A 111,983-nucleotide genomic window follows, 5' to 3' on the forward strand; every position below is an offset into this window, starting at 1 on the left:
CCGGCGGTAATGGTCTATAACCGCAGCCTCGTGCCGCCCGATCAGGTGCCGCGCACCCGCTTCGACCTGCTCGACCTGCTGCGCCCCGAGGATTCGCGCTACGCCGGGCGCATCGCCACCTATGAGATCTCCCAATCGGGGCTTGGCTACCTCTTTGCCTATATGGACTCGCAAGAGGCCACGACCTTCGGCGCCTTGATGGAAGCCTTCGCCCGCTCGGGCGCGGTCGCCACCTGCTGTTCGGCCGAGATCATCGACGGGGTGCAGCGCGGCGACTATCTGATCGCCTACAATATTCTTGGCTCCTACGCCGTGACCGAGGCGCTGCGCGACCCGACCCTCGGCATCGTCGCGCCGCGCGACTACACGCTGGTTCTGTCGCGCGCGCTGATCTTTCCGGGCAGCCGGGTGCGCCCCGAGGCCGGGGCCTTCCTCGATTTCCTGCTCTCGCCCGCAGGGCAACTGTCGCTGGCCGCGAACAATCTGGCGATCAGCGCCGACAACCCGGCGATCAACACCGAGGCCGACGCGCCCGACAGCGCGCGCCGCCTGATCCCGCTGGCCCCCGCCCTGCTGGTGGCGATGGACCGCGCCACGTCGGAGCGTTTCCTCTCCGACTGGCGCAAGACCTTCGCTCAGTAGCTCAGAAGTCGTGCCACAGCCCCAACGCACCGAGGCGCGGGGACTTCTTGTTCGAATGGCGGTCCATGCGCGTCAGCACGTCATGCAGCACCTCGACGCCCTCGGCCAGATGCGGGCCCTTGTTCAGCATCACGCATTCGGCGCGCTGGCTCATGGCGGCATCGGTCATCTCGGCGCGGCTGGCCTGACCGTCCTTGACCAGCCCCTCAAGCACCTGCGTCGCCCAGACCACCGGCACCTCGGCGGCCTCGCAGAGCCACAGGATCTCCTCCTGAATCTCGGTCAGCCGCTCAAAGCCGATCTCGACCGCCAGATCGCCGCGCGCGATCATCACGCCCACCGGCATGCGCCCGCCTGCCTCAACGATCAGCGCGGGCAGGTTGCGCAGCGCCAGCGGCGTCTCGATCTTGAGCATCAGCGCCGGCCAGTCCTGCGGGTTGCGCCCCGGCAGCCGCTCTTCGATCGCGGCGAAAAGCGCGCGCAGATCGGCGCCGGTCTGCACGAAGGAATAGCCGATGATGTCGGCATGGCGCAGCGCGAAGTCGAGCGGAGCCATGTCGTCCTCGGTCAGGGCGGGCACGCGCAGATCGGTGCCGGGCAGGTTTACTCCCTTCTCGGGGCGGATGCGGGCACCCTTGCCGGGGGTCGAGACGACCTCGCAGATCACGCGCTCCGGCGACACGTCGGTCACGCGGGCGCGCAGCCTGCCGTCATTGATCCAGATCGCCGCGCCCTCGGTCAGCGCGGCATGCTGCGCCGGGTGGCTCAGCACCGCCTGAACCCGGCCCGATTTGCGCAGCTTCTTCTTGCCGCGCGGCAGGGCGGGCACGATCTCGAAACTCTCGCCCACATGCAGGCGCTCTTCCTCGCCCGAGACCGCCTTGATCCGCAGCTTGGGGCCGGGCAGGTCAATCTGCACCGGCACACGACGGCCCGTCTCGGCCCCCAGACGGCGGGCATGGCCGATCATCGCGGCCCATTCCTCGGGGGTGTCATGGGCGCAGTTGATGCGCAGGCAATCGGCGCCCGCCGCCAGCAATTGCGCGATCAGTTCGGGGCCGTCGGCAGCCGCTGTGGGCAGGGTGACCATGATGCGCGACTGCGGGTTACCCCGACGCGCTCCGAACAGATGATCGCGCCGCGCCGCCAGCCGCGCCGGCCCGGCCGCAAAGACCTCGACCGGCGGGTACTCGGCCTCGCCCTCGCCGCCGATCAAGGCTAGCGACGCCAGAACCGCATCGATCGACGCCCGCACATGGCTTTCCGCCCGACCCAGCGAGCTGAGCCCCAGCGACGCCAAAGGCGCCTGAAACGGCACCAGATCGCCCCGCCGCAGCGCCAGATAATCAGCCAGGTTACGCGCCGAGGCTACGAATTCAGGGCGCAGGATCAGCCCGTCCCAATGCTCCATCGTCGCCGCTGCGCGCCGCGCCATGTCGGCCCGAAGCACCTCCAGCGCCCGATACAGGCCCCGTGCCTGCGCACGCCGCTCGCGTGCCTCGACCTCTGCAAGACTCATTGCAACCTCCTGTAGACCACCCGCAAAGTCCGCTACAGCGCCGATGCGACAAACCGGTGACATCCCTGTGACGGCGCGGTTACGATGTCGCGCCCAAACACCCAGCAAACCCTTGCAAGCGCGCCCCCCTTGCGTTAGCTGGGGCAGGATTTTTGCCGGGACGGTTCCGGCGCTTCAGGGGGGTAGGATGCCGCTTCTCGTCATGAAATTCGGTGGCACCTCGGTAGCCGACCTCGACCGTATCCAGAATGCGGCCGCGAAGGTCCAGCGCGAGGTTGAACGCGGTTACGATGTCATCGTCATCGTGTCGGCCATGTCGGGCAAGACAAATGAACTGGTGGGTTGGGTCGAGCAGACCTCTCCGCTCTACGACGCGCGCGAATACGACGCGGTCGTGGCCTCGGGCGAGAACGTGACCGCCGGCCTGATGGCGCTGCGCCTGCAAGAGATGGGCGTGCCCGCACGCAGCTGGCAGGGCTGGCAGGTGCCGATCAACACGACCTCGGCGCATTCGGCCGCGCGTTTCGTGTCGATCCCGCGCGAGAATATCGATGCCAAGTTCGCCGAGGGCATGAAGGTCGCGGTTGTCGCGGGCTTCCAGGGCCTGTCGGCCGAGGGCCGCATCACCACGCTCGGCCGTGGCGGTTCGGACACGACCGCGGTGGCCTTCGCCGCCGCCTTCGGCGCGGAGCGTTGCGACATCTACACCGACGTGGACGGCGTCTACACGACCGACCCGCGGATCAGCTCGAAAGCGCGCAAGCTCGAGAAGATCGCCTTCGAGGAGATGCTCGAACTGGCCTCGCTTGGTGCGAAAGTGCTGCAAACCCGCTCGGTCGAGCTGGCAATGCGTTATAATGTGCGCCTGCGGGTGCTGTCGTCCTTCGAGGACACCGACGAAAACTCTGGAACCCTTGTCTGCGGTGAGGATGAAATCATGGAATCGAAAGTCGTCTCGGGCGTGGCCTATTCGCGTGACGAAGCCAAGATCACGCTCTTCACCATCGAAGACCGTCCGGGCGTAGCCCAGGCCATCTTCGGGCCGCTGTCGGATGCGGGCGTGAACGTTGATATGATCGTTCAGAACATCTCGGAAAAAGACTATGATGAAGCCCATTCGGGCGCCGTCACCGATATGACCTTCTCCTGCCCGATCAACCAGGTGGCCCGCGCCAAGAAGGCGATGGAAGATGCGATGGCCGCTGGCCTGATCAACTACGACGACCTGATCATCGACACCGAGGTCGCCAAGGTTTCGGTCGTCGGCATCGGTATGCGTTCGCACGCTGGCGTCGCAGCGACCATGTTCAAGGCACTTGCCGCAGAAAACATCAACATCAAGGTCATCTCGACCTCCGAGATCAAGATTTCGGTGCTGATCGACCGGAAATATATGGAACTGGCCGTGCAGGCCCTCCATGATGCCTTCGAACTGGAGAAAGCGGCCTGAGGCACTCAGGCCCAGAGGGAGAGGACTGGGCGAGGTCAATGGTGGAACGCAGCGAAAGTGACAGCCGCAGCTTGCTGCGGCGCCTGCGCGATACATTGGCCACCCCCGGCGGCGGTCAGGATCGGCTTGACCGCATCACCCATCTGATCGCCGATTCGATGCGCACCCAGGTGTGCTCGATCTACCTCTTCCGCGACCCCGAAACGCTTGAGCTTTGCGCGACCGAGGGCCTGAACCCCGAATCCGTCCACAAGACGCGGATGCGGCTGGGTGAGGGCCTGGTGGGGCGCGTCGCGCGCACGGGTCAGCCGGTGAACACCGGCAACGCCCCCTCCGAGCCGGGCTTCCGCTACATGCCCGAGACCGGCGAAGAGATTTACTCCTCCTTCCTCGGTGTGCCGATCCAGCGCGTGGGCGAGAAACTCGGCGTGCTGGTCGTGCAGTCGCGTGAGGCACGCGAGTTTTCCGAAGACGAGGTTTACGGCCTTGAGGTCGTGGCCATGGTGCTGGCCGAGATGACCGAGCTTGGCGCCTTCATAGGCGACAACAATAACGGCATCGGCGCGGCACATCGCTTCACGGTCATGTTCCGGGGCACCACCGGCCAGGAAGGCGCCGCCGAGGGCCGCGTCTGGCTGCATGAGCCGCGCGTGGTCGTCACCAACCCGGTCGGCGACGACCCGGACGCCGAACTCAAGCGCCTCGAAGAGGCGATCCAGGCGTTGCAGGCGCAGATCGAGGACATGCTCGAGGGCTCGGCCGCCATGGACAAAGAGCACCGCCAGGTGCTCGAAACCTACAAGATGCTGGCGCATTCGCGCGGCTGGTTCCGCCGCATGTCCGAGGATATCGGGCTTGGCCTTTCGGCCGAGGCGGCCGTCGAGAAAGAGCAATCCACCGCCCGCGCGCGATTGGAGCAATCACCCGACCTCTATCTGCGCGAGCGGCTCAATGACCTCGACGATCTGTCGAACCGGCTGCTGCGACTGCTGACCGGTCAGGGCAAGGATACAGGGGCCGAGCTGCCCCCCGACCCGGTTCTGATCGCTCGCAACATCGGCCCGGCGGAGTTGCTGGAGTATGGGCGCGCGCTCAGGGGTGTGGTGCTTGAAGAGGGTTCGGTCGGCTCGCACGCCGCCATCGTGGCCCGCGCGCTGTCGATCCCGCTGGTGATTCATGCCGCGCGCATTACCACCGAGGCGCTGAACGGCGATCTGATTCTGGTCGATGGCGATCAGGGCTTCGTCCATCTGCGGCCCGAGGAAACCGTCGCCGCCGCCTTCCGCGACAAGATCGCCATGCAGGCCGAGGCGCAAAAGCGCTATGCCGATCTGCGCGAGCAGCCGGCCACCGATCAATCCGGCCAGACCATCTCTCTGATGATGAACGCGGGACTCATGGCCGATCTACCCTCGCTCAACGGATCGGGGGCCGATGGTGTGGGCCTGTTCCGCACCGAATTGCAGTTCCTCACCCGCACCCGCGTTCCGCGCCGTTCGGAGCTTGCGGCGCTCTATAAGCGCGTGATGGATGCGGCGGGCGACAAGCGCGTGCATTTCCGCACGCTCGACATCGGCTCGGACAAGGTCCTGCCCTATATGAAGCCGCAAGACGAGCCGAACCCCGCGATGGGCTGGCGCGCGATCCGCGTGGGGCTCGACAAGCCGGGCGTGCTGCGGATGCAGTTGCAGGCTCTGATCCGAGGGGCCGAGGGGCGGCCGCTGTCGGTGATGTTCCCCTTCATCGCCACGCCGAACGAATTCCACGCCGCCCGCGACTCGCTGCTGCGCGAGATGGAGCGCGAATCCGCGCTTGGCCGCACCGTGCCCTGCGATCTGAAAATCGGCGCCATGCTGGAAACCCCCTCGCTTGGCTTCGCGCCCGAGAGCTTCTTCAAGGCCTGCGATTTCATCTCGATCGGCGGGAACGATCTCAAGCAGTTCTTCTTCGCTGCCGATCGCGAGAATGAACGCGTACGGCGGCGCTATGACACGCTCGATGCGGCCTTCCTGACCTTCATCGAACAGATCATCGCGCGCTGCGCGGCGAACAACACCGCCCTGAGCTTCTGCGGCGAGGATGCCGGCCGCCCGGTCGAGGCGCTGGCGCTGGCCGCGCTTGGTGTGCCGACGCTGTCGATGCGCCCGGCCTCGATTGGCCCGGTCAAGCACCTGATCCGCCGCGCCGATCTGCGTGAGCTGCGCGAGATCATCGTGAACGCCCGTGACGCCGGCGCGCAATCGCTGCGCCCCGCGGTCACCGCCTATCTCGCCAATCTCTAGACCTTGGGTTTCGGCGCGATCCGGGCAACCAGTTCCTCGCGCAGCAGGCCCTCGTCCTCGCCCGACTCGCGCGCGAGCCGCTTGAGGCCAAAATGGACGCGCGCGATCTCCTGGTAGTAGCTGGTGAAAGCATAGTTCACCGCCGCTCCCGCCACGGCACCCAGAACTGGCGCGGCCTGCGCGGCAAGTTTCTGGCCCAGAACTGCGGCAAGCCTTGGCGCCACCTTGGCGATCAGACTGTTCAGGCCCGGCCCGGTGATCGTCACCTTGGCGGCCAGGAAGCCCATGTCCGTTCCGTCGTCCGCCTCCAGCGGACCGGCGCTCGCGAAAACCCTCAGGCACTCCATCCTTACCTCGTCCGAGGCCGGATCGAAGCCATGCTCGGAGGCAATCCCCTGGATCGCACGCAAGAGCATGGTGACGGTAAAGGGCAACTCGGCCAGCGCACCGGGCAAGCCGCCCACGCCGCCTGCCGCGCCCATGGCGGTGGTCAGCGCCGTGTTGACCCAGTCGGGCCGGTCCGAGACCGCGCCGCGCGTACGCGCCGCCGCATCAAATGCCGTCTCGAGCGCACGCGATGTAGCACCCTCAAGCCCGTCACGCACCGGCTGGGGCAGTTTGCTCATCAGATTCTCGGCTGAACCGCCGACAAAGGCCATGACCTGCATCCCGATCCCGCCCGCCGCGCGGTGGCGCTTGGCCAATTGGTCCAGCGCGGCCTTGAGGGCCGGATCGGTCACGGGCAGAAGGATTTCTGGCTGCATCTGGGCCTCCGTTTTACCCAATATGGGCAGCAAGCGGCTGCGCGCCAGATCACGAGGCAGATTTTTCCACCCATTTCCGAACATGGCCGCGCACACCCTGCCAGGCCCCGGGTTCCAGTTCCAGCGCCAGCACCCGGTCAGGGTTGGTCGGCGGCGGCATGATCACACCGTCGATCTTCTCGAAACCAAAGCGCTGGTAGTAGGGCGCGTCGCCCACCAGCAACACCCGTTCCCAGCGCTGCTCATGGGCCTTGCTCAGACTTTCATGCATCAAAAGACCACCCAGGCCTTCGCCCTGCCGGGTCGGGTGCACAGCGACAGGCCCAAGCAATAGCACGCGCTTGCCGCCCACGCGCACAGGCCAGTAACGGATCACGGCCGCCAAAACGCCATCCTCACGCAGAGTCAGGCACAGCGCGTGCACCTTCTCGACGCCGTCACGCAGCCTGTAGGAAGACAGCGCAGTGCGCCCCGGCGCAAAGCAGAGGTCGTAAAGCGCCTCCACTTCCCACCAATCGGCATCGCTTTCTACAGCAAGCTGATACATCCGGCCTCCCGAATCCCTCGCCCTTCGCGCCTAACACGCTGTAAAGTCGGGTTCAAATCAAAGGACCGATGCAGATATGTTCTACCGCCCCTCCGAAGGCCACGGCCTGCCCCATAATCCATGGAATGCGATCGTCGCGCCGCGCCCCATCGCCTGGATCTCAACGCGCGGCACAATGGGCGACAACCTTGCGCCCTACTCGTTTTTTAACGCCGTGGCCTATACCCCGCCGCAACTGGTCTTTGCCTCGACCTCCGCAAAAGCAGATCGCGAAGGCACCAAGGACACGACGGCCCAAATCCGCGAAACTGGCGTGTTTTGCGTGAATATCGTCTCGCATGACCTGATCGAGGCAATGAATGCCACCAGCGCGCCCCTGCCTGCAGGAGCCGATGAGTTTGAACACGCGCGCGTGGCGAAAGCCGAATGCGAAACCATCTCCTGCCCCCGCGCAGCCGAGGCTCCGGCGAGCCTTGAATGCCGACTGGTGCAGATCATCCCCCTGCTGGGCAAGGCGAACTACCTGATCCACGGCGAAGTCATCGGAATCCACATTCGCCCGGACTGCCTGCAAGACGGGCACTTCAGCCCGCCCGATCGGCTCGCGCGCCTTGGTTATCGAGACTATTGTAGCGTCACCGAAACATTCGAACTCGCCCGCCCTGAAGACACCTGAGGGGGCTCTGCCCCCGGCTTCGCCTCCCCCGGGATATTTTTTCAAAGCCGAATGGGGCTGCGCTTACCGCTCCCTTCTTCTTGGTAGAAATACCTCGGGGGTGAGCGGCCGAGGCCGCGAGGGGGCAGCGCCCCCTACTTCCGCCCACGCCACAAGGTATAGACACCCGAGGCGATGATCAGCCCCGCGCCCATGAGGGTCGCGGCGTCGGGACGCTCTCCGAAAACCAGAACGCCAAGGAAAAGCGCGAAGATCAGCCGTGTGTAGCGGAATGGGGTGACGACCGAGACCTCACCCACCCGCATCGCGGCGGTCAGACTCCAATAGGCAGCAACCCCGAAAACGGTTGCGCCAGCGACTGGAAGCAGTTCGACCGCCGCCGGTACGCGCGCGCCGCCGGTGAAGGCGAGGATGATAAGACCTGTCGGGATCAGCACCGCAAAGCCGTAGATCCCAAGTTGAAGATTCGACAGCACCTTGGGCGCTGCCCGTGTTGCCAGATCCCGCCCGGCAAACCCCAGAAGCCCCAGCACAGTCCAGAGCGCAGCGGGCACAAAGCCCTCAAGCCCCGGGCGCAAGATCACCAGAACACCCAGAAAGCCTATGGCGATGGCCGTCCAGCGCCGCGGACCGACTTTCTCTCGAAAGAACAGCGCCGCGCCTGCGACCACGACCAGGGGCGTCGCCTGCAAGATGGCCGATGCGTTCGACAGAGGCGTCAGCGCAATACCAATCGTGTATCCCAACCGCCCTGCCATCTCGAACCCCGCCTTGGTCAGCAAGAGCGGACTTGCCACCGCCGGATGCCACAGCTTTTGCCCTTCGCGCAGCGTCAGCACGGCGAAAGCGATCGTACCGCCCAACCCAAAGAGCGCCAGGACCTCGCCCACAGGCAAGGCGCTCGCTGCGCTCTTGACGAACATGTCCTCGACCGCGAAGAGCGCCATCGCCACCGTCATCAGCACGGCGCCGCGCATATTATCCATTGTCGCTCCGATTCCTGATACAGGCAGGCGCATCGCCCTCTGCATCCCCAATATCCGCTTTTCAGGGCGAGCGCGCGGGCCTAATCTCGCCGCAGAGCAGAAATCGGAGGGTAGCATGGACAGAATGATCGGGATCATTGGCGGCTCGGGGGTCTATGAGATCTCGGGCCTGCAAGATGCACGATGGCAAAGGGTGGAGACCCATTGGGGTGCGCCCTCCGACGAGGTCCTGACTGGTATTCTGAACGGCGTTCGCATGGCCTTCCTGCCGCGTCACGGGCGCGGCCATGTCCACACACCCACGACCGTCCCCTACCGCGCCAATATCGCCGCGATGAAGATGCTCGGCGTCACCGATCTGGTCGCGGTATCGGCCGTTGGCAGTCTCAAGGAAGCCTATGCGCCGGGCGATTTCCTGGTCGTGGATCAGTATATCGACCGCACCTTCGCACGCGAAAAGACGTTCTTCGAGCCGGGCCTCGTCGGCCATGTCTCGGTCGCGCATCCGACCTGCGCGCGGCTGTCGGCGGCCTGCGTGGCGGCGGCACGGACGCAGGGGATGACAGTGCATGAGGGCGGCACCTATGTCGCCATGGAGGGGCCGCAGTTCTCGACCCTCGCCGAAAGCCGCCTTTATCGCAGCTGGGGCGCCGATGTCATCGGTATGACCGGGATGCCCGAGGCCAAGCTCGCCCGCGAGGCCGAGCTTTGCTATGCCTGCGTCGCGATGATCACCGATTATGACTGCTGGCACCCCGACCACGATGCCGTTGACGTTGCGCAAGTGGTTGCGACCGCGATGAAAAATGCCGACAAGGCACGCGGATTGGTAGCGGCGCTTCCGGGCCTTCTGGCTGGTCCGGCAGTGGATTGCACCGAGGGCTGCGGCCATGCGCTCGACAGCGCGATCATGACCGCCCCCGCAAAGCGCGACCCCGAGGTGATCGCCCGCTGCATGCCCGTGATGGGCCGCGTTCTAAAAGGCTGACTCCATGAAAACCGTCAAGGATTACATCCGCACCATCGCCGATTTCCCGCATGAGGGGATAATGTTCCGTGATGTGACCACCCTCTTCGCGGATGCGCGCGGCTTTCGCATGGCGATCGACCAGCTTTTGCACCCCTGGGCGGGCGAAAAGATCGACAAGGTCGTCGGGCTTGAGGCACGCGGCTTCATTCTTGGCGGCGCCATCGCGCACCAGCTCTCCAAGGGCTTCGTGCCGATCCGCAAGAAGGGCAAGCTGCCGGGTCAGACACTCAGCCAAGCCTACAAGCTGGAATATGGCGAGGCGATCATGGAGATCCACGAAGATGCCATCCAGCCCGGCGAGCGGGTGCTGATCGTCGATGATCTGCTGGCCACTGGCGGCACCTGCGGCGCGGGCATCAAGCTGATCGAGCGCCTGGGTGGCGAGATCGTCGGCTGCTCGTTCATCGTCGATCTGCCCGAGCTTGGCGGGCGCGAACTGCTCAAAAGCCTCGGAATGTCGGTCAGCGTGCTGTGCGAGTTCGAGGGGCTCTGAGCGCCCCTAGGCCTTCGCCCGCAAAACCGCTCCCGGATTAAGAATTCCGTTCGGGTCGAGCGCATCCTTGATCGCGCGCATCATCGCGAGCTTGGCGGGCGCCTCGTAGCGCTCCAGATCCTCGACCTTGAGGCGGCCCACGCCATGCTCGGCACTGACCGAGCCGTCGAAACCCTGCACCACCAGATCATGCACCGCGCGCTTCACCGCGTCGCGCTGTGCGACATAGTCGTCGCGCTGACGGCCCTTGGCCGGGAAGACGTTGAAATGCAGGTTGCCATCGCCGACATGGCCAAAGCAGTTGATGCGGAAATCGCCCATCGCTGTCAGCTTGCCCTGCGCGGCGCCGATGAACTCCGGGATCGCGCTGACCGGGACCGAGATATCGTGGCTTGAGATCGCCCCGATCCGTCGGTTCGCCAGCGGAAGGCTTTCGCGCAATTCCCAAAGCGCGCCGCGTTGTGCCTCGGACTGGGCGACGACGGCATCGAGCACCAGTTCTTCGGCGGCCTCGTAAAGCGCGCCGAAGGCCTCTTCCGCCTCCATGCCAGCGGGCAGGCCCAGTTCGATCAACACGCACCATTCGGGGTCTTGCGCGAAGGGCATCTGCACCTCGGGGCCGACCTCGCGCAGGAAGGCAAGCCCCTGCCCCGCGATCAGCTCGAACGCCGAAACGCAGCCCGCCATCTGACGCTGCGCCAGTTCCAAGAGTGCCACTGCGGCTTGCGGCGAGGGGACGGCGAACAGGGCCGTGCCCTCAACGGCCGGAGGTTCGAAGAGGCGCAGGCTGGCGGCGGTGATGACACCAAGCGAGCCCTCGGCGCCAATTATCAGATCGCGCAGATCATAGCCGGTATTGTCCTTGCGCAGCGCCTTGAGACCCGACCAGATCGTGCCATCGGCCAGCACGACCTCAAGCCCCAGACACAGCGCCCGGGCATTGCCGTAGCGCAGCACGTTCACGCCACCCGCGTTCGTCGCCAGACAGCCACCGATCTGCGCGCTGCCCTGACTGGCCAGCCCCAAGGGGAAACGCCGCCCGGCCTCCTCGGCCCAATCGCGCACCTGTTGCAGCGTGGCACCGGCCTCGACCTGCATCGCGTGACTGTCGATCTGGCGCAGCGCGGCCATCTTCTCAAGGCTCAGGATCACGGGCAAGGGGCCGTCCGGCGCAATCTGGCCGCTGACCAAGCCCGTTCCGCCACCATAGGGCACCACGCCGACCCGCGCCGCGTTGCAGGCGCGCAGTACAGCCGAGACCTGCGCGGTATCGGCGGGCTTGACCAGCAGGCCACCCTGACCAAACCAGCGCCCGCGCGGCTCTTCGAGATAGCGCGGCTCGGGCGCGCCGATCCACAGCCCCGGCACCGCCTGCGCAAGGCGTTCGGCGAAAGCGTCATCTGCGGCGTTCAGCATCTTATCTTCCCCTTGCCGGGATGGCCCTAGCCCGCGTCGGTCCGTCCGCGCCGGTCGGCCCGCAGGTTGGAGTAAAGCACATGGTTGCGCCAGCGTCCGTTGATCTGAAGATAGGCCTGCGCGACGCCTTCATATTTGAAGCCCGATTTCTCCAGCACCCCGCGCGAGGCCATGTTCTCGGGCAGGCAGGCGGCTTCAATCCGGCTCAGGTCGAGCGCGGTGAAGGCGTAATGCACGACCGCGCGGATCGCCTCGCGCATGTAGCCCTGACGGGCGTAACGCTCGCCCACCCAATAGCCAAGCGTGCCCGCCTGCGCCGGTCCGCGCCGGACACTGTCAAGCGTGATCGCACCCAGAACCCGCGCATCCTGACGCCGGATCAGAAAGAACGGCAGCGCGGTGCCCGCGGCCTCGGCCCGGGCGGACCAGTAGACACGGTTGGTGAAGGCCTTGCGGCTGAGGTGATCCGAGGTCCAGGCGGGCTCCCATGGCATCAGGAAGTCGCGGCTTTCCTCACGCAGGAGCGCCCAGTCCCGGTAGTCGGAATGCATCGGCAGGCGGAGCGTCATCCGCTCCGTCTCGACCCGAGGCTTCCGACGCCGCCCCAGCATCAGGCGGCAAGCCTTGCGCGCAGATCGGCCAGATGCGGCGCCCCGGCGACCGGTCCGTAAACCGCCATCGCCGCGCGCCCCGAGGCGGCGAGCCGCCCGGCATATTCGCGCACCGCCTCGCGGGTGACCGCGTCAATCCGGGCCGAAACCTCTTCCAACCCCGGCACCCGACCATAGATCGCAAGGTTGCGCGCCATGCGCTCGGCCCTGCTCGAGGCGCTTTCGAGCCCCATGAGCATCCCCGCCTTCATCTGCACCCGCGCCCGCGCCACCTCGGCCTCGGACATATCCTCGGCCGCGCGGCGCAGCTCCTCGACGGTCAGGTCGGCCAGCGCGCCGATCTCCTCCTCCGAGGTGCCCGCGTAGATCGTGATCATGCCGGTGTCGTCATAGGCCCCGGCCTGCGCGAAGATCGAGTAGCACAGGCCACGCTCTTCGCGGATCTTCTGGAACAGGCGCGAGGACATGCCGCCGCCAAGCGCGGTCGAATAGACCTGCGCGGTATAGAGATCGGGGCTGCGATAGCCCGGCCCCTCGAAGGCCAGCGTGAAATGCACCTGCTCAAGGTCCTTGACCTCGCGCCGCTCCTGTCCGGCCCAAAGCGCGGGCTGGATCGAGGGCGCGCCCACCGGGCGCAGGCCACCAAAGACCGCCTCGGCCTGCCGCACGATGGCCTCGTGATCGACATCGCCCGCCGCCGACAGGATCATCTGGTCGGGACCGTAATGCTCGGCCACGAAGCCTGCGAGATCGGGCTTGCCGAAGCTTGAGACCCGTTCGGCCGGGCCAAGGATCGTGCGCCCGATGGCCTGATCGGGGTAGGCCGCCTCTTGCAGCCAGTCGAAGATGATGTCGTCGGGCGTGTCCAGCGCCTGACCGATTTCCTGCAAGATCACGTGACGCTCGACCTCGATCTCGCGCTGATCGAAGACCGGGTTCAGCACGATGTCGGAAATCACGTCGAGCGCGAGGGTCACATCCGCGCCCAGAACGCGGGCGTAATAGGCCGTCATCTCGCGCGAGGTATAGGCGTTGATATAGCCGCCGACGTCCTCAATCGCCTCGGCGATCTGCAGGGCATTGCGCGTCTTGGTGCCCTTGAAGGCCATATGCTCAAGGAAATGCGCGATGCCGTTCTGCTCGGGGCGTTCGTGGCGCCCGCCTGCCGTGACCCAGATGCCGATGGTGGCCGAGGCCAGCCCCGGCATCCGCTCGGTGACGATGCGCAGCCCGTTCGACAGCGTCGTGATTTGAATCACTTGCGGCGCCTTTCCTGGATCAGCGCCTCAAGCGCGGCAAGATCGTTGGGCACGCGGGTCACACGCTCGGCGCGCTCGAACAGATCGGCCATGCGCGGCGGCAGGCCGGGGCGAATGCCGGTGGCGGCCTCGACCGCATCGGGGAACTTGGCCGGATGCGCGGTGGCCAGCGTCACCATCGGCACCGGCGCCGCGACATGGGCCGCGCCCACGCGCACGCCGACCGCCGAGTGCGGACAGAGCAGCTCGCCCGAACGCTTGAGTTCCTCGGTGATCGTCTGCGAGGTCTCTTCCTCGGATACACGGCCCGAGACATAGGTTTCGCGCAGCGCCTGCAACGCACCCTGGCTGACCGCAAAGCCGCCTTTGGTCTTCAGCTCGTCCATAAGCTGCGCTACGGCGGCCCCGTCCTTGCCGTAGGCCCAGAACAGCGCGCGCTCGAAGTTCGACGAAATCTGGATGTCCATCGACGGGCTGATCGAGGGCTTCACCCCGTCCATCTCGTAGCGGCCCGTGGTCAGGCAGCGGTGCAGGATGTCGTTCTGGTTGGTGGCGATCACCAGTTGCTCGATCGGCAGGCCCATCTCTTTGGCGATAAAGCCCGCGAAGATGTCGCCGAAATTGCCGGTCGGCACGGTGAACGAGACCTTGCGATGCGGCGCACCCACCGCCGTGGCGGCGGTGAAGTAATAGACGACCTGCGCCAGAACCCGCGCCCAGTTGATCGAGTTCACGCCCGCCAGACCGACCTCATCGCGGAAGTCGAAGTGGTTGAACATGTCCTTAAGGCGGTTCTGGCAATCGTCGAACGTGCCATCAAGCGCCAGTGCGTGGACGTTTTCCTCAGCGGGCGTCGTCATCTGACGGCGCTGCACCTCAGACACGCGGCCATGCGGGAAGAGGATGAACACATCGACATTGTCGAGGCCGCGGAACGCCTCGATCGCGGCCGAGCCGGTATCGCCCGAGGTCGCGCCGACGATGGTGATACGCTTGCCTTCCTTCGCAAGGGCCAGCTGGAACAGCTGACCGATGATCTGCATTGCGAAGTCCTTGAAGGCCAGCGTCGGGCCGTGGAACAGCTCCAGCAGGAAATGCCCGGCATCGAGCTGCACCAGCGGCGCGCGTGCGACATGGCCAAAGCCCGCATAGGCGCGCGCGATGGCGCCGCGCAGCTCTTCCTCGGTGAAGGTCTCGCCCACGAAGGGGAACATCACGCGGAAGGCGACCTCTTCATAGGGCAGACCGGCCAGCGCCGCGATTTCCTCGGCCGTGAAGCTCGGGATGGTTTGCGGAACATAGAGGCCACCGTCGCGGGCAAGCCCGGTCAGCATCGCCTCTCCGAAGGTCAGCACGGGGGCCTGCCCCCGGGTCGAGATATAGCGCATGGGTCTTCCTCAGATCTGTTGCCGCCTGATACGCCACATCAGGAACGCTGTCATCCCCGCCCAGACAAGAGCGAGCGAAATCCACGTGATCGCGTAGTTCAGATGGTCATTCGGAATGCCGCTGATGGTGATGGCGCGGGGCTCGACGCCCTGCGTATCGCCCTCGAGGGCCGAGGCCACGACCATGATCGGCTCGGTGCCAAGCGCAGCGGCCATGGCGGGTACGTCGCGGGCAAACCAGATACCGGTCTTGGCGTCGGGTGCCGGGGTGTAGCTGTCGGTCTCGGTGGGCCAGTGCAGATTGCCGGTGACGATCAGCGCGGTGGGCGGGCGGGCCGCATCACGCCCCTCTTCACGAATGAACCCGCGATCAAGCAGCACTCGCCGCCCCTCGCCGGTCTCGAAGGCGGCGATCACCTCATAGCCGGCGCCGACGCCCTTCTGCCCCGAGAGCACGAGGATCTCTTGCCCCGTCGTGCCGCCCGCCATCTGCACGGGTTGGTATTTCAGCGGCTCGCTCGGGGTGCCTGACGCGGGCAGCTCCTGCGAGGCGCCCGCGATCTGCGCCTCGATCTGCGCCAGTTTGGTCTCTTTCCACTCCAGCCGCCGCAATTGCCAGAAGCCGAGACTCAGCAGGATTGCGCAGCCACCAAGGCCAAGGATCAGCGGGAAGATATAGCGTTTCATCGGAGCCTCAAGAAAACGGCGCGAGGGTCACCCCCCGCGCCGAGCGCGTTTCCTGTCGCGCGAGGGGGCTTATGCAGCGCCCCACAGATAGATCGTAGCGAAGAGGAAAAGCCAGACCACATCGACAAAGTGCCAGTACCAGGCGGCGGCCTCAAAACCGACATGCTCGCTCGGGGTGAAGTGGCCCTTGTTGAGGCGCAGCAGGCAAACCAGCAGGAAGATCGTGCCGATGATCACATGCGCGCCATGGAAGCCGGTCGCCATGAAGAAGTTGTCCCAGAAGATCGAGCCGGTGCCGATCGCCTGCTGAGCATGGCTGTATTCAAAGGCCTGCAGCAGGGTGAAGATGAAGCCCAGGATCACGGTCAGCGTCAGGCCGATCTTGGCGTCCTTGCGGTTGTTGTCATGCACCAGCGCATGGTGCGCCCAGGTCAGCGTGACACCCGACAGAAGCAGGATCACCGTGTTGATCAGCGGCAGGCTCCAGGGATCGAAGGGCACGGTGCCGGCGGGCGGCCAGACACCATCCACCGCCGGATATTCCGGCCCGAGCGGATACATGGCGTTCTTGATGAAGCTCCAGAACCAGGCGACGAAGAACATCACCTCGGACATGATGAACAGGATGAAGCCGTAGCGCAGGCCGATACGGATGACCGGCGTGTGCTCCTGGTTTTCGCCCTCGCGCACGACATCCGCCCACCAGCCGTACATGCAGTAAAGCACCATCAGCAGGCCCGCGACGAAGATGAAGGGCGTGACTTTCTGCATCCACATCACCGCCCCGAAGAGCATGATGAAGGCACCAAGCGCGCTCAGCAGCGGCCAGATCGAAGGGGGCAGGATGTGATAATCGTGGTTCTTTGCATGCGCCATGGGTGTCGTCCTGTCGGCCTCAGTTTACGGGGAGCTTCGCTGCGGGCGCGGCTGCGGCCTGCTGCGAAGGCAGATCTGTTTCGTAGAAAGTGTAGGAAAGCGTGATCGAGTGGATGCGGCTGGCGTCCGGATCATCGACGATCTCGGGATCGACGAAGAAGGAAACCGGCATCTCGACGCGCTCGCCGGGCTGCAACACCTGTTCGGTGAAGCAGAAGCACTGGATCTTGTCGAAGTAGTAGCCCGCCAGGTCGGGGGCCACGTTATAGGCGGCGGTGCCCGCGATGACGCGGTCGGTCGGGTTATAGGCCTCGTAATAGGCCAAGCCCGTTTCGCCGATGCGCAACGTCATGGTGTTCTGCATCGGACGGAATTCCCAATCCATGCCCTTGCCGACATTGGCGTCGAAGCGCACCTCGACGGTGCGATCAAGGATGACATCCGACGCCGCATCGGCGGTGTTCGTGGTGCCGCCATAGCCTGTGGTGCGGCAAAACCAGCTGTAGAACGGCACGGCCGCCCATGCCAATGCGCCCATGATGACAACGACGGCCAGAAGCCGACGCATCATCCGGGTATTGGCGGCGGCTGCGCTCATTGCTTGGCCTCCGGGGCAACCGGAAGCACCGAGGCGCGCGGCTGGTGATCGTAGGCTTCCATCATGCCGCCACGGTTGACCTTGACCACCGTCAGCCCGAAGACCAGCACGACGAAGGCCAGCAGCACGGCGCCAAGCCCGAGGTTGCGCGATAAGCGGCGCTGATGCAGCTCATGCGTTTGCGTGATCGGCATTACCAGCCCCCCATCCCGAAGATACCCAGCCCCTTCTCGACCAGCAGGGCCGAGAAATGGCCAAACAGGTAGAGCAGCGAGAAATAGAAGTAGCGCTTCTCCGCGCTGTATTTTTCCGCCAGCGCCACGTCTTCGTCGCGCCGCCACAAACGCCAGGCACCGCGGATGAACAGCGCGTTCAGCACCAGCGATGCGGCCAGATAGAGCGGCCCGCCGATCGAGGTGAAGGCCGCACCAACCGCAACCGGCGCAAGGATCAGCGCATAGATCAGGATCTGCGTGCGCGTCGCGCGGCGGCCATGCGTCACGGTCAGCATCGGCACGCCCGCGTTCGAGTAGTCATCCTTCATGAACAGCGCCAGCGACCAGAAATGCGGCGGGGTCCAGAGGAAGATGATCATGAACATCGCTACGGATTCGAGGCTGATTCCCCCCGTCGCCGCGGCCCAGCCGATCATCGGCGGGAAGGCACCGGCTGCACCGCCGATAACGATGTTCTGCGGCGTGCGGCGCTTGAGCCAGACAGTATAGACCACAACGTAGAAGAAGATCGTGAAGGCCAGGAAGGCCCCCGCGAAGATATTCGAGGCCAGCGCCAGCATCACGCAGGAGATCCCCGCCAGCGCCAGGCCGAAGCCAAGCGCCTCGCCCTCGCTCACGCGCCCTGCCGGGATCGGACGGTTTGCGGTGCGACGCATGAGGCGGTCGATATCGGCGTCATACCACATGTTCAGCGCGCCCGAGGCGCCGCCGCCAAGGGCGATGAACAGGATCGCGGTGAAGGCCACGAAGGGATGCACCGGCATCGGCGCCACCACCAGCCCCACAAAGGCGGTGAAGACGACGAGCGACATCACGCGCGGCTTCAGCAGGGCGACGAAATCGCCGAACTGAGCCTCACCGGAGCGGTCGATATAAGAGATGTCGCTCATCTGTTCCGCCTCAGTTCGAAGCGACTTTCACCGGCGAGTCGGTCTCGACCGCGGCGAAACCGTTCTTGGCGCGTTCAAGCCACTGAGCATAGACCTCATCCGAGACGACCTTCACGACGATCGGCATGTAGGAATGGGCCTGACCGCACAGTTCCGAGCACTGGCCGAAATAGACGCCTTCCTTGTCGGCGTTGAACCAGAGCTGCGCGATGCGCCCCGGAACAGCGTCCTGCTTGACGGCAAAGGCGGGCATCGCCCAGCTGTGGATCACGTCGGCACCGGTGACCTGCATCACGATGGTCTTGCCCTTCGGCACGACCACGGCATTGTCCGTCGCCAGCAGATACTCGTCCTCGGCATAGCCATGGGTGGCAAGGTCTTCCTTGGCCAGCATCAGCGCGTCGAAGGCCACGCCCTCGTCGGGATACTCATAGCCCCAGTACCACTGGTAGCCGGTGACCTTGATGGTGATGTCGGCGGCCGGGATCTCTTGCTGTTTCCACAGCGTCGGCAGCGAGAACGCGCCCACGACCACGAGAATGACGATCGGCACCAGCGTCCAGGTGACCTCGAGCGGCGTGTTGTGGGTGAAGCGCGCCGGCTTGGGATTGGCACGCTGGTTGAAGCGCAGCATCGCGTAGATGAGCAGCGCGAAGACAAACAGGGTGACCACGGTAATGATCGCCAGAAGCATCCCATCGAGCCACTGCTGATCATGCGCCAGTTCGGACGCGGCGGGCTGGAAGCCAAGCCCCATGTCCTTCGGCTTGCCGATGACCGGCAGCCCCGTGATCATATCCTGCGCGTAAACCTGCCCGGCCACCATGGCCGAAGTGATAGATGCCGCGAAACCGCGGCGGATTGACGCAAAGCGCATACGAATTTTATCTCCCTCTTGCGGCTCTCCCTGCCGCTTGCACAAAACCGATGCTTCCCTTCACCGGCTCGCGCTGTATGTATCCAACAGATACATATTCATTTCGCCCCGGCAAGAAAAAGGTGCGACAAGCTGTCGCTTTTCCTTGATCTTACGAAAGGAACGCCACATGGCCCAGGACCGTTTCGCCCCCTTCGAAAGCCAGATCGACGAGGCCGCCGCCCTGCGGATATTGCGCGAAGCGACCGCGGGTGCCGAGGATGGCGAGCTGTTCCTCGAACGGCGCCGCTCCGAGGCGCTGGTGTTCGATGATGGGCGCGTCAAGAACGCCTCTTACGATGCCTCCGAGGGATTCGGCCTGCGCGCGGTCAATGGCGAGGTTGCCGGATACGCCCATTCGACCGAGATTTCCGAGGCCGCGTTGAAGCGCGCCGCCGAGACCGCCCGGCTGGCCGTGGGCGATGGTGGCGGGGCAATGGCCGCCCCCCCGCCCGGCACGAACCGACATCTGTATACCGACGCCGATCCGATGACCGACGCGAGCTTCGGCGCCAAGATCGACATCCTGCGCGAGATCGACGCCTTTGCCCGCGCGCTTGATCCGCGCGTCGTGCAGGTCTCGGCCTCGATGGCCGCGAGCCTGCAAGAAGTCTTCATCCTGCGCCCCGAGGGCGGCCTCGTGTCGGACATCCGGCCGATGGCGCGGCTCAACATCTCGGTCATCGTCGAAGAGAACGGGCGGCGCGAGAGCGGCGGGCATGGCGGTGGCGGCCGCTTCGGCCTTGCCGGCCTGATCGAGCCCGCCCATTGGCAACCCGTCGCGCGCGAGGCGCTGCGCATCGCCCTGGTCAACCTGCGCGCCGAGCCCGCCCCGGCCGGGCAGATGGACGTGGTGCTTGGCCCCGGCTGGCCCGGCGTCTTGCTGCATGAAGCCGTCGGCCACGGGCTTGAAGGCGATTTCAACCGCAAGAAATCCTCGGCCTTTGCCGGGCTGATGGGCCAGCAAGTCGCCGCCAAGGGCGTGACCGTGCTTGATGACGGCGCCATCCCCGACCGGCGCGGCTCGATCACCGTCGATGACGAGGGCACGCCCTCGGGCCGCAACGTGTTGATCGAGGACGGGGTGCTCGTGGGATTCATGCAAGACCGCCAGAACGCCCGCCTGATGGGGGTCAGCCCCACCGGCAACGGGCGGCGCGAAAGCTTTGCCCATATCCCAATGCCGCGCATGACCAATACCTACATGCTCGGGGGCGAGGCCGACCCGGCCTCGATCCTCGCCGATCTGAAGGACGGGATCTATGCGGTCGGTTTCGGCGGCGGTCAGGTAGACATCACCAACGGCAAATTCGTCTTCTCCTGCACCGAGGCCTACCGGGTGAAGAACGGCATCGTCGGCGCGCCGGTCAAGGGTGCCACGCTGATTGGCGACGGCCCGACCGCCATGCGCCAGATCCGCGCCATCGGCAATGACATGGCGCTGGATCCCGGCATCGGCAATTGCGGCAAGGCGGGGCAATGGGTACCGGTCGGTGTGGGTCAGCCCACCCTGATGATCGGCGGGCTGACGGTGGGTGGCTCGGCCACCTGATTTCGGCGCGAAGCGGGAGACGCTAACGTCTTGTTAACCCTCCTCGTGCAAACAGGGAGGGCGAATGAGACGGAGGCGCGGATGAAAGCAGATCTGTTTTCCTGCCACACCCCCTTCACCCCACCCACCAAGGTAGAAGACGAACTGTCGTTCCTCCGGCTCATTCGCTCGCGCCGCGTCGGGCCCGCGACCTTTCACCGACTGCTGGCCGAGCATGGCTCGGCCCGTGCCGCATTGGCGGCCTTGCCCGAGGTCGCGAAGTTCGCCGGGGTCGCGGGCTATGAGCCCTGCCCCGAAGGTGTCGCGCGGGCCGAGTTGCGGGCGGGTCGCAAGGCGGGCGCGCGGCTGCTGATCTGGGGGCAGCAAGACTACCCATCGGCCCTGCACGATATCGCCGATCCGCCCCCGGTGCTTTGGGCGCTTGGCGATGTGGCGCTGCTTGCACGTCCCTGCGTGGCGCTTGTCGGCGCACGCAATGCCTCATCGCTTGGCGGGCGCATGGCGCGGCGGCTGGCGCAGGATCTGGGTGAGGCGGGGTATTCTGTCGTCTCGGGGCTGGCGCGCGGCATCGATGCCGAGGCCCATCGCGCCGCCCTGGCCACAGGCACCATCGGGGTGCAGGCGGGCGGGATCGACGTCATCTACCCCAGCGAGAACGCGGAACTGGCCGAACAGATGGCCGTCTCGGGCCTGCGGCTGGCCGAGAACGCGCCCGGCACCAGCCCGCAGGCACGCCACTTCCCGCAGCGCAACCGGATCATCGCCGGCCTGTCGATCGCAACCATCGTGATCGAGGCCGCCGCGCGCTCGGGCAGCCTGCTCACGGCGCGCATGGCACTTGATCAAGGGCGCGAGGTGATGGCCGTGCCGGGCCATCCGATGGATGAACGCGCCAGCGGCTGCAACGCGCTGATCCGCGACGGCGCGACGCTGGTGCGCGGGATTGACGATATCCTTGAGGTTCTCGGCGCAGCGCCGGAAACGCCGCGCAAGGCACCCCCGAAGCCGCGCGTCATCTCGACCGCCCCGAAGCAGACGTCGCCGCTCCCCCTCGGTGACGAACCGCTTGGCCGTGCGATCCTGGAACGGCTCGGGCCAAGCCCGACCCCCGAAGACGCGCTGATCCGCGATCTGGGTTGCGATGCGGCCAGCTTTGCGCGGGCGCTGATGGGCCTGGAACTCGACGGGCTGATCCTGCGCCAACCGGGCGCGATGATCGCGCGCGCCTAGAAATCAACCATGCCGATCGCGCGCAGGGTGGCGCCCCAAGCGCCCGCGCCACGCCTTTCGGGCGTTCTCGGCACGACCGCCAAGTATCATTGACATTCGACCCGGATGCCCCACATGGTCCGCCCCCAAGTGCATTTCTGGACCGATAAAGAGGAACTCATGGCCGTTGTTGTTGTCGAATCCCCCGCCAAGGCCAAGACAATCAACAAATATCTGGGCTCTGACTACACGGTTCTGGCCTCGTTCGGCCATGTGCGCGATCTGCCCGCGAAAGACGGCTCGGTGGACCCCGAGCATGATTTCGACATGAAATGGGAGGTCGCGAGCGACTCGAAAAAGCACATCAAGGCGATCACAGACGCGCTCAAGGACGATGACGAACTGATCCTTGCAACCGACCCTGATCGCGAGGGGGAGGCAATCTCGTGGCACCTTGAGCAGGCCTTAGCGAGCAAGCTGACCAAGAAGAAGGTCAGCCGCGTGACCTTCAACGCGATCACCAAGGCCGCGATCTCCGAGGCGATGCAGCACCCCCGTCAGGTCGATACCGCGCTGGTCGAGGCCTATCTTGCGCGCCGGGCGCTGGACTATCTGGTGGGCTTCAACCTCTCGCCGGTGCTCTGGCGCAAGCTGCCAGGGGCGAAATCGGCGGGGCGCGTGCAGTCGGTCTGTCTGCGCCTGATCGTCGAGCGCGAGATGGAGATCGAGGCCTTCAAAGCCCGCGAATACTGGACGGTGACGGCAGAGCTGAGCACTCCGCGTGGTCAGACCTACACCGCGCGTCTGACGGTTCTGGGCGGCAAGAAGCTTGAGAAATTCGACCTTGCCACCGCGACCGATGCCGAGATCGCCGTGCATGCGGTCACCTCGCGCGATCTGACGGTCAAGTCGGTCGAGGCCAAGCCCGCCAGTCGCAACCCCTACCCGCCCTTCATGACCTCGACCCTCCAGCAAGAGGCAAGCCGCAAGTTCGGCATGGGCGCAAAGGCCTGCATGTCGGCGGCGCAGCGGCTCTATGAGGCGGGCTACATCACCTATATGCGGACCGACGGCATCGACATGGCGCCCGAGGCTGTGATGGCCGCACGCGACGCAATCAAGACGCGCTTTGGCGAGAAATACGTCCCCTCCTCGCCGCGGATGTACAAGAACAAGGCCAAGAACGCGCAGGAAGCGCACGAATGTATCCGCCCGACCGATATGAACCTAGGGCCAGAAAAGCTGAAGGTCGCCGACGATCAGTGGAAACTTTACGATCTGATCTGGAAGCGCACCCTCGCCAGCCAGATGGCTGCCGCAGTGATGGAGCGCACCACCGTCGATGTCGGCTCCAAGGATGGCGAGGTCGAGTTGCGCGCGACCGGTCAGGTCGTGACCTTCGACGGCTTCCTCAAGATCTATGACCAGGGCCGCGACGATGACGAGGGCGATGACGGCGCGCGCCTGCCCCAGATCATGCAGGGCGAAGAGGCCAAAAAGGGCCAGATCACGCCCGATCAGCACTTCACCCAGCCCCCGCCGCGCTACACCGAGGCGACGCTGGTCAAAAAGATGGAAGAGCTCGGCATCGGGCGGCCTTCGACCTATGCCTCGATCGTCACCACGATCCAGGACCGCGGCTATGTGCGCAAGGACAAGAACCGGCTGATCCCCGAGGATACCGGGCGGCTGGTGACTGCCTTCCTGACGAACTATTTCCGCCGCTATGTCGAATACGATTTCACCGCCGATCTTGAAGATCAGCTCGACGACATCTCGGCGGGCGACCGGCCGTATAAAGAGGTGCTGGCGCGGTTCTGGCGCGATTTCTCGGCCGCGCTTGGCGAAACCGCCGAATTGCGCATCGGCGAGGTGCTGGAAAAGATCGACGAGGTGCTGGGGCCGCATCTTTACCCGCCGCGCGCCGATGGCGGCGACCCACGCGCCTGCCCCACTTGCGGGGCCGGGCGTCTGCACCTCAAGACCGCGCGTTCAGGCGGGGCCTTCATCGGTTGCGGCAATTACCCCGAATGTCGCTACACCCGCCCGCTCTCGGCACCCTCGGACGAGGACGGCGCAAACCTTGACGGCAAGATCCTGGGCGAGGATGGCGGCGAGCAGATCACCCTGCGCATCGGCCGCTTCGGCCCCTATGTGCAAAAGGGCGAGGCCACCACAGAGGCCCCGAAACCGCCGCGTGCCAGCTTGCCCAAAGGCTGGTCGCCCGAGTCGATCGACCTTGAGCGCGCGCAGATGCTGCTCAGCCTGCCGCGCGAAATCGGGATCCACCCCGAGGATGGCGCGCTGGTCGAGGCCGGGATCGGCCGCTATGGCCCCTATGTGAAGCACAACTCCACCTACGCAAACCTACCCGAGGTCGATGAGGTCTTCACCATCGGCATGAACCGCGCAATCGAGGTTCTGGCGCAGAAAGCCGCGCGTGGCCCCGGGCGCGGCGCCGCCGCCAAGCCGCTCAAGGAACTCGGCGAGCACCCTGATGGCGGGCCGGTTCAGGTCATGCCCGGCCGCTACGGGCCCTATGTCAAATGGGGCAAGATCAACGCCACCCTGCCCAAGGACGTCGAGCCCGAGGCGATCACGCTGGAAGAGGCCCTGCCCCTGATCGAGGCCAAGGCATCGAAGGGCGGCAAGAAGAAAGCCCCCGCCAAGGCAGCCAAGGCCACGAAAGCAGCCCCCAAGAAAGCCGCTGCGAAAAAGCCGGTCGCCAAGAAAGCGGCTCCGAAAAAAGCCGCCGCGAAGAAGACCGCCGCGGACTGAACCCGGCAAGAAAAGGGTGCGGCCCGCCCGGACGCGCCCTTTTTGCCCCGCGAAGCGGCGGTGAGCGCAAACAAATCCTCCACGCTGCAACGCCGCAATTGACACCTGCGCCCCCCTTCGTCACAAATTCTTCCGACGGAAACGGGAGGATCCCATGAAGAAGGTTTACGGATCGGCGAAGGAGGCCCTCGACGGGCTTCTGTTCGACGGCATGTTCATCGCTGCGGGGGGCTTTGGCCTGTGCGGCATCCCCGAACTGCTGATCGACGCGCTGGTGGAGAGCGGGGTGAAGGATCTCACCATCGCTTCGAACAACTGCGGCGTTGACGGCTTCGGCCTGGGCAAGCTGCTCGACACCAAGCAGATCAAAAAGATGATGTCGTCCTACGTGGGCGAGAACGCGGAATTCATGCGCCAGTACCTCTCGGGCGAGCTGGAGCTGGAGTTCAACCCGCAGGGCACGCTGGCCGAGCGGATGCGCGCGGGCGGCCACGGCATCCCCGGCTTCTACACCAAGACCGGTGTGGGCACCGTCATCGCCGAGGGCAAGGAGCACAAGGACTTCAACGGCGAGACCTATATCCTCGAGCGCGGGATCTTCGCCGATGTCTCGATCGTCAAGGCCTGGAAGGCCGACGAAAGCGGCAACGCGATCTTCCGCAAGACCGCGCGCAACTTCAACCCGCCGGCGGCCATGTGCGGCAAGGTCTGCCTGATGGAAGTCGAAGAGATCGTGCCCGTAGGCTCGCTCGACCCCGACCAGATTCACCTGCCGGGCATCTATGTGCACCGCCTGATCAAGGGCGAGCACGAGAAGCGGATCGAACAGCGCACCGTGCGCAAGCGGGAGGCCTAACCCATGTGGGATCGTAACCAAATGGCGGCCCGCGCCGCCAAGGAACTGAAAGACGGCACCTATGTGAACCTCGGCATCGGCATCCCGACGCTGGTTCCGAACTTCATCCCCGAGGGGGTGACGGTGACGCTGCAATCGGAAAACGGCATGCTCGGCATGGGCCCCTTCCCCTATGAGGGCGATGAGGACCCGGACCTGATCAACGCGGGCAAGCAGACCATCACCGAAGTGCCGAACACCGCCTATTTCGACAGCGCGACCTCGTTCGGGATGATCCGCGGCGGCAAGATCGCCATGGCGATCCTGGGTGCGATGGAAGTGGCCGAGAATGGCGATCTGGCGAACTGGATGATCCCCGGCAAGCTCGTCAAGGGCATGGGCGGCGCGATGGACCTGGTGGCGGGCGTCAAGCGCGTCGTCGTGGTCATGGATCACGCCAACAAGCACGGTGAATCGAAGGTGCTCAAGGAATGCACCCTGCCGCTGACCGGCAAGGGCGTGGTGGACCGGATCATCTCGAACATGGGCGTGATGGACGTGGTGCCGGGCGGCCTGAAGATCGTCGAGCTCGCCGATGGCGTGACCGAGGCCGAGCTGCGCGCCGCCACTGAGGCGACCATCGTCGACTGAGAATGACCGAAAGCCCCGCCCATTCGGCGGGGCTTTCGCCTGCCGCACGTGCTCGGCACCCGACTTATGAGGGCCGGAAATTGTCGCCCCATCCTCAACAACTCCACAATCCCGCCCAATTCTGTCGCTAAGTTCACATCAATGATGAGCATGAGCCCGCACAGATCCGCGCCCCCCAAATCCCGCCGCTGGCGGGATTGGGCGCTTTTGGGCGGCCTTCTGGTGCTGGTGGGCGCAGGGCTGACGGGCCTTGCCTCGGCCACCGGCTGGGCCGAGACCTGGGCGCAGATGCGCGCCTTGCATCTATGGCAGGTCGCCGCCCTTCTGGCGCTGTCGCTATCGAATTACGTCCTGCGCGGCGCGCGCTGGCACCTGCTGGCGCAGCGTCTTGGGCTGCGCACCGGGCTTTTCCAGAACCTGCGCCACTATCTGGGCGGCTTTGCCATGTCAGTCACGCCGGGCCGCGTGGGCGAGTTGGTGCGGATGCGCTGGCTGCGTCGCGAGACCGGCTGGCCGGTCGAACGCAGCGCTCCGCTTGTGCTGATGGATCGCGCAGGCGATCTGGCGGTGATGGCGCTGATCCTCGCGCTTTCGATCTCGCTCGCTGCCGGGGGCATTGCGGGGGCGGTGCCGGTTGTCATACTTGCCCTTGCCGCCGCTATCGTGGCGACACGTCCGCGCCTGCTGAGCGCGCTGATCACGCTGAGCCACCGCGCCGTCGGGCGGTTCTCGCGCCTCTTTGCGCGGGCACGCGGAGCCGCACGGCTCTTGTCGCGCTTCTCGCACGGGCCGACGATGGCGCTCGCGCTGGCGCTTGGCTTTGCGGGCTGGATGGCCGAGGGCGTCTCGTTCCACCTGCTTCTGGTCTGGATGGGCGCCGATATCGGCCTGTGGAAAGCCGTCGCGATCTTTGTCTTTGCCACGCTCGCGGGCGGGCTGACGGGCGCGCCGGGCGGATTGGGCGGGGCCGAGGCCGCGATGGTCGCGCTCCTTAGCCTCGAAGGCATCCCGCTTGAGGTCTCGGTCCCCGCGACGGCGGTGATCCGACTGACGACCCTATGGTTTGCCATCGGCATCGGCCTTATGGTGTTCCCCTTGGCCGAGCGCCTGTCACTGAAGGCCCAAGGGTAACACGATGCGCTGGACACCGCAGGAATATGCCGGATGGGGACGCGCGCTGCGCGCCAGGGGCGAGGTTGCCCGCCCCCAGAACCCCGATGACCTTCTGGCCTCGGAAACCGCGCCCGCCTTCGGGATGCGGCGCTCCTATGGCGATGCGGCGCTGAACTCGGGCGGGCGCGCCATCGACATGAGCCAGCTTGACCGGATGCTGTCGTTCGACCCGGAGAGCGGCGAGCTGCATGTCGAGGCCGGCGCGCGCATCGGCGATATCGCCGCGGCCTTCGCACCGCGCGGCTGGCTGCCCGCCGTGATGCCAGGCACCGGCTTTGCCACCGTCGGCGGCTGCATCGGTCAGGACGTGCATGGCAAGAACCACCATCTTCTGGGCTCGTTCTCCGAGCATGTCTCGGAGATCACGCTGATCCAGCAAGGCGGCCCCGTGCGGGTCACCCCCGGATCGGCGCTGTTTCGCGCCACGGCGGGCGGGCTTGGCCAGACCGGGGTGATCACCTCGGCCAAGCTGCGGATGCGGCCCTGCAAGGGCGATGTAATGATCGTGACCAAGCGCCGCGCGGCGGATTGGGATGAACACGTCGCCCTGCTCGATGCCTCGCGCGCGACCTATACCGTGGGCTGGATCGACGCCACCGCGACCAGTGCCGCCCTTGGCCGCGGTATCGTCGAGGAAGGTGAAAGCGGCGCGGGGCTTGTGCGGCAACGCGACAAGGCGCGGCGCGTGCCGATGGATGCCCCACATTTCGCGCTGGCCGCGCCCATCGTGCAGGTCTTTAACTGGGCCTATTACCACCGCGTGCCCGCGCGCGGCCGCACGCTGGTCAAGCCGATGGCGGATTTCTTCTTCCCGCTCGACAAGATCCACGACTGGAACCGGCTTTACGGGCGGCGCGGCTTCCACCAGTTCCAATGCGTGGTGCCGCTCGCCGCCGTGGATGAGTTGCGCGCGATGCTCGAAGAGATCGCCAGTTCTGGCCTTGCCTCGCCGCTCGCGGTGCTCAAGCGCATGGGGCCGGGGCGCGCGGGTTATCTCAGCTTCCCGATGGAGGGTTACACCCTTGCCGTCGATTTCCCCAACCGCGATGCCGCGCGCGCGTTGATCAAGCGGCTTGAGGCGCGCACCGCCGACGCGGGCGGGCGGCTTTACTTCGCCAAGGACAGCCTGGCCGAGGGCGCGCAGATCCGCGCCATGTATCCCGAACTTTCCGACTGGCAGCAGGAAGTGGCGAAGGCCGACCCCGAGGGCGCCTATGTCACCGACCTGATCCGCCGACTGCAACTGAGGACCACGACATGATGAAAAGCTGGATCGTTCTGGGCGCGGGTTCCGCCATGGCCCGCCCGCTGATCCGCCGCCTTGCCGCCGAGGGTTGCGCGTTGTTCCTGGCCGGTCGCAACACAGATGCGCTGGAGCCGCTGGCCGCCGACTGCCGCCTGCGCGGCGCGCGGCTGGTCGAGGTGATGCAGTTCGACGCGCGCAACCATGGCAACTACGCTGCCCTCATCGATCGCCTCGCCGCCGAGGAGGACGAGATCAACGCAATCTCCTTCGTTGGTTCGATGCCCGATCAATCCGCGATCGACGCCGACCCCGAGCTGATCAAGGGCGTCATCGCCGACAGCTTCACCGGCCCGGCCACCTTCCTGCAACAGCTTGCCCCGCTGCTGGAGCAGCGCGGCTCCGGCACGATCGTCGGCATTTCCTCGGTCGCGGGGGATCGCGGTCGGCTTAACAACTACGTCTATGGCGCGGCCAAGGGGGCGTTCTCGACCTACATGTCGGGTCTGCGCAACCGCTGCGGGCGCAAGGGTGTGCATGTGATGACCGTCAAGCCCGGCCCGGTCGACACGCCAATGACCTATGGCATGAAGATGCCCTTCATGACGACGCCCGAGGCCGTGGCCGAGGATATCCTCAAGGGCATCCGCCGCCGCCGCAACGTGATCTACACGGCGCCGATCTGGCGGCTTGTCATGCTGGTGATCCAGCACATCCCCGAGCCGATCTTCAAGAAGATGTCCTTCTGAGATCAGCCGCCGAACCAGACCTGCCACAGGCCCGCCGCCCAAAGCATCAGGCTGAGCGTGATCATCAAAAGCCCGAGCCCGAACTTGTCGCGCAGCGCGAAAACGATCGGATCGTAATCCTGCCTGCCATACCAGCCAAGCGCGACCATCCGGATCAGCCACCAGGCAATCGGGATCAGCGCGACCCACAAGAGCCATGTGTCGGGGTAAAGCAGCCGCGCCTGATCCGAGAACGAATAGAGGAAGAAGATCAGGAGCGCGCCGAAAACGCCGATCCCGGCTACGTTGAGCAGATCGCCCCGGTCCGCCCGGCCATAGCCACGGCCCGGCAGGCGTTCGTCACTGGTGGCAAGGGTCAGCTCGGTCAGGCGCTTGACGCAACCAAGCGTCAGGAACACCGGGAAGACGAAGATCAGCATGTAACTTGAGACATCGACCTTTGCCGCTGCGGCGCCCGCCACCACACGGATCGTGTAAAGCCCAGCCAGCGTCGTGATATCCACCCACCGCATCCGCTTGAGTTTGAGCGAATAGGCCAGCGACGTGATCATGTACAGGATGATCACCCCCAGGAACCACGGGTTCAGCACCGCCGCGATCCCAAGGGCCAGCGTCGCCAGCCCCAGACAGGTCATCATGCCCACCGATATGGGCACCGCGCCGCGCGCGAAGGGGCGGCGCTTTTTCGTGGGGTGCAGCCGGTCAGCCTCAAGATCGAGAAGATCGTTGACGATATAGATCGACGAGGCTGCCGCCGAGAACGCCACGATCCCCAGAAGGATCAGCCCGAAGGTCGCCAGATCGAAGCGGTGCGACGCGATCAGCGGCAGGAACAGCAGGATGTTCTTGACCCATTGGTGCGGCCGCAGCGCCTTGATCAACGCCTGTCCCGACCAGGCGCCGGGCAGGTTGACGATATTCTTGCCCTCCTCCGCCAGACGGCGCGAGGCAGGCACGTCGCCAACCACCAGCGCATTCTCGGCATGGGACCAGATCGCCATATCGGTGGCTTCGTTGCCGGCATAGTCGAAGCCGCCCTCGCCGAAAGCCTCGACCAGTGCCTCGGCCTTGCGTGCGCCCTTGAGGTTGGTCACCCCGTCCGACGCGAAAACCCGTGCCGACAGGCCGTAGTGCTCGGCCAGTTCCTGCACCTGCCGCCGATCCGAGGCCGAGGCCAGAACAACCTCGCGCCCCTCGCTCGTGGAATGCAGCGCAAGCTCGGCCACCGCCGGGTTGACCGGCATCAGATCAAGGCGCAGATGCACAATGTCGGCCAGCTCGGCCTTCAGCCGCGCGGGATCGCGCAAAAATCGCAGCGCCTTGAGGGTCGCGATCGGGTCGCGCCCAAGCCCTGCCCAGAATGCCTCGAACAAAAGATCGGTCTTCAAAAATGTGCCGTCGATATCCAGCACCAACGGCTTCAGATCGGCCATTATTATCCTTTCACGGCGAACACACAGCCGTCGGTCACAAGCTCGGGCGGCGTCAGGCACAGGCCCCGGGCCACCTGCCAGGCGGCAAGCACCTTGGGCACGTAATCGCGCGTCTCGGCATAGGGCGGCACACCACCGTTGTTCTTCACCGCATTCTCGCCCGCGTTATAAGCGGCGATCACCATCAGCGGATCACGGTCGAATTCCTTCATCAGCCAGTCGAGATAGGCCACCCCGCCGCGGATGTTCTGCATCGGGTCCTTGCTGTTGGCCACGTTGAAGCGCTTGGCCGTCGCGGGGATCAACTGCATCAGGCCCACGGCCCCGGCCTTCGAGACCGCCTCGGCCCGACCACCGGATTCGGTCGAGATCACCGCCAGCACCAGCGCAGGCGAAACCTCGGTGCCGATCGTGGCGGCCAGAATATCCTGCCCGTGGCGTTGCGCGATGTCCTGAAGATGCGCCAGCCGCGGCGCGCGAACAGATTGCCCGTCGGGACCCGCGCTCAGCACATCAAGCGCCTGCGGAAAGCGCCCGTCCCGCTCATTGATGCGCGGCGAAATGGCGTTCCAGAACCAGGCATAACTGGTCGGCCCCTTGGGTTTGCCGGATGCCCCGTCGCCCGTCGGCGGCGGGCGGCGCACCGGAACGAAGGGCTTGGCAGCCGCCACCTCAAGCGCGCGGCGCTGCTCCTCGGGGTCGATCTGGATGGTGATGAAGCGTTTCGTTCCCGGCGCCGGCGGCACGACGCGCTTGGGCTTGATCTCATTGACCTGGGCCGGAGCCGTTTCGGCATGCATCGGGGCGGCCGCAAGGGCCGTGCAGATCGCCACTGTCATTGCCCCTAAGATGCGCATGTGCGCCACCCTGCCCCGCCCGCAATCAAGTCTTTGCAAGAGTTATTCAAGAATCTGCCGGCAAAATCCAGAAAAAGGCATCGAATAACGACGATTCGACGGGTGATTCTGCGTTTTCGCAACAGTATCCAACTGCGATCAAACGTGTTTTTTGTATTTTTTTTACGTTATATTTCAATTGCTTAGACGTATGATCACGAGAAGATTAACACTTCGCAAAATGACCAAAAGTCCGCCCAAATCCCGCCACGATCCGGGGGCCTTATTAGCCCATACCGCGATGCAACGGACCAAGTTCAGAGGTGGATCCAGCGTGGCGCGGAAGGAACCAGACCCAAGGAGAGACCTATGAAACTGTTCAAACTGACCCGCAAGTTCCACAACGAAGAAGACGGCGCTGTGACCGTTGACTGGGTTGTGCTGACCGCCGCCATCGTCGGCATCGGCGCCTTCGCCCTTTCGCTGATCCGCACCGAGACCCGTGAGTTGGCCACCAACATCGCCGACTACATCGGTTCGCAGAGCGTCTCGAGCCAGTAATTCGCTCGCATAGATTACCTCGGAGAGGCCGCGCATCTGCGCGGCCTTCTCTATTCCTGCGTGGGCGGATGGGTGATCGGAGCAGCAGGGCAGAGCGGCGCTTTGCGCGGTCTTTTCCTCATATACGCCCCATTTTCGCCCTCAATTACCTTTAGAACCGATCGAACAACCCTGATGAACGCCATTTGGCAGGAGTTAACCGTGATGACCAATGTCATCTTGAAAAGCCTACGCCGCCGGAGCCGCGACGAAGATGGTGCGGTCACCGTCGACTGGGTCGTGCTGACGGCAGCCATCGTGGCGCTCGGGGGCGTCTTCGGAGGTATGATCGGCAAGCAGACCGGCATTCTGGGGAATGCGATCGGCAGCTTTATCGGCTCGGTCGAGGTTCCCTCGGCGAACAGCAACGGCTGAACGGGCCATTCAGTATCGGTCGCGCGGCGGCCTGAGTAGTATTCGGGGGCACCGCGAGCGCCCCCACCAAGAGAGGAACGGAATATGCGTCTGATCGTTGGTCTTGTTCTGGCCGCCGGCGTGGGTCTGGGAGGCGTTGCCGTTTACATGGCGCAGGGGCAGATCGCCCAGTTTCAACAGGAGCGCGACTACCTTGTCGCGGCACAGGCTAAGGCACCCAGGCTTGCCGACGTCGTCGTGGTCAAGCGCCAGCTCAAATATGGCGAGCGCTTCTCTGCGGCCGATCTCGAAGTAATCAAGGTGCAAGCCGGCAAGACGCCCGAAGGAACCTTCAGCCGCATCTCGGCTCCGCAAGGAACCCCCGAGGCCGCGGCCGCTGTTTTCCTCGACGGCGAAACCCGCCCGCGCTCAGCGATGCGTACCTATGAGGCCAATGAGCCGCTTCTGGCCAAGAAGGTTACCGACGCCGGCACGGATGCCGGGATCCTCGCGAATCTGTCGGCGGATATGCGCGCCTTCACGATCCGCGTCGATGTCAGCTCCGGCGTGTCAGGCTTCCTGCGCCCCGGCGACCTGGTTGACGTTTACTGGTCGGGCGCAATCGGCGATCAGCCGGTGACCAAGCTGATCCATCCGAACCTGCGCCTGATCGCCATCGACCAGAGCGCGGACGCCGACCGCTCCGAAGAGACCCTCATTGCACGCACCGTCACTGCGGAAGTCACCCCCGAGCAGGTGGCTGCGCTGACGCTGGCGCAATCGACCGGGCGGCTGACGCTGTCGCTGCTTGGCCGCAACAACACCGCATCGGCGGGCCCAATTGAAATCGACCGCGACAGCCTTCTCGGAATCGAGCAAGCCGAGGTGGTGAAAGTCGACGCGCCCAAGGTTTGCACCGTCAAGACCCGTCGCGGCAACGAAATCGTCGAGACCCCGATTCCCTGCACCAACTGAGGTAAAAATACCCTGTTGGTGTGGGTTCCATGCAGCACAAACACACGAATCCACATGAATCTCGGCCTGCAATGGGTTGATTATTGCAAAATTTCGTGAAGTGCCGCATGGTCTGGGAAAACTTGACATCAACTCACCCAAAACGGGCAACAAGACCTGTGGCAGGTGCGTGATCGGAGAGGCAGGATCACAATGAATATAAAAAGCTTTGTTAAGGCATGCCTGCTGGGGACCGCGCTTGGCGTCGCAATTCTTGCGCCTGTCAACGCGGAAACTTTGCGTGTCATGTCGGGTTCGGCGTCGAGCCCGCTCAATGTTCCCATGAACCGCGCCGTCGTGGTGGAAAGCGATCAGCCCTTTGCTGAACTCTCCATCGCCAACCCTGGCATTGCGGACATTACCACCCTTTCGGATCGCACGATCTATGTGCTCGGCAAGGTGCCGGGACGGACCACGATGACGATCCTCGGGCCGGACGGAAAGCTGATCTCGAACGTCGAGGTTCAGGTGACCCCGGACATCGCCGAGTTCAAAGAGCGTCTGCAGCAGATCCTCCCCGGCGAAAAGATCGAAGTGCGCACCGCCAATGACGGCATCGTGCTTTCGGGGACGGTGTCCTCGATCACCAAGCTCGATCGTGCGCTGGACCTGGCCCGTCGCTATGCGGGCGACCGCGTGTCGAACCTGATGATGGTCGGCGGCACCCAGCAGGTCATGCTCAAGGTGCGCTTCGCTGAAATGCAGCGCGCCGTGTCGAAAAACCTCGCCGCCTCGCTTGGCGTGCGCGGCACGGTCGGCGGCGGCTCGGCCCAGACCGGTACGATCATCGGCACCGGCAACTTTACCGCCGAGGGCGCCCTCGAAAACGCCTTTGACAACGGCATCCTGCCGGTCGACCCGAACAAGACCGGCGCGCTTGGCCTTGGCTTCACCGCTGGCAACCTCGAATTCGCCGTTCTGCTCGAAGCCCTTGAATCCAAAGGTGTCGTGCGCACGCTGGCCGAACCGAACCTGACCGCGCTTTCTGGCCAGCAGGCCAAGTTCCTCGCGGGCGGCGAATATCCGATCCCGGTCGTGGATGACACCGGCGTGTCGATTGAATACAAACCCTTCGGCGTCGAGATGGCCTTTACGCCGCGCGTCGTCGATGGCGACCTGATCAACCTTGAAATCGCGGCCGCGGTTTCGGCGATCGACACCACGGTGACGATGTCGTCGGGCGGCTTCTCGGTCAACGCGTTCAAGCGCCGCGAAACCTCGACCACGGTCGAGATGCGCGACGGCGAGAGCTTTGCCATCGCGGGCCTGCTGCAGGATGACTTCACCGACCTGAACGACCAGATCCCGTGGCTTGGCGATGTGCCGGTGCTCGGGGCGCTGTTCCGCTCGGCCGAGTACAAGCGCGCGCAGTCGGAACTCGTGATCATCGTCACTCCGCATCTGGTCAGCCCGACCCGCGGTGAGGCCCTTGCCCTGCCGACGGATCGTGTGCGCCTGCCGTCCGAGGCAGAGCTGTTTCTCTTCGGCAAGACTGCCGGTGACAAGGCGCCGAAGACCGGTGCGGCTGCGGAAGTGGCCAAGCAGGACTTCTCGGGCTCCTACGGCTATGTGATGGAGTGAGCTATGCAGATGCAGGATTTGAAAAAGATGCGGATTGCGGGGCTCATGGCCACTGTTCTGGTGCTTGGCGCCTGTGCGGGCGGCACGCAGCGGTTTTACGCCGAGGCGGGGTCTGAATACGACACCGGCGGCTTCGGTGACGCGACGATGAACAACACCTTGGTGATGTCGGGTGAACGCGACTACGCGATCAGCCTCACCAAGAAGTTCGCCGCCGACGTGCAGAACACCGTCAACTTTGCTTTCGACTCGTCGGTCCTCGACGAAAGCGCCAAAGCGACCCTGCGCAAGCAGGCCGACTGGATCCGCCAGTTCCCCGAGATTCGCTTCCGCGTCTACGGGCACACCGACCTTGTCGGCTCGAGCGGCTACAACAAGAGCCTCGGGATGCGCCGCGCGCAGGCGGTTGTCGCCTATCTCTCGTCGCAGGGCATCTCGCGCTCGCGCCTCGAGGCGGTCGTTTCCTTCGGCGAAACACAGCCCCTCGTCTTTACTCAGGCACCGAACGAGCAGAACCGCCGCACGGTGACCGAGGTTTCGGGCTTCGTGGGCAAGGGCAAACCGTCCGAGCTGCACGGCAAATATGCCGAGATCATCTTCCGCGAATACGTCGGAAGCGCCATTCCGGCTCAGGAAACGGTGCAGCCGAAGGTTTCCGGCTCGGGCGGCTAAGCGCGCCAGACAGGATTGAAAAGCTTTGGGCGGACCTTGGAAACAGGGTCCGCCCATTGCGTTTCATCGTCTCGGATTACCCCACAATTGGAACAATCCGGCCCAAATGTCGCCAAGATTGGCCGCGATCTTAGCCTCTAGCAGGACAGGTGCGACCAGCGAGTCGTATCCGGGTTTGCGTAAGAACCTGGGCATCCCACGTCATCTCTCCCAGGAGATCGGCCGCAGCCCGCGCATTAAAGGACCAGAGGCAATGAGTGCAGCTCCTCTTCTGAATACCGAACCCGCACCCATCGTCGCGTGCACGGTGTCCCGGGATGTCTCGAACTTCGACCTCCTCATCGAGGATATGGAGGTCGAGCTTGGCGAGAACTGGGGCGACATCAGCTTTGATGACGCCATATTGTTCTTCTCGCAGCCCGAGGCACAAAAGCTTGAGTTCATCGCGATCGCGATCGACGCCGAGGACGAGGCGCAGATCCCCCGGATTTCTTCGATCATCTCGACCGCCAAGGCCAAGGGCATCCGGGTGATTCTGATCGCCGAGGAGGTCAGCCCGATCGCGTTGCACCAGCTTCTGCGCCTTGGCGCGGATGATTTCGTGCCCTACCCGCTTCCCTCGGGCGCCCTGCATGAGGCGATCATCCGCCTCGGCCAGGTGGAGAAGCCCGTCCTTGGCTCGGCCGATTCGGTCAAGCCAAGCGCGACAGGCGGCCATGACGGTGTCGTGCTTCCGGTGCACGGCCTTGCCGGCGGCGTGGGCGCCACCACCTTCGCGGTCAACCTGGCCTGGGAACTGGCCACGATGGGCGAGGCAGCCAAGAAAACCGGTGCGCAGTCGCCGCGCGTCTGCCTGCTCGACTTCGATTTCCAATATGGCTCGACCTCGACCTATCTCGATCTGCAGCGCCGCGAGAATGTGTTCGAGATGCTTTCGGACGCGACCCATCTCGACGCCGAGACCTTCATGCAGTCGCTCGTGACCTTCGAGGATCGTCTGCACGTCCTGACCGCCCCGGCGGATATGCTGCCGCTCGATATCGTCAGCGGCGAGGATATCACGCGCATCGTCGAACTGGCACGCCAGAATTTCGACTTCGTTGTGATCGACATGCCCTCGACCGTGGTCAGTTGGACCGAAACGGTGCTCAACCTGGCGCATGTTTACTTCGCGCTGATGGAGCTCGACATGCGCTCGGCGCAGAACACGCTGCGCATGATCCGCGCGCTGAAATCCGAGAGCCTCCCGGTCGAGAAGCTGCGCTACGTGCTGAACCGCGCTCCGAAATTCACCGACCTGACCGGTAAGGCCCGCGTCAAGCGGCTGGCCGAAAGCCTGGACATCTCGATTGAGGTTCAGCTGTCGGATGGCGGCAAGCAGGTCACCCAGTCGAACGACCATGGCGTTCCGCTGGCCAGCACAGCGGGCAAGCTGCCGCTGCGCAAGGAAATTCAGAAGCTTGCCCAGTCCATCGCCGAGCTGAACCGCTCGCTCGAAGCCGCGCAGGCGTAATTGTTCAGGTAAGAGGTCGCAATGTTCTCGCGCTACAAGAAGACGACACCCGGACCCAACAACGCGCCGCCGCCGCCCGCTGGCGAGTCGCGCGCCCCTTCCCCGGTTTCATCGGCTGCCCCCGCGGAGCCGGTGCGTTCTCTTGTTCAGCGCCGTCCGACGACCGGCCAGCCCGGCACTCCGGCGGATGTGATCGCCGCCGACAAGGAGAAGAAGCGCAAGGAACGGCTGAGCGACCTGCGGGTCGAACTGCACAAGCGCCTGCTGGAAAACCTCAACCTTGCCGCGTTGGAGCGCGCGACCGAAGCCGATCTGAAGGCCGAGATCGCCGCCATCGCCAGCGAGGCGATGACCGAAATGGCCGTCGCGCTGAGCGCAACCGAGCGCGCGCAGGTCAACCAGGAGCTTTACGACGAGGTCATGGGCCTCGGCCCGCTTGAGCCGCTGCTCAAGGACGAGACCGTCTCGGATATTCTCGTGAACGGCCCGCAGCAGATCTTCGTCGAACGCGGCGGCAAGCTGCACCTGTCCGACATCACCTTCAAGGATGAGAAGCACCTGCTGCGCATCATCGACAAGATCGTCTCGGCCGTGGGCCGGCGGGTCGATGAATCGAACCCCTATGTCGACGCCCGTCTGGCCGACGGATCGCGTTTCAACGCGATGGTGCCGCCGATTGCGGTCGATGGCTCGCTCGTCTCGATCCGGAAGTTCAAGAAGGACAAGCTGGGCATCGACGATCTCGTCAAGTTCGGCGCCTTCACCGAAGAGATGGCGGTCTACCTTCAGGCCGCCGTCGCCACGCGCCTGAACGTGATCGTCTCGGGCGGGACGGGTTCGGGTAAGACGACCACGCTGAACGCGCTTTCGTCCTTCATCGACAATTCGGAACGCATTCTGACGATCGAAGACACGGCGGAACTTCAGCTGCAGCAGACCCACGTGGGCCGGATGGAAAGCCGCCCGGCCAACGTCGAGGGTAAGGGTGCCGTGACACAGCGCGACTGTTTGCGCAACGCCCTGCGGATGCGCCCCGACCGCATCATCGTCGGCGAAACGCGCGGCGAGGAAGTCATCGACATGCTCCAGGCCATGAACACCGGCCACGACGGCTCGATGACCACGATCCACGCGAACTCGGCGCGCGACGGTGTCTCGCGTCTGGAGAACATGATCGCCATGGCGGGAATCGAGATGCCGATCAAGGCCGTCCGCTCGCAGATCGCCTCGGCTGTGAACCTGATCGTGCAGGCCTCGCGTCTGCAGGACGGCTCGCGCCGCATGGTGTCTATCACCGAGATCACCGGCATGGAGGGCGAGGTCATCTCGATGCAGGAGATCTTCAAGTACGAGCGCCTCGGCCTTGCGCCCGATGGCAAGATCATTGGCCGCTTCACAGCGACCGGCGTGCGCTCGCATTTCGCCGACCGTTTCCGCCAGTGGGGCTATGACCTGCCGGCGTCGATCTACGAACCCGTGCAAGACTGAGAGGGCAGCAAATGATCATCTCCTCTACCCCGATCATCTACGGCCTGATCTTCCTGGCGGTCATCCTGATCGTCGAGGGCATCTACCTGCTGGCCTTCGGCAAGTCGATCTCGCTTAACAACCGGGTCAACCGTCGCCTCGAGATGCTCGAAAAGGGCACCCGGCGCGAGGAAGTGCTCGAGATGCTGCGCAAGGAAGCCACCCAGCATATGCAGGTGCGCTCGATCCCGCTCTACTCGATCCTGGCCAACAAGGCGCAAAAGGCCAATATCGCCTTCTCGCCCAAGGCGTTGATCGGCGTGATGGCGCTGGTCTGCATGGTGGCCTTCGGTGGTCTTTCTATCGCCACGCAGGCGGGGCTGCCCGTGCGTATCGCACTGTCGCTGCTGATGGGTGTGGGCGGCGTTTATTTCTGGATCTCCTCGAAGGCGCGCAAGCGCATCTCGCTGGCCGAAGAGCAACTGCCCGACGCGGTCGAACTGATGGTGCGCTCGCTGCGCGTGGGTCACCCCTTCTCGTCGGCCATCCAGGCGGTGGCGCGCGAGATCCCCGATCCGATGGGTTCGGAGTTCGGCATCATCGCCGACGAGGCCGCCTATGGCCGCAACGTCGCCGAATCGCTGCGCGAAATGGCCGAGCGCATGGACATGCAGGACTTGCGCTTCCTTGCCGTGGCCGTTTCTATCCAGCAGACCTCGGGTGGTAACCTTGCCGAGGTGCTCGAAGGTCTGGCCAAGGTGATCCGCTCGCGCTTCCGCCTGTTCCGCCGGGTGCGCGCGATTACGGCCGAACCGCGCTGGTCCGGCATTTTCCTGTCGGCCTTTCCGATCGTCGTGCTGATCATCATTCAGATCGTCTCGCCCGACTACTATGACACCGTCAAGCCGACCCAGTACTTCATGCCGATGGCATTGCTCGTCTTCGTGCTGCTCGGGCTGAACGTCCTCTTCATGAAAATCATGACCACGATCAAGGTCTGAGGCGCACCATGGACCAGAACAAGATATTCGAGTTGCTGACCGACAAGCTGGGCCCCCTGGGACCGGTGATCGCACTGGCTGGCGTGGCGATGCTGCTGATCCTCGCGGTGCTGCCGGTCTTGCTGCGCAAGCAGATCGACCCGCTCGACAAGCTGCGCGCCGCAAAGGGCGCCGAGGCGGCGGTTGCCGCCGCAGCGGGTGGCGGGGCGCCTGCCAAGGGCAAGCCGGGCAAGGGGCTGCGCTACAATAGCGGCACCGACAAGCTCGACCGCTTTGCGGGCTTCCTGGAGCCCAAGAACAAGGACGAGATGTCCGAGTCGCGCAAATGGCTGGAGCGCGCCGGCTATCGCGGCCGCAATATCGTGCGCACCTTCCACGCGATCCAGTTCGCGATGGGCCTGACGCTGATGTTCTTCGGCGCACTCTACGTGGTCATTCATAACTCGACCAACGAAGAAGCCCTGCCGATGACCAAGATGCTGGTCGCGATTCTGATGCCGGGCGTCTTTGGCTACTACGCGCCCAAGCGTTGGGTGAACCAGCGTGTCTCGGCCCGTTCGCAGGAAATCCAGAACGGCTTCCCCGACGCACTCGACATGCTGCTCGTCTGCGTCGAGGCCGGCCAGTCGCTCGACCAGGGTATCATCCGCGTGTCGAAGGAACTCGGCACCTCCTACCCGGCGATCTCGCAGGAATTCGAGGTCATCGCGCAGGAGATCAAGGCCGGTAAGGACAAGACCACCGTTCTTCGCGCCTTCGGCGAACGCGCCGGTGTGCCCGATGTACAAAGCTTCGTCACCGTGATGATCCAGTCGCAGCAGTTCGGCACCTCGATCGCCGAGGCCTTGCGCCTCTACGCCGCCGACATGCGCGACAAGCGCATCATGCGCGCCGAGGAAGCGGCGAACAAGGTTCCCACCAAGATGACGCTTGGCACGATGCTGTTCACGGTGCCGCCCCTTCTGATCATCCTTGTCGGTCCCTCGGTCCATGATATGATCGAGAACTTCAAGATGATCAAAATTGGACCATGATCCCAAATAAGCTCGGTGGCCGCCTCGTCGTGGTCTTCTCACTGGCCCTTCTGGCCGCCTGCTCGTCCGGTTTCGGCGGCGGCGGCCTTTCGGGTTCTGATGGGGGCCCCTATGCCCCCGGCACCGCCCGCGGCGATGGCGTGGACGGCCTGATCGTCGGGCACCGCCTTGTTGAGGCGGGCGAGTACGAGCTCGCGCTCAAGGCCTATTACCGCGCCGCCGCCAAGCAGGGCGCTACGGTTGACGTGCTTTCGGCCATCGGGTCGACCAATCTCAAGCTCGGGCGCCTTGGCCAGGCCGAACAGGTGCTGCGCCGCGCCATCGAGGTCGACGAAACCTTCGTACCCGCCTGGAACAACCTTGGCGTGGTCCTGATGGAGCGCGGCCATATCGCCGAGGCAGCCCGCGTCTTCCAGACAGCCTATGCGCTCGACAGTGGCGAATCTGACGCGATCCGCGATAACCTTAGGCTCGCCCTCGCAAAGATGGACAAACCTGACTATCCTGAGGATGAGGAAAAAACTTTCACGCTGGTCCGGCGGGGTGTGGGTGAATATCTCCTGCTGACCCAGCAATAAGGCCATCAAGAGGACGCACTCCAATATGCGCCACCCGATTATCTGCGCTGCCTTTGTGGGGCTCGTCGCACTCTCTGCCTGCTCGAACAACAATGACGATGAGGTCGAAGAGGCGCTGAAAAGTGTCAACGCCATCGACGGTGCGAACCTGTCGGACATCATGCTGACCGTCGGCGACCCGAAAGAGGCCGTGGCCTATTTCCAACGCTCCTCGCTTGAGAACCCCGATCGGATCGACCTGCGCCGGGGCCTTGCGAAGTCGCTCGTGCGCGCGGGACGCCATACCGAGGCGACCAAGGTCTGGGCCGATGTCGTGGCGATGCCTGACTCGACCCTGGATGACAAGGTCGACATGGCCGATGCGCAGATCCGCGCGGGTCAGTGGAAAGAGGCCGAGGCCTCGCTGAACTCGATCCCGCCAACGCATGAGACCTTCGATCGCTACAAGCTTGAGGCGATGGTGGCGGACTCGAAGAAGGATTGGAAAAAGGCCGATACCTTCTATGACATCGCTGCGGGCCTGACGACGAAACCTTCAGGTGTCCTGAATAACTGGGGCTTCTCGAAGCTGACGCGCGGCGACACGAAAGAGGCAGAGCGCCTGTTCGCCGAGGCGCTGACCTATGACCCGGGCAACTTCACCACCAAGAACAACCTGGTTCTCGCCCGCGCGGCGCAGCGCAAATATGAGATGCCCGTCATCCAGATGACTCAGACGGAGCGCGCTCAGCTGCTCTATACGGCCGCGCTTTCGGCGATCAAGCAGGGCGATGTCACCATCGGCAAGGGCCTGTTGCAAGACGCGATCGACACCCATCCGCAGCATTTCGACGAGGCAGCCCGCGCGCTCGCCGCGCTCGACGCGAAGGGGTAAGCGGATGCTCGGCCTCAGCCCAGGCGCGGCGGCGCTTGTCCTGCTGATCGCGGTCACGCCGATCTGCGCATGGGTCTGCTATACCGACCTGAAATACATGAAAATCCGCAACACATCGGTCGCCGCCCTTCTGGCGGTCTTCGCCGTGGTCGGCCCCTTCGTGCTGCCGCTCGACGAATGGGCCTGGCGTTGGGTGCATTTCGTCGTGGTGCTGGCAATCGGCTTCGTGCTGAACATGATCGCGCATTTCGGGGCAGGTGACGCGAAATTCGCCGCCGCCGCCGCGCCGTTCTTTTCATCCGCACCGACGCATATTCAACTGATGATCTTCCTGCTGGCGGCCTTTCTGCTTGCGGCCTTCACCACGCACCGCCTGATGCGCGCAATCCCGGCCATACGCGCCATGGCGCCCGACTGGGTCAGCTGGACGCGCAAGGATTTCCCTTTGGGTCTGGCGCTAGCCGGGACGCTCTGGGCCTATCTCGCGCTGGTCTCAGCCGTCGCTTGAGGGTTGGCCCTTGATCGGGCGCAGCACGATGTAGGTTTCGGTGCGGCGCTCTTCTTCAAGCTGCCAGCCTTCCTTGGCCAGTGCCTTGATCATCGCATTGCGCCGATCTCGCGCGAAGGCGCATTGCAGCAAAACGATACGATCGGCCGCGGCCACCCCCGGCGTGCCCGAGTAATACCAGGGCGCCGCCCCCTCGACCGGCTTGAAATCGCCAAAGAGCCAGAGCGAAGTGAACAGATCCCCGACCAGGATCGACTGCCCCGCATAGCCCGCCTCCGTCAGATCCTTGGCCATCAGGTCGAACACCGCATAATGGCCCGAATTGACCTCACAGGAGGGTAGCTCCTCTCCGTTCAGCAAAGCAGGCTCGTCGTCCTTCTTGTCCTCGCCCTCCTCGTCCGGCTCGGGTTTTGCCTTCGCCATCTCGGCATAGGCCTCGTAGGGTTGCCCGGGCGCGTCGCCCCGAATGGCCAGCCGCACACCGATGAGGCGATCGGGCTCAACCAGCAGATCGTCATCGACGCTGCGCTTGCGCACCATCGGCAACTCCCCATGCGGTTTGGCCTTGAACGCGGCGATGGGGCTGTGCAGCAGGTTAAAGGCCGAGGGCGACGCGAGACTGAGCAAGACCACCCCGCAGATCGCCAATGCCCCCCCCAACGGCCAGCCGAGGGCGTTCTTGCGCTCATCGCTCGGGCGCAAGGCGAAGGCCATGACGCCCGCGAGCACCAGCCATTGCGGATCGTTGCCCCAGTTCTGGTAGGTGATGTAGATCGCACCGGGAAGCAGCAGCAGCATCGCCAGCCCCTCGGTCATGCGGCCCGACTGCCGCAGCAGCACCACCAGCCCGAGCGCGGCAAGGCTCCCCAGAAGATAGGGCGGAGCCGTGGCGTTTTCCTGGAAAGACAGACCCGGCTGCGAGCGCGTTTCCGACGTCGCAACGGCCAGAAGATCGCGCATATAGGCCAGCCAGAAATCGGCGCCATAGGCGAGCGTCACAAATGCCGCCACCAGCAGCCCCGCGATGGCCCCCGCGAACAGCGAACCCCAGGCGCGGCGCATGACAAGGCCGACAAGGATCGCCGGAAGAAGGGCGACGAAATAAGTCACCTTGATCAACACCAGCCCCGCCAACGCCAGGCCGATCAGCGCACCTTCAAGCAGCGGGCGGCTCCGCCCGAGAGGATTCATAATCGCCAGCGGCAGCGCGACATAGGCCAGTGCCCAGGCCCAACGGTTGTAATGCATGGAAACCGAAGTCAGTACCTTCGCCTCGGCATGGACCAACGTAAGGCACAAGAGCATAATATAGACGGCATAGAGCAGCGCGAAATGACCCGGAAAGCGTGAGCGCGCTACCCACAGCACGGGTCCGAACAACAGCGCGGCAACCAGCGCCTGAGCGGCAAAGAAAGCGTGCCCCAGCCCAAGGTCAAGCTTTGCGAATAAGGCAATGGGCCAGACCGCCAGAATGCCGATGGGCGTCATGAAATCGAGGTGCGGCACCTGCCCTTGCATCGCCATGCGCAGCACAATGTCGCTTAGGTGGAGCGCGTCACCCTCATGCATCCGCAGCACCAGAGCGCCCTTCACGAAAGGCAGGACCGCCAGCATCAGCGCCACCGCACCCACGACCAGTGCCAGCCGCTTCAGCGACGCCTGTTTCACACCCGACATCCCAGCCTCTCCGCGTTTTTTCCCATTTTTAGCCACATTAACCGCGCATCCTGCCCGAGTGAATCCCAATAGGGGACAATTGCGCCCTCGATGGGGCCGCTGAGCGGCAAAGTCAGGACCGCAGCAGACGGAGACGCGAATGAATATGATGGCTTCGAATGTCGTAGCCCCTGTGCCGCCCAAATCGCTGCAGGAGACCGGGCTGAACCCGGTCATGATGCGCGACATGCTGCTCAAGACGATGTTCCGCACCAATACCGATACGGTCACGCTGATCTCGCGCCAGATCTGCCTGCCGCCGACGCTGACGCAGGAACTGATCGACATGTGCCGCAGCCAGCGGCTGGTCGAGGCTACAGGCACGCTCCACGCCAACTCGGGCAATGAGATGGGCTTCCAGCTGACCGACTCGGGCAAGGCGCGCGCGCTCGACGCGCTGTCGCAGTCGGAATACTACGGCGCCCTGCCCGTCCCGCTCGATATGTATCGCGAACAGGTCAAGCGCCAGTCGATCCGAAATATCCAACTGACGCGCGATCAGCTGACCGGCGCCATGGGGCACCTGATCCTGCCGCCGACACTGATCGACCAGCTTGGCCCGGCGGTCTCCTCGGGGCGCTCGATCCTGATGTATGGCCCGCCCGGCAACGGGAAATCCTCGATCTCGAACGGTATTCGCGACGCGCTTGGCGACAAGATCTACATCCCGCGCGCCATCGAATACGCGGGCCAGGTGATCACCGTCTATGACCCGATCGTTCATGCCGCCGCGACCGAGTCGGTGGAAGACCCGAACTCGCTGCGCCGTTCTTCGAACCGGTTCGACACGCGCTACGTGCTGTGCGACCGCCCGACCGTGATCACCGGGGGCGAACTGTCGCTCGACATGCTCGACCTGACCTACAACCCCACGGCGCGCACCTATACCGCACCCTTGCAGCTGAAATCCTCGGGCGGGGTCTTCATCGTGGACGACCTTGGCCGTCAAGCCGAGCCGCCGCAGAAGCTGGTCAACCGCTGGATCGTGCCGCTGGAAGAAAGCCGCGACATCCTTGCGCTGCAATCGGGCGAGAAGTTTGAGGTGCCCTTCGACACGCTCGTGATCTTCTCGACCAACTTCCACCCCAACGAGATCTTCGACAAGGCCGCGCTGCGCCGGATCTTCTTCAAGATCAAGATCGACGGGCCGAACCAGGCCGACTTCCTCAAGATCTTCTCGCTGGTGGCGAAGAAGAAGCGCATGCCGCTGGACGAGAACGCGCTTCTACACCTGCTGAAGGTGAAATACCCGACGATCGACAATATCTATGCGAACTATCAGCCGGTCTTCCTGGTCGATCAGATGATCTCGATCTGCGAGTTCGAGGGCATCCCCTATCAGATGACGCCCGAGTTGATCGACCGTGCCTGGTCGAACATGTTCGTGCGCGAGGAAGCGATCGTCCACTAAGCCTATTCGGCGGCGTCGCCCCAGCGCGCGATCACATCGTCCTGATAGGTTTTCGAGACCGGCACCTCTGCCCCATCCTGCGTGACAAGGCGCAAGCGCCCCTTGTCACGCCTCAGACCCGAGACAGCGCCCCCCGACACCCAGTGCGAGCGATGCACCCGCAAACCATCGGCTTCCTCCAGTTCGCTGATGGCGTCGGCAAATCGCATGAGAAGGCTGTGCGTGCCCGCCTCGGTGACAACATCAACATAGTGATCACGGACCTGCATCCGCAGAATGGGCGCATGCTGTTCAGGCGCGAGACGTTGCAGGAGGCGCGGCGGTTCGGCCGGAGGTTCCGGCTGCGGTGCGAAGACGGCCCTGCGCTTTGGGCGCACACGGAAGGCATGGCGCAGCGCGGTCGTGGTCAGCGAGGCGACGAAGACATAGAGCGCGATCAGCGCGGGCTGTTGCGGAGCGGCACCGGGCGCATCCGTCAGCCACGATTGCAAGGCCCAGGCCAGCGGGCTCAGAACCAGTGTCGCCAGGCCCGCAATATTCAGCGCCACGCGCCAGACCGCGCGGATCCCCATGGCCCGCGTCACGTAAAGCCGTATCGCCACGCCAACCAGGATGCCGACGCCAACAATGAGCGGCCAGAAAACGGCGCGTGCGCCAAGCGATAGCGCAGCCCCGGTCCCGAAAGGACCGCTCACCACCAAGAAAATCGAAAGCGCGGCCCAAGCCACCGGAAAAGCCGGGGAGCAGAGCGCTCTCTTATAAGAAAACATCCACGAGGTCATAACCCGACCCAAACTGCACGACACACTGTGGCTTGCTAACCAACCCGAGATTTTCGTGCAATGCCGCAAAGCGGCAAACGTGAGGTCAACCTACGATTGTCGAGATATTTTCTGCGCGCTGTGGCTTCCCGCACACCCGCGCAGACACGTTTTTGATCAGACGGTCAAGCCCTCGGGCTCGGGCAAGCCATTGGCACGGCAGCAGGCGGTGAGCGTATTGGCCAGCAGGCAGGCGATGGTCATCGGCCCGACGCCACCCGGAACCGGGGTGATCGCACCGGCGACAGACGCCGCGCTGGCGAAATCGACATCGCCCACAAGCTTGGTCTTGCCGTCGCGCTCGATGCGGTTGATGCCCACGTCGATCACCGTCGCACCGGGCTTGACCCAGTCACCGGGGATCATCTCGGGGCGGCCCACTGCGGCCACAAGGATATCGGCGCTGCGGCACACCGCCGCCAGATCCTTGGTGCGGCTATGCGCGATGGTCACCGTGCAGCTGTCGCCCAGAAGCAGTTGCGCCATCGGCTTGCCGACGATGTTCGAGCGCCCCACGACAACCGCGTTCAGCCCCGAGAGGCTGCCGAGGTGATCGCGCAGCATCATCAGACAGCCAAGCGGCGTGCAGGGCACCATGGCCTTTTGGCCCGTGCCGAGGAGCCCGACGTTCGAGATGTGGAAGCCGTCCACGTCCTTGGCCGGGTCGATCGAATTGATCACCAGGTCCGAGTTCAGATGCCCCGGCAGCGGCAGTTGCACGAGGATGCCATGCACCGCCGGGCTCTTGTTCAGACGGTCGATCAGCGCCAGCAGCTCTTCCTCGGAGGTCTCGGCAGGCAGCTTGTGCTCGAAGCTGTTCATGCCGACCTCGACGGTCTGCTTGCCCTTGTTGCGCACATAGACCTCGGAGGCCGGGTCTTCGCCCACCAGAACCACCGCGAGGCCCGGCGTAATCCCGTGAACCTCTTTCAGCCGCGCAACCTGCTCTGCCACCTGCGCGCGCACGCCCGCCGCAAAGGCCTTCCCGTCGATGATCGTGGCACTCATTGCCCGTCCCCTTTTCCCAGAACCCGTTCTTCCTGCGCGATGAAATGCTCGATCATGTCGCGCCAGAGCCGTTCCGCCAGCCCATCATCGACACCGGCCTCGGCAGCGCGCGCCCGCACCTTGGCCACTACGTCCTCGACCCGCTCCGGGATTCGTGCGGGCAAACCCACCACCTGCTTGATCTCGGCCGCGCGGGCCACAAGCCGTGTGCGATGCGCCAGCAACGCAATCAGTTGCCGGTCCAGCGCGTCGATCTCGACGCGCAGTTCTTCCATCGTGCTGAGTGTTGCGGGCTCTTTCATGGGTGCCTCCGCTTGGGTCACATGCTCCCTAGCGCAGCGCGCCGCCCGCCTCAACCCCGCGCCTCAGAAGAGGCCCTCGATCTCCCCTTCCGCATTCAGCCGGATGTTCTCTGCTGCCGGATGGCGTGGAAGGCCCGGCATCGTCATGATCTCGCCGCAGATCACCACCACGAACCCCGCGCCCGCCGACAGGCGCACCTCGCGGATGGGCAGCGTATGCCCCGAGGGCGCACCGCGCAGCGCCGGGTCCGAACTGAACGAGTATTGCGTCTTGGCCATGCAGATCGGTAGCTTACCGTGGCCTGCGGCCTCCCACTGGCGCAACTGGTCGCGCACCGCCTTGTCGGCGATCACATCGCCAGCGTGGTAGATGCGGCGCGCGATCGTGTCGATCTTGTCCCACAGGCTCATGTCCTCGGGGTACAGCGGCGCGAAGGCGCTCCCGCCCTCGGCCATCTGCACGACCTTGCGCGCCAGATCCTCGGCCCCGGCGCCTCCCTCGGCCCAATGGCGACACTCGATCGCCTCGCAGCCCTGCCCCGCGACATAGGCGCGCACGGCCTCGATCTCGGCGGCGGTATCGGTCGAGAAATGGTTGATCGCCACCACGACCGGCACACCGAAGCCCTTGGTATTGGCGATATGGCGACCAAGGTTGGCACAGCCCTTGGTCACGGCGACCACGTTCTCCGCGCCGAGGTTATCCTTGGTGATGCCGCCATTCATCTTCAGCGCACGGATCGTGGCCACGATGACCGCCGCCGCAGGCGTCAGCCCGGCCTTGCGGCACTTGATGTCAAAGAACTTCTCGGCCCCCAGATCGGCGCCGAAGCCGGCCTCGGTCACCACGTAGTCCGCCAGCCGCAGCGCCGTCGAGGTTGCCATGACCGAGTTGCAGCCATGCGCGATATTGGCGAACGGCCCGCCATGCACGAAGGCGGGCGTGTGTTCGAGCGTCTGCACGAGGTTGGGCTGCATCGCCTCCTTGAGCAGCACCACCATCGCCCCGTCCGCGCCGATATCGCGGCAGGTGATCGGGCTGCGGTCGCGGCGATAGGCCACAACCATGCGGCCAAGGCGCTCTTGCAGATCTTCGAGATCGCGCGACAGGCACAGGCAGGCCATGACCTCGGAAGCCACGGTGATGTCAAACCCGGTCTGGCGCAGGAAGCCGTTCGACACGCCGCCAAGCCCCACGACGACATCGCGCAGCGCGCGGTCGTTCATGTCCATGACCCGTTTCCAGGTCACGCGGCGCTCGTCGATCTCAAGGCTATTGCCCCAGTAGATGTGGTTGTCGATCATCGCGGCGAGCAGGTTATGTGCCGCCGTAATCGCATGAAAATCGCCCGTGAAATGGAGGTTCATGTCCTCCATCGGCACGATCTGCGCATAGCCGCCGCCTGCAGCCCCACCCTTCATGCCGAAGTTCGGACCAAGCGAGGCCTCGCGGATACAGATCGCCGCGCGCTGACCGATCCGCGACAGCGCATCGCCCAAGCCGACCGTGGTCGTGGTCTTACCCTCGCCCGCAGGCGTCGGGTTGATCGCGGTGACAAGGATCAGCTTGCCCATCGGGCGCTCGGAGAGGCCCGCGATGAATGCCGCATCCACCTTGGCCTTGTCGCGGCCATAGGGGATCAGTGCCTCGGCCGGAATCCCCAGTTTCGCGCCGATCTCGGGGATCGGGCGTTTCTGCGCGGCGCGCGCAATTTCGATGTCGCTCTGCATCTGCTTCTCCTCTTCCCGCGCCAGCTTAACGGCGGGAAAATCGGGGAAAAGCCCAGAATCGACATTCCAATGGCTGGAATGGACGCCCGTGCCGCTTTCGTCCCTGATCAGAGATTATCCTCTTCGGACCAGCGCCTTTGCGCAGGCACGAAGAGGCGCAGCGTATCGCCCAGAGTCAGAACGCCGGGGCGCTCGACCCAGGTCACGATCCCGCGCCGCCCGCTGGCCGCAGGCTTGTAGCGCGCGCCCTTGCCAGGGTGGTGGTGCTCCAGCACCTTGCCGGGAAGCACGCAGGCAAGGTTTTCCATCTCGACGACCAACGTCGCCCCGTCCGGCCCTTGCAGGCGCGACGAGGGCGGCAGATGTGTCAGGTCTGGCAAGCCGCGCAGTACGATTGAGGCACCGACCCATTCGGGCGCAAGGCGCGGGATATGCAGGGCAAATGCCGTCTCGGCCAGTTCCTCATCCGACAGGACGGTCAACTGGCGGGTATTGGCGATCTCGGTGCCCCTCGGGTGCAGGTCCAGCACGCGCGAACAGCTCGACCGCGTCAGGCCCGAATGCTTCTCGCCCTCGGCGCCGTCGAAGCCCAGAACCAGTTTCTCGACCGGCGTCGAGGCAAGCCCGTGGCCGGGCTCGACCTGGCCAAGAAAGACAATCTCACCGCTGAAATGGGTTGGGCGCAGGGCAGGCATCAGGAAATTCTCAACGTAAGGAAAACCCGCCGGAACGGGAACAGGACCGAGCCGTCGGGCTCGGCGGGATAGGCCGCTTCCAGCGCAGCCTCGTAGCGCAGGGTGAAGGCCGCCAGTTCGGCCTCGGACAGCTTCTCGATATAGGGGCGCATCGCGGTGGCTTCGGTGAAGCGGCGAACCGCATGGGCATCAGGCAGCGGATCGAGGCGCTGGATATAGTCGGTCTGCCAGACATCGACCGTTCCCAGAGGGGCCAGCAGCCGCGCGTAATGCGCAGGCTCTGCCACCGGGGCGATCCAGCCGGTAAAGTCGAAGCGGTCAGGGAACATTTCCTGCGCGAATTCCCGCAAGAAGCGATGCGAGGGCGCGCCGTATTGCCGTGGCATCTGCACCGCCAGCACACCGCCGGGCGCCAGGAACCCGGCCAAACGCGGGAACAGCGCGTCGTGATCGGGCAGCCAGTGCAAAAGCGCGTTTGAAAAGATCAGTGCGGCGGGCTTCTTGGGCGCCCACTGTGCGGCATCGGCCAGATCGCAACGCTTGTAGGCGCCCGTTGCCGCCGCCTCGGACAGCATCGCGGGCGAGTTGTCCACGCCGACGATCTTGCGGTCGGCGAAACGCGCGGCCAGTGCGGGGCCCGCAGCGCCCGCGCCGCAACCGAGGTCAACCACCTTGCCCTTGGGCAGATCCCCCACCCGCGCCAGCAGATCGAGCGCGGGCCGCAGGCGTAGCCCGCGATAGCGCGCGTAGAACTCGGGGTTCCAGTCCCCATCCTTCCGGCCTGCGATTGCCTTGGCCATCTCTGCCCCCAGAAACGTAAGCGCCGGGGCCGCGCCTTGCGCCCCCGGCGAATGCCACCCTCAGACCGAGGGCTCAGGTGCCGTATCGCCGCCCTTGGCGGGCTTGGTCTTGGGAACGGCGGTCACCGAAGGCAGGCTGCCCGTCGGCGTGTCGTCGTCATCGTCGCCGTGGATCGCCTCGCCGGCCATGACCTTCTTGATCTCATCGCCGGTCAGGGTCTCATATTCGAGCAGGCCCTGTGCTAGACGCTCCCATTCGTCGATGTTGTCCTCAAGGATGCGGCGCGCCTCCTGATAACCCTCTTCAATCAGGCCGCGCACCTCGTCCTCGATCAGCTCCTTGGTCTTGGTAGAGACCGAGAAGCCGCCGGTATTGCCAGAATAGCCCTCATGCGCCTCGGAGTAGTCGATATTGCCGACCTTGTCGGACATGCCCCACCGCATCACCATGGCGCGGGCAATGGCCGAAGCCTGCATGATGTCGCCCGCCGGGCCGTTCGACACGTGATCCTCGCCCCATTTCAGGATCTCGGCCGCCTTGCCCGCCATGGTCATGGCGATCTTCTGCTTGGCCTCGTCCTTATGGTAGTTCAGCTTGTCCATCTCGGGCAGCGACACGACCATGCCAAGCGCCTGACCGCGCGGGATAATCGTGGCCTTGTAGACCGGATCGCACTTGGGCAGCTTCATGCCGACCACGGCGTGACCGGCCTCGTGATAGGCGGTCATTTCCTTCTGCTCGGGCGTCAGCACCATCGAGCGCCGCTCGACCCCCAGCATCACCTTGTCCTTGGCGTTCTCGAAATCTTCCATCGTCACGAAGCGGCGCCCGATGCGCGCGGCCATCAGCGCGGCCTCGTTCACCAGGTTGGCCAGATCCGCCCCCGAGAAGCCCGGCGTACCGCGTGCGATCACGCGCAGATCAACGTCCGGCCCGGTCGGAACCTTGCGGGCATGAACCGAGAGGATCTTTTCGCGCCCCTTGATATCGGGGTTCGGCACGTGGATCTGACGGTCGAAGCGGCCCGGGCGTAGCAGCGCCGGATCCAGCACGTCCTTGCGGTTGGTGGCCGCAACGATGATGATCCCTTCGTTCGCCTCGAAACCGTCCATCTCGACCAGAAGCTGGTTCAGCGTCTGTTCGCGCTCGTCATTGCCGCCGCCGATGCCGACACCACGGGCACGGCCAACGGCGTCGATTTCGTCGATGAAGACGATACAGGGCGCGTTTTTCTTGGCTTGCTCGAACATGTCGCGCACACGGGATGCGCCCACGCCGACGAACATCTCGACGAAATCCGAACCCGAGATGGTGAAGAAGGGCACGCCCGCCTCGCCCGCGATGGCGCGCGCAAGCAGCGTCTTACCCGTGCCGGGCGGGCCGACCAGCAGCGCGCCCTTCGGGATCTTGCCGCCGAGACGGCTGAATTTCTGCGGGTTGCGCAGGAACTCGACGATCTCCTCAAGCTCTTCCTTGGCCTCGTCGATGCCGGCCACATCGTCAAAGGTCACGCGGCCCTGCTTTTCGGTCAGCAGCTTCGCTTTCGACTTGCCAAAGCCCATGGCGCCGCCCTTGCCGCCGCCCTGCATGCGGTTCATGAAGAAGACCCACACGCCGATCAGCACGATGAAGGGCAGCCACACGCCCAGAAGCGACATGAAGCCCGATTGCTCCTGCTTGACGACGCGCACCTGGATGCCCTTGTCGATCAGGCGCTCGGCGATCTCGTCCGCGAACGGCTTGACGGTGGTAAAGGCCGATCCGTCACCGATCTGGTAGCGCACATCCTCGCCGTCGATCTGAACGCTCTTCACATCGCCCTTCTCGACCTGCGCAATGAAGTCGGAATAGGCGACCTGCTTAGAGTTCATCGTGCTCTGGCCATCGCCAAACAGATTGAACAGTGCCAGGATCAGCAGGAACAGCACTGCCCAGAAGGCGAGATTGCGCGCGTTGCCCAAGGGGGACCTCCAAAGTTATTCAGGCCGCGGGCAAGCCCGAAGCCGTTGCGATGAAAATAGGGATTACGCGGGCAGGTTCAACGCCTGAATAGCGAAGAGTGGAAAGAGCCGCAGACAATCCGCGCTTTCCAGCCACTCTCAAGCCCCGCAAGTGGCGCTGAAACCAGCCTCTCGCCCTGCCAGACAGCGGGCGAGGCCAGAAGCGAGACGCGCGGCAGGCCGCTTTCGCGCCAGTTCGGACAGAGTTTCAGCCCCTGCGCGCCAAGGGCGGCGATCTCCTGCCCCTCGGCGGCGGGTCCCTCAAGCCGCCAGCGGTCCCATGGAGTGCCGACCGGAACGCGCAGCCCGGCTACGGCCCGCGCCTCGCGCGTGATAAGGATCTCGGCATCGCTGACCCGGATGCGGCAGCCGTGCAGGGTGCGGTCGGGGCGCTCGCGCCAGTCGATCAGGAAATCCGCAACCTTCCGGGCGCGCGGCGCGTAATCCGCCCCCGAGACCCATCTCAGCGCCGCCACGATCAGGCGTCGTTGGATTTCGTGCGGAGCGCGCCGGAACGGTTCGGCCGCGATCAGCAGATCGCCGCCCACCTCGGCCACATGGCGGCGCGCATAGTCGTGCACCTCAAGAACCAGCGCGCTCTCGGCCACGGAGAGGTGGCTCACGACATTGCTCAATTTCTCCGAGGTGATCCCCAGAGGCCGCAGTGCTCGCAACGCCTTGCGCGCCTTCACCCTGTCGAAACGCTCGTTCTCATTGCTCGGATCCTCGACCCAGCCGATCCCCTGACGCGACAGATAGCCTCGCAGATCGTCCCTGCCGATCAGCAGGAACGGGCGCAGCCAAAGGATACCCTCGGCCTCGAAACGTGCGCGCATCCCCGAGAGCCCTTCCAATCCTGCCTCGCGCGCAAGCCGCATCAGGAAGGTTTCGGCCTGATCGTCGCGCGTGTGACCAAGCGCCACCTGCGCGATGCCGCGCGTTTGCGCCCAAGCGCCAATCAGCTGAAACCGGGCGCGCCGGGCCTGATCCATCAGGTTTCCGCTGCCTTCCGGCCCCTGCCAGCTCAGGATCGTATGGGGAATGCCCCGTTCCGCGCAGAGCCGCGCGACAAAGCGGGCCTCATCCGCCGCCTCGGGGCGCAATCCGTGATCGACGGTGACAGCTTCGACCGGATGCGCGTCTGCGAGCAGCAGCAATGTCGCCATCGAATCCGAACCGCCCGAGACCGCAACCCCGATCGTGTCGGCAGAAAAACGCGGATGCGGCGTGATCGCCGCATCCGCCCATTGATGGAGCCAGGCATCCTCGGGCGTCATTTTCCCCGCCTCAACTTCCGCGAGACGCTGGAATGCGCGCTCCTCGAACCCGGTCACTGACACCCGAAGCCGGTCATGGCCGAGCTCGCCTGCGCCGCGGCAGGGCTGCCGGGGAAACGGATCGGCACCTCGGCCAGCGTCGCGCAGGCCTCGACCTTCTGGCCCAGATCCCCAAGCGAGACACCCAGACCCAACAGGTTGTCGCCCGCGCGCGGCCCGTTCGGCGCGGCCGAGAAGCCATCGAGCCAGGCGCGCGCCGCCCCCGCCGTATCGCCCGCCTGTTTCAGCGCATCGCCGCGCAGATACATCGCATCGGCGGTCAGTGGCCCGCCCGGGTAGGTTTCGGCAAAGGTCGCAAAGAGGTCAGCGGCGCCGCGAAAGTCACCCTGACCGAGCACCCCCTTGGCCCGGTCGAAATCAGCCTGTTCGTTCATCGCCAGAGATGCGCCCGCAGGCGCCGGAGTGCCCGAGGGCGCCGGCGCCGTCACCGGGTTGGCCGAAGCCCCCACCCCGCCAAGCGGCTGCGTCTGGCCGAGGGCCGAAATATCGCAGCCCTCTTCCAGTTCGCACAGCCGGAACTCCAGATCGCCCACGCGGTTCGTGCCGTCGGCAACAACCCGGTTGATGCGGTTCTCCAGCTCTTCCGTGCGCGAGGTCAACTGCGAAAGCTGCCCCTCCATCGCATTCATGCGCTCCAGTGCAGTTGCGCCGCCCGCCTGCTGGATCCCCTGCGCGCCACCCGACACAAGCTGCGCACGCAGCCCTTGCAGGTCGCCCGACAACTGCGCCAGTTGGGCGCGGATATCGGCCAGGGTTTGCGCATCCTGCGCATGGGCGGGCGCCATCAGCGCCAGCGCCATAGCGCCTGCCATCAGCACCCGCCGCATCTATCAGCTCCCCGCGCCAAGCGAGATCACAGTGACCGCGCGACGGTTCTGGGCGTAGCAATCCTCGGTCGAGCAAACGGCCAGCGGGCGCTCCTTGCCATAGGAGACGGTGCGCAGGCGGTTGCCGGCGACGCCTTGCGAGATCAGGAACTCCTGCACGGCGCTGGCACGCCGCGCACCCAGTGCGAGGTTGTATTCGCGGGTGCCCTGTTCGTCGGCGTGACCCTCGATGATCGCGGCATATTGCGGGTGGTTCACCAGCCACTGCGCCTGACCGGTCAGGATCGTGCGGGCCTCGGGGTTGATCGTCGACTGATCGACCTGGAACAGAACCTTGTCGCCGATGGCCTGGTTGAAATAGGCGGGCGAGTTCGGATCATTGATCGAGCCCTGCGAGATGCCGTTGTCGCCATACATGCCGCCCGGATCGACGACGCCGTTGCCCGCGCCGTATTTGTCGGGGTTGTTACAGGCCGCGAGGCCGAGAACTGCCAGAAGAAGCACTGCCTTGGGTGCGAAAGTCATTTGTTACCGCCTTTGGTTTGCCCGTTTCGGGCGATGTTATCAGGTTCATACCACCTTGTGAATCAGGGCAGAAGGGGCGACCAGGCCGGGTCAGACGCCGCGCCGACACCGTCCACCTTCTTGAGGTTCCGCCCCGAGATATCCACCGAGAAAAGCTGCGCGCCGCCCGCGGCGCCGGGGCTCTCGCGGGTGAACATGATCACGCGGCCATTGGGCGACCAGGTCGGGCCTTCATCGAGGAACGAGGCGGTCAGCAGCCGCTCTTCCGAGCCATCAGTGCGCATCACGCCGATGTGGAAACGCCCCGCGTGCTGCTTGGTAAACGCGATCAGATCGCCGCGCGGGCTCCAGACCGGGGTGCCATAGCGCCCCTCGCCGAACGAGATCCGCGTGGGCTCACCCCCGCCCGCCGACATGATGTAAAGCTGCTGCGTGCCCGAACGGTCGCTTTCAAACACGATGCGCGAGCCATCGGGGCTATAGGACGGCGCGGTCTCGATTGCAGGGCTGTTGGTCAGCCGCGAGGGGGAGCCGCCGTTCACGCCCATGGTCCACAGATCGGTATTGCCGCCCTGCTCCATCGAATAGACGATCGAGCCGCCATCGGGCGAGAAGCGCGGCGCGAAGGTCATCGTGCCAGGGATCTCGGGCAGCAGCGTGGCCGCGACATTGCGGGTGTCGAGCATCTTGATGCGCGGGAAGCCGGTCTCGAAGGTGGTATACAGCACACGACCGCCATCGGGCGAGAAGCGCGGCGCCAGCACGATGGTGCTCGAATCCGTGAGATACTGGATATTGGCGCCGTCATAATCTGCCACCGCCAGACGCTTTTGGCGCGCATCCTTGGGGCCGGTTTCCGACACGAAGACGACGCGGCTGTCGAAATAGCCGCTCTCGCCGGTCACGCGGCTGTAGATCACATCGGCGACCTTGTGGGCCAGGCGCCGCCAGCTTGCGGGTGAGGCCGCCAGTTGTTGGCCATCACCCAGTTGCTGGCCGGAATAGACGTCGAACAGGCGGAACTTGACCACGACCTTGCCGCCCTGCATCGACACCCCGCCCACGATCAGCGCCTGTGCGTTGATCGCCTGCCAGTCGGGGTAGCTGACCGGGATGTCGAAGGCGCCGAAGCGCTGGATATGCGCGCTTTCGGGAATCTCGCGGAACAGGCCCGTGCCGCTCAGGTCGGCGGCGATCACGCGGGTGATATCATTGGCCATCTGCCCCGCATCGCCGGTCTCGGCGACGAAAGTGGGCAGCGCATAGGGCAGCGGCTCGATCACGCCATCGGTAATCTCGATCCGCAGCGGCCCCTGCTGGGCCTGCGCCATCGCGGGGCCGATCATCAGCGCGGCCAGCGCCGCAAGTGCAATCCGCATCATACTCGCCATTCCTCGTTCGGGCCTTGGCCCCTTGTAACCTGTTTCTGCATCGCGGCGCATCACATCCACCTGAACGCCCGCGAAAATCCGCCCGAAAGACACTGCGATCATTTCATCCTCATCTTCTCGGGGTTGAAGACGATCTCGATCTCGCGCCAGTGATCGTATTTCTCCGGCGGCAGCGGGAACCCGTCCGAGCCGCAGCGCACGATGGCGCGCCGTCCGGCCTCGTAGGCCTGCCGCGCGGCGGCGTCCGAGCCGCCCTCGTAGCCCACCATCTCGATCGACCGGATATCCGGCTTACCATCGGGGTTCATTGCAACGCGCAGGGTGACCGTGGTGCGCAGCGCCTCGCTGCTCAGCGCGCCAACGTTCCAGCAGGCCTTCACATCGACGATCAGCGCCTCTTTCTCGCCCGCGGTGACGGGCGGGCCAGAGGCCGCGCGGCCGGTGCCACCCGTGCCCTGGCTTTCCTCGGCCATCGCTTCGGCCAGCGCGTCATTGACCGCATCGGTCGCGGGCTTGGCCTCTGAAGGGGCGGTCGCGGGAGGCTTGACTGCGGCGGTTTCATTGGGTGCAGGCGCGGGTTTCGCGGGCTTGGCACGCGGACGTGGAGTGCTCAACGGAGCCGATGTCCTGGCCTTCTCCTCGGTCTCGGTCGCCTCGGTCACGATCTCGGTCGTGGCCTCGGGGGGCGCGGCTTCCTGCTGAGGCTCTTCGACCGCCTGCTCGGGTTCGGCCGATTCCTCGGGACGGGTCTCAGGCTCGGCCAGTTCAGATACCTTGGCGTCGGGCGCGGGCGCCTCGGCGGGCTTCGGCGCGACGCGCGGTGCAGGCTTGGGCACGGGGCGCGTCGAAAAATCGGGCGTCGTCGTGTCCTGCGGCACCTCGACCGGCGGCATCATGCTCGGCGGCACCTCGGTGACCTCTGCGGGCTCCACCGGCTCCAGATCCGACAGATCGGGCTGCGGCTCGGGTTCGGCCACGGGTTCGGGCATCGGCTGGGGCTGCGGCTCGGGCGCGGGGGCCTCTTCGGGCGCGGGCTGTTCGACCGGCTGGGGCTGCGGTTGCGCGGGCATCTCGGCCACCGGCGTCTCCGACGCCTTGGGCGCGGCCGCGACCATGGCCGAGAACTCGGCCTCGGAAATCACCGAAACCTCCTGCATCACGACCGGCTCCGAGGGCTTGGGCTTGAACCACGAGCCGCCCAAAAGCACCCAGGCGATGACTCCGAGGTGGAGCACCGCCGAAACGCCCGTGCCGATCTTGTCTGCCCTATCCATGCGCATCCGCGCTACCTCGGCCTCAGTTTCCGGCCTGCGTCCCGGTCAGGCCCGGACCGCCCGTATCCGTCACGAGCACGATATTGCTGAACCCGCCCGCGTTGAGCGCCCCCATGACCTGCACCACGCGGGCATATTCGATCCCGCCATCGGCACGCAGAAAGACCTTGTCGCTGTCGCGCTCCTGCGCAACGGCGCGCAGCCGATCCACCAGCTCGGTCTCGGGCACGGGCGTATTCATCATCGACACCGTCCCGTCGAGTTGCAGCGAAATGGTCAGCGGCTCTTCCTGCTCGGTCGGCACCGCCTTGGCGGCGGTCTTGGGCAGCTCAAGCGGCACGCCGACCGTCATCATCGGCGCGGCGACCATGAAGATGATCAGCAGCACAAGCATCACGTCCACCATCGGCGTGACGTTGATCTCGCTCATCGCGGCATGTTTGGAATGCTTGCCCCGGCGCTTGCGCCCGCCGCCTCCGCCACGTTTGATGACCCCCGCGCCCATGGCTCAGGCGTCCAGCTGGCGCGACAGGATGGTGGCGAATTCGTCCGCGAAGGCTTCGTAGCCCGAGGCGATCTTGTCGGCATCCGACGACAGCTTGTTGTAGAAGATCACTGCGGGGATAGCGGCCAGAAGACCAAGCGCGGTGGCGACCAGCGCCTCGGAGATCCCCGGCGCCACAACCGCAAGCGAGGTATTCTGCGAGATCGCGATCTCCTCGAAAGCGACCTTGATGCCCCAGACCGTGCCGAACAGACCCACGAAGGGCGCGGTCGAGCCCACGGTCGCAAGGAACGGCAGGCCCGAGTTCAGCGCCTCGGTCTCTTTGGCGATTGCCACATCCATCGAGCGGTCGATCCGTGCCTGCGCGCCCGCGATCAGCTCGCCATCCTGGCGGTGGCTGCGACGCCACTCAAGCATGCCAGCGGCGAAGATGCGCTGGCTCGGGCCGTCCGGGGTCGGCCCGATCTGGTCAAACAACTCATCGAGCGGCTCGCCCGACCAGAAGGCGCGGTCGAAGGCATCCGCCTCCTGCCGCGAGGCGCGGTAGGTGATGAACTTGCGGATGATGATCGACCAGGACCAGAAACTGGCGACCGTCAGCATCAACATCACCAGCTTCACGGTCAGCGATGCACGGGCGAAAAGGGCCAGCAGGGAAAAGTCCATCTGCTGCGCCATATTGAGGGCTTCGGTTTCCATCTGTCACTGCTCGCCGGTTGTGGCCACGTTTTGCGGCTCTGTTAGCAGCGATTCTAACCGAGGTTCAGGGGGGGCGCCATAACAAGCACGTTATTTCGCTGTAGCAATCGGCGCTTCAGTGCACCGCAGGGGCGAACTTTCGCCGGACATCGGACGGCAAACGCTGCGGAGCGCCACTTTCGCCCAGACAGACGATGGTCACGGTGGCGGTGAACAGCTTCTCCTCGCCGCGCCAGACGGCCTGATCCACGACGATCCGCGCCCCGGTTTCCGCCACCAGCGCGGTGCTCACGACAAGCTCATCGTCGAACTTCGCGGGCCTCAGGTAATCGGCCTCGACCCGGCGCACGGCGAAAACGATCCCATGATCGCGCTTCAGCGCGCCCTGATCGACCCCGAGCGCACGCACCCATTCGGTCCGCCCGCGCTCGATAAAGCGCAGGTAGTTGGCATAATAGACGATCCCGGCAAGGTCCGTGTCCTCGTAATAGACACGCAGGGGGAATTCGAAGCTCATGCGCCACCCACCCGCGCGGCCAGCCGCAGGGCGTGGCTCATGTCCTGCGCAACGGCAGGCATGACCGGATCGTAGGCAGCCCGGATCACAGCGGCAATATCGGGGCGAAGCACCGTCACGCCCCGCGCCACGGCCAAGGGCGAACGCTCGGCAAAGGCCTGATCGGACCAAAGCAGCATCATCTGCACCGCCTGGCTGAGTGCAATCGTCTCGGCCGGCACCTCATCAAGCGCCGCATCCATGCGCACGAAACTGAAACACGCCCGGATCGCGCCCTCGGGATCGAAGCGGAACACGCGGTACTGGTTCGCCCCCTGATCGTCGAGCCGCGCCACCAGATCCTGCAACCCGTCGATCATGTGATCGAGATTGGGCACCTCGAGCAGTTCCTGCCAGTCGCGGAAGAAGAACACCATCAGATTGGCACCCAGTTCCGGGTCAGTCTCGGCCATCTTGTGCCCGGCCAGAACCACCACAGCCTCGACCGCGCCCTTTACCGTAGCCAGAGTCGCCGCGTCGACCCCGAACACCACCGGAACGATCGGTCGCCCCCAACGCGCAAACAGGTATTCTCCTGTCGAACGCGTGAAAAGTGCCGCGATTTCATCGGCGCCGGGCATGGAAGGCTGGTCGGTCATCTTCTCCCCCAGAGTAACGTCGCCCTACCCTATGCCATCGCCGCGCCGGGGTGAAGGGCCGGGAAAGGGGGGCCAGCCCCCCTCGCCCGTTCCGGGCTCACCCCCCGGGATATTTGGGCAAAGCCGAAAGAGCCTCCCATTTCTTCTTGGCACAAATACCTCGGGGGTGAGCGGCCTTGCCGCGAGGGGGCAGCGCCCCCTTTCCCCGCTTGCCGCGCGCCCGAGGCCCGCCTATAAGGCCGCCATGACCCGGCTCTTGCACATCCATCGAATTACCGGCCCGGCGCTCTGACGCGTCAGGGTGGCCGGGAGATGTGAGCAAAGCCCAGGGGCGCGGGCCGCGCGCCCAATCCTTAAGCCAGGGACTACCGATCTATGTGCGCCGATACGCCCGAGAATACCGTCGATTACCGCAACACCGTCTTTCTGCCCGAAACCGATTTCCCGATGCGCGCGGGCCTGCCGCAGCGCGAACCCGAGTGGCTTGAGCGTTGGGCCCGGATCGGCATCTACGACACGCTGCGCGCCAAGGCGGGTGACCGCCCGCCCTTCGTGCTGCATGACGGCCCTCCCTATGCCAACGGCCATCTGCATATCGGCCACGCGCTGAACAAGATCCTCAAGGATTTCATCGTCCGCTCGCAGCAGATGATGGGCAAGGACTCGCGCTATGTTCCGGGCTGGGACTGTCACGGCCTGCCGATCGAATGGAAGATCGAGGAGCAGTATCGCGCCAAGGGTCTCGACAAGGACGCCGTGGATGTCATCGATTTCCGCCAGGAATGCCGCAAGTTCGCCGAGGGCTGGATCGACATCCAGCGCGACGAGTTCAAACGCCTCGGCATCACCGGCAAGTGGGACAAGCCCTATCTGACGATGGACTACCACGCCGAGGCCGTGATCGCGGATGAGTTCATGAAACTCCTCATGAACGGCGCGCTCTACCAGGGCTCAAAACCCGTCATGTGGTCGCCTGTCGAGAAGACCGCTCTGGCCGAGGCCGAGGTCGAATATCACGACCACACCAGCCACACGATCTGGGTGCGGTTCAAGCCGGTCTCGGGCCTCGATGGTGCCAAGGTCGTGATCTGGACCACCACTCCCTGGACGATCCCGCAAAACCGCGCGGTGGCTTACGGCCCCGGCATCGCCTACGGGCTTTACGAGGTCACCGGCCGCCCCGAGCAATCGACCGCCGTCATCGGCGAGTATCTCGTGCTGGCCGATGCGCTGGCCGAACAGGTGATGACCGCAGCCAAACTCGACAGCTCGATGTACCGCCGCATCCGCGACGTGAACGTGAGCGAGTTCGAGGGCGTCATCCTCCAGCACCCCTATCACAGGGTCGAGGATGGCAAGGGCGAGTGGGATTACCCCGTGCCGATGCTGCCCGGCGATCACGTCACCGACGACGCGGGCACGGGCTTCGTGCATACCGCGCCCTCGCATGGTGACGACGACTATCAGCTTGGCCTCAGGTTCGGCCTGCCGATGACCTATAACGTCGAGCCCGACGGCTCATACCGCAAGGATCTGCCGCTGTTCGCGGGTCAGGCCATCGTGCTGCCCGACGGCAAGGAAGGCCCGGCGAACGTGTCGAACATCAAGCAGCTGGCCTATGCCGGCGCGCTCTTGGCCAAGGGCAAGCTCAAGCACTCCTACCCGCATTCGTGGCGCTCGAAGGCACCGCTGATCTATCGCAACACGCCGCAATGGTTCGCCGCCATCGACTACAAGCTCGAAGACGGCATGGGTGAGTATGGCGACACGATCCGCTCCCGCGCGCTGACCTCGATCGACCAGCTGGTGAAATGGACGCCGCCGACCGGCCGCAACCGGCTTTATTCGATGATCGAGGCGCGGCCGGATTGGGTTCTGTCGCGCCAGCGCGCCTGGGGCGTGCCGCTGACCTGCTTTACCAAGAAGGGCGCCCGCCCGACCGACCCGGACTTCCTGCTGCGCAACGACGACGTCAACGCCCGCATCAAAGCCGCGTTCGAGGCCGAGGGTGCCGACGTCTGGTACAAGCCCGGCTTCAAGGAGCAGGTTCTGGGCAATGTCGTGAATGCCGACGAATACCAGCAGGTCTTCGACGTGCTCGACGTGTGGTTCGATAGCGGCTCGACCCATGCCTTCGTGCTGCGCGACCGCGAGGATGGCACCGCGGACGGCATCGCGGACCTCTACCTTGAGGGCACTGACCAACACCGCGGCTGGTTCCATTCCTCCATGCTGCAAGCCTGCGCCACCAAGGGCCGTGCGCCCTATCGCGGCGTGCTGACCCATGGCTTCACGCTGGACGAGAAGGGCATGAAGATGTCCAAATCGCTCGGCAATACCGTGGCGCCTGCCGATGTCATCAAGGAATACGGCGCGGACATCCTGCGCCTTTGGGTCGCGCAATCCGACTACACGGTCGATCTGCGCATCGGCAAAGAGATCCTCAAGGGCGTGGCCGACAGCTACCGTCGCCTGCGCAATACGCTGCGCTTCATGCTTGGCAACCTCGCGGGCTTCACCGATGCCGAGCGTCTGCCGGTCGAGGAAATGCCCGAGCTGGAACGCTGGGTGCTGCACCGTCTGGCCGAACTCGATCACACTGTGCGCAAGGGCTATGACGCCTATGACTTCTCGGGCGTGTTCCAGGCGCTGTTCAACTTCTGCACGGTGGACCTGTCGGCCTTCTACTTCGATATCCGCAAGGACGCGCTTTATTGCGACCCGCATTGGGCGACCCGTCGCCGCGCGGCGCGCACGGTGCTCGACCTGCTGTTCCACCGCCTGACCCGCTGGCTGGCGCCGATGCTGCCCTTCACCATGGAAGACGTGTGGCTTTCGCGCTTCCCAGGCGATGACAGCTCGATCCACCTTGAGGACTTCGCCGCGACCCCGGCCGACTGGCGCGACGAGCCGCTGGCCGCGAAATGGGACGGCATCCGCCGCGCCCGCCGCGCGGTGACCGCCGCGCTTGAGGTGCAGCGCACCGCCAAGGTCATCGGCGCCTCGCTTGAGGCGGCGCCCGTCGTCCATGTCGAGGATGCCGCACTGGCCGCCGCGCTGAAATCGGTCAACTTCGCCGATCTGTGCATCACCTCGGGGCTTGAGATCACCACCGACCCCGCGCCGAACGAGGCTTTCCGCCTGCCCGAGGTTCCGGGTGTCGCGGTCGTCTTTGAAGAGGCGGACGGCGAGAAGTGCCAGCGTTGCTGGAAGATCCTGCCCGATGTCGGCAGCCACGGCCATGCCCAGACCTGCAAGCGCTGCGCTGACGCCCTAGGCTGATCGCCGCCACCAATGCGAAGAAAGGGCGTTTCCGGGCGCCCTTTCCCATTGCTGTCGGTACAATTCACTGCTTGCCGGACGGTCGCGTCACGGGTAGCCATGTGACAGTTTCATGACAGCCACACGGTCGCCCCGCGATGAGCCTGCCTATTCTCTTCGCGGTGCTCGCCGCAGCCTTCCTGCATGCGCTATGGAACGCGCTGATCCGTCTGGGCGGCTCGAAGATCCATGCGATGGTGCTGCTGTCGCTGGCCGAAGTCGTCGTGGGCATCGTCATTGTCATTGCGCGCCCCCTGCCGATCCCCGCCGCCTGGCCCTGGATCATCGGCGCGGGCTTCGTGCATTTCGCCTACAAGTTCTTCCTCGCCCATGCCTATGAGCAGGGCGACCTGAGCCGCGTCTATCCGATCGCGCGGGGAACTGCGCCGATGCTGGTCGCGATCGTCTCGGCGGCTTTCGCGCTCGACCATATCGAGCCCACGGGCTACGCGGGCATCGCCGTTCTGGGCGCAGGTATCCTGCTGATGGCGCGCGGCGTCTTCACCGACGGCGAGAGCCGGCGCCTGCTGCCCTTTGCGCTCGGCTCGGCCTGTGCCACGGCGACCTATACGCTGGTCGACGGCATGGGCGCGCGGGTTGCGGGCGATGCGGTGGGCTATACCGGCTGGCTGATGATCGGCGGCGGGCTGGGGTTTGCCGCGCTCATGCTCTCGCGCCGGGGCTTGCGCGATCTGAACGTGCCCGCGCGCGACTGGATGCGGGCGGGCCTCGGGGCCGTTGCCTCCTACGGTGCCTATGCGATCTCGATCTGGGCGATGACGGTAGCGCCCATCGCGCTCGTGGCGGTGCTGCGCGAGACCTCGATCCTCTTTGCCATGCTCATGGGCTGGCTGATCTTCGGCGAGAAGATGAACGCCAAGAAAGGCTTGGCGGCGGGCCTGATCGTCGCCGGGGTGATGCTTACGCGGCTTTGACCGGGCGCGCGGGGATGATCTGCTGCGCGATACCCGCCGCCAGCAGATAGACCGAAGTCGCCACCAACCCCCAATGCGCCCAGCTTTGCGGATGGAAATCGACCCAGGCGGCCCAACCCGCAAAGATCGTCCAGGCCAGCGCCATGGGCAGCGAAAGGGCCCGCCAGCGCTCGGTCCGGGTCGGATGGATGAACTTCAGCGGAAAGAACATCGCCAACGCCAGCGCCAGTACCACGCCAAGGGTGATCCAGTAGCCGGGCTTGAGCGCAAACAGCACCAGCACCACCATGTTCCAGCACGCCGGGAAGCCCGAGAAGGAATTATCCTTCGTCTTCATGCGCGTATCGGCAAAGTAGATGACGCTTGCATAGGTGATCGCGATGATCGCCAGCCAGCCGGTCCAGCCCGGCAGCAAGCCCGATTTGAAGAGCGCATAGGCCGGAATGAAGACATAGGTGAGGTAGTCGATGATCAGGTCCATCAGCACGCCGTCATAGATCGGCCAGTTGCGCTTGACGTCATAGCGTCGCGCCAGCGGCCCATCGATCCCGTCCACGAAAAGCGCCGCGACGAGCCAGAGGAACATCAGGCTCCACTTCTCCTCGACTGCGGCAAGCATGGCCAGCATCGACAGCACCGCGCCTGTGGCGGTCAGAAGATGCACTGAAAGGGCTTTGACACGAATATCCATGTGCCTCTCTAGCCAAAAAGCGCCCCCGACCTCAACCGCAGATCATGCGCGCGGATGCGCTGCGCGGTAAACCTCCATGATCCGCGTGGCATCGACGGCGGTGTATATCTGGGTAGTCGAGAGGCTTGCATGGCCAAGCAGTTCCTGGATCGCCCGCAGATCCCCCCCGGCCGAGAGCAGATGCGTTGCGAAGGAATGGCGCAGCGCATGAGGCGTAGCCGTCGCGGGCAGCCCCAGAGACATGCGCGCACGCTCCATCGCGCGGGCGATCAGACGGCGGCTGAGCGGCCCGCCGCGGGCACCGCGAAACAGCGCCTCGCCCGGCGTGGGCGGATAGGGGCAGCTGGCGACATAGGCCGCCACCGCCTCCCGCGCGGCGGGAAGCACGGGCACCAGACGCTCCTTGTCGCCCTTGCCGCGAATGCGCAGGACCTCGGGCAAAGGATGAGCCTCGCCGGTCAAGCCAAGCGCCTCGGATACCCGCAGCCCGCAGCCGTAAAGCAGCGTGACCACGGCGGCGTCGCGCGCGGCGATCCAGGGCTCGCTTGCTTGTAGATCGACTTGCTCGATCACCGCCCGCGCGGCCTCTTCGGTCAGGGGTCGCGGCAGCTTGCGGGTGTATTTCGGTGCACGGGCGGCCAACACATGGGTCGGGTCAAAACCCTCCCGCTCGGCCAGCCAGCGCATGAAGTTTTTGACCGAGGAGAGCGCACGCGCCAGCGACCGCGCCGACAGGCCCCGGCCCCGCTCATACGCCATCCAGGCGCGCATATCGGGTTGCGTAATGGTCGCCAGCCGCGCCAGCCCGAGGCTTTCGCCGTGATGCTCGTGCAGGAAGCTCAGGAACCCCGCGACATCGCTGCGATAGGCGCTCAGCGTATTGGCCGAGGCGCCGTCGAGCGCGCGCAGATGGTCAAGCCACGCCAGCAGCGCATCGCCCGCCGCCGGCGAAAAGCCGATGCCCATCAGGCCAGCCAGCGGCGCATTGCCCGCTCGAACGCGCCCGCAAAAAAACCCAGAAGATCGGTCCCCTGCGAGGGCTTGAACTGCTGCGGATCCTGCGCGCCCATGACCAGTAGCCCCGGCAGACGCCCCGGCCCAAAATCAAGCCGCATCAGCGCCTCGGAACGGATCCACTCGGCGGCCTCACCATAGACGGCGGCCGCCTCGGGCAGGGTCTGGCGCAGCACCACGGGGCGCAACTGCCCGCCACGCCCGGCGGTCATATAGGCGTCGATGAAGCCCGGTTCCGCCACGCGCAACACCTCGCCCAGGCTGCGCAGAACCGGGTCGTGCTGGGTCTGCATCGTCTCCAGCACAAGCCGGATGGAATCGAGCCGCAGGATTTCGGCCACATCGCTGTGCAGCACGTTCAGGAAGGCTTCGAAATCGGTTGGATCGAGCAGCTTCAGCACCGCGCGGTGGATCTGCGTGGTGCCCGCAAGGTTCTCATAGGCCGCCGCGATGACCGAGCGGTGGGTATCCTCGAGGCGGTCGAGCCGCTCTTCGAGGCGCTGCATCGCAATGCCGCGCAGATCCACGATATTGGCGCCCATCGCCCGCTCGTTCGCGGCGATCAGCGCGCGCATCAGATCCCGATCCTCAAGGATGACCTCGGGATCCGAGATGATCTTTTCGCGCAATACATCGGCCAGTGCCGGGTCGCTCATGCCTGTCCCTTTGTTTTCCAAGGTTCGCTTTTTTGCCACCTTACACGAGCGCCGTAAAAAATCAGATGGAAAATGCCCCCGGAAACGAAAACGGCCCGCCGGTGTGGCGGGCCGTCCTGTCTGGATCAGACGATTTTCTGACCGGTCTTGGCCCAGTCCTTGAGGAACTGGTCGAGGCCCTTGTCGGTCAGCACGTGGTTCGCCATGGCCTTGATGACTGCGGGCGGCGCGGTGATCACGTCGGCGCCGATCTTGGCACAATCCGAGATATGGTTGACCGAACGGATCGAGGCCGCGAGGATCTCGGTCTTGAAGTCGTAGTTGTCGTAGATCGTGCGGATGTCCTCGATCAGTTCCAGCCCGTCGAGATTGATGTCGTCCAGACGCCCGATGAAGGGCGAGATGAAACTCGCGCCCGCCTTGGCGGCCAGGATCGCCTGCGCCGCCGAGAAGCACAGCGTGACGTTGACCATATGGCCTTCGGATGCGAAAGCCTTGCAAGCGGTCAGACCATCCCAGGTCAGCGGAACCTTGATCGCGATATTGGAGGCGATCTTGGCCAGCTTCAGACCTTCGACGATCATGTCCTTGGCTTCGGTAGCCACGACCTCGGCCGAAACCGGCCCCGAGACCATGTCGCAGATCTCCTTGGTCACTTCGAGAATGTCGCGGCCCGACTTCAGGATCAGCGACGGGTTGGTGGTCACGCCATCCACCATACCAAGGTCGTTGAGTTCCTTGATGGCGGCGACATCGGCAGTATCGACGAAGAATTTCATTATGGCCTCCAGAGCAGCATTTGCGCGCCTGATAGCGCAAACCCGCGCCCTTGCCCAGAGTGGAATCGGCAATGGATCAGCCGCGCAGGGGGGGCGCTGCCCCCCTGAGGCCTCGCGGCCTCTCCCCCCGGGATATTTTGACCACATTGAAGAGGGGGCTGCAGCGCACACCCTTCAACGTGGCGGAAATATCCCGGGGGGAGGCAAGAAGTTTAAGGGCGTGACACATGCCGGATGAAAGTTGGTTCGCCGAAGGGGCGCGCGTCTCGATTCTGACCGCCGAACCGATCGGGCGGCCGCTCGATTATCTCGCGCCCGAGGGTGGATGCTTCCTCGGAGCCTTTGTCGAGGTTCCATTAGGGCCGCGGCGGGTGGTTGGCGTCGTCTGGGGGGTGGGCGACGGGCGCTTCGATTTGGCCAAGCTACGGCCCGTTGCGCGGGTGCTCGATGTGCCGCCGATGCGCGACGAGTTGCGGAGCTTTCTGCTGCGGATGGGCGAATACACCATGACCTCTCGCCCGGCGATGCTGCGGCTGGCCACGCGCACGCCGGGGCTGTTCGAGCCGCCCGGATCGCGCCGGATCTATCGGCTTGGCTCGGGCGTACCCGAACGCGAGACGGAGGCCCGCGCCAAGGTGCTCAAGGTCCTGCACGATCACGGTGGTGCCGGGTTCTACCTGAGCGAGTTGGCGCAACTAGCCGGGGTCACACCGCAGGTAGTGAAGGGCCTCGTCAAAAGCGGCGCCGTCGAAGAGGCCGAGCAGCCGCGTGATCTACCCTTCCCCCGCCTTGATGCCGATCTGCCCGGCAAGACCCTGTCCGAGGATCAGGGCCGCGCGGCAGATCAGTTGCGCGCCGGGGCGGGCGCTTTCGGCGTTACGCTGCTCAAGGGCGTCACCGGGTCGGGCAAGACCGAGGTGTATCTTGAAGCCGTCGCGGAATGCTTGCGGCAGGGGCGCCAGGCGCTGGTTCTGCTTCCCGAAATCGCGTTGAGCGCCGAATTCCTTGCGCGGGTTGAGGCCCGTTTTGGTGCGCGACCGGGCGAGTGGCATTCGGGCGTGACGCAGGCCGAGCGGCGGCGGCTCTGGCGTATGGCCGCGCAGGGCGATGTGCAACTGGTCGTCGGCGCGCGTTCGGCATTGTTCCTGCCGTTTCGCGACCTCGGGCTGATCGTCGTCGATGAGGAGCACGACACCTCTTACAAGCAGGAGGAGGGGGTTCTTTACAACGCCCGCGACATGTCCGTGCTGCGCGCCTCGTTTTGCGACGCGCAGGTGGTGCTGGCCTCGGCGACGCCCTCGCTGGAAAGCTGGGCCAATGCCGAGGCGGGCAAATATGCGCGAATTGATCTGCATTCCCGGTTCGGAGCCTCGGAACTGCCGCAGATGCACGCCATCGACATGCGCGAGGAACCGATCGAATCCGTCCACTGGATTTCACCCACGCTGGTCGGCGCGGTGCTCGACCGGATCTCGCGCGGGGAGCAGGCGATGCTGTTCCTCAACCGGCGTGGCTATGCGCCGGTTACCATTTGCCGCGCCTGCGGGCATCAGATCGGCTGCGACCATTGCGATGCGCGGATGGTCGAGCACCGCTTCCTCAACCGTCTCGTGTGCCACCAATGCGGTGAGAGCAAGCCGATCCCCGCCGCCTGCCCTGCTTGTGGGGTCGAAGGCAAGCTGGCCCCCGTCGGCCCGGGCGTCGAGCGTCTGGCCGAAGAAGTGGCGGAGCGATTCCCCAAGGCTCGCGTCGCGGTCCTGTCATCCGACCTGTTCAGCACCGCGCGGGCGCTGAAGGAGACCATCGCCGAAATCGCCGAGGGCGCTGCCGACATCATCATCGGCACGCAGATCGTGGCGAAGGGGCACAACTTCCCGAAGCTCACTTTGGTTGGCGTGATCGACGCAGACCTTGGCCTGCAAGGATCAGACCTGCGCGCGGCGGAACGTACCTTCCAGCTTATGCGCCAGGTGGCAGGACGCGCGGGCCGGGCCGAACGGCCGGGCGTGGCGCTGCTGCAAAGCTACCAGCCCGAGCATCCGGTCATCCGCGCGATCCTGTCGGGCGACGAAGAGGCGTTCTGGAAAGCCGAGGCCGCCGAGCGCCGCGCGCAGGGTGTTCCGCCTTACGGGCGCATGGCGGGGATCATCCTGTCGGGGCCGGAGCTGCAACCGCTCTTCGAGATCGGCAACGAACTGGCACGACGCACCGAGCCGCTGCGCCGGGTCGGGGCGCAGCTATTCGGCCCGGCCCCGGCGCCCATCGCGCGGGTGCGGGGGCGCCACCGGGTGCGGATGTTGGTCAAGGCCGACAAGGGCGCGCCGCTTCAGGCGGCGCTGCGGGCCTGGCTGCGCCAGGCCAAGGTGCCAAACGCCGTGCGTCTGGCCATCGACATCGACCCGCAGAGCTTCCTTTAGGCCGTCTGCGCCGCCGGAGCACGCTGATCGAGCAGGAAGTCGGTTACGACCGCGCCAATCCACATGCAAAAGAGCGCCAGCCACGCGGTGCCCGCAAAGACCGAACCACCCGTGACACCATTGCCGATGGCACAGCCCCCGGCCAGCATCGCGCCGAACCCCATCAGCACCGCACCGATCATCGAGCGGCGCATCACCGGAACGCTGTCGAACGCCTGCCAACTGAATTCGCGCGTGAGGACCGAGCTGATCAGTGCGCCAAGAACCACGCCCGGAACAAGGCCCACGTCGAACTCGAAGACGGCATTGCGGTCGAGGAAGAACATCAGCGTATTGGCCGACGGCCCCGAGAAGGTGGCCGAGGTCACCGCGACGGGCTCGAACGCGACCTGTGCAAGCTGCCAGGTCAGCACCCAGCCAACAGCGACCGCAAAGCCCACGCCCGAGGCGAAGATGAGAATCTTGGGGCCGATCCCGTTGCGAACCGACAGGTAAAGCGCCAGCACCGCGACGGCGAGGCCAAAGGCAAACCCGCTCCAATCCGGTATGCGCAGCAGATCGAGGACCGAGACATTCTCGGCCCCGGTAATCCAAAGGCCAGCCAGCTTGTCGCGGAACGGCGCCAGAATGCCCTTGAGGCTCATCTGCGCGACGACGGCGAAGATCAGCCCCGACACGACCGAACGCAGGTTGCCCGTAGAGGCCAGCACCAGAAGCCGCCCCGAGCAGCCGCGCGCCATCACCATCCCCGCGCCGAACAACAGCCCGCCGATGATCGCGCCCGACCAGCTGCCGGGCACCGACATGACGCGCGAATCCGCCGCGCGGAACAGGCCAAGCATCTGCGCGCCCTGCACCCAGACGACCGCGGTCGAGAAGGTCAGCAGCCAGACCGATACCTTGGGCCCCAGCTTGCCGCGGGCAAACTCGACCGTGGCGGCGCGCAGGCAGAAGTTCGACCGCTGTGCGGCCACGCCAAAGATGATGCCGGTGATCAGACCAAACAGCGCCGCCGTAGGCGCCTCGCCGATCCGCTCGATTAGTGCAACGATATCCATGGACTCCTCCCTCCCCGCAATTCGGCCATGCCATCTTCGCCCGCGCGACGCCTTGATCTGAATCAGGCTGCTCTGGACATGGGCGCGTGCACGCCTATCTTCGGCGCAAAGGAGATCGCGATGAAACTCAGCCGCCTGCCCTCCCCGAATGAGGCCCTGCCGGGCCGTGACACGCCCATGCCCCTGGCCGAGCCGCACTTCCTGTGGCAACGCGACCTGCGCGCGCCCGTGCCCGAAGGCATGGCCGAAGCGATGTTCGGCATGGGTTGCTTCTGGGGCGTCGAGCGCAAGTTCTGGCAGCTGAAGGGGGTTTGGCTGACGATGGTGGGTTACGCCGGGGGGGTCACCCCGAACCCGACCTACCGCGAGCTCTGCACCGGCATGACCGGCCATAACGAGGTCGTGCGCGTCATTTTCGACCCCGCCGTGATCAGCTACGATGACCTGCTGCGCACCTTCTGGGAAAACCACGACCCGACGCAGGGGATGCGCCAGGGCAACGACAGCGGCACTCAGTATCGCTCAGGCATCTACGCCTATACGCCCGAACAGGCGGAGGCGGCCGAGGCCTCGCGCGTGGCCTATGCACAGCGGCTGGCCTCGGCCGGTTACGGCGCGATCACCACCGAAATCCTGCCCGCCCCCGCCTTCTACTACGCCGAGGATTTCCATCAGCAATACCTCGCGAAGAACCCGCAGGGCTATTGCGGGATCGGCGGCACCGGGGTCTCGTGCCCCATCGGCCTGTCCGCCTGAGCCGCCGCGCTTGACCCGCGCGGCCGACTGCGCCAAAGCGGGGCAAGCAGATCAGGAGCCGACATGACCACCTTCACCGCCTTCACCACCCTCGCCGACCGCGACAGCGCCGAGGCCCTGGCCGAATTGGTCGAAGAGTTGGACCCCGCGCCCTATGGCGTTGGCGTGTTCGAGATCGAGGATGGCTCGGACCGTTGGGAAGTGGGCGCCTATTTCCTTGAGCGCCCCGATGACGTCGCGCTGGCGTTGCTGGCCATGTCGCACACGGCCGCGCCCTTCGCGATCTCGGAACTGCCCGACATCGACTGGGTCGCCCATGTCCGCCGCGAGCTGGCCCCCGTCGTCGCCGGGCGCTTCTTCGTCTACGGCAGCCATGACGCCGACAAGGTGCCCGAGGGCTCGATCCCGCTTTTGATCGAGGCCGCGATGGCCTTTGGCACCGGCCATCACGGCACCACCCTTGGCTGCCTGAGCGCCCTTGACCGGCTGGAACGCGAGGGGCTGCGCGCGCGCAACGTGGCCGATATCGGCTGCGGCACCGCCGTGCTGGCCATGGCGGCCGCGAAGCTCTGGCCCGAAACGGTGCTTGCCTCGGACATCGACCCGGTCGCGGTCGAGACCGCCGCCGCCAATGTCGAGGCCAACGGGATGTCCGGCCAGGTCGTCTGCCTTGAGGCCGCTGGTTTCGAACACCCGCGCCTGAAGGAAAACGCGCCCTTCGACCTTATTTTTGCCAATATTCTGAAGGCACCTCTGATCGCATTGGCGCCGGATATGGGCAAATATTGCGCCGAATCGGGTCAAGTCATCCTCTCGGGCATCCTGCACGAGCAGGCCGACGATGTTATCGTCGCTTACGTAGCGGAAGGATTTACCCTCGCATCCCGCAACGAACACGGCGACTGGACCACACTGGTCATGCAGCGGAAACAGTAACAGCCAAGTTTTTATCGAAAAACAAGCGGAACCGGCGCATACTTGTATGTACTGGTTCCGTGGCTCCGCTTTACCTCAGGGTGGCGAAGATGACTGATAGCAAAATAGAGAATTTTCAAAGTCGGCTGGCCCGTATCGACCAGATACATTCGGCCGGCGGTGCGTTCGAGGCCGATGGCGCCTTGGGCCGCACCTATTTTGACACCCACCGCAAGAAGGCGCGCCGCGCCATTCCGTGGCGGGGATTCTCGCTTCTGTTTCTGGCCGCGCTCCTGCTCAAGGGGTCGCTGCTGGCATCACTGGGCGAGGATGTTTACGGCGAGCGGGTCGCGTCCCTGACCGCCGGCAATCAGTTTGAGAAACTTGGTGCCTGGGTCCTGAAGGTCGAGCCGGCGACACGGCTCGTCGCGGATGTGTTGCGTCCTCTGATACGCTGATGCGCTCCGCGACAAAGCAAAGGGCCGCGCAGTCTGGACTGCGCGGCCCTACTCGTTTTGATCCATGATCAGCCGGCCACGCGATCGATGTCGAAGCGGGTCAGACCGATATCGGCAAGCTCACGGTCAGTCAGGCGCGACAGGGCGTTGCGGGTAACGCGGGCGTCGTTCCAGGCCAGAACCGAGTTGATCATCTTCGAGACGAAGCCGGCATGGGTATTGCGGACCGAGAGGAGAGTGGTGTCAGCGGCGGACATTTTCGTTTCCTGTTCATATACTGCGTGATCTTTGGGCATTGCCCTTCTGACCGGGCAGATAGTTGGGGCCATCTGCAAACACAACTCACGCCAAAGCAGTCCCGCCATGCGAAAATCGCATGGCAAAACCACCCTTCTCGCCGCTCCGTTAAATTGCCCGAAAGCCGGTCATTTCGTAGCGCCATCACCCCTGCCTTCGCGCATTTCGCCGCACTGCAGCAAAATCTGCGCATTTCACCCCTCCGGCGCTTCCGGCTTTGCGATGTTCACTTTTCGTGCTAACCGTTGAAAAAAGGCAACATGAGCAGGGCAGGAACGGATGCGCGTAATCGGAATCGACCCGGGGCTACGCAACCTGGGCTGGGGTGTGATCGAGATGGCGGGCTCGCGACTCAGTCATATCGCCAATGGCACCATCCATTCGGCAGGCGATGAACTGGCGCTCAGACTGGTTGTCCTGCACGCGGAACTGACCGAAGTGATCGCGCGCTACACCCCCGACGCCGCGGCGGTCGAGCAGACCTTCGTCAACAAGGACGCGGTCGCGACGCTCAAACTCGGACAGGCGCGCGGCATCGCGCTTCTGGTCCCGGCGCAGGCCGGGCTGGCGGTCGGCGAATACGCTCCGAACGCCGTGAAAAAGGCGGTTGTCGGCGTCGGCCATGCCGACAAGACGCAGGTTCAACACATGGTCCGCCACCAGCTTCCCGGCGTTCAGTTCGACGGGCCAGACGCCGCCGACGCGCTCGCCATCGCCATTTGCCACGCGCATCATCTGCAATCGTCCCAACGCGCCAATGCCGCGATGCTGGGTCGTAGCGCATTGGCCGCCCGCGCGGATCAGGCCCGCATCCGGAGGGCGCGCTCATGATCGGCCGTATCGCGGGAACCATCCTCCACCGCGCGATGGATCACGTGCTGATCGACGTGCGCGGCGTGGGTTATATCGTCCATGTCTCCTCCCGCACCGCCTCCTCGCTCCCCCCGGTGGGCGAGGCCTGCGCGCTCTACACCGACCTGCTCGTGCGCGAGGATCTGCTGCAACTCTTCGGCTTCCCCACCCTGATCGAGAAGGAATGGCATCGCCTGCTGACCTCGGTTCAGGGGATCGGCGCCAAGGCCTCGCTCGCGATCCTCGGCACCCTCGGCGCCGAGGGCGTCGGCCGCGCCATCGCGCTTGGCGACTGGAGCGCGATCAAGGCCGCCCCCGGCGTCGGTCCGAAACTCGCGCAGCGCGTCGTGATGGAGCTCAAGGACAAGGCCCCCACCGTCATGGCCATGGGTGGCACGCTCACCGTCGATGCGGCCCCTTCGGATGACGTGCTCGAAACCGCGCCCAAGCCGCGCACCCGCCCCGCGCCCGCCGCCACCCCCAAGGCCAATTTCACCGCCGAGGCGCTCAGCGCGCTGACCAACCTCGGCTACAACCCCTCCGAAGCAGCCAGCGCCGTGGCCGAGGCCAGCGACCACCCCGACGCGACCGACACCGCGAAACTGATCCGCACCGCCCTTCGCCTGCTTGCCCCCAAGGACTAGCCCTTCTTCTTGGCCCAAATACCTCGGGGGTGCAGGGGGCAGCGCCCCCGCTTGCCCCCACCGCCCGAAAGCGCATAACTGAACCATGACCGAACCCGACCCGACCCTCCGCCCCGAACGCCTCCCCGATGACGCCGACCGCGCCCTGCGCCCGCAGGCGCTCGAGGAATTCGTGGGCCAGGCCGAGGCCCGGGCCAACCTGCGCGTCTTCATCGAAAGTGCGCGGATGCGGGGTCAGGCGATGGATCACACGCTGTTCCACGGCCCGCCGGGCCTGGGCAAGACCACGCTCGCACAGATCATGGCGCGCGAGTTGGGCGTGAACTTCAAGATGACCTCGGGGCCGGTGCTCGCGAAAGCAGGCGATCTCGCCGCGATCCTCACCAACCTCGAAACCCGCGACGTCCTTTTCATCGATGAGATCCACCGCCTCAACCCGGCGGTCGAAGAGGTGCTCTACCCCGCGATGGAAGACTTCGAGCTTGACCTCGTGATCGGCGAAGGCCCCGCCGCGCGCACCGTGCGGATCGAGCTGCAACCTTTCACCCTTGTCGGCGCCACCACCCGCCTCGGGCTGCTCACCACCCCCTTGCGCGACCGTTTCGGCATCCCGACCCGGCTCCAGTTCTACACCGAGGACGAGCTTGACCAGATCGTCACCCGCGGCGCACGACTGCTCGGCATCCCCTCCGATCCCGAGGGCACACGCGAGATCGCACGCCGCGCCCGTGGCACGCCGCGCATCGCCGGGCGTCTGCTGCGCCGCGTTGTCGATTTCGCGCTGGTCGAGGGCGATGGCCGCCTGACGCAAAAGATCGCGGATCGCGCGCTGACCCGGCTCGGCGTCGATCACCTCGGCCTCGACGGCGCCGACCGGCGCTACATGATGCTGATGGCCGAGCATTACGGCGGCGGGCCGGTCGGGGTCGAAACCCTCTCGGCCGCGCTCTCGGAAAGCCGCGACGCAATCGAAGAGGTGATCGAGCCCTTCTTGCTCCAGCAAGGCCTGATCCAGCGCACACCGCGCGGCCGGATGCTGGGCCAGCGCGCCTGGCACCACCTTGGCCTTGCCGCCCCGATCCAACCGGGCGCACCGCAGGGCAACCTTTTCGACGGCTGAGACAATACGCCGCTTGCTCGCGCCCGCGCCCGGCCCTATCCCGATTGCATGAGTGGAATTCCGCCCCGTTTCGAGATCACCGAAGCCGAGATCGACCTTGTCGTCGCCCGGTTCTATGCCCGTGTGCGGGTGCATCCGGTCCTTGCGCCGATCTTTGCCGCCCATGTCGAGGATTGGCCCGCGCATGAGGCCAAGATCGCCCGCTTCTGGAAAGGCGCGATCCTGTTCCAACCCGGGTACGAAGGCTCACCCATGATCGCGCATCGCCGTGCGCAGAATGTCGAGGCCGCGCATTTCCCGCAGTGGCTCGCGGCCTTCGACGAGGTTCTGAATGAGACGCTCTCACCGCAGGCCGCGGCCGGATGGTCGGCGTTGGCGCATCGCATCGGTCAGGGCCTGCGCATGGGCGTCGAGGATATCGGCCGCCCTAGCGGGATCGTCCCGACCCTTCGCTAGATCATTCGGCCTCGGCCGATTTTGACTTGCCGAACAGCCCGGTCAGCGCACGCCGCGTCAGGTTCGCGACGCGCGGCTTTTGCAGCACCCGGAACGGCATCGGACGGCACACCTCGATCGCAGCCACGCCAACCCGCGCGGTCAGCGCGCCATTCACGACCCCCTCGCCAAAGCGGCGCGAGAGCTTCGAGAAAAGATGCCCGCCGGTGACGGTCTCGATCAGGTCATCCCCGGCGGCGACCGCGCCGGTGGCGACCAGATGCGTCATCACGGTCCGCGCCAGCCGCAAACTACCCAAACTGCCGGCGCGCCCGCCGTAGATCTCGGCAATGCGGCGGATCATCCGCAGGTTGGCGCCAAGCGCGGTGAACACATCGGCCAGCGCCAAGGGCACCAGCGCCGTCACTGTGGCCACGGTGCGCGCCGCGGCCTCGATCTCAAGGCGCGCAGCGGCGTCGAGGGGCGTCATCAGCTCGGTCTCGGCCAGCACCAGCAAAGTGTCGGTGTCGATCTGCTCGGGCGCGCGCTCGGCCAGATTGGCGCGCGGCCAGTCCATCTCGGGGCGGGCGGCGTAAAGCGCGCTGAGATGCGTAACAACCTTGCGCGCGCGGCCCAGATCGTCGGACTGCGCGGCTTCCTGCACCTCACGGTGAACGCGATCAAGACGCTTCAGCCGAGCGAAGGCCGACAGCTCACGCAGCGCCACCAGCAGCGCGGCAAGGATGAAGGCGGCAAAGAGCACGCTGGCCACCCAACCCAGGATCGGATTGGCGGTGAACATCCCCTCGACAAAGCGCCAGGCTGCGACCGAGGCAAGGAAGGTCACCAAGGCAACGGTCGCGCGCCAGAAGAACCGCCCAAGACGCGAGGGCGGACGCGCCGCCAGACGCGCCGCGATCTGCATCGCGCGGCCTTGGAGCGGCGCCTCGCCCGGCTGCGGCAGATCGCTGACTGCAGGGGCCTCGGCGGGCGAGGGCGCAGGCGTGTCGATCTCGATCATCACCGGTTTTTGGGTCATAGCTTGTCCCCGATCAGAAATTCGGCGGCCCGGTCGAGCCGGATATGCGGCGGCCCTTCGCCCGGACGCAGGCTGACCGCGGCAGGGGCGAAGGCCATGATCGAATAATCCGCGCCCAGCCAGTGCCGCGCCCCGTCGCGTGCCGGGGCCAGAAGCTGTGCCGGGTCGAGCGGCAACTCGCCCGGATAAAGCGCGACCGAGCGGCCATCCGCCAGACGCCCGCGCACGGCGGGCAATTCAACCCCGTCATGCGCAATCGATTCCTCGGTCGTCGTGCGCAGGGCGGCAATCGAAAGCGCCTGCGTCTTCGCCCCCGCAAAATCGGCGCGATCCTTGGCCTCGCGCAAGAGCGCGCCGGTGATCGCCGTCAGCCGGGCGTGCTGGCTGTGGTGCAGATGGTCGGCCTTGGTGGCGGCGAACAAGATGCGCTCCACCCGCCGCCCGCCCAGAAGCGAGGCAAGAAACCCCGCTGTTCCCGGCCTGAAGGCTTGCAGGATCGAGGCCATCGACTGGCGCAGATCCTCCAGCGCGGCGGGGCCCGCATGAATGGCGCCCAGCACATCCACCAGCACCACCTGCCGGTCGATCCGTGCGAAATGATCGCGAAAGAAGGGTTTGACCACCTGCGATTTGTAGGCGGCATAGCGGCGCGCCATCTCATGCCCCAGAGAGCCGCGCGGATACTCGCCGGGCGGGACCGGCGCGAAGGTCAGCACCGGAGAGCCCGCCATCTCGCCCGGCAGCAGGAAGCGCCCCGGCGAGCAATCGGAAAACCCGGCCTCGCGCGCGGCGTGAAGATGCGCGGTGAAGGCCTCCGCCAGCGCCTTGGCGGCAGGTTCGTCGAAGCGCGCGGTCAGATCGGCAGCCGCAAGCGCCGCCGCGAACGCCGCTGCCCCCGGCCGCGCACCGATGCGCGCCAGAACCCCTTCGGACCACTGGGCATAGCTTTTCTCCATCAGCCCGAGATCGAGCAGCCATTCGCCGGGGTAATCGACGATGTCGAGATGCACCGTGCGCAGCCCGCGCAGCCCGCCAAGCAGGCCCGTCGGCGCAACGCGAAAGCTCAGCCGCAATTCGGAAACCGCGCGGGTGCCCTCGGGCCAGTGCGGCGCGGGACCGGTCAGCGCACCGAGGTAGCGCTCATAATCGAAGCGGGGAACGGTGTCGTCGGGCTGCGGCTGCAAGAACGCCGCACGAATGTTCGACGCGCCCACCAGCGCGGGCATCCGCCCCCGGTCCAGCAGGTTCGCGACCAGCGAGGTGATGAACACCGTCTTGCCCGCGCGCGACAGTCCCGTGACCCCAAGACGGATCACCGGCTCGAACAGCCCCTCGGAAACCGAGGCGCCCAGCCCCTCGATCCGGCGCCCAAGCCCGTCTGCGATATCGGAAATGCCCAATGCAATGCCCTTGTGTTACCTTCCCCCCAAGATAGGCGGGCCGCAGCGTTTTTGTTAGAGGGCGCCGCGGGCCGAAGGGGATTGTCAGCCCCGAGCGCGCGGGCTAAGGCCAATCCATGCCCAGATACGCGTTCAAGATCGAGTATGACGGAGGCCCGTTCGCCGGCTGGCAACGGCAGGCAGACCAGCCCTCGGTGCAGGGCGTGGTCGAGGCAGCGCTTGCGCGTCTTGAACCGGGCTCGCACACGATCGCGGCGGCGGGGCGCACCGATGCCGGGGTGCATGCAACCGCGCAGGTGGCCACGGCGGATCTGGCGAAAGACTGGGATCCCTTTCGCCTGTCCGAGGCGCTGAACTTTCACCTGAAGCCCGCGCCGGTCTCGATCCTGGCGTGTGCGCGTGTGGAGGAGGACTTTCATGCCCGCTTCTCAGCGATCGAGCGGCGCTACCTGTTCCGACTGATGCAGCGCCGCGCGCCGGCAACGCATGATCGCGGGTTGGTGTGGCAGGTGCTCAATCCGCTTGATGTGCAGGCGATGCGCGACGGCGCCGCGCATCTTGTCGGGCATCACGATTTCACAACCTTCCGCAGCTCGATCTGCCAGGCGGCAAGCCCGGTAAAGACGCTCGACGAGATCCGCATCGAGGTAATCGAGATCCCGCACGGGCGCGAATATCGCTTCCATCTGCGCGCCCGCAGCTTCCTGCATAATCAGGTGCGCTCGATCGTCGGCACGCTGGAGCGTGTGGGCGCCGGGGCCTGGGCGCCCGTGCAGGTGCGCGAGGCGTTGCTGGCGCGGGACCGCGCGGCCTGTGGCCCGGTTTGCCCGCCGCAAGGGCTCTACCTGTGCGGGGTTGGCTATCCGAGCGATCCGTTCAAGCCTTCTCACTCGCCCGGATAACAGGGCTGCGCGAGAGCCACGGGGCTTGGGGCATTCGGCTGCCCCTGCGGGGCGTAATCACGGACGGTGCGGCGGACGACCTCGATCATCGCGGCATCGTGGGCATTCTCCATCGCATTGCGCAGATCGCGCAGCGCGGCGGCCATCTCCAGCTCGGACAGGTGATCCTCGCGCACGCGAATGATCTTGGGATGGGCGGTCAGTTGCGCGCCCGAGCGGACCATCAGCTCTTCGTGCAGTTTCTCACCGGGACGCAGACCGGTGACGCGGATCTCGAGTTCGCCATCGGGGTTGGAGGCGTCGCGTACAGAATAACCCGCACCCCGGATCATCCGGCGCGCCAACTCGCCAATACGGACCGGTGCGCCCATATCGAGAACGAACACCTCGCCGCCCTCCGCCAGCGCTCCGGCGGTCAGAACCAGCCGCGCAGCCTCGGGGATCGTCATGAAATAGCGCGTCGCGCGTTCATCGGTCAGCGTCAGCGGCCCGCCGTGCGCGATCTGCTCCTGAAACAGCGGCACGACCGAACCGGACGAGCCCAACACATTGCCAAACCGCACGATCGAGAAAACGGTCCCCCCATCGCGTGCGGCTAGGTCCTGCACGACCAGTTCGGCGAACCGCTTCGATGCCCCCATCAGGCTGCCGGGGCGCACCGCCTTGTCGGACGAGACCAGCACGAACCGCGCCACCCCCGCGGCCCGCGCGGCCCGCGCTACAACCGCCGTGCCAAGCGCGTTGTTCGCCAACCCCACGCGCGCGTTCTCCTCGACGATCGGGACGTGTTTGTAGGCGGCGGCGTGCAGCACGATCTCGACCCCGTGCCGGGTAAGGATGTTCGCGACATGCGGCGCATCCAGCACCGAGCCGAGCACAGGGACAAGTTCGACCCCGAAGGTGTCGGCCAGAGAGCGCAGATCTTTCGCGATCCGGTAAAGCGCGGCCTCGGACAGGTCGAGCAGAACGAGTTTCGCGGGGCCGCACTGAACGATCTGCCTGCACAGTTCCGAGCCGATGGTGCCCCCGCCGCCTGTGATCAGGATCGCGCGCGACCGGTAAGCCTCGGCGCCCATCGGCAGGCAGCCATCCACGACCGGCCGCCCGAGCAGATCGTCGGTCGAAAAGGGCCGATCGGAGCCGTCCAGCGCCATGTCCGGCAGCGGCGGCATGCAGTGCACCTCGACGCCAAACCCTGCGAGCCTGCGCCGGAGAGCACCTTGCTCCACCGCAGACATGAACGGCATCGCGATGATGATCCGGTCGATCCCGCGCGCGGCAATCAGCCGATCCAACCGGGTCGGCGCACAAACCTGCACCCCGTTCAGCGTGGCTCCGTGCAGTTCAGGATCGTCGTCCAGAAACGCGACGACCGATGTATCGGGGCGCGCCTTGAGCGCCTCGGCCAGGATGCGCCCCGCCCGACCCGTGCCGTAGACCGCAACGCGCGTCATGCTCCGCCTGCGGACAGCGTGCAGTCGGCCGAACCAGGACAGGAGCGCCCCGGCCAGACCCGCCGCACCCTGCGGTCGCGGCGCCGAAACCTTGAGAAACTGCTTGATCATTCTGTCCCGCCATCCGCTCCGGAATCACGCGCCCATGCCTCGTCGATGCTTGCGGCGCAGGGTAAAGTTCCGATTAACGCCTATCGGATCACGCGCAGCGCGGTTTGCCCGATAAGCGTCAGGTCGAGCCAGACCGAGGCATGGCGCTGATAGAACAGATCAAGCCGCGCCTTGGCGGGGATACAGCGCCGACAATAGATGCGGTCCGCCTCTTCGGGGGTCGCGCAGCGGCCAAGCAGCCGCTCCTCTTGCCGGTGGTAACGCAACGAGGCAAGCCCGGTCACACCCGGTCGCGTCCGCAGCACCCGGGCGTAGACCTGCGGATACCGCTCCACATACTCGCGCAGCGGCGGGCGCGGGCCGACAAAGCTCAAATCGCCGCGCAGGATATTCCAGATCTGCGGCAGCTCATCCAGGCGCGTTCGGCGCAGAAAGCGCCCCGTGCGCGTCACGCGCGCCGCCTTGTGCCCGCCCGAGACACCGCCATCTTCCGCGACCACCCGCATCGTGCGGACCTTCCAGAGTGTGAAACTCTCGCCCACGGATTTCATCCGCTCGGACCGGTGCAAGATCGGCCTGCCCTCGACCAGAGCGACCAGCGCGCACACGGCCAGCATCGCCACGGCCAGAAACGGCAAGAGCAGAAGGGCAAGGCTCAGGTCAAACAGGCGTTTTTCTAGGGTCATGGCAGCTCCCCATCTCGGGTGACGATTCTTTCGCCATTGAGACACCCATTGATTGAGAAACCCTTGCCCGGTCCGAGTGATTTGACACCGATACAATCCCCGTTCTGGACCTTGCCCGCCCACGGTGCTTAGATCGCCTCGCGACAAGGAGGCCCAAATGTCTTTCGGCAAGAACATCCGCACCTATTTCGAAGGCCAGTGGCACGAGGGCGATGTGCCCGTCATGCGCGCGGCTGATCACGGCATCTGGCAGGGCAGCTCTGTGTTCGACGGCGCGCGGCTGTTCGACGGCCTCGTGCCTGACCTTGAGGCCCATTGCGCACGCGTCAACCGCTCGGCCGAGGCGCTGATGATCACGCCCACGGTGGAAGCTGCCGACATGGTCGCGATTGCGAGAGAGGGGCTGCGCAAATACAGCAAGGATGCCGCCGTCTATATCCGCCCGATGTATTGGGCGATCGATGGCTCGGATCTGGGCGTCGCCCCGGCGCAGGGCGTGACGGGCTTTGCGCTCTGCCTCGAAGAGGTGCCGATGCCCGCGCCCGACGCGACCACGACGCTGACCACCACGCAGTTCCGCCGCCCCGTGCTGGCCGACAACGTGTGCAACGCGAAGGCGGGCTGCCTTTACCCCAACAACGCGCGGATGCTGGTCGAGGCCAAGCGCAAGGGCTTTGGCAACGCACTGGTGCAGGACGCCATGGGCAACGTGGCCGAAACTGCCACCGCCAACGTCTGGATGGTGAAGGATGGCGAGTTCTTCACCCCCATCCCCAACGGCACCTTCCTTGCCGGCCTCACCCGCAAGCGCCACATGGAGAACCTGCGCGCCGCAGGCTATGTGGTGCATGAAACGGTGCTGACGCTCGATGATTTCCGCAAGGCAGATGAGGTCTTCCTGACGGGCAACTTTGCCAAGGTCACCCCCGCCGTCGCTTTCGACGACATGCGCTATGCCCATGGCCCGCTAACCCGCAAGGCCCGCGAGATCTACATGGACTGGGCGACCTCCTGCCCACTCTGATAGGCGCAGTTGCCAAAGACCCCGGCGCGGGCGATGATCTGCCCAGCCAAGAGGAGATCACATGCGCAAGTTTCTGGTGGTGCTCGACGATACGCGCGAATGCCTCAACGCCATGCGTTATGCCGCGATGCGGGCTGCCCATACGGGCGGCGGGGTGATCATCCTCTCGGTGATCCCGCCCGAGGAATACCAGCACTGGATTGGCGTCGCCGAGATCATGCGCGACGAGGCCCGCGAGAGGATCGAGGCGCATTTCGAGGTCTTCGCGAAATGGATGCGCGCAAAGCAGGGGGTGAACCCCGAACTGGTCATCCGCGAGGGCGAACCGGCCATCGAGATCCTCGATGTGATCCGGCAAGACCCCGAGATCGGCGTGCTTGTGCTGGGAGCGGGCACCGACAAGTCCGGCCCCGGTCCGCTGGTGACGCAACTCAGCCGCAGCTCGGGCTCGCTGCCCTGTCCGCTGACGGTGGTGCCGGGCGACATGTCCAAGGAACGACTCGAAGAGATTACCTGAGCCCCTGCGACAGCCTGAAAACTTGACCTCTTCGCTCGGAATGCGCATATCACTGGCAAGCCCAAAGGAGGCGCAGATGTTCATTCAGACCGAAACCACCCCGAACCCCGCCACGCTGAAGTTCCTTCCCGGACAGACCGTGCTTGAGGCAGGCACCGCCGACTTCCCTACTGCCGAGGCGGCGACAAAGTCCCCTCTGGCGCGTCGTATCTTTGCGGTGCCGGGCGTGACCGGCGTGTTCTTCGGCTCGGACTTCGTCACCGTGACGAAGGACGGCGCGACCGAATGGGATCACGCCAAACCTGCGATCCTCGGCGCGATCATGGAGCATTTCCAGTCCGGCGCCCCGGTGATGGAGGGCGATGGCCCTGCTGCAGGCGGCCATGCCGATCATGACGAAGGCCCCGATGCCGCCATCGTCATGCAGATCAAGGAACTGCTCGACACGCGCGTGCGTCCGGCCGTTGCGCAAGACGGCGGCGACATTACCTTCCACGGCTTCGAACGCGGTGTGGTCTACCTGCACATGCAGGGCGCCTGCGCAGGCTGCCCGTCCTCGACGCTCACACTGAAAATGGGCATCGAGAACCTGCTGCGCCATTACATCCCCGAGGTGACCGAGGTGCGCCCCGTTGCCGTCTGACGCGCTCGTCCTCGGCTTCGACACATCGGCCGCGCATTGCGCGGCCGCTTTGTTGCGGGGCGAACTCTGCATCGCGCAGCGCAGCGAGGACATGGGCCGCGGCCAGGCCGAACGGCTGATGCCCCTGATCGAGGAACTGCTGGCCGAGGCGGGCGTGAACTGGCGCGATCTGGACGCGATCGGTGTGGGTGTCGGGCCGGGTAACTTCACCGGCGTGCGAATCTCGGTCGCCGCGGCGCGCGGGCTTGCGCTGTCGCTTGGCATTCCGGCCCATGGCGTGTCGCGGTTCGACAGCGAGGTGCTGGGCACCGGAGGCCCGGTGCTGGTCGCACTTGATGCCCGCCAGGGCAAGATCTACCTGCAAGGGTTTCTCGACGGCGCAGCGACTTCCCCCCCGGCGCTTGAGCCGCTCGAAGGGCTCGCAACCCCCGCCACACCGGTGATCGGCGATGCCGCCGCGCACGTCGCCGAGGCGACGGGAGCCACGGTATTGGGGGCCGCGCAGTATCCGATTGCCGAAGCCATCGCCCGGATCGCCGCCGTGCGGCTGGCCAGCGGCGCCGCCGCGCCCCGGCCCGCGCCGCTATATATGCGCGCCGCCGATGCGGCCCCGCCCTCGGACCCGCCGCCGGTGATCCTCGACTGATGACCCCCGCCGAACTCGCCACGCTGCATGCCCGCTGCTTCACCACCCCGCGCCCCTGGGGCGAGGCGGAGTTCGCCGAACTTCTGGCATCACGCTTTTGCTTTCTGCTGATCGAACCCGAGGGCTTCGTGCTGGGCCGCGTGATCGCGGGCGAGGCCGAGCTCTTGACCCTTGCCGTCGCCCCCGAGGCCCGGCGCCACGGCTCCGGCCGCAAACTGGTGGAGCGCTTCGCCGAGACGGCAACCCAACGCGGCGCGGATGCCGCGTTTCTTGAGGTCTCAGCCGAGAACGCCCCCGCGCGGGCGCTTTATGCGCAGGCGGGCTGGACAGAATCGGGGCGCCGCAAGGGCTACTACCGCACCCCCGAGGGGTGTCATATCGACGCGGTGATCATGACATGGGCGCCCGATAGGCCCGGTGTTTGACCAAACACTCAAAACTCTCTCAAGTCTTGTGGCGGCAGGCGAAAATCGCGCTTGACCGGCCCGGAAAGCTGAGCCCTAATTCGGGTGGTCTGCGGGCTTTGTGCCCGCCAACAGCATTCCGCGAAGGAATGCGCAACCTCGACCGGGAGTGACCCATGACCCTTATGAACAAGTTTCTTGGCGCGGCTGCGGCGCTGGCGCTGTGCTCCGGTGCAGCTCTGGCCGATCCGGCGCTGATCTACGATCTGGGCGGTAAATTCGACAAATCCTTCAACGAGGCAGCCTATGGCGGCGCCAAGAAATGGGCCGATGAGGCCGGCGGCTCGTACAAGGAACTCGAGATGCAGTCCGAGGCTCAGCGCGAGCAGGCCCTGCGTCGTCTGGCCGAGTCAGGCGCGAACCCGATCGTCATGACCGGCTTCGCCTTCGGTGACGTGCTGAACACCGTGGCGCCGGACTACCCCGACACCAAATTCGCCATCATCGACATGGTCGTCGATCAGCCCAACGTGCGCTCGGTCGTCTTTACCGAGGAGCAGGGCTCCTATCTCGTGGGCATGATGGCGGCGCAGGCCTCGAAGACCGGCACCGTGGGCTTCATCGGCGGCATGGACATCCCGCTGATCCGCAAGTTCGCCTGCGGCTACGTGCAGGGCGTCAAGGCGGTGAACCCCGATGCGAAGGTCATCCAGAACATGACCGGCACCACGCCGAGCGCCTGGAACGACCCGGTCAAAGGCTCGGAGCTGACCAAGGCGCAGATCAGCCAGGGCGCCGACGTGATCTATGCGGCCGCCGGCGGCACCGGCATCGGCGTTCTGCAGACCGCCGCCGATGAGGGCATCCTGTCGATCGGCGTGGACAGCAACCAAAACCACCTGCATCCGGGCAAGGTGCTGACCTCGATGCTCAAGCGCGTGGACAACGCGGTCTATGACGCCTTCAAGGCGGGCGAGGCGATCGAGACGGGCATCCACGTGATGGATCTCAAGGTCGATGGCGTGGGCTATGCGCTGGACAACAACAACGCCGCGCTGGTCTCGGATGAGATGAAAGCCGCCGTGGACGCCGCCGCCGACAAGATCAAGGCGGGCGAGATCATCGTCCACGACTACATGTCGGACAACACCTGCCCGGTGGAATAATGAACCCGGCACAAGATACGGGGCGGCAGGAAACTGCCGCCCCCGCCATCGAGTTGCGCGGGATCTCGAAAGCCTTCGGTTCCGTGCAGGCGAACAAGGACATCTCGATCCGGGTCATGCCCGGCACGATCCATGGCATCATCGGTGAGAACGGCGCGGGCAAGTCCACGCTGATGTCGATCCTTTACGGTTTCTACAAGGCCGACGCGGGCGAGATCATCATCCATGGCCGCCCCACCCAGATCCCCGACAGCCAGGCCGCGATCCGCGCCGGCATCGGCATGGTCTTCCAGCACTTCAAGCTGGTGCAGAATTTCACGGTGCTTGAGAACATCATCCTGGGCGTCGAGGAGGGCGCGCTGCTGCGCCCCTCGCTGTCCAAGGCGCGCGAGACCCTCAAGCATCTGGCCGAGGAATATGAGCTTGACGTCGATCCCGATGCGCGGATCGAGGAGCTCTCCGTCGGCCATCAGCAGCGCGTCGAGATCCTCAAGGCGCTGTATCGCCAGGCCGACATCCTGATTCTGGACGAGCCGACCGGGGTGCTGACCCCTGCCGAGGCCGACCACCTCTTTCGCATCCTCGACAACCTGCGCGCGCAGGGCAAGACGATCATCCTGATCACCCATAAGCTGCGCGAGATCATGGAGATCACCGACACGGTCAGCGTGATGCGCCGTGGCGAGATGACCGCGACGGTGAAGACCGCCGAAACCAGCCCCGAGCAACTGGCCGAGCTGATGGTAGGCCGCAAGGTCTTGCTGCATGTCCCCAAGGGCCCCGCCAACCCCGGCGCGACGGTGCTTGAGATCGAAAACCTGCGCGTGGTCGATGCGGACAAGGTCGAACGCATCAAGGGCATCGGCCTGACGATCCGCGCGGGTGAGATTCTCGGCATCGCGGGCGTCTCCGGAAACGGTCAGTCCGAGTTGTTGCAGGTGCTCGGCGGCTATTGCCGCGCCACCGGAAGCGTGAAGATCAACGGACAGGAGATCGACCTGACCGGCAAGCACTCCGACGGCCAGTCACGCCGCGCGCGCGGCATCGCCCATGTGCCCGAGGACCGCCACCACCACGGCCTCGTGCTGGATTTCGCCGCCTGGGAGAACATGATCTTCGGCTATCACAACGCTCCGGAATATCAGAAGAACGCGCTGATCATGGACAACGCGGGCATCGTGGAAAAGACCGAGGGCGCGATGGAGCATTTCGACGTGCGCCCGCCGATCCCGTCCCTGCCCGCAAAAAGCTTCTCAGGCGGGAACCAGCAAAAGATCGTTCTCGCGCGCGAGATCGAGCGCAATCCCGACCTGCTTCTGGTCGGCCAGCCCACCCGCGGCGTGGACATCGGCGCGATCGAGTTCATCCACAAGCGCATCGTCGAGCTGCGCGACGCAGGCAAGGCGGTGCTTCTGGTCTCGGTCGAGTTGGACGAGATCATGTCGCTCTCGGACCGCATCGCGGTGATGTTCGACGGGCGCATCATGGGCGAGCGCCTGCCCGCCGAGACCAATGAGCGAGAACTGGGCCTGATGATGGCTGGCGTGACCGGCTCCGGGGAGGCCGCGTGATGGACAAACTTCCGCGTTGGGCCGATGTCGTTCTGGTGCCGCTGATCTCGCTCTTGATGGCGGCGGCGATTTCGGCGCTGGTCATTCTGGCGATCGGCGGCGACCCGGTCGAGGCCGTTAAGGTCATGGTGACGGGGGCGCTCGGCTCGGCCTATGGCTGGGGCTACACGCTTTACTATGCAACCTCGTTCATCTTCACAGGGCTTGCGGTGTCGGTCGCCTATCACGCCGGGCAGTTCAATATCGGCGGTGAGGGGCAGGCGCAGATCGGTGGTTTGGGCGTGGCGCTGGTGTGCCTAGCGCTGCCCTGGCCGCATTGGACCATCGCACTGCCCGCCGCGATGATCGGCGCGGGCCTGTTTGGCGCCGCTTGGGCTGCCATTCCGGCCTATCTCGCGGCGAAACGCGGCAGCCACATCGTCATCACGACGATCATGTTCAACTACATCGCGGCCGCGCTGATCGTCTATCTGCTGGTCGAGGTGCTGCGCCCTGCAGGCCAGATGGATCCGGCCACCGCCCGCTTCCCGGCGGGCGCGAAGCTGCCGACCTTTGGCGAGATCCCGGGCCTGAGCCTCTTCTTCTCGAAAAACGTGCCCGCCAACGTGACCTTCTTTGTGGCGCTGGCGGCCTGCTGGGGCGTTTGGCTGCTTCTGTGGCGCACGCGTCTTGGCTACCAGATCCGCGCCTATGGCAAGTCCGAGCCCGCCGCGCTTTACGCGGGCATCTCGCCCACGCGGATGATCATGGTCTCGATGCTGATCTCGGGCGGGCTTGCGGGCATGATGGCGATCAACAACGTCATGGGCGAGGCCGAGCGGCTACTGCAAAACTCGGCCGAGGGCGCGGGTTTCATCGGTATCGCGGTCGCGCTGATGGGGCGCAACCACCCGATCGGTGTGTTCCTCGCGGCGCTGCTGTTCGGCTTCCTCTACCAAGGCGGCGCCGAGATGGGCCTTTGGACGACGATCCCGATCGAGCTGCGGCTGCTATTGCAAGGCCTAGTGATCCTGTTCACCGGCGCGCTCGACAACATGGTGCGGATGATGCTGGGCGTCTTTTTCAGCGCCAAGGCGAAGGAGGCTGCGTGATGGATTACGCAACGCTTCTACAGATTCTCGACTCGACCCTGCGTCTGGCGACGCCGCTTCTGCTGGCGTGTCTGGCTGGCTTGTTTTCAGAGCGGGCCGGGATTTTCGACATCGGCCTTGAAGGCAAGATGCTGATCGCGGGCATGGCTTCGGGCGCGGCGGCCGCACTGAGCGGGTCGGTCTGGATCGGCCTCATGGCGGGGATCGGCGCCTCGATGATGCTGGCGGCGATCCACGGCGTGGCCTCGATCACCTTCCGCGGCAACCAGCTGATCTCGGGTGTGGCGCTGAACTTCGTGGCCTCTGGCGCGACGGTGCTGATCGCGCAGTCGCTATTTGGGCAGGGCGGGCGCACGCCGCCGCTGTCGGGCGCGGCGCGCTTCAACCCGATCGAATTGCCCTTCGCCGAGGCGATCAAGGCAGTGCCCTTCATCGGGCCGTTCTATGCCGATGTACTCTCGGGCCATTCGGCACTGGTCTATGCGGCGCTTCTGGCCGTGCCGGTGACCTGGTGGGTGCTTTTCCGCACGCGCTTCGGCCTGCGTCTGCGCGCGGTGGGGGAAAACCCGGAATCCGTCGATACCGCAGGCGTTTCGGTGTTCCGCCTGCGCTACACCGCCGTTGCGATCACCGGGCTGCTGTGCGGCCTTGCGGGCGCCTATATGGCGACCGGCCTGCAAGCGGGCTTCGGACGCGAGATGACTGCGGGCCGGGGCTATATCGCGCTTGCCGCGCTGATCTTTGCCAAGTGGCGGCCGTGGTATGCGCTTTGGGCCACGCTGCTCTTTGGCTTCCTGCAGGCGCTTGCCCTGCGCCCCGACGTGATCGAGCGCAGCTTCGGCCTCGCCATCCCGGTCCCGGCGCTGGACGCGCTCCCCTATATCCTGACCGTCATCGTTCTGGCAGGCGTCGTCGGACGCGCCATCCCGCCCCGAGCAGGAGGACAACCCTATGTCAAAGAGCGCTGAGCTTGCAGCTATTGTACAGGCCCGCGCGGGGACAGAGGCACCTCGGTTCGGCCTGATCCTGGGGTCGGGCCTTGGCCATCTGGCCGAAGAGATCGAGGGCGTCGCGATCCCCTATGCCGATCTGCCGGGCTTTCCCCATGCCGGGGTGTCGGGGCACAACCCCAAGCTGGTGATCGGCACGCTCGAAGGCGTGCGGGTCGCCGTTTTCGGCGGGCGGGTGCATTACTACGAACATGGCAACCCAGCCGAGATGCGCCTACCGCTTGAGCTTCTGAAAGAGCTTGGCTGCGAGAGCCTTTTGCTGACCAATGCCGCGGGCAGCCTGCGACCGGATATCCCGATGGGCGATCTGATGCTGCTGAGCGACCATATCGCCTTTGCGGGCGCCAACCCCCTGATCGGCGAACCGACCGACGCGCGCTTCGTGCCGATGACCGACGCGCATGATACGGAAATACGCGCGGGCCTGCGTGCCGCAGCCGAGGCCGAGGGCGTGGCCCTGCCCGAAGGGGTCTATTGCTGGTTCTCCGGCCCCTCGTTCGAGACCCCGGCCGAGATCCGCGCGGCCCGGATACTGGGCGCCGATGCGGTCGGAATGTCGACCGTCCCCGAGATCATCCTGGCGCGTTTCCTGGGGCTGCGCGCGGCGGCGGTCTCGGTGATCACCAACATGGGTGCGGGGCTTTCTGCCGAGAGTATCAGCCACGAGCACACCAAGGCGATGGCCCCCCTGGGCGCGGCGAAACTGGAGCGGGTCTTGCGACGATACCTGCGCAGCCTTTAGCGGATATCGCAGGGGCAAGTTGTTTGACACCGCCCACACTGCGGGGCAAGACTGAAATCCCAATCCTGTCGGACTGCCCATGCAGATTTACCTCCCCATCGCCGAGGTATCGGTCAATGCCTTTCTCCTTTTGGGATTGGGTGGAATGGTCGGGCTTCTGTCGGGGTTGTTCGGTGTGGGCGGCGGGTTCCTGATCACGCCGCTTCTGTTTTTCATCGGCATTCCCCCCACCGTCGCAGTGGCCACCGGCGCCAATCAGGTGGTGGCGTCTTCGGTCTCGGGCGTGCTGGCGCAGTTCAAGCGCAAGGCGGTCGATGTGCCGATGGGCCTTGTGTTACTGGTCGGCGGCCTGATCGGCTCGGGTTTTGGTGTTTACGTCTTCAACCTGCTCTCCCGGCTTGGCCAGATCGACCTTGTGGTGCAACTGTCCTACGTCGTGTTTCTCGGCTCGATCGGCCTTCTGATGTTCCAGGAGTCGTTGCGCGCCATGCGCCGCGCCAGGAGTGGAGCGAAACGCGGCAAGCGCCATCAGCACACCTGGGTGCATAACCTGCCGCTGAAGTTCAAGTTCCGCTCCTCGGGGCTTTATATCTCGGTCATTCCGCCGATGCTGGTTGGGGTGCTGGTCGGTATTCTCGCCGCGATCATGGGCGTGGGCGGCGGGTTCATCATGGTCCCCGCTATGATCTACCTTCTGGGGATGCCCACGAAGGTCGTGATCGGCACCTCGCTGTTTCAAATCCTGTTCGTATCGGCCTTCACCACGCTGATGCACGCCATCACGAACCAGTCGGTCGATGTGATGCTGGCGCTCTTGCTGATCCTTGGCGGGGTCGTCGGCGCGCAGTTCGGCTCGCGCCTTGGCGGGCGCCTGAAGGCCGAGCAGTTGCGCATCCTGCTGGCGCTTCTGGTCATCGCCGTGGCGGTCAAGCTGGGGCTGGATCTGCTGATCCGCCCGGCCGATCTGTTCACCCTTTCCATGGGGGGCAAAGCATGATCCGCTGGCTGCTTCTCATCCTTGCGCTTTGCACAGTCCCGGCCCGCGCCGAAGAGGTCGTGGCCGGCCTCAGCCAGGACAGCATCAGCATCACCACCTCATTCGACGGCTCCGAGATCCTGATCTATGGGGCGGTGAAACGCGCCGAGCCGGAACCCGAGGGCGCGCAGCTTGGCGTCATCGTGACGCTCGAAGGCCCGGTTGGCCCGGTGACGGTGCGCCGCAAATCGCGCGAGATGGGGATATGGGTGAACACCGAGTCGGTCGGGATCGGGGCAGCGCCCAGCTATTACGCTATCGCCACCTCGGGCCGCTTGGTCTGGATCCTCGACCCGATTGCCGACGTCACCCACCGCATTACCATCCCGCTTGCGGTGCGTGCCTTCTCGGGGCCGATTGAGGTTTCCGACGCCCGTCCCTTCACCGAGGCGCTCTTGCGCATCCGCGAGAAGGAAGGGCTTTACCGGCTCGATGAGGGCGCTGTGACGGTGGTCGAGAACACGCTTTTCCGTGCCGATTTCAAGCTGCCCGCGAACCTGATCGAGGGCGACTACAAGACCCGCATCTTCCTGACCCGGGGCGGGCAGATCGTCGACAGCCACCGCGCCGCGATCTATGTGCGCCGTGTCGGGCTGGAGCGTTGGCTCTACGTCCTCTCCCAGGAACACGCGGCGCTTTACGGGTTGCTGTCGCTCTCGCTTGCCGTGCTGGCAGGTTGGGCCGCCTCCGAGATCTTCCGGATGATCCGCAACTAGCCGCGCCCGACGAAGGGCATTTCCGTCGCCATGACCGTCATATTCAGCACATTGGCCCCCGGCGGCAGGCTGGCCATGTGCAGCACCGCGCGGGCAACGTCGCGCGCGTCCATCATCGGCTCGCTGCGCACCGAACCGTCGGCCTGAAGCACCCCGGCCTCCATCCGCGCGGCAAGCTCGGTGCGCGCATTGCCCACGTCGATCTGCCCCGCCGCGATATCAAAGCCGCGCCCGTCCAGCGCAAGCTGCTTGGTCAGCCCGTTGATCGCGTGCTTGGTCACCGTATAGGCCAGCGAACGCGGACGCGGCACCTGCCCCGCGATCGAGCCATTGTTGATGATCCGCCCGCCCTGCGGGGACTGGGCGCGCATCTGCGCAAAGGCCGCCCGCGCGCAATAGATCATCCCGTTGAGGTTGACTGAAACCGCCCTGTCCCAATCCGCCAGATCCATCTCGTCGATCAGCGCGCCCTTGGGAAAGACGCCGGCATTGTTAAAGAGCACATCGATGCGTCCGAACCGCGCCACCGTCGCGGCAAAGGCTGCCTCGACGGCCACGGGATCGGCGACTTCACAGACCAGCGCCAGCCCATCGCCAAGAGCAGCCACAACTTCGAGCGGCTCAATCCGCCGCGCAAGGCAGGCGACCTGCCAACCTTCGTGCAACGCGGCCTCGGCAACCGCGCGACCGATCCCGGCACTCGCCCCCGTCACGATCATCACCGGCATGCTCACACCTCCTCGCGTTCCAGCCGAAGGGGCGCGGGCCCCGAGGGCAGATCCTCGATCGACAGCGGCCCCGAAGGCCGCGCCAGCCGCGCCCGTGTTACCCACAACAGCCGATGCTCGGCCCGGGTAATGGCGACATAGGCCAGACGCTTCCACAGCGGAATGCCCGCCTCGGTCCGACCGGCGCGGTAGGCCGCATAGATATCGGGGGCAAAGACCTGCACATCAGGCCACTGGCTGCCCTGCGCCTTATGGATCGTCACCGCCGCCCCATGCAGGAACGCGGCCCCCATCCGCGCGGCATAGGGGATGAAGGGCTCCTCCTCGTCCGGCAGTTCGATTTTGATGATCGAAGCCGCCGAAAGGCGCGGATCTTCGGCCCCCAACACGTGCAGACGCGAAAAGCCGGTCTTCTTGCCGGGGCCAAGGTAGATCACCTGCGCGCCCTTGATCAGGCCGCGCGCTTCAAGGTCAATGCGCTTCTTGCGATGCTTGAGCGGCAGTTCGATCCCGTCGCAGATCAGCGGCTCTCCGGGCAAAAGCGCATCCGCCGGGGCATTATGCGCGGCGCGGAACGCGTTGATCAGACGAATGCGCGTCGCGTTACGCCAGACCAAAACCGGGCTGCGCGCCATCAGATCACTCTCGACCCGCTCGGCCCAGACGACGCGCGGATCACGCGCGGCGGTCTGCGAGATCATCCGCTCGAAAGCCTCGAAGGTCAGGTTCTCGTCGGCCAAGGCATGGGCGAGATCAAGGATCGGGTTGTCTTCGGTCTGGCGGTGGATGCGGTGGAGCACATGCTTGCTCGGCTCGGGCAGCCGTTCGAAACACATATGGCCCGACTGGTTCACCGGCGCGAGCTGCGCCGGATCGCCAAACAAAACGAGTGTCGGGAAAATCTCGCGCAGATCGTCGAACTGACGCTCGTCCAGCATCGAAGCCTCATCGACGAAGCCAATATCGAGCCCCTCTTCGCGCCGCTTCCAGCCCTGGATGAAGTCAGACCCGCGCAACCCCGCCGCCGCCAGTGCGCCCGGCACAGACTTGTGCAGATCGTAGAAGGCCTTGGCCCGATCAAGCGCCTCATCCGTCAGCCCGTCGATGCGCAACAGATCAAGGTTCGGCCGCTCGCCCTGCCCTGCGAGCCATTCCGCGATGCGCTCATATTCGGGGTCATAGACCGGCGTATAGAGAATGCGGTGGATCGTCGTCGCCGGCACCCCGCGCGAGCGCAATACCGAAGCCGCCTTGTTCGTCGGCGCCAAAATTGCCAGCGTCCGCCGTTCCTTCCGCCGCTTGCCCTCGAAATCGCCCGAGACGATCTCAACGCCCGCCTCGTCCAGCGCCTTGTAAAGCGCGGCAAGCAGCATCGTCTTGCCCGAGCCCGCCTTGCCGATCACCGACAACACCCGGTTGCCGCCACCATCCGGAGTAAGGCTCCCCTCGACAAGGTCAACGCCCGCCGCAGCAAGCGCCTCGGCCACGGCATCCCAGGCCTCGGCCTGATCGTCGGAGAAAGTGATCGCTGGGGTCGTCATGCGCGCGACCTTACAGGGCAGGCGCGCCCTCCGAAAGGCTCGAAATCGGCGGGTGCGGATGCCTTCGGCGAAGGTATTTTTGCCAAGAAGAAAGGCGGCATTTCTTCTTGGTCCAAATACCTCGCGGGGGTCCGGGGGCGCGAAGCCCCCGGCCTGGGATCAGGCCGCGACGGAGGCCGGGGTGGCCAGCGCGACGATATCCATCATGATGCGGTTTAGTTCGAAGTCCTTGGGCGTATAGACCCTCGCGACGCCGTAGGATTTCAGCTTGAGCGCGTCCTCGTCGGGGATGATCCCGCCGACAACCACCGGCACGTGGTTCAGGCCCGCGGTGCGCATGCGCTCCATCAGTTCCTCGATCAGCGGCAGGTGCGACCCCGACAGGATCGAGAGACCGACGACATGCGCATCATCCTCGAGCGCGCGCGCAACGATCTGCTCGGGCGTCATGCGGATACCTTCGTAGGTGATATCCATGCCGCAATCCCGGGCGCGGAAGGCGATCTGCTCGGCGCCGTTCGAATGCCCGTCGAGGCCCGGCTTGCCCACAAGGAACTTCAGGCGGCGGCCAAGCCGCGTCGAGACCGCATCCACCGCATCGCGGATGTCGTCCAGCCCCTCGGTCTTGTTCGAGGGCGAGCGCGACACACCGGTCGGGCCGCGGTATTCGCCGTGGACCGCGCGCATCACGCCGGCCCATTCGCCGGTGGTCACGCCCGCTTTTGCCGCAGCGATCGAGGCGGGCATGATGTTCTTGCCCGCTTTCGCATCGGCCGAGAGCTGCGCGATGGCCTTGGCGACTGCCTCGGCGTCACGGCCATTGCGCCACTGCTGGAGGCGGGAAACCTGATCGGTCTCGACAGCCGGATCGACAACCATGATGCCGCCATCACCCGCGGTCAGCGGCGAGGGCTCGGCCTCGGTCCAGCGGTTCACGCCGACGACGATGGTTTCGTTCGCCTCGATGCGGTTGATCCGCTCGGCGTTCGATTCGACCAGACGGCCCTTCATGTAGTCGATGGCCGCAATCGCGCCGCCCATGGAATCGAGCGTCTCCAGCTCGGCGCGGGCGCCAGCCTTGAGATCCTCGACCTTGGCGGTCACGGCGGGGTTGCCATCGAACAGATCGCCATATTCCAGCAGGTCGGTCTCATAGGCCATGATCTGCTGCATGCGCAGCGACCACTGCTGATCCCACGGGCGCGGCAGGCCAAGGGCCTCGTTCCAGGCGGGCAGTTGCACGGCGCGGGCGCGGGCGTTCTTGGAAAGCGTCACGGCGAGCATCTCGATCAGGATGCGATAGACGTTGTTTTCCGGCTGCTGCTCGGTCAGGCCGAGCGAGTTCACCTGCACGCCGTAGCGGAAGCGGCGGTATTTCTCTTCCTCGATGCCGTAACGCTCAAGGCAGATCTCGTCCCACAGCTCGGTGAAGGCGCGCATCTTGCACAGCTCGGTCACGAAGCGGATGCCCGCGTTCACGAAGAACGAGATGCGTCCGACCATTGCCGGGAAGCCCTCGGCCGGAACCTTCTTCTTGAGATCGTCGAGCACCGCGATGCCGGTGGCCAGCGCGAAGGCCAGTTCCTGCTCGGGCGTCGCACCGGCCTCTTGCAGGTGGTAGGAACACACGTTCATCGGGTTCCATTTCGGCAGATGCTCGGCGGTATAGGCGGCCACATCGGTGATCATGGCAAGCGAGGGCTTGGGCGGGCAGATGTAAGTGCCGCGCGAGAGGTACTCCTTGACCAGATCGTTCTGCACCGTGCCTTGCAGTCGCGATACATCGGCGCCCTGCTCCTCGGCCACGGCGATATAGAGCGACAGCAGCCAGGGTGCGGTCGCGTTGATGGTCATCGACGTGTTCATCTGTTCCAGCGGAATCTGGTCGAACAGCGCGCGCATATCGCCCAGGTGGCAAACCGGAACGCCCACCTTGCCGACTTCACCGCGCGAGAGAACATGGTCCGAATCGTAGCCCGTCTGCGTCGGCAGATCGAACGCAACCGAGAGGCCGGTCTGCCCCTTCGAGAGGTTCATGCGATAGAGCGCGTTCGACTTTTCCGCCGTCGAATGGCCTGCATAGGTACGGAACAGCCAGGGCTTGTCCTTGGCGGGTTTGGTCATCTCGGTCATGGCGGCCTCCGGGTCCACGGTCGATTCTGGTTCCCGCAACAAAATTGCGGGCAGGAACCTGATATGCGAAAGAATATGTCCCTGTCAATTCGCCGCGGCGCGGCACAAGCTGCGCCGCATCGGCAAATCGCATATGCGCTTTATAACAAAGCAGGAATCCATCAAGCGCCACATATTCAAGAGACACAAAATTACAAAATCGTAACGTCAGGCATTGCATTGTTGCGCGCTCAAGATTATTCCGGTCAGCAATCCCCGCCCGATTCTGCGGCGCGGCGACCGAAACAGGAGATGCTCATGGCCCTCGACGTGAACACCGGTATCGCACCATACGACGCACCGGAAAAAGACCTTTACGAAATCGGCGAAATGCCGCCCCTCGGCTATGTGCCGAAGAACATGTACGCTTGGTCGATCCGTCGCGAGCGTCACGGCGAGCCGGACAAATCCTTCCAGGTGGAAGTCGTGCCGACCTGGGAAATCGACAGCCACGAGGTGCTCGTGCTCGTGATGGCCGCCGGTGTGAACTACAACGGCGTCTGGGCCGGCCTCGGGGTTCCGATTTCGCCCTTCGATGGCCACAAGCAGCCCTATCACATCGCGGGCTCCGATGCTTCGGGCATTGTGTGGAAAGTCGGCGACAAGGTGAAGAGCTGGAAAGTGGGCGACGAGGTCGTGATCCACTGTAACCAGGACGATGGCGACGACGAAGAATGCAACGGCGGCGATCCGATGTTCTCGCCCTCGCAGCGGATCTGGGGCTACGAGACCCATGACGGTTCCTTCGCGCAGTTCACCCGCGTGCAGGCGCAGCAGTTGATGCGCCGTCCCAAGCACCTGACCTGGGAAGAAAGCGCCTGCTACACGCTGACGCTGGCCACTGCCTATCGCATGCTCTTCGGTCACGAGCCGCATGACCTCAAGCCGGGGCAGAACGTTCTGGTCTGGGGCGCCTCGGGCGGCCTTGGCTCCTATGCGATCCAGCTCATCAACGCAGCGGGCGCCAATGCCATCGGCGTGATCTCGGAAGAGGACAAGCGCGAGTTCGTCATGGGGCTGGGCGCCAAAGGCGTGATCAACCGCAAAGACTTCAAATGCTGGGGCCAACTGCCCAAGGTGAACTCGCCCGAGTATAACGACTGGCTGAAAGAAGCCCGCAAGTTCGGCAAGGCGATCTGGGATATCACCGGCAAGGGCGTGAACGTGGACATGGTCTTCGAACACCCCGGCGAGGCGACCTTCCCGGTGTCGGCTCTGGTGGTGAAGAAGGGTGGCATGGTCGTGATCTGCGCCGGTACCTCGGGCTTCAACTGCACCTTCGACGTGCGCTACATGTGGATGCACCAGAAGCGCCTGCAGGGTTCGCACTTCGCCCACCTCAAGCAAGCTGCATCGGCGAACCGCATGATGCTTGAGCGCCGCCTTGATCCTTGCATGTCGGAAGTTTTCCCCTGGGACGAGATCCCGCAAGCGCACATGAAGATGATGCGCAACGAGCACAAGCCGGGCAACATGGCTGTGCTGGTGCAGGTGCCGCGTACCGGTCTTCGGACCTTCGAAGATGCGCTGGAGGCTGGCCCCAAGGCGTGATTTTACGCCTGGTCTTCAGTGAGTACCCGCGCCCCTCAAGGGCGCGGGTTTTTCATTTGCGCGGGCACGACGGTGCTTTTCCGCTCTGATCCGAAGCGCCGAATCCGGGGCTGCCCCGCTTGGCGGCTCCAAACCTGCCGCAAAACGAAACGCCAAGACCGCGCTGAAAAGCGCGGCGAAAACTTCTAACGATGTCAGGAAGTTAAATGGCGGACCCGGAGCGATTCGAACGCCCGACCCCCAGATTCGTAGTCTGGTGCTCTATCCAGCTGAGCTACGGGTCCGCTGTGGAGGTGGGATTTAGCCCCCGACTCGGGGCTTTGCAAGGACTAAATCGACGTTTCCCGAAACTTATTTCCTGCCCCTCGTCGCGGGGGCGCGACGGCCCCTTTCTGCGTTGAGAAAAATGCACTCAGGATGCCGCCCTGCTTGCTCGGGTTGTCACGACAGCGCCGGCGAGGACTTGCGAAACAGCAGAAAGCGCGCCCGGCCAGGAGCACGCCAGACGGCACCAAGACCGCCGGCCCCCAATCTCGGGCGTGTCACGGCGCCGGTTCTGGTGAGGGCCGGATTCGCTGCATCAAACCCGGCCAGTATCGGGGCGCATCGATGATCAGCGGCTTCGCCCGATCCTTCAGAGAAATTCGCGCGCCCCGGTCATGCATTTCGCTAGGACGTCCGACGTCCTACGCGCGGGCCCTCGCCTCAGGCAGCGCGTTCAGGCAGATCGAACTCACGCGGAAGGTGCAGCTTGAACTCGGTCCCGTCGGCATCGGTGCGCACCAGCTCCAGCCGGCCGCCGTGGCCACGCACCAGCTCGGCCGAGATCGCAAGACCAAGGCCCGTGCCACCCTTGCGCGTGCCGCCCGAGAAGGGCTGGAACAGGTGTTCGCGCGCGCGCTCGGGCAGGCCGGGACCGGTGTCCTGCACGCGGATCCACCAGCCCTCGGGTTCCTCACCCGCGCCGATCTCGATGGTGCCGGGCTTGCCGGTGGCCTCGATCGCCTGACGGGCATTGCGCACAAGGTTCGAGATCACGCGATATAGCTGCTCGTGGTCGGCGCGGATCACGAGGTTCGGCGCAATATCGGTGACGAAGTCGATCTGCGCGGCATCCGCCGGGGGCTGTTCACCCTCGACCACCTCGCCCACCAGCCCCGAGAGCATGAAGCGCGACAGCGTTGGCGGCGGCTCTTCGGCGCGGCCGAAGGCCAGCGTTGTCTCGCACAGGTTCACCGCGCGGCCGATCGAGTTCATCAGCTTGGGCGCGGCACGCTGCACCCCCGGGTCGTCCGAATCCTCCATCCGGTCGGCGAAGAGCTGCGCCGTGGTCAGGATGTTGCGCAGATCGTGGCTGATCTTGGCGACCGCTTGCCCGAGCTGTGCCAAACGCTCCTTTTGCTTGAGCGCCGAGGTCAGCTGCCGCTGCATCGAGGCCAGCGCATCCTCGGCCACGCGCAGCTCGACGATCCGCGCCTCGGGGGCGATGATGCGGCGCGCGTCCTCGGGGGCCTCGGCATATGCCGCCATATGCGCCACGACGCGCTTGATCGGCTCCACCATCAACTGGCGCACCAGCGCAAACAACAAGATGGCCGTGACGACCGAGAGCGCCGCCGAGAGCGTCAGCAACCGCAGCCCATATTCGATCATCGCGATTCGCATCGGGCCGGTTTCCATCGTTACCTCGATGACCAGCCCGCCCTTCTGCACCGGATCGCCGATGACCCGGATCACATGGTTCGACGGATCGGCCAAAACCGCGAGCGCATCGCGCACCAGCTTCCAATAGGGCGTCTCGCGCAGGTCATAGCTCGCCGCCACCTGCTGCGGGATCGGCGAGGACAGCACCAGCTGGCGGATCGCATCGCGCCGCAGCACGACGTTGAACACGCCCGCATTGGCCAGAAGCTCCTCCTCCAGATCGGGCTCGATCATCTGATCGGTGGTCAGCAGCGCCAGCGAGGCGATCTGCGCGCGCTCAAGCCGGGTCTGAAGATAGTCCTCGCGAAAATTCGCAATGCCCGGCAAAAGGATCAGCACCTCGGCCAGCAAAACGAACATCGTCGTCAGAATCAGAAAGCGCCCCGAGAGGGTGTTGATCGCCATGTCCCGTCACATCGCGGGGGAATTCCCGCCAGTTCGCCGCATAGGCGGCATTTCCACGTAATACCAAATGCTTCGCGCAATAAATAGGGAGCCTGCCACTTGCGCGGAAGGCCGCCAAGACATCTTATCTTCGGACAGGGCCGTAAACTCCACCGCGGGGGCGAAAAATCCGCGTCTGATCCGTTGACTTGCTGCCGAACCCCCACTATAGCCCGGGCTTCGAATATGAGCGGCTGCCGAATCCGAAATTCGCGTAGCCCTACCGTAGACAGAACCCGGAGTAACCGCGATGAAACGCACTTATCAGCCGTCGAAGCTCGTCCGCGCCCGCCGCCACGGCTTCCGCGCCCGCATGGCGACCAAAGGGGGCCGCAAGGTTCTCAACGCGCGCCGCGCCAAGGGCCGTCACGTTCTGTCGGCGTAAGGCCGGGAACGGCACGTAAGCCATGACGCCGCCGGAGGCTCCCGTGACTGGCCCCAAGGGCCGGTGTACGGGAAGCGCGCCGGCGGTTTCCGTTTGTCTGCCTGCCAGTGCGACACGGATCGAGATTCTGCGCCAGCGCGCAGATTTTCTGCGCGCGGCTTCGGCCCTGCGCCAGGGCACACCGGGCTTCCTGCTGCAGGCGCGCAAGCGCCGCGAGGATGAAGGCCCTGCCGATCTGATCCGCATCGGCTTCACCTGCTCCAAGAAACTCGGCAATGCCGTTGCCCGCAACCGCGCCAAGCGCCGCCTGCGCGAGGTCGCGCGGCTTGTGCTGCCCGAGGCTGGTCAGGCAGGTTGGGACTACGTCTTGGTCGGCCGCCCCGAGGCCACCGCGACCCGCGACTTCGCCGCCCTGCTGGCCGATATGAAACGCGCGCTGAACGACATCCATTCCGGCCGCGCGCAACAGGCGCGCCCCCGCGGCGAGCCGGCCAAGGGCAAGCGAAGGGGCAAGGGATGAGCCCGCTCGCCCATATCCTCGCGCTGCCCGTGCGCGCCTACCGGCTGCTGCTCAGCCCCTGGGTCGGCCACGGTTGCCGCTACCAGCCGACCTGTTCGGTCTATGCGCTTGAGGCGCTGCAACGACACGGTGCGTTCAAGGGCGGGTACCTAGCGGCCAAGCGCATCCTAAGCTGCCACCCGCTTGGCGGCCACGGCTATGACCCGGTGCCCGGCGCCGACCCCGAATTCGACGCCCACCGCGCGAAGGATAAGCACGATGCTTGACGATGATGACGCCCCGATCCACCCGCTTTTCGCAGGCGCGCCCTCGACGACCGAGTTCAAGAAGCTGCGCAAGCGCATCGTGCGCGAGACCCGCGATGCGATCGAAAAGTTCGGCATGATCGAGCGCGGCACGCGCTGGCTTGTCTGCCTTTCGGGCGGCAAGGACAGCTACACGCTGCTCGCCATCCTGCATGAGCTGAAATGGCGCGGCCTGCTGCCCGTCGATCTGCTGGCCTGCAACCTCGATCAGGGGCAGCCGGGCTTCCCCTCGACCGTGCTGCCCAAGTTCCTTGAGGACATGGGCGTGCCGCACCGGATCGAGTATCAGGACACCTACTCCGTCGTCGTGGACAAGATCCCTCAGGGGCGGACCTATTGCTCGCTCTGCTCGCGGCTGCGGCGCGGCAACCTCTATCGCATCGCGCGGGAAGAGGGTTGTTCCGCCGTGGTTCTGGGCCATCACCGCGATGACATCCTTGAGACCTTCTTCATGAACCTGTTCCATGGCGGGCGTTTGGCGACGATGCCACCCAAGCTGGTGAACGAGGAAGGCGATCTGTTCGTCTATCGCCCGCTGGCCTTCGTGTCCGAGGCCGATTGCGAGAAATTCGCGCGCTCGATGCACTACCCGATCATCCCCTGCGATCTGTGCGGTAGCCAGGACGGTTTGCAGCGCCAGCAGGTCAAGCAGATCCTCGACGGATGGGAGACCCGCAGCCCCGGCCGCCGTCAGGTGATGTTCCGCGCCCTGATGAACGTGCGTCCCTCGCATCTGTGCGATCCGGGCGTGTTCGACTTTGCCGGACTGATGCGCTCGGTCGCGGAAAGCGACGATTTTACCCAAAACATCCCGAATTTGCGCAACGCCGATTAACGCTTCGCTGACCAGATTACCCCTAGCCTTTGCGGTGCGACGGGTGGGGACCCTCGCGCTGCCAGATGGGGGTTATCATGGGACGTTCAGCGTTACGGGGTATATTCGACAGGGTTAAGCCAATCGTTTTGCGCAGCGAGCTGGCGATCTTCTTGCCCGCGATCGCCCTTGCCGGGCTCTGGTTCGGGGGGGAGGCGCTGGCAGTGGTCGCCTCGATTGCCATCGCCGTGGCCTGGTCCACCCGCCCGCTTGGGGCGCCCACCCCGCGCGAGCAGCCCCGCGACGGGGTGACCGGCCTGCCGCTGCGCGCCGAGGCGGTTGAGATCATGGGCATGTTGCTTGACGACGCCGCCGCGACCGCCCGCAGCACCACTTGTTTCGTCCTCGGTCTCGACGATCCCGTTGCCCTTGCCCGCGAGATGCCCGAAACCGAGTTCGACCTGATCTTGCGCCGCACGGGCGAGCGGCTGCGCGGCGTCCTGCGCGACAGCGACCGGCTGGCCCGGCTTGAGGGCGCGCGCTTTGCCATCATGCTCAACCCCACGGCCTATCCCGATCTGGAGGCCATGATCCAGCTGGCGCAACGCGTTCAGGCGGCCTGCGAGCTGCCGCTGCCGATCTCGGGGCATACGGTCGCCGCCACCTGCCATGTCGGCTTTTGCCAGATGGGCCGCAGCCCGGCGCGCTCGGGTGAGGCGCTGCTGAGCGCGGCCGAGAACGCCGCGATGCAGGCCAGCCGCAGCGGGCCAAGCGCCATCCGCGCCTATTCGAACGATCAGCACCGCGCGGTCGGGGCGCAGGTTTCGCCCAACCGGATCGCGCGCGAGGCCATCGAGAACGGGCAGGTCACCACGCTGTTCCAGCCGCAGCTCGACACCGATTCCGGCGCGCTGTCCGGCGTCCAAGCCGTCGCGCGCTGGATCCGGAATCCGGTCGAGGGGGCACCCGAGGTTGAGGACGTGATGGGCACCATCGACTCGCCCCATCTGCGCGAGCGGCTTGCGGAAATCATGCTCTATCAAAGCCTTACCGCCCTGCGCGAGTGGGAGCGGCGCGGGATCGCGACAGGCCCCGTCTCGCTGCCTTTCTGCGCCGGGCTGTTGGGAAACCCCAAGCTGCCCGAACGCCTGAAATGGGAGTTCGACCGCTTCGATGTTGCGCCCGCGCAGATCCGGCTGGTGTTGATGCAAGATGTCATGGCGCATCTGAACGACGAGGTGATCTGGCTCAACCTTGGCGCCGTGGCCACCTTGGGCTGCGGTATCGAGCTTGCGGGCTTTGGCAACGGGCCGCTCTCGGTCAGCGCGATTCGGCGCACCGCAGCGCGCAGGTTGCGCATCCACCGCAGCCTTGTCAGCAAGCTCGACAGCCATGACGAACAGCGTCAGTCCGTCGCCGCGCTGATCGCGATGGCCGAGAAGCTGGGGCTTGAGACACTGGCGGACGGGGTCGGATCAACTGCGGAACATACGCTGCTGGCGCAACTTGGCTGTCGGCATGTGCAGGGCAAGGCCATCGCTCGGCCGATGGCGATGGGCGATCTGTGCGAGTGGGAGCATCGACACCGCGCTAAACTCGCCGCGACGCCAAGGCTGTTGCAGGGGGGCGGTGTCTGAGCAACGCCACGCGGGCAAAGGCGGGAAAGCGCGCAAGCCCGACCGACGCACGGTATCCTGAGACCTAAAACGCCATTCTGGCCGCGCCAGGGGCTGTTTTACAGGAAAATCGCTTGACCTTTCCCTGCCCCTTCTGTTGAACCACCCCGAACCTGGAACGGCTGGTGGACTGCCCGACATGGATAATCAGAACAAGAACCTCATCCTTGCGACCGCGCTTTCGGCCGCTGTGCTGATCGGCTGGACATATCTGTTCCCGCCAGAGCAGCCCGCGCCCGCCGATCCAACGGCCGTGGCCGAGCAGACGGCTTCGCCCGCGACCCCGGCCATCCCGACCGCCGTCGAACAGGCCGCGCCGGGCGCGGTGATCGACGCCGCAGCCGCAGCGCAGGCCGCCCTCGCGCAGACCCCGCGCATCGAGATCGAAACCTCGGCGCTGACCGGCTCGATCTCGCTTCTTGGCGGCCGGATCGACGATCTGTCGCTCAAGAATTACAAGGAAACGCTCGACGCGGACTCGCCGCTGGTGCGGCTGCTCTCGCCCGTGGGCGACACCGCGCTGAACGCGCATCCTTATTACGCGGTCTATGGCTGGGCCCCGGCTGGCGGCCTCGACCCGGCGCTGGTCCCTGGCCCGCGCACCGTCTGGAGTGCTCCGGAGGGCGCAGCCCTGACCCCCGCCACCCCGGTCGAAATCACCTGGGACAACGGCGCGGGCCTTGTGTTCCACCGCAAGATCGAGATCGACGAGAACTACCTGTTCACCATCACGCAGCGCGTCGAGAACAACACCGGCGCTACTGTCCGCCTTGCCCCTTACGGCATCATCGCCCGCCACGGCATCCCCGAAGGCAACCGCGTCTACGTGCTGCACGAAGGCGCGGTGCGTATGACCGACGGCAAGCTCGAAGAGATCAAGTACAAGGACATCACCAAGCTCGACCCGGTCGAGGGTGAAGGCCAGGCCGAGGTTCTGCCCGCGCTCGAAAGCGGCTGGATCGGCTTTACCGACAAGTACTGGATGACCACGCTGGCGCCGATGAGCGGCAACTTCAACTCGGTCGTGAAATACACCGCAGGGGCGGACCTGTACCAGGCCGAGGCCCGCCTGCCGGTCGTCGAGGTTGCCCCCGGCACTTCGGCAGATGTCGCCACCCACCTCTTCGCGGGCGCGAAAGAATGGGAAGCCATCCGCGATTACCAGGAAGAGGGCGGCATCCAGGGCTTCATCGACTCTATCGACTGGGGCTGGTTCTACTTCCTGACCAAGCCGATGTTCCGCCTGCTGCACTGGCTGAACAGCGCAATCGGCAACATGGGCTGGGCGATCATCGCTCTGACCGTCATCATCAAGGCGCTGGTCTTCCCGCTGGCCCGCAAGTCCTACATCTCAATGGCGAAGATGAAGGAACTGCAGCCCGAGATGGAGGCCCTCAAGGCCGCTGCGGGCGACGACCGGATGAAGATGCAGCAGGGCATGATGGAGCTCTACAAGAAGAACAAGGTCAACCCGGCTGCGGGCTGTCTGCCGATCCTGCTGCAGATCCCGATCTTCTTCTCGCTCTACAAGGTGATCTACGTCACGATCGAGCTTTACCACGCGCCCTGGCTGGGCTGGATCAAGGACCTCTCGGCGCCCGATCCGTCCTCGATCCTGAACCTGTTCGGCCTGCTGCCTTTCGCAACGCCCGAGCCCGGCTCGATGCTGTTCATGCTCAGCCTCGGCGTGCTGCCGATCCTGCTTGGCATCTCGATGTGGCTCCAGCAAAAGCTGAACCCGGCGCCCACCGACCCGAGCCAGGCAATGATCTTCGCCTGGATGCCCTGGGTCTTCATGTTCATGCTGGGCAGCTTCGCCTCGGGCCTCGTGCTCTACTGGATCGCGAACAACACGATCACGTTCATTCAGCAGTACACGATCATGTCGATGCACGGAAAACGCCCCGACCTCTTCGGCAATATCCGCTCGGGCTTTGCCAAGAAACCCGCGGCAGACAAGCCGAAGAAATGACAGCAAGACTGGCACATATCTTCCGACATCCAATCAAGTCGGTCGGATATGAGGAAATCCGCAGCGCGCCCCTGACAAAGGGGCGCGTTCTGCCTTTCGACAGGGTCTGGGCTATCGCCCATGAGGGCGCGAAGTTCGACGCCCCCCTGTCAGAATGGGCGTCGAAAACGAACTTCGTGCGCGGTGTCGCGGCGCCGGGGTTGATGGCGGTTCAGGCCAAGACCCAAGACGACGGCACGATTGAGTTGGCCCACCCAGATCTGTGGCACCTGCGGATCGCACCGGACCGGGCCGAAGATCAGGTCAAACTGATCGAGTGGCTGCGCCCGCTCTGGCCTGAAAACCGTCCAGCCCCGCGCTCGGTCGAAAGCGTGGCGGGCGCCGCCTTATCGGACATGCCCGATCCCTATGTGTCGATCCTGTCGCTCGGGTCACTCGCGGCGCTGTCGCAACGGGCGGGCACGCCGATGTCGCCCCATCGCTTCCGCGGCAACCTCTGGGTTGATGGCTGGAACGCCGGGGCCGAGCGTGACCTGATCGGCCGTCGCCTCAAGATCGGCGCAACCGAGCTTGAAATCGCCATGCCGATCACCCGCTGCCGCGCGACCTGCGCCAACCCCGAGACCGGCAGCGCAGATATCGATACGCTCGCACTGCTGGACGCGCAGTGGGGCGACCATGAATTCGGGCTCTATGCCACAGTGATCACGGGCGGCGAGATCGCGCGTGGCGACAGCGTCGAGGTACTCTGATGAAGATGCAATTCCAACTGGCAGAGACGCCCGAGCCGATGGCCGCCGAACGTGGGCGCCTTCTGTTCGCGGCCCCCGTCGAGTTTCTCAAGGGCGTCGTCGCGATGTCCGGCCTGCCCCCGGCGGACCGGGTCGAGGTGTGCTTTGCCGGGCGTTCGAACGTCGGCAAATCAAGCCTGATCAACGCGCTGACCAATCGCAAGAACCTCGCCCGCGCCTCGAACACCCCGGGCCGCACGCAAGAGATCAACTTCTTCACGACCCAGGGCGGCCCCTATCTGGTCGACCTTCCGGGCTATGGCTTTGCCGAGGCCCCGGTGAACGTCGTGAAGAAGTGGCAGGAACTGCTCAAATCCTATCTCTCGGGCCGCGTGAACCTGCGCCGCGCCTTCGTGCTGATCGATTCGCGCCACGGCGTGAAGAAGGTCGATGACGAGATCCTGACGCTGCTCGACCGCTCGGCCGTCACCTTCCAGGTGGTGATGACGAAGGTGGACAAGATCAGCAAGGCCGAGCGCGAGAAGGTTATCGAACAGGTCAAGGGCGCACTGGCCGCACACCCGGCAGCCCATCCCGAGATCGTCGTCACTTCCTCGGAGAAGGGCGAAGGCGTCGACGTGCTGCGGGCAATCATCGCCAATCTCGAATAATCCGCGCAGGAAAACCCGCCTCGCCACACAATGCCTCGTGAGCGCCCCTCCGGCGCCTACGAGATCTTGCGCGATGCATGAATGTCGCAGTGAATCGCATTGAAACAATACGGTTTTCAGCCTCACAAAGCCGTGCTACGCTGCTCGAAAGCCCCAAATCAAAACAATCGGGGCACGAGGCAGTAAAAGGGCTGAGACCGTGACCACGCTTGCGCGATGGGTCCGTTATGGGCTGTTGTCATTCATACTTTTTCTGGTGCCGGCCGCCGTGCTGGCAGCGCCCTATGCTGCTTTCGTGATGGATGCCCGTTCGGGTGAAGTGCTTTACGCCAAGAACGCCGACACGCGTCTGCATCCTGCCTCGCTGACCAAGATGATGACGCTCTACATCGCCTTCCAGGCAGTCGAGCATGGCGAGATCAGTCTTGATTCGATGGTCACGATTTCGCGCAACGCCGCCAGCCAGCCGCCCTCGCGGCTTGGCCTGAAGGCCGGGCAACGCATCGCGCTGCGCTACCTGATCCGCGCGGCCGCGATCAAATCGGCAAACGATGCGGCCTCGGCCATCGGGGACGCGCTTGGCGGCGACGAGGCGGGCTTTGCCGCGCGTATGAACCGCACGGCCAAGGCGCTTGGCATGAGCAACACGACCTTCAAGAACGCCAACGGTCTGACCCGTTCCGGGCACCTCTCGACCGCGCGGGACATGAGCACGCTTGGTCGGCGGCTGTTCTACGATTATCCGCAGTATTACAACATCTTCTCGCGCCGGACGGCGGATGCCGGGATGGCCAAGGTTGCCAACACCAACCGCCGCTTTCTGGACGCCTATGATGGCGCGGACGGGATCAAGACGGGCTACACCGTCGCCGCCGGGTTTAACCTGACCGCGTCGGCGCAGCGCGGTGGCAAACGCATCATCGCGACCGTCTTCGGTGGCACCTCGACCGCGCAGCGCAACGCCAAGATGGCCGAACTGCTCGATATCGGCTTCGGTCGTGCGCCGAACCGCGTGCAAGAAGTGCGCCCCGAGCCGCTGCAATATTTGGCTCAGGCGCCCGCCGCGCAGGCCGCTGCGGCTCCGCAGCGTGTGGCCTCGGCCGCACCTGCCCAAAGCCCGCGCCCTATCGCCCGCCCGGGCGAGTCGACGCTTGATGGCAACGCGATTCTGGCCGCCCTAACCGAGGCTGTGCAACCCGCGCCGGTCGAAGCGCCCGCCGTTGTCGCTGCCGTTGAGCCCACGCCCGCGCCAGAGCCTGCAGTTACCGCCGCGCCTGAACCCGTGGCCGAAGTTCTGGTCCTTGCCGCCGCGGCAGGCACGCCGCGCCCGGTTGCAGCCCCGCGTGAGGCTTTCGCGCAGGAAACCGAGCCGCAGCCTGAAACTCTGGCTCTGGTGGCCTCGGCCGAGCCGGAGTTCGACGAAAGCCTCGCCGAAGGCGATGCTCCGCCCGATGAGCCCCTGTTTGCGCAAAGCACCGCGCCCCAGCCCGAGACTCTGGCGATGGCGGCTGCCCCCGCTGCACGCTCGAACACCGTGATTCTTGCGGCCCTTACCCCGCCTGCCCCGGCCCCGCGCGCCGAGCAAAAGGTGGTGTCGCGCGCCTCGTCCTCGGGCGGGCGCAACTGGGGGATCAGCCTGGGCAAGTTCTCGTCGCAATATGCGGCCGAGCGGCTGCTGCTGAAAACCGCGCTGATGGAAAGCGACACGCTTGGCACGGCGCTGCGCAAGGTCGCAACCCGCAAGACCGGCTATGAGGCGAACTTCGTCGGCATGACGAAGGGCGATGCGGAACTGGCCTGTGCGCGCCTGACGGCCCGCTCGTCGGAATGCACGGTGATCGGGCCATAAGGCCCGCGATCAGCTTTTGGGGTGGTCGTCGAATTCGTCCGACAAGATGCGCTCGCTGTCGCCCTTGGGGTCTTCGTACTGGCGCGCCTTGACCGACCAGAAGAAGGCCAGCAGCCCCAAGCCGCCGAGGATCAGAGAGATCGGGATCAGGAATGCGATAACACCCATCGCGTCCTCACTTCAGCCGTAGCGAATTCAGCGAGACCGTAATCGAGGACGTGGACATTGCCAAGGCCGCGGCAAGCGGCGTGGCAAGGCCGATCAGCGCGATGGGAACTGCAACGATGTTGTACACGATCGAGATTGCGAAGTTTTCCTTGATCCGCCGCCGCGCCTGAACGGCCACGCGGAGCGCATCGGCGACGGGCGCAAGATCCTGCCCCAGAAGCACGATATCCGAAGCCGTCCGCGCCGCATCCAGCGCAGAAGCGGGCGAGATCGAGGCATGGGCGGCTGCCAGCGCGGCCGTATCGTTCAGCCCGTCCCCGACCATAAGCACGCGCGCGCCCTTGGCCGTCAGATCGTTAACAAGCGCCACCTTTTCCTGCGGCAGGGCTCCGGCATGCCAGTTCTCAATGCCTAGGCGCTCGGCTAGGGCGCTGACCGCGCCCTCGACATCGCCGGATACAAGGAAGACCCGTTTGCCCTGCGCACTCAACGCACGGACGGCCTCGGCAGCACCGGGGCGCAGCTGATCGGCGAACCGGATCGTCACCGGATGGGCCGTGCCGATCCGCAAATGCGTCGCCGTCGCGGCGCCCGCTTCGGCACCAAGCCAATCGGCCCGGCCAAGACGCACAACCTGCCCGTTCCAGCGCCCCTCGACGCCGTAACCCGGCACCTCGCGGATGTCTTCAAGCCGCGGGACCGCAAGCGCCTGTGCCTGCGCCGCATCATGGATCGCGCGGGCCAGCGGATGCGACGATCCGCTTGCAAGTGCCGCAGCCACGCCGAACTCCTCAGCGCTCAGCGCATCGAGGTTCTCGGGGCGCGGGGTGCCCATGGTCAGCGTGCCGGTCTTATCAAAAACAACGGTATCGACCTCGGCCAGACGCTCCAGCGCCGTGCCGTCCTTAATCAGGAGGCCCTTGCGGAACAGCTTGCCCGAAGCTGCCGTGACCACGGCCGGCACCGCAAGGCCAAGCGCACAGGGGCAAGTGATGATGAGAACGGCGGCGGAAATGTTGATCGCAAAGCGCAGATCGCCCCCCGTCAGCCACATCCAGACCCCGAAAGCGGTGAAGCTGAGAATATGCACCAACGGCGAATAGGCCCGCGCCGCGCGCTCGGCCAGA

109 protein-coding genes and 1 tRNA gene (2 of these 110 cut by a window edge) are annotated in these 111,983 nt (G+C 65.1%); 60 read left to right on the top strand and 50 right to left on the bottom strand.

Annotation, left to right across the window (positions count from 1 at the left end; translation table 11 throughout):
* Positions 1 to 642, top strand: the 3' portion of a protein-coding gene (locus N3C64_RS05260; protein ID WP_260012551.1) for an ABC transporter substrate-binding protein. It extends 396 nt beyond the left edge of the window; 642 of the gene's 1,038 nt are visible here — the last part of the coding sequence; the start codon falls outside the window, past its left edge; its stop codon occupies positions 640 to 642.
* Between the two features lies 1 nt (position 643).
* Here the strand turns inward: N3C64_RS05260 and N3C64_RS05265 are convergent, their stop codons facing one another.
* Positions 644 to 2,161 (bottom strand): pyruvate kinase, encoded by a 1,518-nt coding sequence (locus N3C64_RS05265; RefSeq protein ID WP_260012554.1) that lies wholly within the window; start codon positions 2,159 to 2,161, stop codon positions 644 to 646.
* Positions 2,162 to 2,348: 187 nt separating this feature from the next.
* Here N3C64_RS05265 and N3C64_RS05270 point away from each other — a divergent pair, with 187 nt between their 5' ends.
* Positions 2,349 to 3,611: an aspartate kinase gene (locus N3C64_RS05270; RefSeq protein ID WP_218628742.1), complete on the top strand. Its 1,263-nt coding sequence runs from the start codon at positions 2,349 to 2,351 to the stop codon at positions 3,609 to 3,611.
* Between the two features lie 38 nt (positions 3,612 to 3,649).
* On the top strand, positions 3,650 to 5,893 hold the full coding sequence (gene ptsP, locus N3C64_RS05275; RefSeq protein WP_218628743.1) for a phosphoenolpyruvate--protein phosphotransferase: 2,244 nt from the start codon (positions 3,650 to 3,652) through the stop codon (positions 5,891 to 5,893).
* On the opposite strand, the gene N3C64_RS05280 is transcribed toward ptsP, so the two are convergent.
* Positions 5,890 to 6,657, bottom strand: a complete 768-nt coding sequence (locus tag N3C64_RS05280; protein WP_260012556.1) for an EcsC family protein — start codon at positions 6,655 to 6,657, stop codon at positions 5,890 to 5,892. The genes ptsP and N3C64_RS05280 overlap by 4 nt on opposite strands.
* A 49-nt stretch (positions 6,658 to 6,706) precedes the next feature.
* A complete protein-coding gene (locus N3C64_RS05285) occupies positions 6,707 to 7,204 on the bottom strand; it encodes a GNAT family N-acetyltransferase (protein WP_260012558.1) in 498 nt (165 codons plus the stop codon).
* Between the two features lie 76 nt (positions 7,205 to 7,280).
* Between N3C64_RS05285 and N3C64_RS05290 the strand changes: the two genes are divergently transcribed.
* Positions 7,281 to 7,880, top strand: coding sequence for a flavin reductase family protein (locus tag N3C64_RS05290; RefSeq protein ID WP_260012560.1), 600 nt, complete (start codon positions 7,281 to 7,283; stop codon positions 7,878 to 7,880).
* Between the two features lie 134 nt (positions 7,881 to 8,014).
* Here N3C64_RS05290 and N3C64_RS05295 read toward each other — a convergent pair whose 3' ends face one another.
* The gene (locus N3C64_RS05295; protein ID WP_260012563.1) at positions 8,015 to 8,866 is read right to left on the bottom strand and encodes a DMT family transporter; all 852 of its coding nucleotides are present in this window, start codon (positions 8,864 to 8,866) and stop codon (positions 8,015 to 8,017) included.
* A 115-nt stretch (positions 8,867 to 8,981) separates the two neighbouring features.
* Between N3C64_RS05295 and N3C64_RS05300 the strand changes: the two genes are divergently transcribed.
* Positions 8,982 to 9,854, top strand: coding sequence for an S-methyl-5'-thioadenosine phosphorylase (locus tag N3C64_RS05300; RefSeq protein WP_260012564.1), 873 nt, complete (start codon positions 8,982 to 8,984; stop codon positions 9,852 to 9,854).
* A 4-nt stretch (positions 9,855 to 9,858) separates the two neighbouring features.
* Positions 9,859 to 10,389 (top strand): adenine phosphoribosyltransferase, encoded by a 531-nt coding sequence (locus tag N3C64_RS05305; RefSeq protein WP_260012566.1) that lies wholly within the window; start codon positions 9,859 to 9,861, stop codon positions 10,387 to 10,389.
* A gap of 6 nt (positions 10,390 to 10,395) precedes the next feature.
* Here the strand turns inward: N3C64_RS05305 and N3C64_RS05310 are convergent, their stop codons facing one another.
* The 10 genes from N3C64_RS05310 to coxB all read right to left on the bottom strand — a co-directional run bounded on the left by N3C64_RS05310 (position 10,396) and on the right by coxB (position 19,176).
* Positions 10,396 to 11,805, bottom strand: coding sequence for an FAD-binding oxidoreductase (locus tag N3C64_RS05310; RefSeq protein ID WP_260012568.1), 1,410 nt, complete (start codon positions 11,803 to 11,805; stop codon positions 10,396 to 10,398).
* A 26-nt stretch (positions 11,806 to 11,831) separates the two neighbouring features.
* Entirely contained in the window at positions 11,832 to 12,416 is a 585-nt protein-coding gene (locus tag N3C64_RS05315) for a GNAT family N-acetyltransferase (protein WP_260012569.1), read from the bottom strand.
* Complete coding sequence (locus N3C64_RS05320; RefSeq protein ID WP_236021037.1) at positions 12,416 to 13,624, bottom strand: M16 family metallopeptidase; 1,209 nt, start codon at positions 13,622 to 13,624, stop codon at positions 12,416 to 12,418. Before N3C64_RS05320 ends, N3C64_RS05315 begins: the two co-directional genes overlap by 1 nt.
* A gap of 47 nt (positions 13,625 to 13,671) precedes the next feature.
* Positions 13,672 to 15,063 (bottom strand): threonine synthase, encoded by a 1,392-nt coding sequence (gene thrC / locus N3C64_RS05325; RefSeq protein ID WP_260012571.1) that lies wholly within the window; start codon positions 15,061 to 15,063, stop codon positions 13,672 to 13,674.
* A gap of 9 nt (positions 15,064 to 15,072) precedes the next feature.
* Entirely contained in the window at positions 15,073 to 15,750 is a 678-nt protein-coding gene (locus N3C64_RS05330) for an SURF1 family protein (RefSeq protein WP_260012573.1), read from the bottom strand.
* Positions 15,751 to 15,819: 69 nt separating this feature from the next.
* Positions 15,820 to 16,626, bottom strand: a complete 807-nt coding sequence (locus tag N3C64_RS05335; RefSeq protein ID WP_218628755.1) for a cytochrome c oxidase subunit 3 — start codon at positions 16,624 to 16,626, stop codon at positions 15,820 to 15,822.
* 19 nt (positions 16,627 to 16,645) lie between these two features.
* The gene (locus N3C64_RS05340; RefSeq protein WP_260012574.1) at positions 16,646 to 17,224 is read right to left on the bottom strand and encodes a cytochrome c oxidase assembly protein; all 579 of its coding nucleotides are present in this window, start codon (positions 17,222 to 17,224) and stop codon (positions 16,646 to 16,648) included.
* The gene (locus N3C64_RS05345) at positions 17,221 to 17,418 is read right to left on the bottom strand and encodes a cytochrome c oxidase system small membrane protein (protein WP_260012577.1); all 198 of its coding nucleotides are present in this window, start codon (positions 17,416 to 17,418) and stop codon (positions 17,221 to 17,223) included. The genes N3C64_RS05340 and N3C64_RS05345 overlap by 4 nt, the downstream gene beginning before the upstream one ends.
* Positions 17,418 to 18,350 carry a heme o synthase gene (cyoE, locus tag N3C64_RS05350; protein WP_260012579.1) on the bottom strand — a complete coding sequence of 311 codons (933 nt, stop codon included), beginning with the start codon at positions 18,348 to 18,350 and terminating at the stop codon, positions 17,418 to 17,420. The genes N3C64_RS05345 and cyoE overlap by 1 nt, the downstream gene beginning before the upstream one ends.
* A gap of 10 nt (positions 18,351 to 18,360) precedes the next feature.
* Complete coding sequence (gene coxB / locus N3C64_RS05355) at positions 18,361 to 19,176, bottom strand: cytochrome c oxidase subunit II (protein ID WP_236021039.1); 816 nt, start codon at positions 19,174 to 19,176, stop codon at positions 18,361 to 18,363.
* 220 nt (positions 19,177 to 19,396) lie between these two features.
* Between coxB and tldD the strand changes: the two genes are divergently transcribed.
* The 8 genes from tldD (at position 19,397) to N3C64_RS05395 (ending at position 29,456) form a co-directional block, all read left to right on the top strand.
* Complete coding sequence (gene tldD, locus N3C64_RS05360; RefSeq protein WP_260012582.1) at positions 19,397 to 20,818, top strand: metalloprotease TldD; 1,422 nt, start codon at positions 19,397 to 19,399, stop codon at positions 20,816 to 20,818.
* Between the two features lie 81 nt (positions 20,819 to 20,899).
* Positions 20,900 to 22,048, top strand: coding sequence for a DNA-processing protein DprA (gene dprA / locus N3C64_RS05365; RefSeq protein WP_260012583.1), 1,149 nt, complete (start codon positions 20,900 to 20,902; stop codon positions 22,046 to 22,048).
* 159 nt (positions 22,049 to 22,207) lie between these two features.
* A complete protein-coding gene (gene topA, locus N3C64_RS05370) occupies positions 22,208 to 24,805 on the top strand; it encodes a type I DNA topoisomerase (RefSeq protein ID WP_260013094.1) in 2,598 nt (865 codons plus the stop codon).
* A 154-nt stretch (positions 24,806 to 24,959) separates the two neighbouring features.
* Complete coding sequence (locus tag N3C64_RS05375) at positions 24,960 to 25,661, top strand: CoA transferase subunit A (RefSeq protein ID WP_218628762.1); 702 nt, start codon at positions 24,960 to 24,962, stop codon at positions 25,659 to 25,661.
* A 3-nt stretch (positions 25,662 to 25,664) separates the two neighbouring features.
* On the top strand, positions 25,665 to 26,291 hold the full coding sequence (locus tag N3C64_RS05380; protein WP_218628763.1) for a 3-oxoacid CoA-transferase subunit B: 627 nt from the start codon (positions 25,665 to 25,667) through the stop codon (positions 26,289 to 26,291).
* A 150-nt stretch (positions 26,292 to 26,441) separates the two neighbouring features.
* On the top strand, positions 26,442 to 27,422 hold the full coding sequence (locus N3C64_RS05385; protein ID WP_311201865.1) for a lysylphosphatidylglycerol synthase transmembrane domain-containing protein: 981 nt from the start codon (positions 26,442 to 26,444) through the stop codon (positions 27,420 to 27,422).
* A gap of 4 nt (positions 27,423 to 27,426) precedes the next feature.
* Positions 27,427 to 28,725 carry an FAD-binding oxidoreductase gene (locus tag N3C64_RS05390; protein WP_260012588.1) on the top strand — a complete coding sequence of 433 codons (1,299 nt, stop codon included), beginning with the start codon at positions 27,427 to 27,429 and terminating at the stop codon, positions 28,723 to 28,725.
* The gene (locus tag N3C64_RS05395) at positions 28,722 to 29,456 is read left to right on the top strand and encodes an SDR family oxidoreductase (protein WP_260012590.1); all 735 of its coding nucleotides are present in this window, start codon (positions 28,722 to 28,724) and stop codon (positions 29,454 to 29,456) included. Before N3C64_RS05390 ends, N3C64_RS05395 begins: the two co-directional genes overlap by 4 nt.
* Positions 29,457 to 29,458: 2 nt before the next feature.
* On the opposite strand, the gene N3C64_RS05400 is transcribed toward N3C64_RS05395, so the two are convergent.
* On the bottom strand, positions 29,459 to 30,889 hold the full coding sequence (locus tag N3C64_RS05400) for a UbiA family prenyltransferase (protein WP_260012592.1): 1,431 nt from the start codon (positions 30,887 to 30,889) through the stop codon (positions 29,459 to 29,461).
* A 2-nt stretch (positions 30,890 to 30,891) separates the two neighbouring features.
* On the bottom strand, positions 30,892 to 31,728 hold the full coding sequence (locus tag N3C64_RS05405; RefSeq protein WP_375546096.1) for a lytic transglycosylase domain-containing protein: 837 nt from the start codon (positions 31,726 to 31,728) through the stop codon (positions 30,892 to 30,894).
* A 366-nt stretch (positions 31,729 to 32,094) separates the two neighbouring features.
* On the opposite strand from N3C64_RS05405, the gene N3C64_RS05410 reads away from it, so the two are divergent.
* From N3C64_RS05410 to N3C64_RS05465, 12 genes are all read left to right on the top strand, one after another.
* Positions 32,095 to 32,286: a hypothetical protein gene (locus N3C64_RS05410; RefSeq protein WP_218628769.1), complete on the top strand. Its 192-nt coding sequence runs from the start codon at positions 32,095 to 32,097 to the stop codon at positions 32,284 to 32,286.
* 204 nt (positions 32,287 to 32,490) lie between these two features.
* Positions 32,491 to 32,700: a hypothetical protein gene (locus tag N3C64_RS05415; protein WP_236021002.1), complete on the top strand. Its 210-nt coding sequence runs from the start codon at positions 32,491 to 32,493 to the stop codon at positions 32,698 to 32,700.
* Between the two features lie 84 nt (positions 32,701 to 32,784).
* On the top strand, positions 32,785 to 33,654 hold the full coding sequence (gene cpaB, locus N3C64_RS05420) for a Flp pilus assembly protein CpaB (RefSeq protein ID WP_218628770.1): 870 nt from the start codon (positions 32,785 to 32,787) through the stop codon (positions 33,652 to 33,654).
* A gap of 192 nt (positions 33,655 to 33,846) precedes the next feature.
* A complete protein-coding gene (locus N3C64_RS05425; RefSeq protein WP_260012593.1) occupies positions 33,847 to 35,274 on the top strand; it encodes a type II and III secretion system protein family protein in 1,428 nt (475 codons plus the stop codon).
* 45 nt (positions 35,275 to 35,319) lie between these two features.
* On the top strand, positions 35,320 to 35,946 hold the full coding sequence (locus tag N3C64_RS05430; RefSeq protein WP_260012595.1) for an OmpA family protein: 627 nt from the start codon (positions 35,320 to 35,322) through the stop codon (positions 35,944 to 35,946).
* A 253-nt stretch (positions 35,947 to 36,199) separates the two neighbouring features.
* Positions 36,200 to 37,459: a CpaE/TadZ family protein gene (locus N3C64_RS05435; RefSeq protein WP_260012601.1), complete on the top strand. Its 1,260-nt coding sequence runs from the start codon at positions 36,200 to 36,202 to the stop codon at positions 37,457 to 37,459.
* A 21-nt stretch (positions 37,460 to 37,480) separates the two neighbouring features.
* Complete coding sequence (locus tag N3C64_RS05440; protein ID WP_260012603.1) at positions 37,481 to 38,947, top strand: TadA family conjugal transfer-associated ATPase; 1,467 nt, start codon at positions 37,481 to 37,483, stop codon at positions 38,945 to 38,947.
* Between the two features lie 11 nt (positions 38,948 to 38,958).
* On the top strand, positions 38,959 to 39,927 hold the full coding sequence (locus N3C64_RS05445; protein ID WP_218628775.1) for a type II secretion system F family protein: 969 nt from the start codon (positions 38,959 to 38,961) through the stop codon (positions 39,925 to 39,927).
* 8 nt (positions 39,928 to 39,935) lie between these two features.
* Positions 39,936 to 40,961: a type II secretion system F family protein gene (locus tag N3C64_RS05450; protein WP_218628776.1), complete on the top strand. Its 1,026-nt coding sequence runs from the start codon at positions 39,936 to 39,938 to the stop codon at positions 40,959 to 40,961.
* Positions 40,958 to 41,539, top strand: a complete 582-nt coding sequence (locus N3C64_RS05455; RefSeq protein ID WP_218628777.1) for a tetratricopeptide repeat protein — start codon at positions 40,958 to 40,960, stop codon at positions 41,537 to 41,539. Before N3C64_RS05450 ends, N3C64_RS05455 begins: the two co-directional genes overlap by 4 nt.
* Before the next feature lie 25 nt (positions 41,540 to 41,564).
* Entirely contained in the window at positions 41,565 to 42,413 is an 849-nt protein-coding gene (locus N3C64_RS05460; protein WP_260012618.1) for a tetratricopeptide repeat protein, read from the top strand.
* A gap of 4 nt (positions 42,414 to 42,417) precedes the next feature.
* Positions 42,418 to 42,921 (top strand): prepilin peptidase, encoded by a 504-nt coding sequence (locus N3C64_RS05465; protein WP_218628779.1) that lies wholly within the window; start codon positions 42,418 to 42,420, stop codon positions 42,919 to 42,921.
* Here the strand turns inward: N3C64_RS05465 and N3C64_RS05470 are convergent.
* Positions 42,907 to 44,598 (bottom strand): glycosyltransferase family 87 protein, encoded by a 1,692-nt coding sequence (locus N3C64_RS05470; RefSeq protein WP_260012621.1) that lies wholly within the window; start codon positions 44,596 to 44,598, stop codon positions 42,907 to 42,909. The two genes, N3C64_RS05465 and N3C64_RS05470, sit on opposite strands and share 15 nt — an antisense overlap.
* A gap of 139 nt (positions 44,599 to 44,737) precedes the next feature.
* Between N3C64_RS05470 and N3C64_RS05475 the strand changes: the two genes are divergently transcribed.
* A complete protein-coding gene (locus N3C64_RS05475) occupies positions 44,738 to 46,048 on the top strand; it encodes a DUF8689 domain-containing protein (protein ID WP_218628781.1) in 1,311 nt (436 codons plus the stop codon).
* Positions 46,049 to 46,050: 2 nt separating this feature from the next.
* Here the strand turns inward: N3C64_RS05475 and N3C64_RS05480 are convergent, their stop codons facing one another.
* The 16 genes from N3C64_RS05480 to N3C64_RS05555 form a co-directional block, all read right to left on the bottom strand.
* A complete protein-coding gene (locus N3C64_RS05480; RefSeq protein WP_260012624.1) occupies positions 46,051 to 46,743 on the bottom strand; it encodes a LytTR family DNA-binding domain-containing protein in 693 nt (230 codons plus the stop codon).
* A 243-nt stretch (positions 46,744 to 46,986) separates the two neighbouring features.
* A complete protein-coding gene (gene folD / locus N3C64_RS05485; protein ID WP_260012626.1) occupies positions 46,987 to 47,877 on the bottom strand; it encodes a bifunctional methylenetetrahydrofolate dehydrogenase/methenyltetrahydrofolate cyclohydrolase FolD in 891 nt (296 codons plus the stop codon).
* Positions 47,874 to 48,179, bottom strand: coding sequence for a chorismate mutase (locus N3C64_RS05490; RefSeq protein ID WP_218628784.1), 306 nt, complete (start codon positions 48,177 to 48,179; stop codon positions 47,874 to 47,876). The genes folD and N3C64_RS05490 overlap by 4 nt, the downstream gene beginning before the upstream one ends.
* A 63-nt stretch (positions 48,180 to 48,242) precedes the next feature.
* On the bottom strand, positions 48,243 to 49,910 hold the full coding sequence (locus N3C64_RS05495; protein WP_260012629.1) for a formate--tetrahydrofolate ligase: 1,668 nt from the start codon (positions 49,908 to 49,910) through the stop codon (positions 48,243 to 48,245).
* A 107-nt stretch (positions 49,911 to 50,017) separates the two neighbouring features.
* The gene (locus N3C64_RS05500; protein WP_260012632.1) at positions 50,018 to 50,605 is read right to left on the bottom strand and encodes an MOSC domain-containing protein; all 588 of its coding nucleotides are present in this window, start codon (positions 50,603 to 50,605) and stop codon (positions 50,018 to 50,020) included.
* The gene (locus tag N3C64_RS05505) at positions 50,605 to 51,405 is read right to left on the bottom strand and encodes a methyltransferase domain-containing protein (protein WP_260012635.1); all 801 of its coding nucleotides are present in this window, start codon (positions 51,403 to 51,405) and stop codon (positions 50,605 to 50,607) included. The genes N3C64_RS05500 and N3C64_RS05505 overlap by 1 nt, the downstream gene beginning before the upstream one ends.
* A gap of 60 nt (positions 51,406 to 51,465) precedes the next feature.
* Positions 51,466 to 53,367, bottom strand: a complete 1,902-nt coding sequence (gene ftsH / locus N3C64_RS05510) for an ATP-dependent zinc metalloprotease FtsH (RefSeq protein WP_218628788.1) — start codon at positions 53,365 to 53,367, stop codon at positions 51,466 to 51,468.
* A gap of 77 nt (positions 53,368 to 53,444) precedes the next feature.
* Entirely contained in the window at positions 53,445 to 54,683 is a 1,239-nt protein-coding gene (tilS, locus tag N3C64_RS05515; RefSeq protein WP_260012639.1) for a tRNA lysidine(34) synthetase TilS, read from the bottom strand.
* 53 nt (positions 54,684 to 54,736) lie between these two features.
* Positions 54,737 to 55,570: a tol-pal system protein YbgF gene (gene ybgF, locus N3C64_RS05520; protein WP_260012642.1), complete on the bottom strand. Its 834-nt coding sequence runs from the start codon at positions 55,568 to 55,570 to the stop codon at positions 54,737 to 54,739.
* 3 nt (positions 55,571 to 55,573) lie between these two features.
* A complete protein-coding gene (pal, locus tag N3C64_RS05525; protein WP_260012647.1) occupies positions 55,574 to 56,095 on the bottom strand; it encodes a peptidoglycan-associated lipoprotein Pal in 522 nt (173 codons plus the stop codon).
* A 62-nt stretch (positions 56,096 to 56,157) separates the two neighbouring features.
* A complete protein-coding gene (gene tolB / locus N3C64_RS05530; RefSeq protein ID WP_260013096.1) occupies positions 56,158 to 57,486 on the bottom strand; it encodes a Tol-Pal system beta propeller repeat protein TolB in 1,329 nt (442 codons plus the stop codon).
* A gap of 98 nt (positions 57,487 to 57,584) precedes the next feature.
* Positions 57,585 to 58,760, bottom strand: a complete 1,176-nt coding sequence (gene tolA, locus N3C64_RS05535; protein ID WP_260012649.1) for a cell envelope integrity protein TolA — start codon at positions 58,758 to 58,760, stop codon at positions 57,585 to 57,587.
* A gap of 22 nt (positions 58,761 to 58,782) precedes the next feature.
* The gene (locus N3C64_RS05540; RefSeq protein WP_218628793.1) at positions 58,783 to 59,265 is read right to left on the bottom strand and encodes an ExbD/TolR family protein; all 483 of its coding nucleotides are present in this window, start codon (positions 59,263 to 59,265) and stop codon (positions 58,783 to 58,785) included.
* A 3-nt stretch (positions 59,266 to 59,268) separates the two neighbouring features.
* Positions 59,269 to 59,964: a protein TolQ gene (gene tolQ / locus N3C64_RS05545; protein ID WP_218628794.1), complete on the bottom strand. Its 696-nt coding sequence runs from the start codon at positions 59,962 to 59,964 to the stop codon at positions 59,269 to 59,271.
* 115 nt (positions 59,965 to 60,079) lie between these two features.
* Positions 60,080 to 60,481 (bottom strand): tol-pal system-associated acyl-CoA thioesterase, encoded by a 402-nt coding sequence (ybgC, locus tag N3C64_RS05550; protein ID WP_260012656.1) that lies wholly within the window; start codon positions 60,479 to 60,481, stop codon positions 60,080 to 60,082.
* Entirely contained in the window at positions 60,478 to 61,119 is a 642-nt protein-coding gene (locus N3C64_RS05555; protein WP_375546097.1) for a hypothetical protein, read from the bottom strand. Before N3C64_RS05555 ends, ybgC begins: the two co-directional genes overlap by 4 nt.
* Before the next feature lie 375 nt (positions 61,120 to 61,494).
* Between N3C64_RS05555 and ileS the strand changes: the two genes are divergently transcribed.
* Together ileS and N3C64_RS05565 are read left to right on the top strand one after the other, a co-directional pair.
* Positions 61,495 to 64,401: an isoleucine--tRNA ligase gene (gene ileS, locus N3C64_RS05560; protein ID WP_260012658.1), complete on the top strand. Its 2,907-nt coding sequence runs from the start codon at positions 61,495 to 61,497 to the stop codon at positions 64,399 to 64,401.
* A gap of 137 nt (positions 64,402 to 64,538) precedes the next feature.
* Positions 64,539 to 65,375 (top strand): EamA family transporter, encoded by an 837-nt coding sequence (locus tag N3C64_RS05565; RefSeq protein WP_218628797.1) that lies wholly within the window; start codon positions 64,539 to 64,541, stop codon positions 65,373 to 65,375.
* On the opposite strand, the gene N3C64_RS05570 is transcribed toward N3C64_RS05565, so the two are convergent.
* From N3C64_RS05570 to fsa, 4 genes are all read right to left on the bottom strand, one after another.
* Positions 65,362 to 66,066: a CDP-alcohol phosphatidyltransferase family protein gene (locus N3C64_RS05570; protein ID WP_218628798.1), complete on the bottom strand. Its 705-nt coding sequence runs from the start codon at positions 66,064 to 66,066 to the stop codon at positions 65,362 to 65,364. The genes N3C64_RS05565 and N3C64_RS05570 overlap by 14 nt on opposite strands.
* Before the next feature lie 42 nt (positions 66,067 to 66,108).
* The gene (locus tag N3C64_RS05575; protein WP_260012671.1) at positions 66,109 to 67,032 is read right to left on the bottom strand and encodes a tyrosine recombinase XerC; all 924 of its coding nucleotides are present in this window, start codon (positions 67,030 to 67,032) and stop codon (positions 66,109 to 66,111) included.
* A complete protein-coding gene (locus N3C64_RS05580; protein WP_260012674.1) occupies positions 67,032 to 67,736 on the bottom strand; it encodes a DUF484 family protein in 705 nt (234 codons plus the stop codon). The genes N3C64_RS05575 and N3C64_RS05580 overlap by 1 nt, the downstream gene beginning before the upstream one ends.
* 125 nt (positions 67,737 to 67,861) lie before the next feature.
* A complete protein-coding gene (fsa, locus tag N3C64_RS05585; protein WP_260012677.1) occupies positions 67,862 to 68,515 on the bottom strand; it encodes a fructose-6-phosphate aldolase in 654 nt (217 codons plus the stop codon).
* A 227-nt stretch (positions 68,516 to 68,742) separates the two neighbouring features.
* On the opposite strand from fsa, the gene N3C64_RS05590 reads away from it, so the two are divergent.
* Complete coding sequence (locus tag N3C64_RS05590) at positions 68,743 to 70,932, top strand: primosomal protein N' (protein ID WP_260012679.1); 2,190 nt, start codon at positions 68,743 to 68,745, stop codon at positions 70,930 to 70,932.
* On the opposite strand, the gene N3C64_RS05595 is transcribed toward N3C64_RS05590, so the two are convergent.
* On the bottom strand, positions 70,929 to 71,990 hold the full coding sequence (locus N3C64_RS05595; protein WP_218628803.1) for a YeeE/YedE family protein: 1,062 nt from the start codon (positions 71,988 to 71,990) through the stop codon (positions 70,929 to 70,931). The two genes, N3C64_RS05590 and N3C64_RS05595, sit on opposite strands and share 4 nt — an antisense overlap.
* A 120-nt stretch (positions 71,991 to 72,110) precedes the next feature.
* On the opposite strand from N3C64_RS05595, the gene msrA reads away from it, so the two are divergent.
* The 3 genes from msrA (at position 72,111) to N3C64_RS05610 (ending at position 74,119) form a co-directional block, all read left to right on the top strand.
* Positions 72,111 to 72,746 (top strand): peptide-methionine (S)-S-oxide reductase MsrA, encoded by a 636-nt coding sequence (gene msrA, locus N3C64_RS05600; RefSeq protein WP_260012682.1) that lies wholly within the window; start codon positions 72,111 to 72,113, stop codon positions 72,744 to 72,746.
* A 63-nt stretch (positions 72,747 to 72,809) separates the two neighbouring features.
* Entirely contained in the window at positions 72,810 to 73,682 is an 873-nt protein-coding gene (locus N3C64_RS05605; RefSeq protein ID WP_260012685.1) for a 50S ribosomal protein L11 methyltransferase, read from the top strand.
* 89 nt (positions 73,683 to 73,771) lie between these two features.
* The gene (locus N3C64_RS05610; RefSeq protein WP_260012688.1) at positions 73,772 to 74,119 is read left to right on the top strand and encodes a hypothetical protein; all 348 of its coding nucleotides are present in this window, start codon (positions 73,772 to 73,774) and stop codon (positions 74,117 to 74,119) included.
* 68 nt (positions 74,120 to 74,187) lie between these two features.
* On the opposite strand, the gene N3C64_RS05615 is transcribed toward N3C64_RS05610, so the two are convergent.
* Complete coding sequence (locus tag N3C64_RS05615; RefSeq protein WP_218628807.1) at positions 74,188 to 74,376, bottom strand: DUF1127 domain-containing protein; 189 nt, start codon at positions 74,374 to 74,376, stop codon at positions 74,188 to 74,190.
* A 319-nt stretch (positions 74,377 to 74,695) separates the two neighbouring features.
* On the opposite strand from N3C64_RS05615, the gene ruvC reads away from it, so the two are divergent.
* The 4 genes from ruvC to N3C64_RS05635 all read left to right on the top strand — a co-directional run bounded on the left by ruvC (position 74,696) and on the right by N3C64_RS05635 (position 77,488).
* Positions 74,696 to 75,247, top strand: coding sequence for a crossover junction endodeoxyribonuclease RuvC (gene ruvC / locus N3C64_RS05620; protein WP_260012691.1), 552 nt, complete (start codon positions 74,696 to 74,698; stop codon positions 75,245 to 75,247).
* Positions 75,244 to 75,912, top strand: a complete 669-nt coding sequence (gene ruvA, locus N3C64_RS05625) for a Holliday junction branch migration protein RuvA (RefSeq protein WP_260012694.1) — start codon at positions 75,244 to 75,246, stop codon at positions 75,910 to 75,912. Before ruvC ends, ruvA begins: the two co-directional genes overlap by 4 nt.
* Positions 75,913 to 75,997: 85 nt before the next feature.
* Positions 75,998 to 77,032 carry a Holliday junction branch migration DNA helicase RuvB gene (gene ruvB, locus N3C64_RS05630; protein ID WP_260012696.1) on the top strand — a complete coding sequence of 345 codons (1,035 nt, stop codon included), beginning with the start codon at positions 75,998 to 76,000 and terminating at the stop codon, positions 77,030 to 77,032.
* Positions 77,033 to 77,080: 48 nt separating this feature from the next.
* Positions 77,081 to 77,488 carry a group III truncated hemoglobin gene (locus N3C64_RS05635; RefSeq protein ID WP_218628811.1) on the top strand — a complete coding sequence of 136 codons (408 nt, stop codon included), beginning with the start codon at positions 77,081 to 77,083 and terminating at the stop codon, positions 77,486 to 77,488.
* Between the two features lies 1 nt (position 77,489).
* Here N3C64_RS05635 and N3C64_RS05640 read toward each other — a convergent pair whose 3' ends face one another.
* Complete coding sequence (locus N3C64_RS05640) at positions 77,490 to 78,506, bottom strand: YcjF family protein (protein ID WP_260012698.1); 1,017 nt, start codon at positions 78,504 to 78,506, stop codon at positions 77,490 to 77,492.
* The gene (locus tag N3C64_RS05645; RefSeq protein WP_260012700.1) at positions 78,503 to 79,906 is read right to left on the bottom strand and encodes a YcjX family GTP-binding protein; all 1,404 of its coding nucleotides are present in this window, start codon (positions 79,904 to 79,906) and stop codon (positions 78,503 to 78,505) included. Before N3C64_RS05645 ends, N3C64_RS05640 begins: the two co-directional genes overlap by 4 nt.
* Positions 79,907 to 80,022: 116 nt before the next feature.
* Here N3C64_RS05645 and truA point away from each other — a divergent pair, with 116 nt between their 5' ends.
* Positions 80,023 to 80,808, top strand: coding sequence for a tRNA pseudouridine(38-40) synthase TruA (truA, locus tag N3C64_RS05650; protein WP_260012701.1), 786 nt, complete (start codon positions 80,023 to 80,025; stop codon positions 80,806 to 80,808).
* On the opposite strand, the gene N3C64_RS05655 is transcribed toward truA, so the two are convergent.
* Together N3C64_RS05655 and N3C64_RS05660 are read right to left on the bottom strand one after the other, a co-directional pair.
* On the bottom strand, positions 80,793 to 82,373 hold the full coding sequence (locus tag N3C64_RS05655; protein ID WP_260012702.1) for a polysaccharide biosynthesis protein: 1,581 nt from the start codon (positions 82,371 to 82,373) through the stop codon (positions 80,793 to 80,795). The genes truA and N3C64_RS05655 overlap by 16 nt on opposite strands.
* 80 nt (positions 82,374 to 82,453) lie before the next feature.
* Entirely contained in the window at positions 82,454 to 83,059 is a 606-nt protein-coding gene (locus tag N3C64_RS05660; protein ID WP_218628816.1) for a sugar transferase, read from the bottom strand.
* 157 nt (positions 83,060 to 83,216) lie between these two features.
* Here N3C64_RS05660 and N3C64_RS05665 point away from each other — a divergent pair, with 157 nt between their 5' ends.
* From N3C64_RS05665 to N3C64_RS05720, 12 genes are all read left to right on the top strand, one after another.
* Complete coding sequence (locus N3C64_RS05665; protein ID WP_260012703.1) at positions 83,217 to 84,083, top strand: branched-chain amino acid aminotransferase; 867 nt, start codon at positions 83,217 to 83,219, stop codon at positions 84,081 to 84,083.
* A gap of 61 nt (positions 84,084 to 84,144) precedes the next feature.
* Positions 84,145 to 84,600: a universal stress protein gene (locus N3C64_RS05670; protein ID WP_218628818.1), complete on the top strand. Its 456-nt coding sequence runs from the start codon at positions 84,145 to 84,147 to the stop codon at positions 84,598 to 84,600.
* Between the two features lie 76 nt (positions 84,601 to 84,676).
* Entirely contained in the window at positions 84,677 to 85,243 is a 567-nt protein-coding gene (locus N3C64_RS05675) for a NifU family protein (RefSeq protein ID WP_218628819.1), read from the top strand.
* Positions 85,233 to 85,889, top strand: coding sequence for a tRNA (adenosine(37)-N6)-threonylcarbamoyltransferase complex dimerization subunit type 1 TsaB (tsaB, locus tag N3C64_RS05680; protein WP_260012706.1), 657 nt, complete (start codon positions 85,233 to 85,235; stop codon positions 85,887 to 85,889). Before N3C64_RS05675 ends, tsaB begins: the two co-directional genes overlap by 11 nt.
* Positions 85,889 to 86,314 carry a GNAT family N-acetyltransferase gene (locus N3C64_RS05685; RefSeq protein WP_260012709.1) on the top strand — a complete coding sequence of 142 codons (426 nt, stop codon included), beginning with the start codon at positions 85,889 to 85,891 and terminating at the stop codon, positions 86,312 to 86,314. The genes tsaB and N3C64_RS05685 overlap by 1 nt, the downstream gene beginning before the upstream one ends.
* Positions 86,315 to 86,469: 155 nt before the next feature.
* Positions 86,470 to 87,459 (top strand): BMP family lipoprotein, encoded by a 990-nt coding sequence (locus tag N3C64_RS05690; protein ID WP_260012711.1) that lies wholly within the window; start codon positions 86,470 to 86,472, stop codon positions 87,457 to 87,459.
* A complete protein-coding gene (locus tag N3C64_RS05695) occupies positions 87,459 to 89,030 on the top strand; it encodes an ABC transporter ATP-binding protein (protein ID WP_260012712.1) in 1,572 nt (523 codons plus the stop codon). Before N3C64_RS05690 ends, N3C64_RS05695 begins: the two co-directional genes overlap by 1 nt.
* Positions 89,030 to 90,121: an ABC transporter permease gene (locus N3C64_RS05700; protein WP_260012713.1), complete on the top strand. Its 1,092-nt coding sequence runs from the start codon at positions 89,030 to 89,032 to the stop codon at positions 90,119 to 90,121. Before N3C64_RS05695 ends, N3C64_RS05700 begins: the two co-directional genes overlap by 1 nt.
* Positions 90,121 to 91,089: an ABC transporter permease gene (locus N3C64_RS05705; RefSeq protein WP_260012714.1), complete on the top strand. Its 969-nt coding sequence runs from the start codon at positions 90,121 to 90,123 to the stop codon at positions 91,087 to 91,089. The genes N3C64_RS05700 and N3C64_RS05705 overlap by 1 nt, the downstream gene beginning before the upstream one ends.
* Positions 91,073 to 91,873, top strand: coding sequence for a purine-nucleoside phosphorylase (locus tag N3C64_RS05710; RefSeq protein ID WP_260012715.1), 801 nt, complete (start codon positions 91,073 to 91,075; stop codon positions 91,871 to 91,873). The genes N3C64_RS05705 and N3C64_RS05710 overlap by 17 nt, the downstream gene beginning before the upstream one ends.
* A gap of 79 nt (positions 91,874 to 91,952) precedes the next feature.
* Positions 91,953 to 92,870 (top strand): sulfite exporter TauE/SafE family protein, encoded by a 918-nt coding sequence (locus tag N3C64_RS05715; RefSeq protein WP_218628827.1) that lies wholly within the window; start codon positions 91,953 to 91,955, stop codon positions 92,868 to 92,870.
* The gene (locus N3C64_RS05720; protein ID WP_218628828.1) at positions 92,867 to 93,625 is read left to right on the top strand and encodes a TIGR02186 family protein; all 759 of its coding nucleotides are present in this window, start codon (positions 92,867 to 92,869) and stop codon (positions 93,623 to 93,625) included. Before N3C64_RS05715 ends, N3C64_RS05720 begins: the two co-directional genes overlap by 4 nt.
* On the opposite strand, the gene N3C64_RS05725 is transcribed toward N3C64_RS05720, so the two are convergent.
* The 3 genes from N3C64_RS05725 to N3C64_RS05735 form a co-directional block, all read right to left on the bottom strand.
* Entirely contained in the window at positions 93,622 to 94,353 is a 732-nt protein-coding gene (locus N3C64_RS05725; RefSeq protein WP_260012721.1) for an SDR family oxidoreductase, read from the bottom strand. The two genes, N3C64_RS05720 and N3C64_RS05725, sit on opposite strands and share 4 nt — an antisense overlap.
* Before the next feature lie 2 nt (positions 94,354 to 94,355).
* On the bottom strand, positions 94,356 to 95,894 hold the full coding sequence (locus N3C64_RS05730; protein WP_260012724.1) for an ATP-dependent DNA helicase: 1,539 nt from the start codon (positions 95,892 to 95,894) through the stop codon (positions 94,356 to 94,358).
* A gap of 159 nt (positions 95,895 to 96,053) precedes the next feature.
* Positions 96,054 to 98,018 (bottom strand): ethylmalonyl-CoA mutase, encoded by a 1,965-nt coding sequence (locus N3C64_RS05735; protein ID WP_260013099.1) that lies wholly within the window; start codon positions 98,016 to 98,018, stop codon positions 96,054 to 96,056.
* Between the two features lie 306 nt (positions 98,019 to 98,324).
* Here N3C64_RS05735 and ccrA point away from each other — a divergent pair, with 306 nt between their 5' ends.
* Positions 98,325 to 99,617, top strand: a complete 1,293-nt coding sequence (gene ccrA, locus N3C64_RS05740) for a crotonyl-CoA carboxylase/reductase (RefSeq protein WP_218628831.1) — start codon at positions 98,325 to 98,327, stop codon at positions 99,615 to 99,617.
* A 207-nt stretch (positions 99,618 to 99,824) separates the two neighbouring features.
* Here the strand turns inward: ccrA and N3C64_RS05745 are convergent.
* Positions 99,825 to 99,901 (bottom strand) — tRNA-Arg (locus tag N3C64_RS05745).
* A 421-nt stretch (positions 99,902 to 100,322) separates the two neighbouring features.
* Positions 100,323 to 101,726: a sensor histidine kinase gene (locus N3C64_RS05750; protein WP_260012729.1), complete on the bottom strand. Its 1,404-nt coding sequence runs from the start codon at positions 101,724 to 101,726 to the stop codon at positions 100,323 to 100,325.
* 289 nt (positions 101,727 to 102,015) lie between these two features.
* Between N3C64_RS05750 and rpmH the strand changes: the two genes are divergently transcribed.
* The 9 genes from rpmH to N3C64_RS05795 all read left to right on the top strand — a co-directional run bounded on the left by rpmH (position 102,016) and on the right by N3C64_RS05795 (position 110,688).
* A complete protein-coding gene (rpmH, locus tag N3C64_RS05755) occupies positions 102,016 to 102,150 on the top strand; it encodes a 50S ribosomal protein L34 (RefSeq protein WP_218628833.1) in 135 nt (44 codons plus the stop codon).
* 22 nt (positions 102,151 to 102,172) lie between these two features.
* Positions 102,173 to 102,670, top strand: coding sequence for a ribonuclease P protein component (gene rnpA / locus N3C64_RS05760; RefSeq protein ID WP_260012731.1), 498 nt, complete (start codon positions 102,173 to 102,175; stop codon positions 102,668 to 102,670).
* The gene (gene yidD / locus N3C64_RS05765; RefSeq protein WP_260012733.1) at positions 102,667 to 102,936 is read left to right on the top strand and encodes a membrane protein insertion efficiency factor YidD; all 270 of its coding nucleotides are present in this window, start codon (positions 102,667 to 102,669) and stop codon (positions 102,934 to 102,936) included. Before rnpA ends, yidD begins: the two co-directional genes overlap by 4 nt.
* Positions 102,929 to 103,810, top strand: coding sequence for a tRNA 2-thiocytidine(32) synthetase TtcA (ttcA, locus tag N3C64_RS05770; RefSeq protein ID WP_260012734.1), 882 nt, complete (start codon positions 102,929 to 102,931; stop codon positions 103,808 to 103,810). Before yidD ends, ttcA begins: the two co-directional genes overlap by 8 nt.
* 152 nt (positions 103,811 to 103,962) lie before the next feature.
* On the top strand, positions 103,963 to 105,426 hold the full coding sequence (locus N3C64_RS05775; protein WP_260012736.1) for an EAL domain-containing protein: 1,464 nt from the start codon (positions 103,963 to 103,965) through the stop codon (positions 105,424 to 105,426).
* Positions 105,427 to 105,604: 178 nt separating this feature from the next.
* On the top strand, positions 105,605 to 107,437 hold the full coding sequence (gene yidC, locus N3C64_RS05780) for a membrane protein insertase YidC (RefSeq protein WP_260012737.1): 1,833 nt from the start codon (positions 105,605 to 105,607) through the stop codon (positions 107,435 to 107,437).
* A complete protein-coding gene (locus N3C64_RS05785; protein ID WP_260012739.1) occupies positions 107,434 to 108,189 on the top strand; it encodes an MOSC domain-containing protein in 756 nt (251 codons plus the stop codon). The genes yidC and N3C64_RS05785 overlap by 4 nt, the downstream gene beginning before the upstream one ends.
* A complete protein-coding gene (yihA, locus tag N3C64_RS05790; RefSeq protein ID WP_260012749.1) occupies positions 108,189 to 108,839 on the top strand; it encodes a ribosome biogenesis GTP-binding protein YihA/YsxC in 651 nt (216 codons plus the stop codon). Before N3C64_RS05785 ends, yihA begins: the two co-directional genes overlap by 1 nt.
* A gap of 298 nt (positions 108,840 to 109,137) precedes the next feature.
* Entirely contained in the window at positions 109,138 to 110,688 is a 1,551-nt protein-coding gene (locus N3C64_RS05795) for a D-alanyl-D-alanine carboxypeptidase family protein (protein WP_260013102.1), read from the top strand.
* 9 nt (positions 110,689 to 110,697) lie between these two features.
* On the opposite strand, the gene ccoS is transcribed toward N3C64_RS05795, so the two are convergent.
* Both ccoS and N3C64_RS05805 read right to left on the bottom strand, forming a co-directional pair.
* Positions 110,698 to 110,856, bottom strand: a complete 159-nt coding sequence (gene ccoS / locus N3C64_RS05800; RefSeq protein ID WP_218628841.1) for a cbb3-type cytochrome oxidase assembly protein CcoS — start codon at positions 110,854 to 110,856, stop codon at positions 110,698 to 110,700.
* A gap of 7 nt (positions 110,857 to 110,863) precedes the next feature.
* Positions 110,864 to 111,983 carry the 3' portion of a heavy metal translocating P-type ATPase gene (locus N3C64_RS05805; RefSeq protein ID WP_260012750.1) on the bottom strand. 1,115 nt of this gene lie beyond the right edge of the window, so only the last 1,120 of its 2,235 coding nucleotides appear in the window; its start codon lies beyond the right edge, outside the window; the stop codon is at positions 110,864 to 110,866.

This window comes from Sedimentimonas flavescens (assembly GCF_025154035.1).
GTDB lineage: Bacteria > Pseudomonadota > Alphaproteobacteria > Rhodobacterales > Rhodobacteraceae > Rhodobacter > Rhodobacter flavescens.

Excerpts from the sequence above, each read along its gene's own strand:
- N3C64_RS05265 (WP_260012554.1), bottom strand. The coding sequence starts at position 2,161 with ATGAGTCTTGCAGAGGTCGAGGCACGCGAGCGGCGTGCGCAGGCACGG.
- N3C64_RS05270 (WP_218628742.1), top strand. The coding sequence starts at position 2,349 with ATGCCGCTTCTCGTCATGAAATTCGGTGGCACCTCGGTAGCCGACCTC.
- ptsP (WP_218628743.1), top strand. The coding sequence starts at position 3,650 with ATGGTGGAACGCAGCGAAAGTGACAGCCGCAGCTTGCTGCGGCGCCTG.
- N3C64_RS05280 (WP_260012556.1), bottom strand. The coding sequence starts at position 6,657 with ATGCAGCCAGAAATCCTTCTGCCCGTGACCGATCCGGCCCTCAAGGCC.
- N3C64_RS05285 (WP_260012558.1), bottom strand. The coding sequence starts at position 7,204 with ATGTATCAGCTTGCTGTAGAAAGCGATGCCGATTGGTGGGAAGTGGAG.
- N3C64_RS05290 (WP_260012560.1), top strand. The coding sequence starts at position 7,281 with ATGTTCTACCGCCCCTCCGAAGGCCACGGCCTGCCCCATAATCCATGG.
- N3C64_RS05295 (WP_260012563.1), bottom strand. The coding sequence starts at position 8,866 with ATGGATAATATGCGCGGCGCCGTGCTGATGACGGTGGCGATGGCGCTC.
- N3C64_RS05300 (WP_260012564.1), top strand. The coding sequence starts at position 8,982 with ATGGACAGAATGATCGGGATCATTGGCGGCTCGGGGGTCTATGAGATC.
- N3C64_RS05305 (WP_260012566.1), top strand. The coding sequence starts at position 9,859 with ATGAAAACCGTCAAGGATTACATCCGCACCATCGCCGATTTCCCGCAT.
- N3C64_RS05310 (WP_260012568.1), bottom strand. The coding sequence starts at position 11,805 with ATGCTGAACGCCGCAGATGACGCTTTCGCCGAACGCCTTGCGCAGGCG.
- N3C64_RS05315 (WP_260012569.1), bottom strand. The coding sequence starts at position 12,416 with ATGCTGGGGCGGCGTCGGAAGCCTCGGGTCGAGACGGAGCGGATGACG.
- N3C64_RS05320 (WP_236021037.1), bottom strand. The coding sequence starts at position 13,624 with ATGCCGGGGCTGGCCTCGGCCACCATCGGCATCTGGGTCACGGCAGGC.
- thrC (WP_260012571.1), bottom strand. The coding sequence starts at position 15,063 with ATGCGCTATATCTCGACCCGGGGGCAGGCCCCCGTGCTGACCTTCGGA.
- N3C64_RS05330 (WP_260012573.1), bottom strand. The coding sequence starts at position 15,750 with ATGAAACGCTATATCTTCCCGCTGATCCTTGGCCTTGGTGGCTGCGCA.
- N3C64_RS05335 (WP_218628755.1), bottom strand. The coding sequence starts at position 16,626 with ATGGCGCATGCAAAGAACCACGATTATCACATCCTGCCCCCTTCGATC.
- N3C64_RS05340 (WP_260012574.1), bottom strand. The coding sequence starts at position 17,224 with ATGAGCGCAGCCGCCGCCAATACCCGGATGATGCGTCGGCTTCTGGCC.
- N3C64_RS05345 (WP_260012577.1), bottom strand. The coding sequence starts at position 17,418 with ATGCCGATCACGCAAACGCATGAGCTGCATCAGCGCCGCTTATCGCGC.
- cyoE (WP_260012579.1), bottom strand. The coding sequence starts at position 18,350 with ATGAGCGACATCTCTTATATCGACCGCTCCGGTGAGGCTCAGTTCGGC.
- coxB (WP_236021039.1), bottom strand. The coding sequence starts at position 19,176 with ATGGTGGCCGGGCAGGTTTACGCGCAGGATATGATCACGGGGCTGCCG.
- tldD (WP_260012582.1), top strand. The coding sequence starts at position 19,397 with ATGGCCCAGGACCGTTTCGCCCCCTTCGAAAGCCAGATCGACGAGGCC.
- dprA (WP_260012583.1), top strand. The coding sequence starts at position 20,900 with ATGAAAGCAGATCTGTTTTCCTGCCACACCCCCTTCACCCCACCCACC.
- topA (WP_260013094.1), top strand. The coding sequence starts at position 22,208 with ATGGCCGTTGTTGTTGTCGAATCCCCCGCCAAGGCCAAGACAATCAAC.
- N3C64_RS05375 (WP_218628762.1), top strand. The coding sequence starts at position 24,960 with ATGAAGAAGGTTTACGGATCGGCGAAGGAGGCCCTCGACGGGCTTCTG.
- N3C64_RS05380 (WP_218628763.1), top strand. The coding sequence starts at position 25,665 with ATGTGGGATCGTAACCAAATGGCGGCCCGCGCCGCCAAGGAACTGAAA.
- N3C64_RS05385 (WP_311201865.1), top strand. The coding sequence starts at position 26,442 with ATGAGCCCGCACAGATCCGCGCCCCCCAAATCCCGCCGCTGGCGGGAT.
- N3C64_RS05390 (WP_260012588.1), top strand. The coding sequence starts at position 27,427 with ATGCGCTGGACACCGCAGGAATATGCCGGATGGGGACGCGCGCTGCGC.
- N3C64_RS05395 (WP_260012590.1), top strand. The coding sequence starts at position 28,722 with ATGATGAAAAGCTGGATCGTTCTGGGCGCGGGTTCCGCCATGGCCCGC.
- N3C64_RS05400 (WP_260012592.1), bottom strand. The coding sequence starts at position 30,889 with ATGGCCGATCTGAAGCCGTTGGTGCTGGATATCGACGGCACATTTTTG.
- N3C64_RS05405 (WP_375546096.1), bottom strand. The coding sequence starts at position 31,728 with ATGACAGTGGCGATCTGCACGGCCCTTGCGGCCGCCCCGATGCATGCC.
- N3C64_RS05410 (WP_218628769.1), top strand. The coding sequence starts at position 32,095 with ATGAAACTGTTCAAACTGACCCGCAAGTTCCACAACGAAGAAGACGGC.
- N3C64_RS05415 (WP_236021002.1), top strand. The coding sequence starts at position 32,491 with ATGACCAATGTCATCTTGAAAAGCCTACGCCGCCGGAGCCGCGACGAA.
- cpaB (WP_218628770.1), top strand. The coding sequence starts at position 32,785 with ATGCGTCTGATCGTTGGTCTTGTTCTGGCCGCCGGCGTGGGTCTGGGA.
- N3C64_RS05425 (WP_260012593.1), top strand. The coding sequence starts at position 33,847 with ATGAATATAAAAAGCTTTGTTAAGGCATGCCTGCTGGGGACCGCGCTT.
- N3C64_RS05430 (WP_260012595.1), top strand. The coding sequence starts at position 35,320 with ATGGCCACTGTTCTGGTGCTTGGCGCCTGTGCGGGCGGCACGCAGCGG.
- N3C64_RS05435 (WP_260012601.1), top strand. The coding sequence starts at position 36,200 with ATGAGTGCAGCTCCTCTTCTGAATACCGAACCCGCACCCATCGTCGCG.
- N3C64_RS05440 (WP_260012603.1), top strand. The coding sequence starts at position 37,481 with ATGTTCTCGCGCTACAAGAAGACGACACCCGGACCCAACAACGCGCCG.
- N3C64_RS05445 (WP_218628775.1), top strand. The coding sequence starts at position 38,959 with ATGATCATCTCCTCTACCCCGATCATCTACGGCCTGATCTTCCTGGCG.
- N3C64_RS05450 (WP_218628776.1), top strand. The coding sequence starts at position 39,936 with ATGGACCAGAACAAGATATTCGAGTTGCTGACCGACAAGCTGGGCCCC.
- N3C64_RS05455 (WP_218628777.1), top strand. The coding sequence starts at position 40,958 with ATGATCCCAAATAAGCTCGGTGGCCGCCTCGTCGTGGTCTTCTCACTG.
- N3C64_RS05460 (WP_260012618.1), top strand. The coding sequence starts at position 41,565 with ATGCGCCACCCGATTATCTGCGCTGCCTTTGTGGGGCTCGTCGCACTC.
- N3C64_RS05465 (WP_218628779.1), top strand. The coding sequence starts at position 42,418 with ATGCTCGGCCTCAGCCCAGGCGCGGCGGCGCTTGTCCTGCTGATCGCG.
- N3C64_RS05470 (WP_260012621.1), bottom strand. The coding sequence starts at position 44,598 with ATGTCGGGTGTGAAACAGGCGTCGCTGAAGCGGCTGGCACTGGTCGTG.
- N3C64_RS05475 (WP_218628781.1), top strand. The coding sequence starts at position 44,738 with ATGAATATGATGGCTTCGAATGTCGTAGCCCCTGTGCCGCCCAAATCG.
- folD (WP_260012626.1), bottom strand. The coding sequence starts at position 47,877 with ATGAGTGCCACGATCATCGACGGGAAGGCCTTTGCGGCGGGCGTGCGC.
- N3C64_RS05490 (WP_218628784.1), bottom strand. The coding sequence starts at position 48,179 with ATGAAAGAGCCCGCAACACTCAGCACGATGGAAGAACTGCGCGTCGAG.
- N3C64_RS05495 (WP_260012629.1), bottom strand. The coding sequence starts at position 49,910 with ATGCAGAGCGACATCGAAATTGCGCGCGCCGCGCAGAAACGCCCGATC.
- N3C64_RS05500 (WP_260012632.1), bottom strand. The coding sequence starts at position 50,605 with ATGCCTGCCCTGCGCCCAACCCATTTCAGCGGTGAGATTGTCTTTCTT.
- N3C64_RS05505 (WP_260012635.1), bottom strand. The coding sequence starts at position 51,405 with ATGGCCAAGGCAATCGCAGGCCGGAAGGATGGGGACTGGAACCCCGAG.
- tilS (WP_260012639.1), bottom strand. The coding sequence starts at position 54,683 with ATGACGCCCGAGGATGCCTGGCTCCATCAATGGGCGGATGCGGCGATC.
- ybgF (WP_260012642.1), bottom strand. The coding sequence starts at position 55,570 with ATGCGGCGGGTGCTGATGGCAGGCGCTATGGCGCTGGCGCTGATGGCG.
- pal (WP_260012647.1), bottom strand. The coding sequence starts at position 56,095 with ATGACTTTCGCACCCAAGGCAGTGCTTCTTCTGGCAGTTCTCGGCCTC.
- tolB (WP_260013096.1), bottom strand. The coding sequence starts at position 57,486 with ATGGCGAGTATGATGCGGATTGCACTTGCGGCGCTGGCCGCGCTGATG.
- tolA (WP_260012649.1), bottom strand. The coding sequence starts at position 58,760 with ATGGATAGGGCAGACAAGATCGGCACGGGCGTTTCGGCGGTGCTCCAC.
- N3C64_RS05540 (WP_218628793.1), bottom strand. The coding sequence starts at position 59,265 with ATGGGCGCGGGGGTCATCAAACGTGGCGGAGGCGGCGGGCGCAAGCGC.
- tolQ (WP_218628794.1), bottom strand. The coding sequence starts at position 59,964 with ATGGAAACCGAAGCCCTCAATATGGCGCAGCAGATGGACTTTTCCCTG.
- ybgC (WP_260012656.1), bottom strand. The coding sequence starts at position 60,481 with ATGAGCTTCGAATTCCCCCTGCGTGTCTATTACGAGGACACGGACCTT.
- N3C64_RS05555 (WP_375546097.1), bottom strand. The coding sequence starts at position 61,119 with ATGACCGACCAGCCTTCCATGCCCGGCGCCGATGAAATCGCGGCACTT.
- ileS (WP_260012658.1), top strand. The coding sequence starts at position 61,495 with ATGTGCGCCGATACGCCCGAGAATACCGTCGATTACCGCAACACCGTC.
- N3C64_RS05565 (WP_218628797.1), top strand. The coding sequence starts at position 64,539 with ATGAGCCTGCCTATTCTCTTCGCGGTGCTCGCCGCAGCCTTCCTGCAT.
- N3C64_RS05570 (WP_218628798.1), bottom strand. The coding sequence starts at position 66,066 with ATGGATATTCGTGTCAAAGCCCTTTCAGTGCATCTTCTGACCGCCACA.
- N3C64_RS05575 (WP_260012671.1), bottom strand. The coding sequence starts at position 67,032 with ATGGGCATCGGCTTTTCGCCGGCGGCGGGCGATGCGCTGCTGGCGTGG.
- N3C64_RS05580 (WP_260012674.1), bottom strand. The coding sequence starts at position 67,736 with ATGAGCGACCCGGCACTGGCCGATGTATTGCGCGAAAAGATCATCTCG.
- fsa (WP_260012677.1), bottom strand. The coding sequence starts at position 68,515 with ATGAAATTCTTCGTCGATACTGCCGATGTCGCCGCCATCAAGGAACTC.
- N3C64_RS05590 (WP_260012679.1), top strand. The coding sequence starts at position 68,743 with ATGCCGGATGAAAGTTGGTTCGCCGAAGGGGCGCGCGTCTCGATTCTG.
- N3C64_RS05595 (WP_218628803.1), bottom strand. The coding sequence starts at position 71,990 with ATGGATATCGTTGCACTAATCGAGCGGATCGGCGAGGCGCCTACGGCG.
- msrA (WP_260012682.1), top strand. The coding sequence starts at position 72,111 with ATGAAACTCAGCCGCCTGCCCTCCCCGAATGAGGCCCTGCCGGGCCGT.
- N3C64_RS05605 (WP_260012685.1), top strand. The coding sequence starts at position 72,810 with ATGACCACCTTCACCGCCTTCACCACCCTCGCCGACCGCGACAGCGCC.
- N3C64_RS05610 (WP_260012688.1), top strand. The coding sequence starts at position 73,772 with ATGACTGATAGCAAAATAGAGAATTTTCAAAGTCGGCTGGCCCGTATC.
- N3C64_RS05615 (WP_218628807.1), bottom strand. The coding sequence starts at position 74,376 with ATGTCCGCCGCTGACACCACTCTCCTCTCGGTCCGCAATACCCATGCC.
- ruvC (WP_260012691.1), top strand. The coding sequence starts at position 74,696 with ATGCGCGTAATCGGAATCGACCCGGGGCTACGCAACCTGGGCTGGGGT.
- ruvA (WP_260012694.1), top strand. The coding sequence starts at position 75,244 with ATGATCGGCCGTATCGCGGGAACCATCCTCCACCGCGCGATGGATCAC.
- ruvB (WP_260012696.1), top strand. The coding sequence starts at position 75,998 with ATGACCGAACCCGACCCGACCCTCCGCCCCGAACGCCTCCCCGATGAC.
- N3C64_RS05635 (WP_218628811.1), top strand. The coding sequence starts at position 77,081 with ATGAGTGGAATTCCGCCCCGTTTCGAGATCACCGAAGCCGAGATCGAC.
- N3C64_RS05640 (WP_260012698.1), bottom strand. The coding sequence starts at position 78,506 with ATGACCCAAAAACCGGTGATGATCGAGATCGACACGCCTGCGCCCTCG.
- truA (WP_260012701.1), top strand. The coding sequence starts at position 80,023 with ATGCCCAGATACGCGTTCAAGATCGAGTATGACGGAGGCCCGTTCGCC.
- N3C64_RS05655 (WP_260012702.1), bottom strand. The coding sequence starts at position 82,373 with ATGATCAAGCAGTTTCTCAAGGTTTCGGCGCCGCGACCGCAGGGTGCG.
- N3C64_RS05660 (WP_218628816.1), bottom strand. The coding sequence starts at position 83,059 with ATGACCCTAGAAAAACGCCTGTTTGACCTGAGCCTTGCCCTTCTGCTC.
- N3C64_RS05665 (WP_260012703.1), top strand. The coding sequence starts at position 83,217 with ATGTCTTTCGGCAAGAACATCCGCACCTATTTCGAAGGCCAGTGGCAC.
- N3C64_RS05670 (WP_218628818.1), top strand. The coding sequence starts at position 84,145 with ATGCGCAAGTTTCTGGTGGTGCTCGACGATACGCGCGAATGCCTCAAC.
- N3C64_RS05675 (WP_218628819.1), top strand. The coding sequence starts at position 84,677 with ATGTTCATTCAGACCGAAACCACCCCGAACCCCGCCACGCTGAAGTTC.
- N3C64_RS05685 (WP_260012709.1), top strand. The coding sequence starts at position 85,889 with ATGACCCCCGCCGAACTCGCCACGCTGCATGCCCGCTGCTTCACCACC.
- N3C64_RS05690 (WP_260012711.1), top strand. The coding sequence starts at position 86,470 with ATGACCCTTATGAACAAGTTTCTTGGCGCGGCTGCGGCGCTGGCGCTG.
- N3C64_RS05695 (WP_260012712.1), top strand. The coding sequence starts at position 87,459 with ATGAACCCGGCACAAGATACGGGGCGGCAGGAAACTGCCGCCCCCGCC.
- N3C64_RS05700 (WP_260012713.1), top strand. The coding sequence starts at position 89,030 with ATGGACAAACTTCCGCGTTGGGCCGATGTCGTTCTGGTGCCGCTGATC.
- N3C64_RS05705 (WP_260012714.1), top strand. The coding sequence starts at position 90,121 with ATGGATTACGCAACGCTTCTACAGATTCTCGACTCGACCCTGCGTCTG.
- N3C64_RS05710 (WP_260012715.1), top strand. The coding sequence starts at position 91,073 with ATGTCAAAGAGCGCTGAGCTTGCAGCTATTGTACAGGCCCGCGCGGGG.
- N3C64_RS05715 (WP_218628827.1), top strand. The coding sequence starts at position 91,953 with ATGCAGATTTACCTCCCCATCGCCGAGGTATCGGTCAATGCCTTTCTC.
- N3C64_RS05720 (WP_218628828.1), top strand. The coding sequence starts at position 92,867 with ATGATCCGCTGGCTGCTTCTCATCCTTGCGCTTTGCACAGTCCCGGCC.
- N3C64_RS05725 (WP_260012721.1), bottom strand. The coding sequence starts at position 94,353 with ATGCCGGTGATGATCGTGACGGGGGCGAGTGCCGGGATCGGTCGCGCG.
- N3C64_RS05730 (WP_260012724.1), bottom strand. The coding sequence starts at position 95,894 with ATGACGACCCCAGCGATCACTTTCTCCGACGATCAGGCCGAGGCCTGG.
- N3C64_RS05735 (WP_260013099.1), bottom strand. The coding sequence starts at position 98,018 with ATGACCAAACCCGCCAAGGACAAGCCCTGGCTGTTCCGTACCTATGCA.
- ccrA (WP_218628831.1), top strand. The coding sequence starts at position 98,325 with ATGGCCCTCGACGTGAACACCGGTATCGCACCATACGACGCACCGGAA.
- N3C64_RS05750 (WP_260012729.1), bottom strand. The coding sequence starts at position 101,726 with ATGGCGATCAACACCCTCTCGGGGCGCTTTCTGATTCTGACGACGATG.
- rpmH (WP_218628833.1), top strand. The coding sequence starts at position 102,016 with ATGAAACGCACTTATCAGCCGTCGAAGCTCGTCCGCGCCCGCCGCCAC.
- rnpA (WP_260012731.1), top strand. The coding sequence starts at position 102,173 with ATGACGCCGCCGGAGGCTCCCGTGACTGGCCCCAAGGGCCGGTGTACG.
- yidD (WP_260012733.1), top strand. The coding sequence starts at position 102,667 with ATGAGCCCGCTCGCCCATATCCTCGCGCTGCCCGTGCGCGCCTACCGG.
- ttcA (WP_260012734.1), top strand. The coding sequence starts at position 102,929 with ATGCTTGACGATGATGACGCCCCGATCCACCCGCTTTTCGCAGGCGCG.
- yidC (WP_260012737.1), top strand. The coding sequence starts at position 105,605 with ATGGATAATCAGAACAAGAACCTCATCCTTGCGACCGCGCTTTCGGCC.
- N3C64_RS05785 (WP_260012739.1), top strand. The coding sequence starts at position 107,434 with ATGACAGCAAGACTGGCACATATCTTCCGACATCCAATCAAGTCGGTC.
- yihA (WP_260012749.1), top strand. The coding sequence starts at position 108,189 with ATGAAGATGCAATTCCAACTGGCAGAGACGCCCGAGCCGATGGCCGCC.
- N3C64_RS05795 (WP_260013102.1), top strand. The coding sequence starts at position 109,138 with ATGGATGCCCGTTCGGGTGAAGTGCTTTACGCCAAGAACGCCGACACG.
- ccoS (WP_218628841.1), bottom strand. The coding sequence starts at position 110,856 with ATGGGTGTTATCGCATTCCTGATCCCGATCTCTCTGATCCTCGGCGGC.